Consider the following 115,343-nt stretch of genomic DNA (forward strand, 5'->3'; position numbering starts at 1 on the left):
AGAGAAAAAAGGATAGACAAGACAGAAATCCCTCTGCGCTTATCTACCCTCATAAAAATGTCTTACAGCTCTTCGTCATAAACACACTGTTCGGATTCTCAGCATAGTCTGCAAACGGCTCACAGAATTGAAAGCTGCAGCCTTTATACAATTTTCTTGCGGCTCAAATGAAGCAACTGAACGCTAATCACTCATAACAGCGCTTTTTTGCCTCCTCTATGATGTGCTGAAGAACTTGTTTGGCAGCGCCTTTTTTAAAATGGGGGGATGTAGACGTACGCGTCGATTTGATTCCTCCGTGTTTTCCGTCCGGTTCTGTAAGCGTCCGCTGATTCCCCTTATGCGCTCCAACATGCAATCTCAGGCTTGTACAGCTTCCGGCGGCGACATAAGCGTCATGCTATGTAAAGCTCATTCACAAGTGAGATCATCTGGTGTTCAGTTCAATTATCTATTTTTATATACAATTCGATTCCTCTTCAAAAACGTACAGATTTGCAGAACGTAGTTTTATTTTGTCTTAATCCTTTCTATATCTAAATATAAAGACAGAAAATCTGACTGGATTTGTGAAGGCGTTTTTTAAAAAAGGGGCCGAAATAGATGTACGGCCCTTGAAATCTTCTAATATCTAAAGCCTCCGTGTACGCCTGATACTCCGCCGAATCCGCCAGCGTGTATCGCTGGTGCACTTAAACTTGCACCATGACCGCTAAACCCCGCACCTGAAAATTGCTGTCCGTAAAATCCTGAAGCATATGGATAGGAGGAGTACATAGCAGCGGGAGCGCTTAACGGGCTGTATGCTTGGCTGTACGGCTGTCCGTATCCGCCATAGCCTCCAAACGGCTGATAGCTTTGCTGGTAAAAGGCAGGAGCTGTTGGAGAATACGGCTGCGGTAAGCTGGGGAAGCCTGCGGGGAACCCTTGCATATCAGCTAATGATTTATTCATCGTATCACCTTTTCTTTGCAAGATACGATCAATATATGCCGGGGGAATAATAGAAGTGCCTCTCCAAGTTGAAATGGTTTGCAAGATGATCTGTCAAACTGCACACTATATGCAAATTATATCGTGTTATAAAATATGACATGTTTCTATCAGATTGATTATTTCTGGTGTATTCTTGATAGATTAATAAAAAAATTATAAAAACTTTTCTCATTTGCAATTCCTTTTGTACCAATAATGAAAGCGTATACAGTATAGTTTGATTAATCTAAATTGTCTAATAATTTTAAAAATGCTGTTGACACTGCGTCCAAAGCGGCGTAATATGAGTTCAACAAAAGATAAACGCAAGCTTCACAATCGAAATGATCGCAATCTGATCCTTAAAAAATGTGAATGAAAAATATTCTCGAACAGCTTAAAAACTGTTTTGGAATCCTGAATATGAAAAGCGCAGATGAGGATAAGTAGCCTTGATAAAGTTTCCCACAGAGAACCGGGTTAAGCTGAGAACCGGTGAAGCTTTACAAGGTGAACTCGCCTCAGAGTGCCAGTCTGAAATCATAGTAGGACTTGGCCGGGTGAACTTGGTTCACTCGTTATTAAAGCGGATAGGAATATCCATGAGACGGCCGATTACCAGGCCGTAAACAAGGGTGGTACCGCGGAAAGAAGAGCCTTTTCGCCCCTTTTAGCTATCGCATTCACTGCGCGGCTGATTGTGGGCGGAAGGGCTCTTTTTATTGAATAATAAGCTATCAAGCTAATAAAAAAGATGATCTTTAGAGGATGAAAATCCAAAAGGAGGAACTAAAATGGGGACTAATGTACAGGTGGATTCACCATCTGCCAAATGTACACAGACGATGAGCGGAGCATTAATGCTGATTGAATCATTAAAGAAAGAGAAAGTAGAAATGATTTTCGGTTATCCGGGCGGGGCTGTGCTTCCGATTTACGATAAGCTTTACAATTCAGGGATGGTACATATCCTTCCCCGTCACGAACAAGGTGCGATTCACGCAGCGGAAGGATACGCAAGAGTGTCTGGCAAACCGGGTGTCGTCATTGCCACATCAGGACCGGGAGCAACAAACCTTGTAACAGGCCTTGCTGATGCCATGATTGACTCATTGCCGTTAGTTGTGTTTACAGGGCAGGTAGCAACCTCCGTTATCGGAAGCGATGCATTTCAGGAAGCGGACATTTTAGGAATTACCATGCCGGTGACAAAACACAGTTATCAGGTTCGCCAGCCGGAAGATCTGCCGCGCATCATTAAAGAAGCATTCCACATTGCAACAACTGGAAGACCCGGACCTGTATTGATTGATATTCCGAAAGATGTAGCAACAATTGAAGGGGAATTCAGCTACGATCATGAGATGAATCTCCCAGGATACCAGCCGACAACAGAGCCGAATTATTTGCAGATCCGCAAGCTTGTGGAAGCTGTAAGCAGCGCGAAGAAACCGGTGATTCTGGCGGGCGCGGGCGTACTGCACGGAAAAGCGTCAGAAGAATTAAAAAATTACGCCGAACAGCAGCAAATCCCTGTGGCACACACCCTTTTGGGGCTGGGAGGTTTCCCGGCTGATCATCCGCTTTTCTTGGGGATGGCGGGAATGCACGGCACTTATACAGCCAATATGGCCCTTCATGATTGTGATCTCTTAATCAGTATCGGCGCCCGTTTCGATGACCGCGTCACAGGAAATCTGAAACACTTTGCAAGAAACGCAAAGGTTGCTCACATCGATATTGATCCGGCTGAAATCGGAAAAATCATGAAAACGCAGATTCCTGTAGTCGGAGACAGCAAAATCATTCTGCAGGAGCTGATCAAACAAGACGGAAAACAAAGCGATTCAAGCGAATGGAAAAAACAGCTCGCCGCTTGGAAAGAAGAGTACCCGCTCTGGTATGTAGATAATGAAGAAGAAGGCTTTAAACCTCAGAAATTGATTGAATATATTCATCAATTTACAAAAGGTGAGGCAATTGTCGCAACGGATGTCGGCCAGCATCAAATGTGGTCCGCTCAATTCTATCCGTTCCAAAAAGCAGATAAATGGGTCACATCAGGCGGACTTGGAACGATGGGATTCGGCCTTCCGGCAGCGATTGGCGCACAGCTGGCAGATAAAGATGCGACTGTCGTCACGATTGTCGGAGACGGCGGTTTTCAAATGACGCTTCAAGAACTCGATGTCATTCGCGAATTGAAGCTTCCGGTCAAAGTCGTCATTTTAAATAACGCTTGTCTCGGAATGGTCAGACAGTGGCAGGAAATTTTCTATGAAGAACGTTATTCAGAATCTAAATTCGCTTCTCAGCCTGACTTTGTCAAGTTATCGGAAGCATACGGCATTAAAGGCATGAGAATTTCATCAGAAGCTGAAGCGAAAGAAAAGCTGGAAGAGGCATTAACATCAAAAGAACCGGTAGTCATCGACGTGCGGGTTGCCAGCGAAGAAAAAGTATTCCCGATGGTGGCTCCGGGAAAAGGGCTGCATGAAATGGTGGGGGTGAAACCTTGAAAAGAATTATCACATTGACTGTAGTGAACCGTTCAGGCGTGCTGAACAGGATCACCGGTCTATTTACAAAAAGACACTACAACATTGAAAGCATTACAGTTGGACACACAGAGACAAACGGTGTTTCCAGAATCACCTTTGTCGTTCACGTTGAAGGTGAAAACGATGTTGAACAGCTGACAAAACAGCTTAACAAACAGATTGATGTGCTGAAAGTCACAGACATCACGAATCAATCGATTGTCCAGAGGGAGCTGGCCTTAATCAAGGTCGTTTCCGCACCGTCAACGAGATCAGAGATGAATGGAATCATAGAACCGTTCAGAGCCTCCGTCGTTGATGTCAGCAGAGACAGCATTGTGGTTCAGGTAACAGGTGAATCTAACAAAATTGAAGCGCTTATTGAATTGTTAAAACCTTATGGCATTAAAGAAATCGCGAGAACAGGTACAACGGCTTTTGCAAGGGGAACCCAACAAAAGACGTCATCCAATAAAACAATATCTATTGTATAAAACATAACAAGGGAGAGATTGAAATGGTAAAAGTATATTATAACGGTGATATCAAAGAGAACGTATTGGCTGGAAAAACAGTAGCGGTTATCGGGTACGGTTCGCAAGGCCACGCTCATGCTCTGAACCTTAAAGAAAGCGGAGTTAATGTGATCGTCGGTGTTAGACAAGGAAAATCTTTCACCCAGGCGCAAGAAGACGGGCATAAAGTATTTTCAGTAAAAGAAGCGGCAGCGCAAGCTGAAATCATCATGGTTCTGCTTCCGGATGAACAGCAGCAGAAAGTTTATGAAGCTGAAATCAAAGATGAATTGACAGCTGGAAAATCTTTAGTATTTGCTCACGGATTTAACGTTCATTTCCATCAAATTGTTCCTCCGGCGGATGTAGATGTATTCTTGGTAGCGCCTAAAGGCCCGGGACACTTGGTCAGAAGAACATATGAGCAAGGAGCTGGTGTACCTGCATTGTTCGCGATCTATCAAGATGTGACTGGTGAAGCGAGAGACAAAGCCCTTGCTTACGCAAAAGGAATCGGCGGCGCAAGAGCGGGCGTTTTGGAAACGACATTTAAAGAAGAAACAGAAACAGATTTGTTCGGTGAGCAGGCGGTTCTTTGCGGAGGATTAAGCGCGCTTGTCAAAGCTGGATTTGAGACATTAACTGAAGCGGGTTATCAGCCTGAACTTGCATACTTCGAGTGTCTTCACGAGCTGAAATTAATCGTAGACCTTATGTACGAAGAAGGACTCGCGGGCATGAGATATTCAATCTCTGACACAGCACAGTGGGGAGATTTCGTATCAGGACCTCGCGTTGTTGACGCTCAAGTGAAAGAATCGATGAAAGAAGTATTAAAAGATATTCAAAACGGTACATTCGCAAAAGAGTGGATCGTCGAAAACCAAGTAAACCGTCCTCGATTCAACGCCATCAATGCGAGCGAAAACGAACATCAAATCGAGGTTGTCGGAAGAAAGCTTCGTGAAATGATGCCGTTTGTGAAACAAGGCAAGAAGAAGGAAGCGGTGGTCTCCGTTGCGCAAAATTAATTTTTTCGATACGACGCTTCGTGATGGTGAACAGTCCCCTGGCGTAAACTTGAATACACAGGAGAAACTTGCCATAGCAAAGCAGCTCGAAAAACTTGGGGCAGATATCATTGAAGCGGGGTTTCCCGCTTCGTCCCGAGGTGACTTTTTAGCTGTTCAGGAAATCGCGAGAACCATTAAAAATTGTTCAGTGACCGGTCTTGCCCGCTGTGTAAAAGGTGATATAGATGCTGCCTGGGAAGCGTTAAAGGACGGTGCCCAGCCGAGAATTCACGTATTTATCGCCACATCGGACATTCATTTGAAGCACAAGCTGAAAATGACTCGTGAGCAAGTCATTGAAAGAGCGGTTGAAATGGTGAAATACGCAAAAGAGCGTTTTCCGGTTGTGCAATGGTCAGCTGAAGATGCCTGTCGCACTGAACTGCCGTTTTTAGCGGAAATCGTCGAGAAAGTCATCGATGCAGGCGCCAGTGTTATTAATCTTCCAGACACGGTCGGCTACCTGGCCCCGGCGGAATACGGAAAAATCTTTAAGTATATGAAGGAAAACGTGTCGAACATTCATCAAGCAAAGCTTTCGGCCCACTGTCATGATGACTTGGGAATGGCAGTCGCGAATTCTCTTGCTGCGATTGAAAATGGTGCTGATCAAATCGAATGCGCAGTGAACGGTATCGGTGAAAGAGCCGGAAACGCAGCATTAGAGGAAATTGCTGTTGCCCTTCATATCAGAAAAGATTTCTATCGAGTTGAGACAGGAATTACATTGAACGAGATTAAGCGAACAAGCGATTTAGTAAGCAAGCTGACAGGCATGGCTGTTCCGCGCAATAAAGCAGTTGTGGGTGATAATGCATTTGCTCATGAATCAGGCATCCATCAGGACGGCTTCTTAAAAGAAAAATCGACTTATGAAATTATTTCACCGGAGCTTGTCGGTGTAACGGCAGATGCGCTTGTCCTTGGTAAACATTCCGGACGCCATGCATTTAAAGACAGGCTGACTGCTTTAGGATTCCAGTTTGACAGTGAAGAGATTAATAAATTTTTTACGATGTTCAAAGAGTTGACTGAGAAGAAAAAAGAAATCACTGATGAGGATCTTGTTTCTCTTATTTTAGAAGAAAAAGTAACAGACCGCAAGATTGGGTATGAATTTCTTTCCCTTCAAGTGCATTATGGAACAAGTCAGGTTCCTACAGCTACACTTTCTTTGAAAAATCAAGAAAATGCACAGCTTATTCAGGAAGCGGCAACAGGAGCCGGAAGCGTGGAAGCGATCTACAACACGCTTGTGCGCTGCATTGATAAAGACGTGGAGCTCTTGGACTACCGCATTCAGTCCAACAGAAAAGGTGAGGACGCATTTGCCCAGGTGTATGTCAGAGTTTTGGTGAACGGAAACGAATCAGCAGGGCGGGGCATAGCGCAAGACGTATTAGAAGCTTCAGCGAAAGCCTATTTGAACGCAGTCAACCGTCAATTGGTTTTCCAGTCGAATATGAGCGGACTTAAAAACCATACAGCTGTCGGATCATAACAGAAAGGAGAACGGTTACCTTGAAGAAACGTATTGCTCTATTGCCCGGAGACGGGATCGGCCCTGAAGTATTAGAATCAGCGACAGACGTGCTGAAAAGTGTTGCCGAACGCTTTAACCATGAATTCGATTTTGAATATGGCCTGATTGGAGGGGCGGCGATTGATGAACATAACAACCCCCTTCCGGAGGAAACGGTTGCAGCTTGTAAAAATGCGGACGCTATATTGCTTGGCGCTGTCGGCGGGCCGAAATGGGATCAAAATCCTTCCGAGCTGAGGCCGGAAAAAGGGCTGCTCAGCATCAGAAAACAGCTTGATTTGTTTGCGAATTTGCGGCCTGTGAAGGTGTTTGAAAGCCTTTCTGACGCGTCACCTTTGAAAAAAGAATATATAGATCATGTTGATTTCGTTATTGTCCGTGAGCTGACAGGAGGCCTGTATTTCGGCCAGCCGAGCAAACGCTATGTAAACACTGAAGGTGAGCAGGAAGCTGTAGACACACTGTTTTATAAGCGGACGGAAATAGAACGCGTGATCAGAGAGGGCTTTAAAATGGCGTCAGCCAGAAAAGGCAAAGTAACCTCTGTTGATAAAGCGAACGTTCTTGAATCAAGCCGGCTGTGGCGTGAAGTGGCTGAGGACGTTGCAAAAGAGTTTCCTGATGTGAAGCTGGAGCACATGCTTGTGGATAATGCGGCCATGCAGCTGATTTATGCACCGAATCAATTCGATGTCGTTGTGACTGAAAATATGTTTGGTGATATTTTAAGCGATGAAGCATCCATGCTGACAGGCTCACTCGGAATGCTCCCGTCAGCCAGCTTATCAAGCTCAGGCCTTCATCTGTTTGAGCCTGTTCATGGCTCCGCGCCTGACATAGCCGGTAAAGGGATGGCAAATCCGTTCGCGGCCATATTGTCAGCGGCAATGCTTTTGAGAACATCTTTCGGGCTTGAAGAGGAAGCAAAAGCTGTAGAAGATGCGGTTAACAAAGTCTTGATTTCCGGGAAAAGAACAAGAGACTTGGCACGAGGCGAAGAGTTCAGCAGCACTCAGGCCATTACAGAGGAAGTTAAGGCAGCGATCATGAGTAAAAATACTATTTCTAATGTGTGACGGCTACGTTAAAGCGGTCTTAGTTCATAGGTAGAGGGAGGAAGTAAAAGATGATGCCTCGAACGATCATCGAAAAGATTTGGGATCAGCATATTGTAAAACATGGTGAGGGAAAACCGGATCTTCTCTATATTGATTTGCATCTTATTCATGAGGTCACGTCTCCTCAGGCATTTGAAGGGTTGAGACAAAAGGGAAGAAAGGTCAGAAGGCCCCAAAACACATTTGCGACAATGGACCACAACATCCCAACCGTCAATCGTTTTGAGATAAAGGATGAAGTGGCGAAACGCCAAGTAACGGCGCTTGAACGAAACTGTGAAGAATTCGGCGTGCGCCTTGCCGATCTTCACAGTGTGGATCAAGGGATTGTCCATGTCGTCGGCCCTGAACTGGGCTTGACACTTCCGGGGAAAACGATTGTATGCGGCGACAGTCATACATCAACACATGGCGCTTTCGGCGCTCTTGCATTCGGAATCGGTACGAGTGAAGTTGAACATGTCCTTTCCACACAGACACTTTGGCAGCAGCGGCCGAAAACACTTGAAGTGCGCGTAGACGGAACGCTTCAAAAAGGGGTAACGGCAAAGGATGTCATTCTTGCTGTCATCGGCAAATACGGAGTGAAATTCGGCACTGGCTACGTCATTGAATATACTGGGGAAGTATTCAGAAATATGACGATGGACGAACGAATGACCGTATGCAACATGTCAATCGAAGCAGGGGCAAGAGCTGGTTTGATTGCACCTGATGAGGTGACATTTGAATATTGCAAAAACCGCAAGTACACGCCAAAAGGCGAAGAGTTTGATAAGGCTGTAGAGGAATGGAAGGCGCTGCGCACAGATCCGGGCGCTGTTTACGATAAATCTATCGTCCTTGACGGCAGCGACATTTCTCCGATGGTGACATGGGGCATCAATCCGGGAATGGTTCTTCCTGTTGATTCTGAAGTTCCTGCGCCGGAAAGCTTTTCCGCAGAAGATGACAAAAAAGAAGCCATTCGCGCTTATGAATATATGGGGCTGACCCCTCATCAGAAAATTGAAGACATTAAAGTGGAGCACGTATTTATCGGTTCCTGCACAAATTCTCGCATGACTGACCTTCGCCAGGCTGCCGATATGATCAAAGGGAAGAAGGTAGCTGACAGCGTAAGAGCCATCGTCGTTCCCGGATCTCAAAGCGTGAAGCTTCAGGCGGAAAAAGAAGGACTTGACCAGATTTTTCTGGAAGCTGGATTTGAATGGAGAGAGTCAGGCTGCAGCATGTGTTTAAGCATGAATAATGACGTTGTTCCTGAGGGAGAGCGCTGTGCGTCAACCTCTAACCGCAACTTCGAGGGCAGACAAGGAAAAGGGGCAAGAACACATCTCGTCAGCCCGGCAATGGCTGCAATGGCCGCCATTCACGGACACTTCATTGATGTCCGAAAGTTTTATCAGGAAAAAACAGTTGTGTAAGGAGTGCGCGAGATGGAACCTTTGAAAACACATACGGGGAAAGCGGCCGTATTAAATCGAATCAATGTTGACACAGACCAGATTATTCCTAAGCAATTTTTGAAAAGGATTGAAAGAACAGGCTACGGGCGTTTTGCATTCTTTGACTGGAGATATGATGCGAACGGTGAACCGAACCCTGAATTTGAATTGAACCAGCCGGCTTATCAAGGCGCTTCCATTTTAATAGCAGGAGAAAACTTCGGCTGCGGGTCATCACGTGAGCACGCTCCGTGGGCGCTAGATGATTATGGGTTTAAAATTATCATTGCGCCGTCCTTTGCTGATATTTTCCACCAGAACTGCTTTAAAAACGGTATGCTGCCGATCCGCATGCCATATGACAATTGGAAAAAACTTGTCAGCCAGTATGAAAACCAGGCATTGCAAATGACTGTAGATCTTGAAAACCAGCTGATCCATGACAGTGAAGGCAATCACATTTCATTTGAAGTTGATCCGCATTGGAAAGAGATGCTGACCAACGGCTATGATGAAATTTCATTAACCCTTTTACTTGAAGATGAAATCAAGCAATTTGAATCACAAAGAAGCTCATGGCTTCAATCCTAAAAAAGCGGCCGGCATTTGTCCGGCGGCTTTTTTGCCTTATGAAACCTTCATTTCTTGTGTTTGTTCACAGGTGTTGATACACTTGAACAAAATAAATGCCTGAAAGGAATATAGGTATGACGCATGACAAGAAGAACGCAAAAATTATTCCTTTTCCTCATTTGAAAGACCGCCTTGTGGAAAAAGGGATGTCATCACTAAAGGAAAAAAAGTATCAAGAAGCGCTGGAAATGTTTTCAGAAGCTATGAAATATGATGATACTGAATCTGATCTTCACTTAGGGATGGCTATCTGCTTTTTAGAGCTGGGCGAATTGGAAGAGGCAAAAAGCGTGTGCGAGAAGATGCTCAAAGAAGGCTATGGCCATTACTTTACCGTTTTGCAGGTGTACATGACCATCTTAATTCAGCTCAAAAAATACGAAGAAGTGAAAAGCACTATTGAAGCCGTTTTGGAAGAAAATCAACTGCCGGCAGAAAGCGCCGAGCAGTTTTATAAGCTGCTTGATTTCAGCCGGAAAATGACCGATCCGGAACGTGAGGACGAGGCGTGGGCCGAGGAATATGAGGATACAATTGATACTGAGAAAGTGCTGGCAAGCCCCGAGGAGCAAATGAATTTAATCCATTCCTTAAAAGACCGCAACGTAGCAAAGTATACAGGTCTGCTTAAAACAATCCTTCAAGATCCTTCGGCTCACCCAATTATCAAAACGATGATTGTGATGCTTTTGGCGGAGCACGAGTACAATAAGCCCGTGCACATTACTAAATTTGGCGAGTCTTTGACAATAGAACCGTCTGAGATTGTCCCGCCTGATGCTGCTCCGATTCTGCACCGTGTTCTCCGGGTGCTCGATGAGACGCTCGGAAATGAAAATCCGACCTTATATGCGGCAGTAGAAGAATTATGGAGAAGGCATTTGTACGTTTTATATCCGTTCCAGCCGAAATTGCTGTCAGCAGATCTATGGGCGGCTGCCCTGCATAAAGTCGGCTACGAGATGCATGGGATTGAAATTGAAAGAGAAGAACTTCATATGATGTATGAGTTTTCTGACAGAGAACTTGATGAAGCATGCACAATGATAAAAGATATTGAAGAAATTTCTTATTTGTAAATCGCGCCATATAGTTGAAAGCGCTATGTGTTATGTTATAATATAATGGTTGTATTTGTGTATAACGGGTTATAAGAAATACGGTTGGACAGGCTTTGCAGTTCATTATTAACAACTATACATAATGATTCTGATCTTTGGCAGCTTTGTTTTTGTTGGACGAAGCCGAATGATTGCTTTAGAATGGAAGACCGACACAACCTGAATAGATTTTTGGAGGGAAACACATGTCTGTAAAATGGGAAAAACAAGAAGGCAACGAAGGCGTTTTAACGGTTGAAGTTGATGCTGAAACGTTTAAAACAGCACTTGATGATGCATTTAAAAAAGTAGTTAAACAAGTTTCAATTCCTGGATTCCGTAAAGGTAAAATTCCTCGCGGATTATTCGAACAGCGCTTTGGCGTAGAAGCTCTTTACCAAGATGCTTTGGATATTCTTCTTCCTGTAGAATACCCTAAAGCGGTTGAAGAAGCTGGAATCGAGCCGGTAGACCGTCCTGAAATCGACGTTGAAAAAATCGAAAAAGGCGAAAGCTTAATCTTCACTGCGAAAGTAACAGTAAAACCTGAAGTGAAGCTTGGCGACTACAAAGGCTTAGGCATTGAAAAAGACGACACAGCTGTAACTGACGAAGATGTTCAAAACGAACTAAAAGCGCTTCAAGAGCGTCAAGCTGAGCTTGTTGTAAAAGAAGAAGGCGCAGTTGAAGAAGGGAACACAGTTGTTCTTGATTTCGAAGGATTCGTTGACGGCGAAGCATTCGAAGGCGGAAAAGCTGAGAACTACTCTCTAGAAGTAGGTTCTGGTTCATTCATCCCTGGCTTCGAAGAGCAATTAGTCGGCCTTGAAGCAGGTGCTGAGAAGGATGTTGAAGTGACATTCCCTGAAGAGTACCACGCTGAAGATCTTGCAGGCAAACCAGCTGTCTTCAAAGTGAAAATTCACGAAATCAAAGCGAAAGAGCTTCCGGAGCTTAACGATGAATTCGCTAAAGATATCGATGAAGAAGTGGAAACACTCGCTGAATTAACTGAGAAAACAAAGAAACGTTTAGAAGAAGCGAAAGAAAACGAAGCTGACGCTAAATTGCGTGAAGAGCTTGTTCTGAAAGCTTCTGAAAACGCTGAAATCGATGTTCCTCAAGCAATGGTTGACACTGAGCTTGACCGCATGCTGAAAGAATTCGAACAGCGTCTGCAAATGCAAGGCATGAACCTTGAGCTTTACACTCAATTCTCTGGCCAAGATGAAGCTGCGTTAAAAGAGCAAATGAAAGAAGATGCTGAAAAACGCGTAAAATCTAACCTGACTCTTGAGGCGATTGCGAAAGCTGAAAACCTTGAAGTATCAGACGAGGAAGTTGATGCTGAGCTGACTAAAATGGCTGAAGCATACAACATGCCTGTTGAAAATATTAAACAAGCCATCGGTTCTACTGACGCGATGAAGGAAGATTTAAAAGTTCGCAAAGCAATTGATTTTCTTGTAGAAAACCGTTAATATGGTGCATAATAATAGTAATAAAAAACAGGGCGCGAATCATTCGTGCCTTGTTTTGTACAATTATGATTTATCTCTTTTTCTTGGGGTAAGATAGTTAATGCAGGGCTTTTTTGTGTCATACATATAGAATGTGCAAGTCAGAAACACATCGTTACCGTCTTTTTGGAAAGTATGGTAAAATGCAATACATACTCGTTCGATTCAAGAATCATTTTCTTTTGCTCTGCCGGTAAAAGAAAAAGTGAGACAAGATTAAGGGGTGAAAGAATGTTTAAATTTAACGAGGAAAAAGGACAATTAAAATGCTCGTTCTGCGGAAAAACACAAGATCAGGTTCGTAAGCTTGTAGCTGGACCTGGTGTATATATATGTGACGAATGTATCGAACTCTGCACTGAAATTGTAGAGGAAGAACTCGGAACAGAAGAGGAAGTAGAATTTAAAGACGTACCGAAGCCTCAGGAAATACGTGAAATTCTGAATGAATATGTCATCGGCCAGGATCAAGCGAAGAAATCACTCGCTGTTGCTGTGTATAATCACTATAAGCGCATTAACTCTAACAGCAAAGTTGATGATGTTGAGCTTTCAAAAAGTAATATTTCATTAATCGGTCCTACAGGAAGCGGTAAAACCCTTCTGGCGCAAACATTGGCTCGCATTTTAAATGTGCCGTTTGCGATTGCAGACGCTACGTCTTTGACAGAAGCTGGTTACGTGGGTGAAGATGTAGAGAATATTCTCTTGAAGCTCATCCAAGCTGCTGATTATGATGTGGAAAAAGCCGAAAAAGGCATTATCTATATTGATGAGATCGATAAAGTGGCTAGAAAATCAGAAAACCCATCCATTACACGTGACGTGTCAGGTGAAGGTGTACAGCAGGCATTGCTTAAAATTCTTGAGGGAACAGTGGCAAGCGTGCCGCCTCAAGGAGGACGCAAGCATCCTCATCAAGAGTTCATTCAAATTGACACAACAAATATTTTGTTCATTTGCGGCGGTGCTTTCGATGGCATCGAGCAAATCATCAAACGCCGTTTAGGCCAAAAAGTAATTGGATTCGGTGCTGACAATAAAGCCGCTGACTTGGAGAAAGAAGATCTTCTTTCAAAAGTGCTTCCTGAAGACTTGCTCCGCTTCGGGTTAATTCCTGAATTTATCGGACGTCTTCCGGTTATTGCAAGCCTTGAAAAGCTTGATGAGGAAGCGTTGGTTGCGATCTTAACAAAACCGAAGAACGCTCTTGTGAAGCAATTCAAGAAAATGCTTGAGCTTGACAACGTTGAGCTTGAGTTCGAAGAAGAGGCGCTTTCTGAAATTGCTAAAAAAGCGATTGAACGCAAGACTGGAGCCCGCGGACTCCGTTCTATCATTGAAGGTATCATGCTTGATGTAATGTTTGAGCTGCCTTCCCGTGATGACATTGAAAAATGTGTGATTACAGGAGCAACTGTGACACACGGAGAGCCGCCTCGCCTCTTATTAAAAGACGGCACTGAGGTAAACCAAGACAAAACATCTGCATAAAGATAATCATAAACCTCCTGAGTGATGACATTCGGGAGGTTTTTTGTCGTGTAAACTCTTCCGGAAAAACGTTTATTCCCGTCTTCTGTGGGAGATACTAGCAATCAGAGGAATGAATTGGATACATAAATTGTTTTTCAGGAGGGACCATCATGAGTTGGACAGGGATTGCGTTATTTATTCAGCTGTTTTTTGGGATCATCATCGGTTTGTATTTTTGGAATTTGCTTAAAAATCAAAGGACACAAAAGGTCACGATAGATAAGGAATCAAAGAAGGAAATGGAGCAGCTTCGGAAAATGCGTGCTATCAGCTTGTCCGAGCCATTATCTGAAAAGGTCCGCCCTAAAAGTTTTCAAGATATCGTCGGACAGGAAGATGGCATAAAAGCATTAAAGGCGGCTTTGTGCGGGCCGAATCCACAGCATGTCATTGTCTATGGACCGCCGGGTGTCGGGAAAACAGCTGCAGCAAGGCTTGTGTTAGAGGAAGCGAAAAAACATAAACAATCGCCTTTTAAAGAGCAGGCTGTTTTTGTAGAACTTGATGCGACGACAGCTCGTTTTGATGAAAGAGGAATTGCCGATCCGCTCATCGGCTCTGTCCATGATCCCATATACCAAGGGGCCGGAGCGATGGGGCAGGCCGGGATTCCGCAGCCGAAGCAGGGAGCGGTTACCCATGCCCATGGGGGTGTGCTGTTTATTGATGAAATAGGGGAGCTGCATCCGATTCAAATGAATAAAATGCTGAAGGTGCTTGAGGATAGGAAAGTCTTTTTAGACAGTGCGTATTACAGTGAGGAAAACACACAAATTCCAAATCACATTCACGATATTTTTCAAAATGGGCTGCCGGCAGATTTTCGCCTCATTGGCGCAACAACAAGAATGCCGAATGAAATTCCCCCAGCTATCCGATCCCGCTGCTTAGAGGTATTTTTCCGTGAGCTTGAAAAGGATGAGCTCAAAACCGTTGCCAAAACAGCAGCGGATAAAATTGAAAAAAACATCTCTGAGGAAGGTCTGGATCTATTAACCAGTTATACGCGGAACGGGCGCGAGTCTGTTAATATGATTCAAATCGCCGCGGGGATGGCAGTAACGGAGAATCGGAAAGACATTACGATTGAGGATATTGAATGGGTCATTCATTCCAGCCAGCTTACTCCGAAGCACGAGCAGAAAATCGGTGCAGAACCACAAGTCGGCATTGTAAATGGGCTTGCAGTATATGGGCCTAACAGCGGGTCGCTTCTGGAAATCGAAGTGAGTGTTACCCCGGCTCAGGATAAAGGATCCATTAATATTACAGGAATTGCTGAAGAAGAAAGCATCGGCAGCCAATCAAAATCAATCCGGCGAAAAAGCATGGCGAAGGGTTCGGTTGAAAACGTATTAACGGTGCTCCGTACAATGGGGATGAAGCCGTCTGATTATGATATTCACATCAATTTCCCCGGAGGGATTCCGATTGACGGGCCGTCAGCAGGCATCGCGATGGCTGCTGGGATTTTCTCGGCGATACACAAAATCCCGATTGACAATACCGTTGCCATGACAGGCGAAATCAGCCTGAACGGACTTGTCAAACCTATTGGAGGCGTCATACCGAAAATAAAAGCAGCCAAACAATCCGGTGCGAAAAAAGTGATTATTCCATATGAAAATCAGCAGTCGATCTTAAAGCAGATTGACGGAATCACGATTGTCGCAGTGAAGACGTTCCAGGAAGTGCTTGATGAAATTTTAGTGAATCCGCCAACGGAACAAAAGCCATTTCAGATTGAGATCAATAAAGAATCCGTTTAAGCCCTATTTTAATAATAGGGTTTTTTTCATGCAGGACATCTTTTCCTTTTTCATATCAGAAAGAAAGGGTATACTACGAGGAGACTGTTTTATAGAAAATGGAACCATGCCGTTTATTGTACAAGGATGAAAAAGTTGTATTATAATGGTTCATACTAAAGTCACGGAGGTGTCAGTTACATGGCAGAAGAATTAAAACGCAGCATCCCGCTCCTCCCTTTAAGAGGTTTATTAGTGTACCCGACGATGGTTTTGCACTTAGATGTAGGACGTGACAAGTCGGTTCAGGCACTTGAACAGGCCATGATGCATGATCATATGATATTTTTAGCCACTCAGCAGGATATTTCGATAGACGAACCAGGTGAAGATGAGATTTTCACTGTCGGCACTTATACAAAAATTAAGCAAATGCTGAAGCTTCCGAACGGTACGATTCGTGTGTTGGTTGAGGGTCTCAAACGCGCCCAAATCGTCAAATATAATGAGCATGAGGATTACACGTCGGTCGACATTCAGCTGATTCATGAAGATGAATCGAAAGATACAGAAGACGAAGCCTTGATGCGGACTTTGTTAGACCACTTTGATCAGTACATAAAAATTTCTAAAAAAATCTCGGCTGAAACGTACGCCGCGGTTACTGATATCGAAGAGCCAGGGAGAATGGCAGATATCGTTGCTTCCCATCTGCCTCTAAAACTAAAGGACAAGCAGGATATTTTAGAAACGGCTGACGTCAAAGACAGGCTGAACAAGGTTATTGATTTTATTAATAATGAAAAAGAAGTGCTGGAGATTGAGAAAAAAATCGGCCAGCGCGTCAAACGTTCGATGGAGCGTACGCAGAAGGAATACTACTTGCGTGAACAGATGAAGGCGATCCAAAAAGAGCTTGGCGATAAAGAAGGCAAAACAGGCGAAGTACAGACGCTGACGGAAAAAATCGAAGAAGCGGGCATGCCTGACCATGTGAAGGAAACCGCGCTTAAGGAATTGAACAGGTATGAAAAAATCCCGTCAAGTTCCGCGGAAAGCTCCGTGATTCGCAACTATATCGACTGGCTGACTGCTCTTCCATGGACGGATGAGACAGATGATAAGCTTGATTTGAAGGAAGCAGGACGTCTTTTGAACGAAGAGCATCACGGACTGGAAAAAGTAAAAGAGCGTATTTTAGAATATTTGGCCGTCCAAAAGCTGACAAAATCTTTGAAAGGCCCTATTCTCTGCTTGGCAGGACCTCCAGGTGTCGGGAAAACGTCTTTAGCCAAATCAATCGCAAAGAGCTTAGGGCGGAAATTCGTCAGAATCTCACTCGGCGGAGTGCGTGACGAATCAGAGATCCGCGGACACAGACGGACCTATGTCGGAGCCATGCCCGGACGCATTATTCAAGGCATGAAAAAAGCCGGCAAGCTGAATCCGGTCTTCTTATTGGACGAAATCGATAAAATGTCATCAGACTTTAGGGGTGACCCGTCATCTGCTATGCTTGAAGTGCTTGATCCTGAGCAAAACAGCACCTTCAGTGATCACTATATTGAAGAAACCTTTGATTTATCAAAAGTGCTGTTTATCGCAACAGCAAACAATTTGGCAACGATTCCGGGTCCGCTCAGAGACAGAATGGAAATTATTAATATTGCGGGTTACACAGAAATAGAAAAACTCGAAATTGTAAAAGACCACCTGCTTCCGAAGCAAATCAAGGAACACGGGCTGAAGAAAAGCAGCCTGCAGCTGCGTGATCAGGCGATTCTGGACATAATCCGCTACTACACGAGAGAAGCGGGTGTGAGAAGCCTTGAACGCCAGCTTGCCGCGATTTGCCGTAAGGCGGCAAAAGCCATTGTCGCTGAAGAGCGAAAACGGATTACGGTTACTGAGAAGAACCTTCAAGACTTTATTGGAAAGCGCATATTCAGATACGGACAAGCCGAAACAGAAGATCAAGTTGGCGTAGTGACAGGGCTTGCCTATACAACCGTCGGCGGAGATACGCTGTCGATTGAAGTATCGCTTTCACCGGGGAAAGGAAAATTGATCCTGACAGGAAAGCTCGGAGATGTCATGAGAGAGTCGGCCCAAGCTGCATTCAGCTATGTGCGTTCAAAAACAGAAGAACTAGGCATTGAACCTGACTTTCATGAGAAGTATGATATTCATATACATGTACCTGAGGGTGCGGTGCCTAAAGATGGTCCATCAGCCGGTATCACGATGGCGACAGCGCTCGTTTCTGCTTTAACGGGACGTGCGGTTTCGCGTGAGGTCGGCATGACTGGGGAAATCACGCTTCGCGGACGCGTGCTGCCGATCGGCGGATTGAAGGAAAAAGCGCTTGGCGCGCATAGAGCGGGATTAACGACCATTATTGCGCCTAAAGAGAATGAAAAAGATATAGAGGATATTCCAGAAAGCGTCAGAGAGGGGCTGACATTTATATTGGCGTCCCACTTAGACGAAGTTTTGGAACATGCCTTGGTAGGAGAGAAAAAATGAAAGTCACAAAGTCAGAAATCGTGATCAGTGCAGTTAAGCCGGAACAGTACCCTGAGGGCGGGCTTCCGGAAATTGCATTGGCCGGAAGATCGAATGTGGGAAAGTCATCTTTTATCAATTCATTAATCAATCGCAAAAATCTTGCGAGAACATCATCAAAACCGGGAAAAACACAAACGCTCAATTTCTACATTATCAATGATGAGCTTCATTTTGTAGATGTGCCGGGTTATGGTTTTGCCAAAGTGTCAAAGTCAGAGCGTGAAGCATGGGGCAGAATGATTGAAACCTACATCACGACACGCGAGGAATTGAAAGCGGTGGTGCAGATCGTTGACTTGCGGCATGCGCCGTCTAATGATGATGTGCAGATGTATGAATTCTTAAAGCATTACGGCATTCCTGTTATTATTATCGCTACAAAAGCGGATAAGATCCCAAAAGGAAAATGGGACAAACACGCAAAGGTTGTCCGACAGACATTAAATATTGATCCGGAAGACGAGCTGATTCTCTTCTCCTCTGAAACGAAAAAGGGGAAAGATGAAGCTTGGGGAGCGATCAAAAAAATGATAAACCGGTAGAGAGTACTCTCTGCCGGTTTTATTTATCGTATAGATTTTTTCCGTTTTATCAATAATAACAATAAACTGATCCCGATAAAGACAAACGGCCAATACTCTTTTAGAAGCGCTGTCGGAATATGCGCGGATTCAAGCCACGCCATAATTTGTTTAAAAAAGTACAAAAACAGGGAAAAACAAATCATCGACACAGCTTCATATACATATTCTTTTTTCTGAACGGTTGAAACCAAGAGCGAGAAACCGATCATAAAAAGGAGCATTTCAAAATCATCCGGCCACCATGTCCATCTCGGCTTTGCGAAAAAGTGCAAACCGATTCCAAAAAGAAGCAGGCCGATAAAAAAGTGGGGTGTGACGGCTTCTTTTTTTCCTTGATAGATAAAGGCTGCGCCTAACAGCATGAGGAGAACAGGCCATTGGTCCTGTCCTGAAAACAGTTCGGCTTGGCCGCTTTCAAGCCAAGCATATACTGAAGCGGCAAGCAGCAGACAAGGGAATAAAATGGATTTTTGTTTCATGCATATCACCTTCTTGTTTTTTAGAGCTGATGTGTAGTAAATTTCTGCTGTTTTTGGTATTGTCAATAGGTATGCTTCTTTTCCATGAAGCTTTTTCTAATATAGCATAAGAATTTTAAAATCTGTTCACATTTTGTGAAAGAATGTATGTTATAATTATTATAAATAATGAGTTCTATGTTAGAATGATTATAAATAAAGATTGGGTGTTGGGGGTGTAATTAGGGCTATGCATATACTTGTTGTGGGAGTAGATTATAAATCCGCCCCTATTGAGATACGTGAAAAGGTAAGCTTTCAGCCGAATGAGCTGGCAGAAGCGATGGTGAAATTGAAAGAAGAGAAAAGCATTCTTGAAAACATCATCGTCTCAACCTGCAACCGTACTGAAATTTATGCGGTAGTCGACCAGCTTCATACCGGCCGTTATTATATAAAGAGATTTTTAGCTGATTGGTTTCAATTAAGCAAAGAAGAGCTGTCGCCTTTCTTAACATTTTACGAAAGCGACGCGGCTTTTGAGCATTTATTCCGTGTCGCCTGCGGACTTGATTCTATGGTGATTGGCGAAACGCAGATTCTCGGTCAGGTACGAGACAGCTTTAAAACAGCTCAGCAAGAAAAAACGATCGGGACTATTTTTAATGAGCTGTTTAAGCAGGCCGTTACAGTGGGCAAACGAACTCATGCCGAAACAGACATTGGCTCAAATGCAGTATCAGTAAGCTATGCCGCAGTTGAACTTGCTAAAAAAATCTTCGGAAACCTTTCAAGCAAGCACATCTTGATTCTCGGTGCGGGAAAAATGGGCGAGCTTGCAGCGGAAAACCTGCACGGACAGGGAATTGGCAAGGTCACTGTCATTAACCGAACATACTTGAAAGCGAAAGAGCTTGCAGACCGTTTCTCCGGTGAAGCGAGAAGCTTGAATCAGCTTGAAAGTGCGCTTGCGGAGGCCGATATTTTAATCAGTTCAACCGGTGCAAGTGATTTTGTTGTGTCCAAAGAGATGATGGAAAACGCGAATAAGCTTCGCAAGGGACGTCCGTTGTTTATGGTGGACATTGCCGTGCCTCGAGATCTTGATCCGGCGCTGAATGACCTTGAAGGTGTTTTTCTTTATGACATCGATGATCTGGAAGGCATTGTAGAAGCGAACATGAAAGAGCGCAGAGAAACCGCTGAAAAAGTTGAACTGTTAATTGAAGAAACCATTGTGGAGTTTAAACAATGGCTGAATACACTTGGTGTTGTGCCGGTGATTTCCGCATTGCGGGAAAAGGCGCTTGCCATCCAGTCAGAAACGATGGAAAGCATCGAGCGGAAGCTGCCTCACTTGAGCACAAGAGAGAAAAAGCTACTGAATAAACACACTAAAAGCATCATTAACCAAATGCTGCGCGATCCGATATTAAAGGTGAAAGAGCTTGCGGCAGATGCTGATTCTGAAGAAAAATTGGCATTGTTTATGCAGATTTTTGATATTGAAGAAGCTGCCGGCCGTCAAATGATGAGAACAGTTGAAAGCAGCCAAAAGGTCCATTCTTTTAAGAAGGCTGAATCAAAAGCGGGCTTTGCCCCACTTGTAAGTGAGTGAAAGCTGAATGATTGATACTGCAATGGCAAGACTTAATGAGGGGACAATCGTCATTTACGCATTAAGTGTACTCTTTTATTTTATAGATTTTCTTCAACACAACCGGAAGGCTGGAAAAATGGCCTTCTGGTTGCTTTCTATTGTCTGGACTCTGCAAACCGTGTATTTGGCCTATTTTATGTGGGTGACGGGACGGTTTCCGGTATTAAATGTGACGGAGGCGCTTTATTTTTATGCTTGGGTGCTTGTCACGCTGTCACTTGTACTGACAAAGCTGTTACGCGTGGACTTTATCGTGTTTTTTACAAATGTAATAGGATTTTCTATGATTGCCATTCACACATTTTCACCGACAGAGCAGCAGTCAGCTGCTTTTTCCGGGCAGCTTGTATCTGAGCTTTTGGTGATTCATATCACAATGGCGATTCTTTCATACGGCGCTTTTTCCCTTTCTTTCGTTTTTTCTGTGCTATATATGTTTCAATATCGTCTGCTGAAAAAGAAAAAATGGGGAAAATGGCTGTTGAGAATAGAAGATTTGTCTAAGCTTGATCATATGGCCTATGTTCTGAATGTCATCGGGGTTCCGATGCTGTTGCTGAGTTTGATTCTCGGCGTCATTTGGGCGTATGTCTCACTAGAAACGCTGTATTGGTTCGACGCCAAAGTGCTTGGTTCGTTTGTCGTCCTGCTGCTGTACAGCTATTATCTTTATATCAGGCTGATTAAAGAGCTGCAAGGAAAGATCGCTGCACTGTGGAATGCGGCTTGTTTTCTGGTGCTGATGATCAATTATTTCCTGCTTGGAAGCCTGTCGCAATTCCATTGGTTCAGTTAAATGATGTCCCAAGCAGATTCGGGAGGAAAGAAAACGATGAGAACAATAAAAGTAGGTTCCAGACGGAGCAAACTCGCTATGACTCAAACAAAATGGGTCATTCAAAAACTGAAGGAAATCAACCCTTCGCTTGCCTTTGAAATTAAAGAAATCGTGACAAAGGGTGATCGGATCGTCGATGTTACGCTCTCAAAAGTGGGCGGAAAAGGGCTGTTTGTCAAAGAGATTGAACAAGCGCTTTTAAACGAAGACATTGATATGGCGGTGCACAGCATGAAGGACATGCCTGCTGTTTTGCCTGAAGGTCTTGTGATCGGCTGTATTCCCGAACGGGAAGATCCGCGTGATGCCCTTATTTCAAAGGATCGCGTAAAACTTTCAGAAATGAAGGAAGGCGCTGTCATCGGCACAAGCAGTTTAAGAAGAAGCGCCCAGCTTTTGATCGAGCGTCCTGACATTACAATTAAATGGATCAGGGGTAATATAGATACGAGACTTCAAAAGCTGGAGACTGAGGATTATGACGCGATTATTTTAGCGGCTGCCGGACTTTCCAGAATGGGCTGGAAGCAGGACGTCGTAACCGAATTCCTCGAGCCTGAGCGCTGTTTGCCTGCTGTGGGCCAGGGCGCACTGGCGATTGAGTGCCGAGAATCGGATGAAGAGCTGTTGGCGTTATTTTCTCAGTTTACAGATGAATATACAAAACGGACCGTGTTGGCCGAACGTGCGTATTTAAACGCGATGGAGGGCGGCTGCCAGGTTCCGATCGCAGGCTACTCCGTGTTAAACGGGCAGGATGAAATTGAATTGACTGGGCTTGTCGCTTCTCCTGACGGCAAAATCATTTTTAAAGAAACTGTCACGGGAACTGATCCGGAGGAAGTCGGAAAGCGCTGTGCCGCTCTTATGGCTGACAAAGGAGCCAAAGCATTAATTGATCGTGTAAAACAGGAGCTTGATGAGGATGGAAAATGATTTTCCGCTGAAAGGAAAAACAGTGCTTGTCACCCGGAATAAGGCGCAGGCCGCATCGTTTCAGCGAAAAGTGGAGGCGCTTGGCGGCAAAGCCGTTTTGACCTCTTTAATTACGTTTCGCCCCGCTTTGCCGAATGATGCTGCAAAACAGGTGAAAGAGGATCTTGACGCGCCTGGCTGGCTTGTTTTTACAAGTGTAAACGGAGCAGACTTCTTTTTTTCTTATCTAAAGGAAAATCAGCTTATTTTTCCTGCGCATAAAAAAATTGCGGCTGTCGGTGAAAAAACCGCACACCGCTTGAAAATGCATAGCGTGTCGGTTGATGTGATGCCTAAGGAATATATCGCTGAACAATTGGCGGAGGCCCTTAAACAGCATGCTGAACCGGCGGAGCGGATTACTGTAATGAAAGGCAATTTGTCACGTGATGTGATGAAACAAGAGCTTGTCCCGCTCGGTTTTGATGTGAAGGAATGGGTTGTCTATGAAACGATTCCGGATGAAGAAGGCATCGAGGCACTGAAAGAGGCTGCGGGCCGATACTCATTTGACTATGTGACCTTTACGAGTTCATCAACCGTACATACGTTTATGCATGTCTTGGGAGAAGAATTGAAAAAGTGGCAGGCGAACAGAACGGCCTGTATCAGCATCGGACCTTTAACAAGAGACGCCCTGCTGTCATATGGCATCACTTCGTATACGCCTGATACATTTACAATAGATGGCATGCTTGAGTTAATGTCCAGCATGTCTAGAGAGGAAGAGAGAATATGAGTCAATCATTTAATAGACACCGCCGCCTGCGGTCATCAAAAGCAATGAGAGAGATGGTGAAGGAAACGCGTTTGCACCCATCCGATTTTATTTATCCGATTTTTGTTGTTGAAGGGCTGGAAGGCAAAAAATCTGTTCCGTCAATGCCTGATGTTTACCATGTATCATTAGATCTATTAAAGGATGAAGTGGAAGAGCTGGTCAGACTGGGCATTCAATCAGTCATCGTGTTCGGAATCCCGGAAGAAAAAGATGATTGCGGAACCCAGGCATATCATGATCACGGCATCGTTCAAAAAGCGATCACAGAAATTAAAAAACACTTCCCAGAGATGGTTGTTGTCGCTGATACATGCTTATGCGAATATACAGACCACGGCCATTGCGGACTAGTTAAAGACGGGATCATTCTCAATGATGAATCACTGGAGCTTTTGGCGCAGACAGCTGTCAGCCAAGCAAAAGCAGGTGCGGATATCATTGCGCCTTCTAACATGATGGACGGATTTGTTACAGCCATCAGAGAAGCCCTTGATAAAGAAGGATTTATCAATATTCCGATCATGTCTTACGCTGTGAAATATTCAAGTGAGTTTTACGGTCCGTTCCGTGATGCAGCAAACAGCACGCCGCAATTCGGAGACCGCAAAACATATCAGATGGACCCTGCTAACCGTATGGAGGCACTCCGCGAAGCACAATCAGATGTCGAGGAAGGCGCGGACTTTTTGATTGTCAAACCTTCACTTTCATATATGGATATCATGCGTGATGTGAAAAATGAATTTACTTTGCCGCTCGTCGCTTATAATGTAAGCGGAGAGTATTCTATGGTGAAAGCTGCAGCGCAGAACGGCTGGATCAAAGAAAAAGAAATTGTGCTAGAAATTTTGACAAGCATGAAGCGAGCAGGTGCCGACCTGATTATTACGTATCATGCCAAAGACGCAGCGAAATGGCTTGCGGAGTAATTTAATTCAGTTGACAGGAGTTGAGGCAGATGAGAAGCTATGAAAAATCAAAAGCGGCTTTTAAAGAAGCGCAAAAACTCATGCCGGGCGGTGTGAACAGTCCTGTTCGCGCCTTTAAGTCGGTAGACATGGACCCGATTTTTATGGAGCGCGGAAAAGGCTCCAAAATCTTTGATATTGACGGAAATGAATATATTGACTACGTCCTGTCATGGGGGCCTTTAATTTTAGGGCATACAAATGACCGCGTCGTAGAGAGCCTCAAAAAAGTGGCTGAATACGGCACAAGCTTCGGTGCTCCGACTGAAGTGGAAAATGAGCTGGCAAAGCTCGTCATTGATCGTGTGCCATCTGTAGAAATTGTACGAATGGTCAGCTCCGGTACAGAGGCTACAATGAGCGCTCTCCGTTTGGCGAGAGGCTATACGGGCCGCAACAAGATTTTAAAATTTGAGGGCTGCTACCACGGACACGGCGATTCACTCTTGATTAAAGCAGGTTCAGGTGTGGCCACTCTCGGTCTGCCTGACAGCCCTGGTGTGCCTGAAGGCATTGCGAAAAACACGATCACTGTTCCGTACAATGACTTAGAAAGTGTAAAGCTTGCTTTCCAGCAATTTGGTGAAGATATTGCGGGAGTCATTGTCGAGCCGGTTGCCGGAAATATGGGTGTTGTTCCGCCGCAAGAAGGCTTCCTGCAAGGTCTGCGTGATATTACTGAGCAATACGGCTCCCTCCTGATTTTTGATGAAGTAATGACAGGCTTCCGGGTCGATTATAATTGTGCTCAAGGCTATTTTGGCGTGACGCCTGATCTTACTTGTTTAGGAAAAGTGATCGGGGGCGGACTTCCTGTCGGCGCTTATGGCGGCAAGGCCGAAATCATGGAGCGGATTGCTCCGAGCGGTCCGATCTATCAGGCGGGTACATTGTCGGGCAATCCGCTTGCGATGACAGCTGGCTTAGAAACATTGAAGCAGCTGACACCTGAATCCTACAAGAATTTCATCAAAAAAGGCGACAGACTGGAAGAAGGCATTTCTAAAGCGGCCGAGGCTCACGGCATTCCGCATACCTTTAACCGTGCAGGTTCAATGATCGGTTTCTTCTTTACAAACGAACCTGTCATCAATTATGAAACAGCGAAATCATCTGATTTGAAGCTGTTTGCTAGCTACTATAAAGGGATGGCAAATGAAGGTGTATTCCTTCCGCCATCACAATTCGAAGGCCTTTTCCTTTCGACGGCCCATACTGATGAAGATATTGAAAACACAATCCAGGCAGCTGAGAAAGTATTCGCTGAGATCAGCCGCGGATAACAGAAAAAACCGGTATCGAGGAAATCCTTGTACCGGTTTTTTTCTGTGCTCTCCCACTCATATTTCCCTCAGTTCATACATACACCTTTAGTGACATCTAATTTTAAGGATTAGATGAAAGGAGGATATGAACTTGCCGCAAAATCATCGATTGCAATTTTCTGTGGAAGAAACGATCTGTTTCCAAAAAGGACAGGAAGTTTCTGAACTGCTTTCTATTTCATTAGATCCTGATATTAGGGTTCAGGAAGTAAATGATTATGTATCAATCAGAGGATCGCTTGAACTTACAGGTGAGTACAACATAGATCAAAACAAACATACCGAAGAGTTTTATACCGATAAGCGGTTTGTTGAAGAAGTCAGACAGAGAGAGGATGGAAGCGCGGAGCTGATTCACTGTTTTCCTGTGGATATTACCATCCCGAAAAATAAGGTGAGCCATTTACAGGATGTCTTCGTCTTTATTGACGCATTTGACTATCAATTAACCGATTCGCGAATTTTAACGATTCAGGCTGATTTAGCGATCGAAGGGCTTTTGGATGATACGGCAGTTAAAGAGCCGGAGATCCCTCTATATGAAGCTCCTGCGGCATTCAGAGAGGAAGAGCTTACAGAGCCGCCGATACAAAGTGCAGCAGAAACGGATGGACCTCCGGCAGAGGAAACACTTCAGCAGGATGAAACGCCAGAACTTTTTGTCTCAAAAGCCGTGCTTCGTGAAGAGCTGGAAACAGAAAAAGCAGAAGCGGGATCGCCGGAATCAGCTTCTTCAGAACCAGAGGCGAAATATGGTGCCGAGACGCCAGAGCTTGTGGTTCAGGAAGAAGAGAGCCGTGAAGAAACAGAAACGGAAGAAGCTTCAGAAATAGAGATTCAAGAGATTGTTAAGGCAGAAAAACAAACGCCAGAGCCGGCAGCTGCAATCGCAGATGTTCGTGGAGAGGCGGACACTCCAGCGGAGACAGAGCCTTGTGAACATTCTAGAGCAGAAGAATCGCCTTCTTTGGAAGCTGAGCTTGATGCAGAGACGATGAGTTCTGAAGAAACAGCAGAATCAGCAGCGTCTCCTATTCTTGAATACGCATCGCGTCAAGAGGGTCAATTGGAGCACGCTGAGCCTGCGCTCCGTCAAGAAGAGAAAGAAGCGGATCTTGAGCCCGTACTCCGTCAAGAAGAGGCAGGGGCAGCTCAATCGGAACAGGCCGATCCCGCGCTTCGCCAAGAAGCAGAAGATGCGATTGAAGCTCCGGAGCCTGTATCTGAGGCTGTTCTCTCCATAGATGAAAGCAGAGAGAAAAAAACAGTGTCAGCTGAGGACAATGAAGAAGCCGCTTTCCATTTTCATTTCGGTCAAAAAGCGAGCTTGGAGGAGGAACGACAACAAGAAGAATCGCCTGTGCCGGCATACCGTACTTTTCTGCCCGAACAAGAAGAGGAAGAGGAGGATTCTTTTTATTCAGCGCCTAAGCTGCTGGAAGAGGAAGAACGAGAGGAAGAAGGCTTTGAAATTGAAGTGAGAAAAATCCCGCCGGCTGAAGAACCTGAGGAAGAAACCCCTTTTCAACCCTTCCAGCTTCCTGATACCTCTGAGACTGAAAGGAAGGAAGCGGATGCTGTTTCCAAGGCTGAAAAGAAGGAACCTCAGACAAAAGAAAATGATAATTCTCTTTATTTAACAAAACTCTTTACGAGAGAAGAGGATGAGTTTTCGAGAATGAAAATATGCATTGTTCAGCAGGAAGATACGATCGAGCGTTTATGCGAGCGGTATGAAATCACATCCCAGCAGCTGATCAGAATGAATTCTTTAGCTTTGGATGATGAATTGAAAGCTGGCCAAATCCTTTATATTCCTCAAAATAAACACAGCCATGCGTAAGCCGTAAGCGATCGGAAAATGTGGTGAATGGAATGGAAGAGACCCAATCGGTTCTTCAGGAATACGGACTGACTGCTCAATTTATTGAGCCTGTCAGTCCGCTTGTGTGGAAAGTATATACAGACTACGGCGTATTTGCCTTGAAAAAATTGAAATCGGTTCGCGGCAAACAGTTTACAGATCATATGGTGGCGATTGAGGAAAAGGGTTTTCGTTCATTTGTTCCCGTTTACAGAACAAATAGCGGTGAGTTTTTCTCAGGAGGCTTGCAAACCGGAGATTCTTATTATTTAATGCCTTGGCTCCAATTTGACCAAGAGGAAGAACGGGATCAGAAACATGCTTATTTATTTAGAGAAACAGCCCGTCTTCACGAAAGAACCTCACAGGAAATAAAAGTAAGCCGCGATGATATTGAACGTTATTACGGACAAACGAAAAAACAGTGGGAACATGATAAAATATTCTATGAACAGTTTGTGGACAGAGCGGAGAAGGAGTGGTATCTTTCCCCTTTTGAACTTCAAGCTGCAACTTATTTTTCAGAAACCATTTCGGCGGTGAACTTTGCGCTGGAGCGGCTGGAGGACTGGTATGAGTCGGCAAAGGAAAAGAATGTCTCAAGGGTTGTGATGAACCACGGCAGTTTGTCTATACATCATTTTCTGTATAATGATACCGGGACCGGGTATTTCACAAACTTCGAAAGAGCGTCTGTCGGCCCGCCGCAAAACGACTTACTCGGCTTTTATACGAAAATGTTCAGAGGCTTTCCGAAAGCTTGTCCGGAATGCGTCGAATGGTTTTACGCGTACACGAAATCATTCCCCTTGCGTGAAGCGGAAGTCAGTCTTTTTCTCAGCTATATGGCATATCCGCAAGCCATATACAAGGTGTTGAACCGTTATCAAACCGAGAAAAGACAGCGTGAAAAAGATGAATGTACACAGCTATTAATGGCTTATTGGCAAATGAAAAATATAGAGCCGTTTGTGATGAAAATTCATCAGGTTGAACAAGAGAAAAAATCACAGGCTGAAAACGAGTCCACGTCTTAATGGCGCGGACTTGTTTGTTTATATCCAATCTAAATGAAGGGCGCAAGCAAAAAAAATTAGGATGGCGAGCAGCAAAACATCAAAGGTAGTCGGAAAGAAAATGGTTCTGATGCCTTGGAAAATCGTAATGGGGATAATGACTTGTGTGGATACAAGCCGAATTTGCCTGACCCACGGCGGCAGCGAATAAGAGCTGAAACGCTTCTTCACGGTGCATCCTCCTCTGCGCATTTACAAGCATCATATGTAAACTTGGGCAATAGGTGCCTGCCCATTTGCATAGAAAGGCGCGTTTTTGGAAAAGATGATTGACGAATCAAAAACACTTTTACTATAATAAAGAACATAAATAATGTATACAATGAGCTGATAAATACACCTGCTTAGAACGGGAAGAGTACAAAAAAGGCGCATGCAGAGAGAGAAGCCGCTTGCTGAAAGGCTTCTTATGTTGTCTGATTGGAAGGTCGCCCGGGAGCATAATTTCTTGAAAAATGAGTAGAGAAATTCGGGAAACACCCGTTATCCGTTGTAAGTGCATGAACTGATATAGAGTTCATGAAAAAAGGTGGTACCGCGAAAGAGCTTTTCGTCCTTTTACAGGGATGAAGAGCTTTTTTTTCGTTCTCAGCCATTTTTAAACATGCTGGAGGGTTATGATGGAAACGAATGAACAAACAATGCCGACGAAATACGATCCGGCAGCGGTTGAAAAAGACCGATATCATTTTTGGCTAGAAGGCAAATTTTTTGAAGCTGGCAGTGACCAGACAAAAGAGCCGTACTCTGTCGTGATTCCGCCGCCAAACGTAACAGGAAGACTTCACCTTGGCCACGCGTGGGACACAACGCTGCAAGACATTGTAACAAGAATGAAACGCATGCAGGGCTATGATGTGCTGTGGCTTCCGGGTATGGACCACGCCGGCATCGCGACGCAGGCTAAAGTGGAAGCGAAACTTCGTGAAGAAGGCAAATCCCGCTACGATTTGGGCCGCGAGAAATTCCTCGAAGAAACGTGGAGCTGGAAAGAAGAGTATGCCGACTTTATTCGCAGCCAATGGGCGAAGTTAGGACTTGGCCTTGATTATTCCCGTGAACGATTTACGCTGGATGAAGGCCTAAGCAAAGCGGTTCGCGAAGTGTTCGTTAAGCTTTATGAAAAAGGCTTAATCTACAGAGGCGAATATATTATTAACTGGGATCCTGCGACAAAAACAGCGTTATCCGACATTGAGGTGATTTACAAGGATGTTCAGGGCGCATTCTATCATATGAGCTATCCGCTTGCTGACGGTTCAGGTTCGATTGAAATTGCGACGACACGTCCTGAAACGATGCTCGGTGATACAGCTGTTGCTGTCCATCCTGAAGATGAGCGCTATAAGCACCTTATCGGAAAAACGGTCATCCTGCCGATTACAAATCGTGAAATTCCGATTGTCGGTGATGACTACGTTGATATGGAATTTGGTTCTGGTGCGGTGAAAATTACGCCTGCTCATGATCCGAACGACTTCGAGCTTGGCAACCGCCACAATTTAGAACGCATTCTTGTCATGAATGAAGATGGAACGATGAATGAAAATGCCCTGCAATATCAAGGTATGGATCGTTTTGAATGCCGGAAAAAGCTCGTGAAGGATTTACAGGAGACGGGAGTTCTCTTCAAAATCGAGGATCATATGCACTCTGTCGGCCACAGTGAACGAAGCGGGGCTGTTGTGGAGCCTTACCTTTCTACACAATGGTTTGTGCGCATGCAGCCGCTTGCTGATGCAGCGATTGAACTGCAAAAGAAAGAAGAAAAAGTCAACTTTGTGCCTGATCGTTTTGAAAAAACGTATTTACACTGGATGGAAAACATCCGCGACTGGTGTATTTCCCGTCAGTTATGGTGGGGCCACCGCATTCCAGCCTGGTATCATAAAGAAACAGGCGAGTTGCATGTCGGGCTTGAAGCGCCTGAGGACATTGAAAATTGGGAACAGGATACAGATGTACTGGATACATGGTTCAGTTCCGCGCTCTGGCCTTTCTCCACTATGGGCTGGCCTGATGTAACGGCTGAAGACTTTAAACGCTACTACCCGACAGACGTTCTCGTAACAGGGTACGACATCATTTTCTTCTGGGTGTCACGCATGATTTTCCAAGGCATCGAATTTACAGGCGAGCGCCCGTTCAAAGATGTGTTAATCCATGGCTTAATCCGTGATGAGCAAGGCCGGAAAATGAGTAAATCTCTTGGTAACGGTGTTGATCCGATGGATGTGATTGACAAGTACGGAGCCGATTCTTTGCGTTATTTCCTTGCGACTGGGAGCTCTCCTGGCCAAGATCTGCGCTTCAGCTATGAAAAAGTGGAATCGACTTGGAATTTCGCCAATAAAATTTGGAATGCCTCTCGTTTTGCATTGATGAACATGGACGGCATGACATATGATGAGCTTGATCTGTCAGGTGAAAAATCAGTAGCTGACAAATGGATTTTAACGCGATTAAATGAAACGATCGAGCACGTGACCCAGCTTGCTGATCGATATGAATTTGGTGAAGTCGGACGCCATTTATATAACTTTATTTGGGACGATTTCTGTGATTGGTATATTGAAATGGCGAAGCTTCCGCTTTACGGAGAAGACGAAGCGGCTAAGAAAACAACCCGTTCGATCCTTGCTTATGTACTGGATCAAACGATGCGCCTGCTCCATCCGTTTATGCCATTCTTAACGGAGGAAATTTGGCAGCATCTTCCTCACCAAGGGGAATCGATTACAGTAAGTGAATGGCCTGTTGTCGTGCCAGAGCATACGGATGCGGAAGCGGCTGCTGACATGAAGCTTCTTGTTGAGCTGATCCGTTCTGTGCGCAATATCCGCAGTGAAGTCAATACGCCAATGAGCAAGCAGGTTGAATTGTATATTAAAACAAGCACAGACGAAATCGCAGCCCGTCTCGAAGCGAACCGTTCATATGTTGAACGCTTTACGAATCCGAGCGTGCTTAAAATCGGCACTGATATCGAAGCTGTTGATAAGGCGATGACGGCCGTTGTCTCAGGAGCAGAGGTTATCCTTCCGCTTGAAGGCTTAATTAATATCGAGGAAGAAATTGCCCGTCTGCAAAAAGAATTCGATAAGCTGACGAAGGAAGTCGAGCGCGTCCAAAAGAAACTTGGAAACGAAGGATTTATGAAAAAAGCGCCTGCGCACGTAATCGATGAAGAACGTGAAAAAGAAAAAGATTATGTGGCGAAGCGTGACGCTGTTCAAAAACGAATGGCTGAGCTGAAGGGCTAATGAAAAGCCGGGGCGGTTTCTTTAGAAACCGCCTTGTCTTATAAAAGAGGGGATTATCATTGTTTACTGCATATGAAGAAGCGCGCAGCTGGATTCACGGACGGCTGAAATTCGGAGTTAAGCCCGGACTCGGCCGAATGGAGCAGCTGATGGCGCGGTTAGGGCATCCTGAAAAGAAAATCCGCGCGATCCACATCGCAGGAACAAACGGTAAAGGGTCAACAGTCGCTTTTATCCGTTCTATGCTGCAAGAAGCCGGATATTCGGTTGGGACGTTTACGTCACCTTATATCATAATGTTTAATGAACGGATCAGTGTAAACGGGACACCGATCTCAGACGAGGAATGGACGGCACTCGTCAATCAGCTGAAACCGCACGTTGAAGCACTTGATCATACAGAATACGGTCAGCCGACAGAATTTGAAATTATGACGGCTTGTGCATTTTTATATTTTGCAGTGTTTCATAAGGTCGATTTTGTTATTTTTGAAACAGGTTTGGGCGGCAGATTCGACTCTACCAATGTGGTTGAACCGCTTTTAACTGTGATCACCAGCATCGGACATGATCACATGAACATTTTGGGAAACACCATTGAAGAAATTGCAGGGGAAAAGGCCGGAATCATTAAAGAAGGCATTCCAATCGTTACTGCTGTTACCCAGCCGGAAGCCCTACAGGTCATTCGTCATGAAGCGGAACAGCATGCTGCACCGTTCCAATCCTTACATGATACATGTATTGTTTTCAATGAAGAGGCTCTCCCTGCCGGAGAACAGTTTTCATTCAAAACTGGAGAGAAGTGCTATGAAAATATTCGGACATCTCTGATCGGCACACATCAAAGGCAAAATGCGGCTTTGTCCATTTTGGCTGCGGAATGGCTCAATAGGGAGAATATTGCCCATATCAGTGATGAAGCGCTAAGAAGCGGACTGGTAAAGGCTGCTTGGCCGGGACGGTTAGAGCTTGTTCAGGAACATCCGCCGGTATACTTAGACGGCGCGCATAACGAAGAAGGCGTTGAAAAGCTGGCGGAAACGATGAAACAGCGTTTCCCTGATTCCCGCATTTATGTGGTGTTTACCGCGTTAAAGGACAAACCGTATCAAAACATGATTAAAAGACTGGAAACAATAGCACACTCGATTCATTTTGCATCTTTTGATTTCCCGCGTGCTTCCCTTGCAAAAGATCTCTACGATGCAAGTGAAATCAGCAATAAAAGCTGGAGTGAAGATCCAGCCGATGTGCTCGAATTCATAGAAAGCAAAAAGGGCTCAAATGGAATTGTGCTGATTACCGGATCACTTTATTTTATTTCTGACATTCGCAAAAGATTGAAATAGAGGCGCCCAGCCCTGGCAGTATCCAAAATAAGATTCTGCCGGGGTTTTAATGTGTGAAATTGAATATTCCCGATTGGAGTTCAAGCCGCTCACTCTGCTACAATTCATAACAGAATCTACAGTGAGTAAAGGTGTGTTGTCTATGTTTCCCATTCTTTTTATCTTCGGGCTGATCCTTGGTTCCTTTTACTATACGGTCGGATGCCGTATCCCCTTACATCTATCAATTATTGCGCCCCGTTCAACGTGCTCGTTTTGCCGACGGACATTAACTCCTGCAGAATTAATTCCCATCCTGTCATTCCTATTTCAAAAAGGTAAATGTAAAAGCTGCGGGCATAGGATTTCTTTTATGTATCCAGCGGCAGAGCTTGTCACAGCGTGTTTATTTGCCGCCGCAGGATTACGCTTTGGCACGACGCCGGAACTGTTTCCCGCCGTCGTGTTGATTTCTCTTCTTATTATTGTTGCCGTAACAGATCTTCATTTTATGCTGATTCCAAATCGAATATTGATTTTCTTTCTTCCTTTGTTGGCGGCTGGGAGATTGATTTCTCCGCTTGATTCCTGGTATGCCGGCCTGTTAGGCGCATCCGCCGGATTTCTTTTACTAGCCTTGATTGCCGCAATCACCCGTGGTGGAATAGGCGGAGGTGATATTAAATTATTTGCGGTGATCGGTTTTGTGCTTGGTGTGAAAATGCTTGCAGCTGCCTTTTTCTTTTCTATTTTGATAGGTGCATTATACGGAGCGGCAGCCGCCCTGACTGGAAGACACGCGAAAAGGCAGCCGATTCCCTTCGCCCCCGCAATTGCGGCAGGGAGCATTTTGGCCTATTTATACGGTGACTCTATTATTTCTTTTTATATCAAAATGGCATTGGGCTGACTGCTGAAAAATTTGACGAACGTTTTTTGGACAAGACGACAAAAGTCTTGTTCTTTTTTTTTTCGCCTGTGCTAAAGTGTGTAGCATGAAAAGCCGACAAGAACGGTCAAGCAAATAAAGGGAGGAAGCGGAATTGAAAAAAAGGAAGAATAAAAAAAACAGTAAAGCCGCAGAAAAAGCCCTCAAGGTGACGATTAATGGAAAAGAAGAGACGGTTTACGAACAGGAAACGCCTGAGACTGAGAAGGATAAAAGCATGACATTTTCGAATTGGGAGGAAAAGAGAAAGGCTGAACAGGAGGTCGCAGCATCCCGCGAACATCTCGATGAAGAAGAATTTAATTGGGATTCTGAAGAGGACAAGGTGTTTAAAGAGGACCCAAAAGTCGTTCCTCCTTATCAAAAGAAAAAAACAAAGCTTTATGCAAAAGGGAAGCCGGGAGCGGCCAAGCCGGTAAAAAGAGTGGCGGTGACGATTGCCTTTGCAGCTGTCATTGGCACCGGATTAGGATTATTCGCGTTGAACATTTCAGGCAATAAAGAAGCGGCAGCACCGGCCTCTTTAGAGGATTCTCTAGGAAGCCAAACGGCAAAAGCCGGAGATACTTCTGCTGATAAGCAAAGCTCAGGCGCAGAAAAACAGGCGGCACAAACTGAAGGTACATATAAAACATACGCTGTACAAGCCGGGAAATTTTCAAATGAAAAAGGTGCCGAAACGTTAACAGAACAATTAACTGAAAAAGGTTATTCCGCCGTGTCACTGTCAAAGGACGACGGGTATACGTATGTCATTGCAGGCTTAGCGGGTGACAAGAACGTGTCCCAGCAATTAGGGCAGCTTTTAATCGACAGCGACTTTGAAGCCTGGGGAGGCAAGGAGCTTTCTTTATCAATAGAGTCAGATATGACAGATTCTTTCAAAGAAACATCGGAGCTCGCAGCAAAGGCGATTCTCGGTAAAGACATTACAAAATCGAGTGTAGAGAAAATAGAAAAGTCGCTTGGTGAAACAAAAGCGTCAGAAACAGGTGAGAAAAAAGCGATTTTGCAGGCATTAAAGGAATTGGAGGATCCAAGCGCTGAAGCCGGGTGGAAGGCTCAGCAGCAGCTGTTAGCCGTCATTAAATAAGAGAAAGTGCCCTGAGCCTTTGTCCTTTAGTGACAGGCTTTTTTTATTTTGTCATGAAAAAGTTATTTTTCTGAAATTGTGACAAGCCTCGTGATTTGATAGGATAAACGAGTATCTTTTTTTCTTAAGCAGACCCTGAAAGGATGACGAACATGACAAAGCCGCTAATACTTGCATCACAATCTCCGCGCAGGAAAGAACTCCTCGATCTTCTCCAGCTGCCCTACTCCATTATTGTCAGTGAAGTAGAGGAAAAATTAAATCGAAACTTTTCACCTGAAGAAAACGTCCAATGGTTGGCAAAACAAAAAGCTAAGGCTGTGGCTGATCTCCATCCGCATGCAATCGTTATCGGCGCTGATACAATGGTGTGCCTGAACGGCGAATGCCTCGGCAAACCGAAGGATCAGGAAGAAGCCGCTTCTATGCTGCGGAGGCTTTCAGGCCGTAGTCATTCAGTGATTACCGCGGTCAGCATACAAGCTGAACATCAAAGCGAGACTTTTTATGATAAGACAGAAGTTGCGTTTTGGCCACTCAGTGAAGAAGAGATTTGGGCTTATATTGAAACAAAAGAGCCGATGGATAAAGCAGGTGCATACGGCATCCAAGGAAGAGGCGCGCTTTTTGTAAAGAAAATAGACGGAGACTATTATTCAGTCATGGGTCTTCCTATATCAAAAACGATGAGAGCTCTTCGCCATTTTGATATAAAGGCATGATGGTTTTATAAACGGGAAGGGAAAGAAAAGGAGTGCTTGATCATACACGATCTGCCATTAAAACTCAGAGATTTCCCAACGAAAGAAAAGCCTAGAGAACGGCTCTTGAAAGTCGGGGCTGAGAACTTAGCGAATCATGAACTTTTGGCTATATTATTGCGGACCGGCACGAAATACGAATCTGTCATAGAACTGTCAAACCGGCTGCTTCGCTCTTTTGACGGATTGCGACTGCTGAAAGAAGCATCGGTTGAAGAATTGTCGAGCATCCCGGGAATTGGCATGGTAAAAGCCGTCCAAATACTGGCGGCAGTTGAACTGGGAAGCCGTATCCATAAATTAGCCAATGAAGAACATTTCATTATTCGCTCCCCAGAAGACGGCGCAAATCTTGTCATGGAGGATATGCGGTTTTTAAGCCAGGAGCATTTTGTCTGTTTATATCTTAATACAAAAAACCAAGTCATCCATAAACGCACCATATTTATCGGAAGCCTGAATTCATCTATTGTCCACCCGCGGGAGGTGTTTAAAGAAGCCTTTAAACGATCTGCCGCTTCCTTTATCTGTGTTCATAATCACCCTTCTGGAGATCCGACGCCGAGCAGGGAAGATATTGAAGTGACAAGGCGCCTGTTTGAATGCGGAAACCTGATTGGCATTGAGCTGCTTGACCATTTGGTGATCGGGGACAAAAAATTTGTGAGTTTAAAGGAAAAAGGATATTTGTAACACTTTTTTTTTCGCCGAATTAAGCTATAATAGAGTTTATGAGTTTTTCCCTTTAGGGTATTTTTGCTTTAAGAAAGGAAGATACATACATATGTTTGGAATTGGTACAAGAGACCTTGGTATAGATCTTGGAACTGCGAATACGCTTGTTTTTGTAAAAGGAAAAGGAATTGTTGTGAGAGAGCCGTCAGTTGTCGCTTTGCAAACGGATACGAAGTCGATTGTTGCTGTCGGAAATGATGCGAAAAATATGATCGGACGGACACCGGGTAATGTGGTAGCTCTTCGCCCAATGAAAGACGGCGTTATCGCTGATTATGAAACAACAGCTACGATGATGAAATATTACATCAATCAGGCCATTAAAAATAAAGGCATGTTTGCCAGAAAACCGTATGTGATGGTTTGTGTCCCATCAGGCATTACGGCTGTTGAGGAACGCGCTGTTATCGATGCGACAAGACAGGCGGGCGCGCGTGACGCGTACCCGATTGAAGAGCCGTTTGCCGCTGCAATCGGAGCCAATCTGCCAGTTTGGGAACCGACTGGAAGCATGGTTGTCGATATCGGGGGCGGTACGACGGAAGTGGCGATCATTTCCCTAGGAGGCATTGTAACGTCTCAATCGATCCGCGTAGCAGGTGATGAGATGGATGATGCGATTATCAACTACATCAGAAAAACGTATAACCTGATGATCGGTGACCGTACGGCTGAAGCGATTAAAATGGAGATCGGGTCCGCAGAAGCTCCTGAAGAATCCGATAAAATGGAAATCCGCGGGCGCGATTTACTGACAGGTCTGCCGAAAACAATTGAAATTACAGGAAAAGAAATTGCTAATGCTCTGCGCGACACTGTATCTACAATTGTCGAAGCAGTCAAGAGCACGCTTGAAAAAACACCGCCTGAGCTTGCAGCAGATATCATGGACAGAGGTATTGTGTTAACCGGCGGCGGAGCGCTTCTTCGCAATTTGGACAAAGTCATCAGTGAAGAAACGAAAATGCCGGTCCTCATCGCCGAAGACCCGCTTGATTGTGTAGCGATCGGAACAGGGAAAGCACTGGAGCACATCCATCTTTTCAAAGGGAAAACGAGATAATCGGGAGTTCAATAGAAGAGGTGTAACACGATGCCGAATAAACGGTTAATGCTATTACTTCTGTGTATTATCATATTGGTGGCTATGATTGGATTTTCGCTGAAGGGCGGCCGTAATACCACCTGGCCTGAGAAAGTGATCGGCGATACGACGGGAGTATTTCAAAATATTTTTCATACACCTGCCGAATTTTTTGCAGGGATTTTTGAGAACGTTAATGATTTAAAAAACACATACAAAGAAAACGAGCGTCTGAGAGAGAAGCTTGACGGACAGACACAATATGAAGCCAAACTTCAAGAGCTGGAAGAGGAAAACAAATCCTTGCGTGACGAGCTTGGCCATGTCAAATCGATTAAAGATTACAAGCCGATTTTAGCGACGGTCATCGCCAGAAGCCCTGATAATTGGGCGAAGCAGATCACGATTAATAAAGGGTCTCAGCAAAACGTAGCGAAAGATATGGCTGTAACAAACGAAAAAGGCGCATTAATCGGCAAGATCAAAAGCTCCGGACTTAACAATTTTACGTCTACGGTTCAGCTTTTAAGCGATACTGACCGCAATAACAGAGTCGCGACGAAAATTTCCGGAAAAAAAGGCAGCAAAGGCTACGGCCTGATCGAAGGATATGACAAAGAGAAAAAACGCCTTAAGATGACCATTATTGAGCGCAAAGATAAACAAGACGTGAAAAAAGGTGATCTTATTGAAACATCGGGCACGGGCGGTGTTTTCCCAGAGGGGCTGACAATCGGTGAAGTGACTGAAATCGAGTCAGATTCCTATGGACTAACGAAAGTTGCTTATGTAAAACCTGCGGCTGACCTTACCGATTTAAATAATGTGATCGTTGTTAACCGTGATGTGCCGACTGTCGATAAAGAGGAGGAAGGATCGTGAAACGTTTCCTTCTCCCTTTCGTTATGATGCTTGTTTTTTCTTCGGAAAGCATTTTTACAGATCTGGTGCATTTTCCGTTCGTTACAGATGATCAGGTGCTCGCCCCGCGTTTTCTGATGCTTGTGCTGATATTTATGTCCGCTTTCATCAATCAAAAACACGCGATGATTTATGGATTTATTTTTGGCTTTCTATATGACATGAACTATACAAGTCTATTAGGCGTTTATATGTTTGGGTTTGCCGGGTTATGCTATTTGGCTTCAAAAGCGTTTAAAGTGCTGCATACAAACGCTTTTGTAGTGATACTGATAGCTATTCTGGCTGTCAGCCTGCTCGAATTTTACGTATTCGGCATTCAGTCGTTGATTCACAAAGACATCATGACGTTTAACGGATTTGTGCTTGACCGGTTTATACCGACAATTTTATTAAATATTGCAGCCGCTCTTATTCTGGTTCTGCCATTTCGATTATTTTTTATGAGTCTAAAGAAAGAATTGAGAGATGAGTAAAAAGGGTTTTATCTTTTTTTGACGAAATGAGTATGTTGTTGAGGTGAATATTGTGAAGACCAAAAAGCAGCAATATGTAACAATAAAAGGAACAAAGACTGGATTAACATTGCATCTGGATGATGCGTGTTCTTTTGATGAGCTTCTCGATGGTCTTCAGAATATGCTGTCAATTGAACAATATACGGATGGAAAAGGCCAGAAAATCAGCGTCCATGTTAAACTGGGTAATCGCTTTTTATATAAGGAGCAAGAGGAACAGCTGACCGAATTGATTGCGTCAAAGAAAGATTTATTTGTCCATTCTATTGACAGTGAAGTCATTACTAAAAAAGAAGCACAGCGTATGAAAGAGGAAGCTGAAATTATTTCTGTTTCAAAGATTGTCCGTTCAGGCCAAGTGCTGGAAGTGATCGGCGATTTGCTCCTGATCGGTGACGTGAATCCCGGCGGAACAGTCAGAGCCGGGGGGAACATTTTTGTTCTTGGTTCACTGAAAGGGATCGCGCACGCCGGATATAACGGAAATAATCAAGCGGTCATCGCCGCCTCTGAAATGCTGCCGACGCAATTAAGAATCAATCATGTGTTAAATCGCTCCCCAGACCACATTCAAAAAGGGAACGAAATGGAATGTGCTTATTTAGATACAGATGGAAATATGGTCATTGAACGCCTTCAACATTTGGCTCATTTAAGACCTGATCTAACAAGGCTTGAGGGAGGAATGTGAATTGGGTGAGGCTATCGTAATAACTTCGGGAAAAGGCGGAGTAGGTAAAACGACAACATCTGCGAACCTCGGTACCGCCTTAGCCATTTTAGGGAAGCGAGTATGCTTATTAGATACTGATATAGGACTGCGCAACCTTGATGTTGTAATGGGTCTTGAAAATAGAATTATTTACGATCTTGTAGACGTAGTAGAGGGAAGATGCAAAATGCATCAGGCGCTCGTAAAAGACAAACGCTTCGATGATCTGCTCTATTTAATGCCCGCCGCTCAAACGAGCGATAAGACAGCTGTGGTTCCTGAACAAATTAAAGATATGGTCCAAGAGCTTAAGCAGGAATTTGACTATGTCATCATAGACTGTCCTGCCGGAATTGAGCAAGGGTACAAAAATGCCGTTTCCGGAGCTGATAAAGCGATTGTGGTCACAACACCTGAAATCTCAGCCGTTCGTGATGCCGACCGTATTATAGGACTGCTGGAGCAAGAGGAAAATATTGAACCGCCGCGGCTCGTTGTAAACAGAATCAGAAATCACCTGATGAAAAACGGTGACACGATGGATATCGACGAAATCGTACAGCATTTGTCGATCGATTTGCTCGGAATCGTGGCTGATGATGATGAAGTCATTAAAGCTTCCAACCACGGCGAACCGATTGCAATGGACTCGAAAAACCGCGCTTCCATTGCCTATCGCAATATTGCCCGCCGCATCTTAGGCGAATCAGTTCCTTTGCAGGTGCTTGAAGAGCAAAACAAAGGGATGATGGCTAAGATTAAATCATTTTTCGGAGTACGATCTTAAGATGATAGAATCAAAGAGAAGAATCTGACATAGCAAATGCTGTGTCAGTTTTTTTGTTTTTGTCTGCTTTGCGCTTGAGTTAAACGAATATTTGCCATGGACAAGACATATGATGTACAAACCCAACGAATGCAAAGGATGATGGCAATGAGTCACAGAGCAGATGAAATCAGAAAACGATTAGAGAAAAGAAGAAAACAGCTTTCCGGCTCAAAACGTTTCTCTACTCAGACCGTTTCTGAAAAGCAGAAACCCCCGTCTTGGGTAATGGTCACGGATCAGGAAAAGCATGGGGCTCTTCCGGTCTATGAAGATAGCATGTCAACATTTAATGGAAAACACCCATTGGTGAAAACAGATTCTATTATCCTGAAATGTCTGCTGTCAGCCTGCCTTGTTCTCGTTTCGGCCATAGCCTATAAAACAAACATTGGGCCTGTCGGCCAGATGAAACCCGCCGTTGCCAAAACCTTCGAAACTGAATTTCAATTTGCCTCAGCAAGCCATTGGTTTGAAACGAAATTTGGCAATCCGCTTGCTTTTCTGGCTCCTGAACATAAAAATAAGGAACAGCAGGTTGAAGTGGGCCAAGACCTGGTCGCGCCTGCATCCGGGAAAGTGCAGCAGGATTTTCAGGACAACGGGGAAGGGATTAAAGTCGAAACAAGCAGCGATACAATTGACAGCATAAAGGAAGGCTATGTGGTTGAGGTCAGCAAAGACAGCCAGACGGGACTGACAGTTAAGGTGCAGCATGCCGATAATACCTATAGTATTTATGGCGAGCTTAAAGATGTGGATGTTGCTCTATATGATTTTGTAGATAAAGGAAAAAAGATCGGTTCGATTAAACTTGATGATCATAATAAAGGGGTCTATTATTTTGCCATGAAAGACGGCGATAAATTTATTGATCCGATTCAGGTGATTACATTTGAATAAATGGCTCGACCTTATTTTGAAGATTCATGTGCATCCTTTTCTTTGGATTATCGCGGCGCTGGGACTGCTCACAGGCCATATGAAAGCATTATTTTGTCTGCTCCTGATTGTACTGATCCATGAGCTGGGGCATGCTGCTCTGGCTGTGTTTTTTTCTTGGAGAATCAAGCGTGTTTTTTTGCTGCCGTTTGGCGGAACGGTTGAAGTGGAAGAGCACGGGAATCGGCCGCTAAAAGAAGAGTTTGCGGTCATTATTGCCGGCCCTCTTCAGCACATCTGGCTTCAGTTCGCTGCCTGGATGCTGACGGATTTTTCAGTGATTCATCAGCATACCTTTGAACTCTTCACCTTTTATAATCTTTCTATTTTATTTGTGAACCTGCTGCCAATTTGGCCGCTTGATGGCGGAAAACTGTTGTTTTTGCTGTTTTCTAAGCAGCTGCCTTTTCAAAGGGCTCACCGCCTCAATTTAAAAACGTCGCTCTGCTGCTGCCTGCTGCTCGGGTGCTGGGTGTTATTTGTGATTCCTCTGCAAATCAGCGCATGGGTTTTGTTTGTCTTTCTGGCTGTTTCGTTATTTGAGGAATACAGGCAAAGGCACTACATCTATGTGAGATTTCTCCTCGAAAGGTATTACGGGAAAAACCGTGAGCTTGAAAAACTGCTCCCGCTGACAGTGAACGCAGAGGACAAAGTCTATCATGTGATGGCCGAGTTCAAGCGCGGCTGCAAACATCCAATTATTATAGAGAAATCAGGCCAGAAGCTCAGCCAGCTTGACGAGAATGAAGTGCTGCACGCTTACTTTGCCGATAAGCGGACGAATTCCTCGATGGAGGAACTGCTGCTGCCTTACTAAAATCGATTGACAAACGTCTTGTATTTTGGTATATTTTTTAATGTTATGGATGTAGCACCATTGCTACAACCGCTCAGTACAGGTGTTAAGAGCTTTTACAGCCCCCTGGTGTCTGGCGAGTCTTAGTCTAATAGGAGGTGCAGAGAATGTACGCAATCATTAAAACAGGCGGTAAACAAATCAAAGTTGAAGAAGGCCAAACTGTTTACATCGAAAAACTTGCTGCTGAAGCAGGAGAAACAGTTACTTTTGAAGACGTTTTGTTTGTTGGCGGAGACAATGTGAAAGTCGGCAACCCTACAGTTGAAGGCGCAACAGTAACGGCTAAAGTTGAAAAACAAGGCCGCGCGAAAAAAATCACTGTTTTCAGATACAAAGCAAAGAAAAACGTTCATAAAAAACAAGGTCATCGTCAGCCTTACACTAAAGTGACGATCGAAAAAATCAACGCGTAAGCATGATTCAGGCAACAATCAGAAGGTCTCAGGATAAAGGCATATTGTCTTTTGAAATGACGGGCCATGCGAATTTTGCTGAACATGGACAAGATCTTGTTTGTGCCGGAGTGACAGCGGTTGTGTTTGGAGCCGTAAACGCGGTTATTGTGCTTGCGGGCTTCGAGCCGCTTCTTGATATAGGAGAGGATGGGGGCTATTTTTACTTTGAATTCCCTGAATCTCTTGATCCCGATGCGCGACGAAAAGCTCAGCTGCTGATTGAAGGCATGATTGTTTCGCTGGAGACAATCGAACGGGATTACAAAGATAACTTGCGTGTGACCACAAACATAATATAGGAGGTGAGCTACATGCTTAGATTAGATCTTCAGTTTTTCGCTTCTAAAAAAGGAGTAGGTTCTACAAAGAACGGACGTGACTCTGAGGCTAAACGTTTAGGTGCTAAACGTGCTGACGGTCAATTCGTAACAGGCGGTTCTATCCTTTACCGTCAACGCGGAACAAAAATTTACCCAGGTGAAAACGTGGGCCGCGGCGGAGATGACACTCTATTTGCGAAAATCGACGGAACTGTTAAATTCGAACGTTTCGGCCGTGACCGCAAAAAAGTGAGCGTATATCCTGTAGCTCAATAATGATTCAAAAAACTCCGGTCGATGATGACTGGAGTTTTTTTTGCAATATGCGGAGTAAACACCTAGAATGAAATGCAGACAGAGTATGTGCGAGCAGACCCCGCCAAGAATGAGAATAAACATCTCAAACCCACTGGATATGTTCCCCAAGCAGTAATACATAAAATGTTCTGCCTGGCTGCAAATCAACCATGCCAGAAAAAAGGAACATGATATTTCTGGGAAAAACAATTGTTTTTCTAACAAAGCCTTCTCTGTTATAATTCATAATACACACTTATACAGACTCCTAAATAAGAAATTAAATGATTGGGAGTGCGAAAATGAAGGATGTTTCAAAAAATCAAGAAGAAAATATAAGCGACACGGCATTAACAAACGAACTGGTTCATCTGCTGGGCCATTCCCGGCATGATTGGATGAATAAGCTGCAGCTGATTAAAGGAAACTTAAGCTTGCAGAAGTATGACCGCGTCTTTGAAATGATTGAAGAAATGGTTATAGACGCGAAGCACGAATCAAAGCTCTCAAACCTAAAAACACCGCATTTGGCGTTTGATTTTCTTACATTTAATTGGAAAACCCATTATATGACGCTTGAATATGAAGTTCTTGGAGAAATTAAGGATTTGTCGGCTTATGATCAAAAGCTGGCAAAACTGATGAGAAAGCTGTTTCATCTGTTTGATCAAGCAGTCAGCAGAGAGAGTGAAAATCATTTAACGGTTTCGCTTCAAACAGATCATCCTGACAGACAGCTGATTCTGTACCTTGATTTTCACGGCGCCTTTGCCGATCCTTCTGCTTTTGATGATATTCGGCAGAATGGATACGAGGATGTGGATATCATGCGTTTTGAGATCACAAGCCACGAATGTCTGATTGAAATAGGGTTGGACTAGCGGAGTTTTTAACGGTTTAGAACGGAGGACATTATGTTTGTAGATCAGGTCAAAGTATATGTAAAAGGCGGCGACGGAGGCAACGGGATGGTTGCGTTTCGCCGTGAAAAATATGTGCCCAAAGGCGGCCCTGCCGGCGGTGACGGAGGAAAGGGAGGAGACGTCGTATTCGAGGTAGATGAAGGTCTCCGCACCCTGATGGATTTTAGATACAAAAAGCACTTTAAAGCGATTCGCGGCGAGCATGGGATGTCCAAAAACCAGCACGGGCGAAATGCAGATGATATGGTTATTAAAGTTCCGCCAGGCACCGTTGTGACAGACGATGATACAAAGCAGGTCATCGCTGATTTAACAGAGCACGGACAGCAGGCTGTCATTGCAAGAGGCGGAAGAGGCGGAAGAGGGAATAGCCGTTTTGCTACACCGGCTAATCCTGCGCCTCAGCTCTCAGAAAACGGCGAGCCGGGAAAAGAACGCTACATTGTTCTTGAATTAAAGGTGCTTGCGGATGTCGGACTTGTCGGGTTCCCGAGTGTGGGAAAATCTACTTTGTTGTCTGTTGTCTCATCTGCAAAACCGAAAATTGCGGATTATCACTTTACAACGCTTGTCCCGAATCTCGGCATGGTTGAAACGGATGACGGACGCAGCTTTGTTATGGCCGATTTACCGGGGCTGATTGAAGGCGCACACCAAGGCGTCGGACTTGGCCACCAGTTTTTGCGCCATATTGAGCGGACGCGTGTTATTGTTCACGTTATTGACATGTCCGGCTTAGAAGGCCGCGATCCGTATGAAGATTATGTGACGATTAACCAGGAGCTGAGCGAGTACAACCTGCGTCTCACTGAGCGTCCTCAAATTATTGTTGCAAATAAAATGGACATGCCGCAGGCCGCGGAAAATCTGGAAGCCTTTAAAGAAAAGCTGACAGATGATTATCCAGTATTCCCGATCAGTGCGGTGACAAGAGAAGGTCTTCGTGAGCTTCTGTTTGAAGTTGCGAATCAACTGGAGAATACGCCGGAATTCCCACTGTATGATGAAGAAGAGATTACACAAAACCGTGTCATGTACACGATCGAAAATGAAGAAGTGCCATTTAACATTACACGCGAACCTGACGGTGTATTTGTGCTTTCAGGAGACAGTCTTGAGCGGTTATTCAAGATGACTGATTTCTCACGTGATGAATCAGTTAAACGGTTTGCAAGACAGCTGCGCGGTATGGGTGTTGATGAAGCACTCAGAGAACGCGGAGCCAAGGATGGAGATATTATCAGGCTCCTTGAATTCGAATTTGAATTTATTGATTAATGATGGCTGAGGAGAGCCTGGATGACAGGCTCTCTATTTTAAAGGGGGGATGCAAATGAAAGAGGAGACATTTTACCTTGTCCGTGAAGATGTATTGCCCGATGCGATGAGAAAAACATTGGAAGTCAAAAAGCTGCTTGATCGCAAAAAAGCAGATTCAGTGGCAGATGCCGTTCAAAAGGTGGATTTAAGCAGAAGTGCGTTTTATAAATACAGAGATGCTGTGTTTCCGTTCTACACTATGGTTAAAGAACAAATTATCACACTTTTCTTTCATTTGGAGGATAGGTCAGGTGCGTTATCTCAGCTCCTGCAAGCGGTAGCTGATTCTGGAAGCAACGTTCTTTCCATTCACCAGACAATTCCGCTTCAAGGCAGAGCCAATGTCACACTGTCTATCAGTACGTCTGCAATGGAAGAGGACATTCATACGTTAATGAATAAGCTCAGGAAGTTTGATTTTGTGGAAAAGGTTGAAATATTAGGTTCAGGTGCATAAGGGAGAGAATATCGTCATGAAAGTCGGTTATTTAGGTCCAGCAGCTACATTCACACACCTAGCAGTCAGTTCTTGTTTTCAAAACGGCGCCGAGCATGTTGCTTACCGCACCATACCGGAGTGTATAGATGCGGCAGTTGCAGGCGAAGTTGATTTCGCTTTTGTTCCTTTAGAGAATGCGTTAGAAGGATCAGTGAATTTAACGATAGACTATATAATACATGAACAGCCCTTACCAATCGTGGGTGAAATGACATTGCCGATTCATCAGCACTTGCTCGTCCATCCATCCAGAGAGAATGCATGGAAAGAGCTTGACAAAATTTACTCGCACTCACATGCGATTGCGCAATGCCATAAATTTCTCCATCGTCATTTTCCTAACGTTCCCTATGAATACGCCAATTCAACCGGGGCGGCCGCAAAGTTTGTCAGTGAACATCCCGAGCTGAATATCGGGGTCATTGCCAATGACATGGCAGCTTCTACATACGAATTAAAAATCGTCAAACGAGATATACAGGATTATAGAGACAATCATACGAGATTTGTTATTCTGTCTCCTGATGAAAACATATCATTTGAAGTGAATTCAAAATTGAGCTCAAGGTCCAAAACGACCCTGATGGTCATGCTTCCGCAGGATGATCAATCCGGGGCGCTGCACAGAGTGCTGTCTGCTTTTTCTTGGAGAAACTTAAACTTGTCAAAAATAGAGTCCCGTCCGACTAAAACTGGATTGGGCCATTATTTCTTTATTATTGATATTGAAAAAGCGTTTGATGAGGTATTGATTCCAGGTGCCATGCAGGAGCTCGAAGCACTCGGCTGCAAAGTGAAGCTTCTTGGTGCATATCAGTCTTATCAATTATAAAAAAAGCCCCTCAAAGGGCTTTTTTTAGTCTTTAATTAAAATACCGGCTTCCTCGAGTGCTTGGCAGGCTTGGTCGATCCGATGGTCATCGGGTGCTGTCAGTGTGTGAAGGTGCACGCCGTCCGTCAGCTGTGATAAATAAGCGGCATTCGTAGAAGTGATTTTTTGAATGAAATGGCTCACTTCCTTCCGGGTGCCTACTTGGATCGCTGCAGTTAAATCTCCGTAGACGGGATGCTCGATTTTTACGTCTTTTACTGTAACACCTTCATCCACGATGAGCTGCAGTTCCTCTTCTGTACGCTCCGGCCCGTGCAGACAAGCTATAATTCTTTCTGCCTGCTGGTGCTGCTGAGCGGCTGCATCCATGTATACATATCCTTGGCTTGTGGCGATAATCGGTTCATTTTTCGCTTTCAAGAGCGATATGTCCTGTACAATAACCTGTCTTGAAACGTTCGCTTTTTTTGCGAGTTCTCCTCCTGTCAGCGGTGATGTTGATTCCTTCAGCCACAGAAGAAGCTGGTCACGCCTGTTGGCGCCCAAAAGCTTTAATTCTTCGGTCAATATCGAATTCTCCTTTCTTTTGTTCCCAAAGTGCTGTAAACGTATGTAATAACTTATCCAGCTGTTCAGCTGTTGTATGCCTTCCAAAAGAGATACGGATAAATTGCAGGGCTTCTTGTTCTGTTTTTCTTAATGCTTTCATCGTTGCAGACGGACCGTGATAACCGGCAGAACATGCGCTGCCCGTTGAAATGCAAATATTATTCCGATTACATTCTAACATAACATATTGTCCTTCAAATGAGTGAAAAAAACACCCGACAATATGCGGAAGACATTCTGTTTGTGAGGTATCTGCCGCAAGAGTTACAGGGAGAGACCGAATACCGATTTGGTCTAATAAGTGTGCTCTTAATGTCTTATTGCGGGATATCTGTTGATCCATCTCGCTCATGATCAGCTCTGCAGCGGCGGTGAAGGCGCCGATCCCGGGGACATTCACAGTGCCGGCTCTGAATCCTTGTTCGTGAGCGGTGTGAGGGTAAACGGGTTTCCAAGGGACATCCGGCCGGATATAGACCGCGCCCACTCCTTTAGGACCGTGGATTTTATGGCTTGACACTGACAGTGCATCTATCCTCAGTTCTTCTGTATTGATGGGGATTTTTCCGAACGTTTGAACAGCGTCGCAATGAAGAAGAATATCCTTGCTATGCAGGTATGAAGACAGACGTTGAATGGGCTGAATGATCCCGGTTTCAGAATTGGCATGCTGAATAGATATCAGGCCTGTCTCCGGCCTAATATGAGCTGTTAATATTTCCTCGGTAATAAGCCCGTACTCATTCGGTTGAATGATGGTTACATCAAATCCTTGCAGTTCCAGATAAGCAGCACAGTTATGAATGGATTGATGCTCCATAGCTGTTGTTATGAAATGTCTTTTTGTTTTCGGCAGGCCGTTTAGCAACGATTGAATAGCCAGTAAATTGGATTCAGTGCCGCCGCTTGTAAAATAAATGCCGTTTGCTTTTCCGCCTATCATGTCGGCGATTTTTCCACGGCAGTACTCTAGTATGTGCTTTGCTTTTCCGCCCGCATCATGCAGGCTGCTGGCATTTCCGTATATATCTATGCTGAGCTTTTGATATACGTTAAGAGCCTCCTCACAAATAGGCGTTGTGGCGGCATAATCTAAATAAATCATCCGGTTTCCTCCATCCGTTCTCCATAAAAAACTCTTGAGTTTATTTTATCCTTGTGTAAATATAGGTGTCAAGACAGGTGTAAACAACAGGAGGGTGACATATGTCTAAAAAGACGATTGCAGTCATCGGTTCAGGGGCGGCAGCACTTTCCTTAGCATCAGCTTTCCCGCCCTCATACGAAGTGACTGTCATCACAAAGAAAAGTGCCAAAAACAGCAATTCTGTTTATGCGCAAGGCGGGATCGCTGCGGCTTATGCAAAAGGTGACTCGATTGAAGCCCATCTGGAGGATACGCTATATGCAGGCTGCGGACATAATGATCAAGCTATGACAGAAGCCGTTTTACATGATGGGACATACATGATTCAAAACCTGTTGCAGTGTGGATTTCCATTTGACCGCAATGAACAAGGCGATGTATGTCTTGGCAGAGAAGGAGCCCATTCATACAATCGTATTTTTCATGCAGGCGGAGACGCAACAGGCAGAGTGCTTGTTGATTATTTGCTGAAGCAGATCCAGAGCAAAATCAAGTTAATTGAGCATGAAACAGCAGCAGATTTGCTTATAGAGAATGGGCGCTGTATCGGCGTTATGACAAAAGACAGCAGGGGGCAGATCAAAGTTAGATATGCGGATGAAGTTGTGCTGGCGGCCGGCGGATGCGGGAGCCTGTTTCTTCACCATACGAATGATCCATCTGTCACAGGTGACGGCCTTTCTCTGGCGTTCCGTGCCGGAGCGGAAGTAACGGATTTAGAGTTTACTCAGTTTCACCCGACATTGCTTGTGAAAAATGGTGTTTCCTATGGGCTTGTTTCAGAAGCTGTCAGAGGAGAAGGCGGATATTTAGCAGACGAAAAGGGCCGCCGGGTTATGGCTGGACGGCATCCTTTAGGTGACTTGGCTCCAAGAGACATCGTTTCACGGGTTATTCATGAAGAAATGTCAAAAGGAAACCGCGTTTATATCGATTGCAGCACGATTTCTGATTTCGAAAAGCGTTTCCCAACGATCACCGCTATTTGTGAAAAAGCAGGGATTGATATTCAAAGCGGAAAAATCCCTGTGGCACCTGGAATGCATTTTTTGATGGGTGGTGTTTCAGTTAATCGCTGGGGGGAAACGTCAGTGCCGGGACTTTATGCAATTGGCGAGACCGCATGCACCGGTTTACACGGAGCTAACCGGCTTGCGAGCAATTCCTTATTGGAGGCGCTGGTGTTTGGAAAAAGAGCAGCAGAGCATATTATGCGAAAGCCCGTTTATAACCGGCGATATCCATCATCTGAAACCAGCTTACCCTATAAGGTGCCGAATACAGAGGTGTATGAATTGAAAAGCAGAATGACAAGCCACATGTCGATCTTGCGAGAAAAAGGCAGTCTGATTGAACTGAGCATCTGGCTTCATACACTGCCTTTTCAAAAAGTGAACGTGAAGGATATCACAATCCGGCAGCTGGAACTTTCTCATTTATGGCAAACTGCAAAGCTGATGACTTTTTCTGCGCTTTTGCGGGAGGAAAGCAGAGGGGCTCACTTCCGCACCGATTTTCCTCAAGCTGATGTGCACTGGCAAGGAAGACAAATTGTCCATACAAAAAAAGGAACGAAGATAAGAAAAAACGAGGGGATTGGGAAAAATGAATCATTTACAGCTGAAAAAATGGCTGAATCACTTTTTTCTTGAGGATATAGGGACGGGGGATTTAACATCGCAGGCTATCTTTAGGGAACAGAGCTGTGGAGCGGAAATTGTTGCAAAGTCTGACGGCATCTTTGCCGGAGCTGCGGTGATAAAAGAAGGCTTTGCTTTATTAGACGGAAATGTGCAAGCTGTTTTACACAAAACAGATGGAGATATGTTGCGAAAAGGTGAAGTGATTGCCGTGTTGCACGGTCCTGCGGCAGCACTTCTTTCAGGAGAACGGGTCGTATTGAATCTTATTCAAAGGCTATCAGGAATCGCAACGATGACAAGGGAAGCAGTTCGCAGGCTGGATGATGAAAAGATTAAAATCTGTGATACGAGAAAAACAACACCTGGGCTGAGAATGCTGGAAAAATACGCTGTCAGAGCGGGGGGCGGGTATAATCATCGATTCGGCTTGTATGACGGCATTATGATTAAAGATAATCATATTGCAGCATGCGGATCAATTTTAAAGGCGTGCGAAAAAGCGCGTCAAGCCGCCGGGCATATGATAAATATCGAGGTGGAAATTGAAACGGAGGAACAGCTGCGGGAAGCCATTGAAGCAGGCGCAGATGTTATTATGTTTGACAACTGTCCGCCTGATACGGTCCGCCATTTTGCAAATCTCACACCGGATCATATAAAAACTGAAGCTTCGGGCGGAATTACGTTAGAATCTTTGCCTGCTTTTAAAGGGACGGGCGTAAATTATATTTCATTAGGATTTCTGACTCATTCCGTCAAAAGTTTAGATATCAGCATGGATGTAGCATTATCAAATGAATCTGTGGAGGAATGCGATTATGTCAATTCTTGATATGATAAAACAATCCATTGATATCATGCCCGAAGATTATAAAGGACTATCAAGAAAGGATATGGAAACGCGTGTTGCTGCCATTAAGAAAAAGTTTGGCAGCCGGCTTTTTATACCAGGGCATCATTATCAAAAGGACGAAGTAATACAATTTGCTGACCAAACAGGCGATTCCCTGCAGCTGGCTCAAATTGCGGAAAGAAATAAAGAAGCGGAGTATATCGTATTTTGCGGTGTGCACTTTATGGCAGAGACCGCTGATATGCTGACAGGCGAGCAACAAACAGTCATCCTCCCTGATATGAGAGCGGGTTGTTCTATGGCTGACATGGCGGATATGCAGCAGACTAATAGGGCGTGGGAGAAGCTTCAGCATATATTCGGCGATACGATCATACCTTTAACTTATGTGAACTCCACTGCGGAGATCAAGGCTTTCGTCGGTAAGCATGGCGGAGCGACTGTAACTTCTTCGAATGCGAAAAAAGTGCTTAATTGGGCATTTACACAGAAAAAACGAATTTTATTTTTGCCTGACCAGCATTTAGGAAGAAATACGGCTTGTGATCTGGGCATCGCGCTTGAGGATATGGCTGTGTGGGATCCGGTAAAAGAGGAATTAATGACTGAATCTGAGCATAAGAATGTGAAAGTGATTTTGTGGAAAGGGCATTGTTCTGTCCACGAAAAATTCACCGCTGACAATATTCATGATGTGAGAGAGCGTGACCCTGACATTCGAATCATTGTGCATCCGGAGTGTTCCCATGAAGTCGTGACCCTAAGTGACGACAGCGGATCAACAAAGTATATTATCGATACCATTAACCAAGCTCCGGCGGGAAGCAAGTGGGCAATCGGAACCGAAATGAATCTTGTTCAGCGGATTATTCACGATCACCCTGATAAACAAATCGAATCACTCAATCCTGACATGTGCCCGTGTCTGACAATGAATCGAATCGATTTGCCGCATTTGCTGTGGTCTTTGGAACAAATAGAAAAAGAAGAACCTTCAGGCGTAATCAAGGTGCCAAAAGCCATTCAGCAAGATGCCCTCCTTGCTCTGAATCGGATGCTTGCGATCACCTAAATCTGAAATATTTCCCCTCCTGTACTCATAACTTCTTTTGTTCAGGCATATGTTGTGAAGAAACATATTGTAATCACAGCTGAACTGTTCACGTTTTGCATAGGAGGGGAAAACGTTGAAAATCCATATCGTTCAAAAAGGCGATTCGCTCTTGAAAATAGCTGAAAAGTACGGAGTTGATATTGAGGAAGTAAAGAAGCTTAATACACAGCTCAGCAATCCAGACTTAATCATGCCTGGAATGAAAATAAAAGTGCCGTCTGAAGGTGTCCCGGTCAGAAAAGAACCAAAAGCGGGCAAAAGTCCGGCGGCCGGAAATGTGAAGCACGAACATCCATTTGCGAAAGAGAAGCCTAAATCCGTTGTCGACGTAGAGGACATAAAGCCGAAAGAAAAGATGTCTGTGCCGTATGTCCCGCCGATGCCTAATTTGCAGGAAAATGTGTATCCAGAAGCTGATGTGAACGATTATTATGATATGAAACAGCTTTTCCAGCCCTGGTCGCCCCCTAAACCGGAGGAGCCGAAAAAACATCATGACGGAAATATGGATCATATGTATCACATGCAAGACCAATTTCCACAACAGGAGGCTATGAGTAATATGGAAAATGCAAATTATCCGAATATGCCTAATATGCCAAAGGCGCCAGAGGTAGGCGGTATAGAAGAAGAAAATGTTCATCACACAGTTCCGAATATGCCGGTTGTTCAGCCTTATTTTCATTATCCTGCTCATTTCATGCCGTGCCCGATTCCTGTTTCACCGATTCTTCCGGGGTCAGGGCTATGCTGCCCGTACTATCCGGTACACGCTTATCCAATGCACCAGCCTTTTGGCTACCAGCCGAGTTTTGTATCGCCTGAGTATGGTCCTGGTGAATTTGAAAACCAGCATCACGGGCATTACGGTTCTTACGGAGCGCCTCAATACGCATCTCCGGCTTATGGATCTCCGTATGGTCATATGCCATATGGCTCTTATTACGGCACTCCTCAGGTAATGGGAGCAAATCAGCCTGCTGTATCCCCGGGATTTATGCCGTACAAAGATCATGATGACTGCGGCTGTGACGATGGTCATCAGCCATATTACTCGGCACCCGGAGCTTATGGAACTTCTAACATGCCTTACGGCGGAGCAAATCCATATGCGGCCGGCGTATCTATGCCAATGGCGAATCAGCCCTCTGTAAATCAAATGTTTGGCCGGCCGGAAGAAGAAAATGAGTGATTGTCCGGAACGATGTAAATCGTTCCTTTTTTTATTTCGGAGCAGTTCACTGTTAAATGGAGAGAACTGACACGCTTAACATGCCCCTTGGACGCACATGATAAAAACGAGCAAACATGCTCAATTCGTCCACGGGGGGTTTTTCCATTGGGTAAAAAAATGACGATTGCAAGCTTAATTTTAATGACAGCAGGCTTAACGGCATGCGGAGCAAACGATAACGCTCTTAATGATACTCGCAATAACGGCAATACCCGTCCAATCGGATATTATACAAATGAAAATGACGCTGACAGACGCGGAGACGGAGTCGACCATGATGGTCCTGTTTCTGAATTAATGGAGGACCAAAACGACGATAACCGAAACGGCAATAACCGAAACAACACCACGAATGTGAATAACCGCGATCGTGTGACTGCAGACGATCGTGTTCCTTTGGCAACTGACGGAACATATAACAACACGAATAACAGAAACATGAATCGGAACGTGACGGACAACGGATATGACAATCAGGAAAACAGAAGACTGGCTGCAAAAATTGCCAACCGTGTGAAACAAGTGAAAAACGTCAATGATGCACAAGTTATGGTAACGGACGACCGAGTGGTTATCGCAGTCAGAAGCCACGCAGATTTCACAAAGTCCGATAGGGACAATGTCACAAAAGCGGCACGCAACTATGCGAATGGCCGTGACGTCCAAGTGTCTACAGATAAAGGGCTGTTCACAAAGCTTCATAAAATGAACAACCGCTAACGATGAAAGGCTGCCGGAAGTGATATTCGGCGGCCTTTCTCTTTACACCAGCGAATAATACCCATTACAGTGTACATAGAAAAAAATAAAAGAAGGTGAAAACATGGCAGGCCATTCCAAGTGGAAAAACATACAAAAAAGAAAAAATGCACAGGATGCCAAGCGCGGAAAAATCTTTATGAAACTTGCGAAAGAAATCTATGTGGCAGCGAAAGAAGGCGGAGCTGATCCAGAAGCAAATTCAGCATTGCGCCTTGTCGTCGAGAAAGCCAAAAGCGCCAATATGCCGAATGAAAATATTGACCGAGCTATTCAAAAAGCCTCTGGGAGCCAAGATGGAAACAGCTATGAGGAAATCACATATGAAGGCTATGGTCCATCAGGGATTGCCGTGATGGTTGAATGTGTAACAGATAACAAAAACCGAACGGCGTCAAATGTACGGGCAGCTTTTAATAAAAATGGCGGAAGTCTGGGAGAAAGCGGATGTGTAGCCTTTTTATTTGAACGGAGGGGCGTCATTGCAATTGACCGTACAGAACGGCCGATAGAAGAGGATGAGCTCATGCTGGATGTGCTGGAAGCAGGGGGAGAAGAGCTGCAGACGGAAGAAGACCAATATGTGGTATTAACAGAACCCGAGCGTTTTGAAGAGGTCAAAACAGCTCTCGAATCGAAGCATTTAATTTCTTCGGCGGAGGTGGCCATGCTTCCGAAAACCTTCGTAGATGCCGATGATCAGGCTATTGAGAAGCTGGAAAAACTGATCGGCATCCTTGAAGCAGACGATGATGTTCAAGAAGTGTATACCAATTACCGCTCATAAAAAACCGGCGCGATGTCAAATCGGGCCGGTTTTTTATGGTTAAGAAACACGTTCATTTTTCGGGATATATTCTTTCTCCCAGAAATCAGCGTTTTTGATGCCCAGCGATTTCGGATCAAAGACCGGATCTAAGCCCTGCTTCTTTTGGCGCTCGTAATCCTTTAAGGCAAGCAGCGCCGGTTTTGAAAGCATCACAATGGCGATGACATTCAACCATACCATAATGCCAAGCCCCGCATCGCCTAATGCCCAAGCAAGTGAAGCGGTTTTCACCGTTCCATAGAACGTCGCGGCTAAAATAATCAGCTTTAAGCCAAGCATTGCCCATTTGCTTTCTTTTCCTCGGGCTAAATAGACAATATTTGTTTCTGCGATGTAGTAATATGCCATAATTGTTGTAAAGGCGAAGAAGAATAAAGCGATGGCAACAAAGCCTGCACCTAATCCGGGAAGAACATTGTCAATGGCCGCTTGAGTGAAACCAGGGCCTGCCTCTACGCCTTTGAGGTGATGAACGATAAAGGAACCATCTGCAGCCTGGGTATTGTACATGCCGGTAAATAAGATCATGAAAGCCGTAGCGGAACATACAAATAAGGTGTCAATATAAACAGAAAATGCCTGAACAAGCCCCTGTTTGACCGGATGGGAAACTTCTGCAGCCGCTGCCGGATGCGGGCCTGTTCCTTGGCCGGCTTCGTTTGAGTAAACGCCCCGTTTTACACCCCACGAAATCGCCATGCCGATCAGACCGCCAAAAGCGGAATCTAATGCAAAAGCGCTTTTGAAAATCAATGAGATGACAGCAGGCAATTCAGAAATATTCATGACAATAATGACTAAAGAAAGAAGGATATAGCCAATGGCCATAAACGGAACAATCATTTGTGCGGCATTGGCAATTCGCTTGACACCGCCAAAAATGATAAACCCTAATAATAAAACGAGAATACAGCCTGTGATGGCAGGAGAAATACCGAATGCATTTTGGACGCCGGCTGCTATGGAATTGGACTGTACGCCCGGCATCAGAAGGGCCATTGCAATAAGAGCGGCAGCGGCAAATAAGACGGCAAACCACTTAATGCCTATGCCTTTTTCTATATAGTAAGCGGGACCGCCCCGATATTGGCCGTCTTGTTTCACTTTGTAAATTTGGGCAAGAGTAGATTCAACAAATGCGCTCGCCGCACCGATAAAGGCAATCGCCCACATCCAGAACACCGCACCGGGTCCGCCGAATGCGATTGCTGTCGCCACACCTGCGATGTTTCCCGTCCCCACTCGCCCGGACAGCGCAATTGATAATGCCTGAAAAGAAGAAACGCCGGCTTCAGAGCTCTTTCCTTGGAACATCAGAACAATCATTTCTTTCAAATGCCTGACTTGTAAAAAGCGTGTCATAATAGAAAAGGTTAATCCTATACCTAACAAAATATAAATGACGGGGGTACTCCATAAGACCGCGTTTAAATTGGTAACAAAACCTTCCATTTATCTTCCTCCTCACTTCATTTCGAATACATGTATAAAAAGAATTTTGGGCTAATTGAACTATTTCCACAATCGATTTGTCACATTATATGACTGGTAATGACCAATAAGAAAAGGGAGAGAAAAAGAAAACCGCAGCGTATTGATTACGCCGCGGTTTTCTGCAGAGGCCAAACAGATGGCAATTGTAATAAAATCTTTTAGCAATAACGAAAAGCGCTCAGGATCAATTGGAAACGGATTTAATGAGTTGCATTCATCTCATTCATGCCTGCGGCGGTTCTTCGCGGATCCAATGGTCATCCTTCCGCCAATCATACGTATCATCATCAGTATCAAGATGTAAAGTTTGATTGCCGATTTTCACTGTATTGCGGTTGATCCATTTAACTGCCGGGCTGCTGTCCGGATAATTCCAGTAGATGGTTTTCTTGACGAGTGTTTTTTCATTCACAAGTTCACCTCTGGCCGCATCTGAGCTCAAGGTATTCTGGGATACAAAAATGTTTAACGTATAGCTGCCGTCCGGCGATTCAACCGATTGGACGATATTTCCTTTCGGGACGTTTTTCAGTGAAAATAACATCCAATAGGCGGCGCCTCAGAAGAATATCAAAAACGCTAACATGATAAGCGGGATTTTAGTGCGTGTATTGATCTGACTCGCTCCCTTTTTTCTTATATATCAGGATCATGCTATCTTTACATTTCCTTAAAATTTCCTCAATAAAATGCTGGTATGATGAAATAAAAAAAGGGTGAGGGGAGACAGAAATGGAGAAAATATATTGTCATTCCAGCGAAAAGGACTCTGAAACGGTCTGCTTAACTGTGAGAGGCTATCGAATTAAGCTGTCGCCTGAACAAATGAAACTGATTTCTGCCGCCAGAAAGTAAAAAAACATGGACGAAGGCAGCCGCTTGAAGCGGCTGCCTTTTCGAATTAAGAATATTTTCTTTTCCGCTGAGCGAAATGCTTTTGGAACCAATCTTTTTTATATAAAAATGCGATCATCTCCAGCCAAAAACCCGGAATCTTTTTGGGGAATATCGGTTTTTTGTAGAGTGCATGATATGCAGCTTTTAAATCATCCCACTGCGTGCACGTTTTTGTCTGATCAAACCTCGCAACATCAATCACCCGCACCGCTCCGGTTTCTGTCAGAATCAGATTGCGCAAATGAATGTCTGACGGGTTCAGGCCGGCCGCACGGGCATCAGAAAGCGCTCCTTCAACCTGCTGAATCATGTCATCGCTGATCGCAATGCCTTTCTTCAGACAATTATAAAAGGTTTCACCTTTAATATATTCCATGAGAATATATGAATCACCAGTTTCATAAATGTCAGGATAGAATGCGGACCCGGCTAATTTTTCATAGATCGCGGCTTCTTTGACAGCTGTCGCTTGATACTCCGGAAAAAATACTTTCAGCGCCATTTTTCGATCGCCTTCTGTTAAGGCAAACACATAGGCGCTTCTTCCCTTGCCGATGAGTGTTAATTCCTCGGATTTTTCTTTGACTTTATCAAATCTGCTGTTCTTGCGGTAGATGACTGAATGGGCCAGTGCCTCTGCTTTTGTCAGCATTTCATTCACCTTCTTTGCTCAATTTTATGCAGCTGTTTATAGGAAAATCATAAACTGTTCAGGAAAAAGAGCCTAATTCTAGTGTAGCTAGTCTTGAAGAAGAAGGCTACCTATAAGTATTAATTGTGATAAAAGAGACATTGGGCGGTCATTTCCATTCTTGAAAAGCGCTTACAAATGGGATAATATTAATTTTAAATAAAGCGCTTTCGTAAATATTCAAGGAGGAACAAGCCATGACAAAGCAGATTGTGACAGGGATTATCGGTGCAGGGCGCATCGGCAAACTTCATGTTCAAAATATACGCCGGATTCCTCATATGAAAATAAAAGCGGTATCTGATATTCAGGAAGGCCGGATAAAAGGCTGGGCCGACAGTCATCAGGTTGAATACATAACCTCTGATTATCGTGATGTATTACAAGACCCTGATATTGACGCTGTTTTGATTTGCTCACCGACAGTCGTACATGCGCAAATGATCAGAGAAGCAGCCGAGGCGAAAAAGCATATTTTTTGTGAGAAGCCTGTCAGTTTCTCTCTGGACGAAACAAAAGAAGCGCTTGCGGCCGTCCGGAAACACGGGGTTGCACTTCAAGTCGGATTTAACCGCCGTTTTGATCCGCATTTTAAGAAAATCAAAACGATGGTTGAAAATGGTGAAATCGGTACGCCTCATTTATTAAAAATCACGTCACGGGACCCAGAACCCCCAAATATAGACTATGTCCGTACTTCAGGCGGCTTGTTTATGGATATGTCAATCCATGATTTTGATATGGCCAGGTATATTATGGGAAGCGAAGTAAAGGAAGTGTTTGCAAAAGGGGCGGCTCTGGTGAATCCTACTTTTGCGGAACTGGGTGATATTGATACAGCTGTCATTACACTGACTTTTGAAAACGGTGCCATGGCTGTCATTGACAACAGCCGCCAAGCTGTGTACGGATATGACCAGCGGGTCGAGGTTTTCGGGACGAAAGGTTCGGCAGCGGCGGACAACAGCAGGCCGACGACAGTCGAAGTATCAACCGCTGATTTTGTTCTGAAAGATAAACCGCATTTCTTCTTCCTTGAACGTTATAAGGATGCGTATGAAGAGGAAATTCTTCGTTTTGCAGAAGCGATCGCAACAAACCAGGAAACTGCCTGCACGGGCAATGACGGTATTCAGGCGGAACGGATCGCCAGAGCGGCGCAGCAGTCGCTTGCTTTTGGCATGCCTGTCAGTATTGAGCATACTGAAAAAATCGCTTTTTGACCAAACAGGATTATAATTCGCTAGGCTTGGGTATAGAATCTCCGTTGATACTTTAGAAAAAAAGTAGGCGGTGGAGAACATGAATACAGCTTATGCTAAGGGAAATGTGTTGAACAAAATCGGAATTCCTTCTCACATGGTTTGGGGCTACATTGGCGTTGTCATCTTTATGGTTGGAGACGGACTTGAACAAGGCTGGCTGTCTCCTTTTCTCGTAGATCACGGTCTCAGCATGCAGCAATCCGCATCATTGTTTACCATGTACGGCATTGCTGTCACCATCTCGGCTTGGCTTTCGGGCACGTTTGTTCAAACATGGGGCCCGAGAAAAACGATGACCGTCGGCTTACTTGCCTTCATCCTCGGTTCGGCCGCATTTATCGGCTGGGCGATTCCTCATATGTCTTATCCGGCTCTTTTAGGCAGCTATGCGCTTAGAGGCTTGGGATATCCGCTGTTTGCATACTCGTTTCTCGTATGGGTGTCATACAGCACCTCTCAAAAAATTCTCGGAAAAGCCGTCGGCTGGTTCTGGTTTATGTTTACGTGCGGCCTTAATGTGCTCGGGCCGTTCTATTCCAGCTATGCGGTCCCGGCATTTGGAGAAATCAATACACTTTGGAGCGCTTTACTGTTTGTAGCGGCAGGCGGATTCCTCGCTCTATTTATTAACAAAGATAAATTTACACCTGTAAAAAAACAAGATCAGCCAAAATGGAAAGAACTGTCCAAGGCATTTACAATTATGTTTGAAAACCCTAAAGTCGGTGTCGGCGGAGTGGTCAAGACGATTAATGCCATAGGACAATTTGGGTTTGCTATCTTTCTCCCGACTTATTTAGCGCATTACGGATATTCTGTGTCAGAATGGCTGCAAATATGGGGGACGCTGTTTTTTGTGAATATCGTGTTTAATATCATTTTCGGGGCAGTCGGAGATAAACTTGGCTGGCGCAATACCGTGATGTGGTTTGGCGGTGTCGGGTGCGGCATTTTCACGCTGGCGCTTTATTACACGCCTCAGTTGATCGGGCATCAGTATTGGGTCCTGATGATTATCGCCTGCAGCTACGGCGCGGCATTGGCCGGTTACGTGCCATTAAGCGCGCTTTTGCCAACGCTTGCCCCTGATAATAAGGGCGCTGCCATGTCAGTGTTGAACCTTGGATCTGGTTTATGTGCGTTTATTGCGCCGGGCATCGTAAGTCTTTTCATTGGGCCGCTCGGTACAGGCGGTGTGATTTGGATTTTTGCAGCATTGTATTTTTTCAGTGCTTTTCTGACGCAATTTTTGACGGTTTCAGAGCAAAGCGCCGATGTATATATGGAGGAACGCCTTGTCAGGGAAAATATACAAACAAATTTCGAGAAAACGGTTAAGCAGTAGCCTCTTTGGTCAAACTAGTCATAAACGTGTGCAAAGAGGTGTAGAGGGTGAAACGATTTAGCACGGCGTATCTTTTCCTGGGCATTCTTTGTTCAGCCGCAGCATGTCTAATAGGTGCTCCGCCCAGCGCACTTGGGGCGGAAGTGGAGCACTATGAACCGCTGCAGGTGCATGTGCAGCTTGAGAAAGTGTATTTGGACGGCGATGTCAGCATTGAGCATAAGGATGAAAAAGTGCTTTCTATGGATGATTTTTGGGCAGCTTATGCCGGCTGGACGCTTGTTGAACAAAAAAAGGGCTATGTGCTCTTCCGGAAACAAATGGATGATATTTCTCCGCTCAGCAAGGTGAACGGGTATATCGGTGTATCGGATAATGGAGTAATTTCCACTTTTCATGGCCGGCCTGAGTCAGCTTCCGAACCGATTCAGTCTTTTTTTCAAATTGATTTAGAAAGGCTGGAAAGCCATATGCAAAAAAATCTTCTGAAAGGCATTCCATTTCGGACAAAAGCGGAGTTTGAGGATGTCATAGAACATATGAAGACATACAGCGGGTAACGTCTGCTGATTGAAGACATGTATTCATGTCTTTTTTTTCGTGTAAGAATGAGAGAAGCGAACGTATGTTAACTTTTCTATAAGACTTTGACTGTTTTTATGGTACAATGAAGAACAGTCAAAGAGGTGAATTTGCGTGATCGAATTTGTTAAAGGGACGATTGATTATGTATCTCCCCAATATATTGTGATAGAGAACGGCGGCATCGGCTATCAGGTTTTCACGCCGAATCCGTTTATATATAAGGAGAGAAGCCAAGAAACGATTTTTACGTACCATCATATCAGAGAGGATGCTTTTTCGCTCTACGGCTTTTCAACAAGAGAGGAGAAAGCGCTCTTTACAAAGCTGTTAAACGTGACCGGAATCGGTCCAAAAGGCGCACTCGCCATTTTGGGCTCAGGGGATCCGGGAGCGGTTATCCAAGCGATTGAAAATGAGGATGAAGCCTTTTTGGTCAAGTTTCCTGGTGTAGGAAAGAAAACCGCTCGCCAGATCATCCTTGATTTAAAAGGAAAGCTTGCCGATGTTGTGCCTGAAATGATTGAAAATCTGTTTAATCATGAAGAAAGGCTTGAAAAGCAAACAGCGGAAACGGCTCTCGAAGAAGCACTGGAGGCCCTCAGGGTTCTCGGATATGCTGAAAAAGAAATCAAAAAGGTGCTTCCTCACTTAAAAGAGGACATTGGGCTGACAACGGACCAATATGTAAAAAAAGCATTACAAAAACTATTGAAGTAAGGTGATGTTCATGGATGAACGGCTCGTCTCTAGTGAAGCAGACAACCATGAATCAGTGATAGAGCAAAGCCTGAGGCCGCAAAATCTGGCGCAGTATATCGGGCAGCATAAGGTGAAAGAAAATTTGCGCGTGTTTATCGATGCGGCAAAAATGAGGCAGGAGACGCTGGATCATGTTCTTCTGTACGGGCCGCCCGGACTCGGAAAAACGACTCTCGCTTCCATCGTTGCCAATGAAATGGGAGTGGAATTGCGGACGACATCAGGACCTGCGATTGAACGACCTGGTGACTTGGCTGCCATATTAACGGCGCTGGAGCCGGGAGATGTTTTATTTATTGATGAAATACATAGGCTTCACAGATCGATTGAAGAGGTGCTTTACCCGGCGATGGAAGACTTTTGTCTCGATATTGTCATTGGCAAAGGCCCCTCCGCCCGCTCTGTCAGGCTCGATCTTCCGCCTTTTACGCTGGTCGGTGCCACAACGAGGGTAGGGCTTTTGACGGCACCGCTAAGAGACAGATTCGGCGTAATGTCTCGCCTTGAGTACTATACGCAAGAAGAGCTGGCGGATATTGTTACAAGAACGGCTGACGTATTCGAGGTTGAGATTGATCAGCCGTCTGCTCTCGAAATCGCGAGGAGATCGAGAGGGACGCCCCGCGTAGCGAACCGCCTGCTGAGAAGGGTTCGTGATTTCGCTCAGGTGCTGGGTGACAGCCGGATTACGGAAGAGATTTCGCAGGATGCGCTGGAGCGGCTTCAAGTTGACCGTCTCGGTTTGGATCATATTGATCACAAGCTGCTAATGGGCATGATCGAAAAATTTAACGGCGGCCCGGTTGGTCTTGATACCATTTCAGCCACGATCGGCGAGGAACCGCATACGATTGAGGACGTATACGAACCATATCTTCTGCAAATCGGTTTTATCCAAAGAACGCCGCGGGGAAGGATCGTGACACCGGCCGTTTACCATCATTTCCAAATGGAGGCTCCCCGATATGACTGAATTCCCTAAGATCATTATGATTCTTGGTGCTGTTTTGCTTATCATTGGAGCAGTTTTGCATTTTGTCGGCAAGATGCCGGGAGATATTTTTGTAAAAAAAGGAAATGTCACATTTTTCTTCCCGGTTGTCACTTGTATTATCATAAGTGTGGTATTATCAATTTTGCTTAATCTTTTCGGCAGAATGAAATAACAAAAGACTAGGATAAAGGTGAAATCATCATGAAAGTCGATTTATTTGATTTTGAACTACCGGAACGTTTAATTGCACAAGTGCCATTGGAGCAGCGTGATGCTTCAAGGCTGATGGTGCTTGATAAACATACAGGAGAGCTGACTGACAGCTCGTTTAAACACATTATCAGCTTCTTTAAAGAAGGAGATTGTCTTGTATTAAACAATACCCGTGTGCTGCCTGCGCGGTTATTCGGGACGAAAGAGGATACCGGGGCGAAAGTGGAACTGCTTTTGTTGAAACAGGAAACCGGTGACAATTGGGAAACACTTGCGAAACCGGCGAAACGGGTGAAAAAAGGAACCGTTGTCACATTTGGAGACGGAAGATTGAAGGCAATTTGCACGGAAGAGCTTGAGCACGGCGGCAGAAAAATGGAATTCCAGTATGACGGTATTTTTTACGAGGTGCTGGAATCCCTTGGAGAAATGCCGCTCCCGCCATATATTAAAGAACAGCTTGATGACAGAGAGCGTTATCAGACTGTATATTCTAAAGAAATCGGCTCTGCGGCCGCGCCTACTGCGGGCCTTCACTTCACAGAAGAAATCTTGCAGCAACTGAAAGACAAAGGTGTGCAAATTGAGTTCATCACTTTGCACGTAGGTCTTGGAACGTTTCGCCCTGTGAGTGCCGATGACGTGGAAGAGCACAATATGCATGCGGAGTTTTATCAAATGTCAGAAGAAACGGCCGCAGCCTTAAACAAAATAAGGGAAAATGGCGGACGGATTATATCTGTCGGCACGACATCAACACGCACGCTTGAAACCATTGCCGGGGAACATGACGGGCAATTTAAAGCATCAAGCGGCTGGACATCTATTTTTATTTATCCGGGCTATGAATTTAAAGCCATTGACGGAATGATTACAAACTTCCATTTGCCAAAATCATCGCTGATTATGCTGGTCAGTGCGCTTGCGGGAAGAGAAAACGTTTTGCGCGCTTATCATCATGCGGTGGAAGAGGAATACCGTTTCTTCAGCTTCGGAGACGCGATGCTGATTTTATAATTTGAGAACAGGAGGCCTCATCAAAAGTGGCTGAACAACCAATACGCTATGAATTTATAAAAGAATGCAAACAAACAGGAGCGCGTCTGGGAAAAGTCCATACGCCTCATGGCTCCTTTGAAACGCCGGTGTTTATGCCTGTGGGCACACTGGCGACAGTCAAAACGATGTCACCTGAAGAGCTGAAAGCAATGGATGCGGGCATCATTTTAAGCAACACTTATCACCTATGGCTCCGCCCCGGACATGATATTGTCAAGGAAGCGGGCGGGCTTCATAAATTTATGAACTGGGACCGCGCGATTTTAACCGATTCCGGCGGCTTTCAGGTCTTTTCTTTAAGCAAGTTTCGTAATATAGAGGAGGAGGGTGTTCATTTCCGCAATCACTTAAATGGAGACAAGCTGTTTTTATCTCCGGAAAAAGCGATGGAGATCCAAAACGCACTCGGCTCTGACATTATGATGGCGTTTGACGAATGTCCGCCGTATCCGGCAGAGTACGATTATATGAAACGGTCAGTTGAACGGACAAGCCGCTGGGCAGAACGCTGCCTGAATGCCCATAGCCGTCAGGATGAGCAAGGGCTGTTTGGCATTGTACAAGGCGGAGAATATGAAGATCTGCGCACACAAAGCGCGAAGGACTTGATTTCCCTTGATTTTCCGGGCTATGCTATAGGCGGATTATCTGTCGGCGAACCCAAGGATGTCATGAACCGTGTGCTTGAGTTTACAACACCGCTTTTGCCGAAGGATAAACCGAGATATCTGATGGGAGTCGGTTCTCCGGACGCGCTGATTGACGGAGCAATCCGCGGGGTCGACATGTTTGACTGTGTGCTGCCTACCAGGATTGCAAGAAACGGCACAGTGTTTACTGCTGAAGGCCGTCTCAATATGAAAAATGCGAAATTCGAAAGAGACTTCCGTCCAATTGACGAAGAGTGTGATTGCTATACATGTAAAAACTACACTCGCGCGTACATCAGACACTTGATCCGCTGCAATGAAACGTTTGGCCTTCGATTAACAACTTACCATAACCTTCATTTTCTGTTACACTTAATGGAGCAGGTGAGACAGGCTATTCGCGAGGATCGTCTGGGTGATTTCCGAGAAGAGTTCTTTGAGCGTTACGGCTACAATAAGCCAAATGCGAAAAGCTTCTAAAATAAAAATGAAAAACTGGCTTACAGAAAGGGGTGAAAATTATGACTGGCACTTTAGGTACATTGGTTCCTATTATTTTAATGTTTGCGGTTCTTTACTTCTTGCTGATTCGTCCTCAGCAAAAGCAGCAAAAGAATGTACGCCAAATGCAGGAGGAACTGAAAAAAGGCGATTCAGTGGTGACAATCGGGGGATTGCACGGCACTGTTGACTCTATCGACGAAAGCAAAGTCGTCATTAAGACTGGAGATAACACACGTCTTACATTCGACCGACGCGCGATCAGAGAAGTTTCTGCTGCTGAATAACAGCAGGAGCTGTACATAGCAAACAAAAAAGAGCGGGTGATCCCGCTCTTTTTTTTATGTGGAAGACCTGTTTCCCCTCATGTTTACGCCAAAAATCCCGCCCAGCATGCACACTCCTAAAAATCCAAGATGAAAAAGAAGCTGCTCCGCTGTAAAAGTCTTTCCGAATCCTAAATACTGAAACAACAAAATAATCATAGAAAAGCTTAAGGCAGTCATTGCCCCGATCATCCAGCCCCTTTCCTTCCCTTTCCCGCCCGAAATGAACCCGCCGATAAATAAAGAAAGAAATGAGATAGCGTTGATCAGCCAGTTGAATGATGACTCTTCAAGCGAGGTTGCCGTCAGTAACAGGGAAACTGCTAAACTCGTTAAGAGCATGGCTGAGAAAATGGCAATTAAGCCGTATAGAATGCCTTTTCCAACTTGTTTTGTTTCCTCCATGAATGTCTCCTCTCTGCCTGTATTAAAAGGCTTCTGTTCTAAGCCGTCAGATATGCTGATGGCTCGTCTTTGTAAAAATGTATTCCCTCCCCTCATGAATTAGACGTAAAAGCTTTATGAAATACGATTGGTTTTTACATAAATTGTTCGTTTTGTAGCATCCTATGATGAGTCGGAGGTGCATCATGGAAGAGCTTCTCACTATTACGTTTCGCACAATCGTATTGTATTTTGTCATCCTGGTTATTTTTCGTTTAATGGGTAAACGGGAAATCGGAGAGCTTAGTATTTTAGACCTCGTTGTCTTTATCATGATGGCTGAAATTGCCGTTTTAGCCATAGAAAACGTAGAGGACCATCTGTTTCACACCATTTTGCCAATGCTTGTGTTAATGCTGATTCAAGTGACGTTTGCCTATTTATCCTTAAAGAACCGAAAAGTCCGCCAGCTCCTTGACGGAAAGCCGACGATTATTATTAAATATGGAAAAATAGACGAAGCTGCCATGAAATCACAGCGATATAATTTTGATGATTTAATCGTCCAGCTCAGGGAAAATAATGTCGACAGAGTAGCTGACGTATCATTTGCGATTTTAGAGCCGTCAGGCAAGCTGACTGTAGTGAAGAAAGAAAACAGCGGAGAGCATCGGCAGCTCGAAATGCCGCTCATTATAGACGGATCCATTCAAACCGAAAACCTGTCCAGAATCGGCAAAGACAAACAGTGGCTGTATGAAAAGCTACGAAAACACGGATATTCCAATCCTTCAAACATTTCCTTTTGCTCGTTTACTGACGGAAAGTTATTTATTGACGAAAAAGATGGGCGCCGCACGTAACCTTTAGCGGATGATCAGCCGTCCGATAATAGGAATGCGGCGAAGCTCATCTTTTTTAATTAAACGGAAAACGAGCAGGAGGATAATATAGATTAATGCACTCATTGCGATCCACCCGGCGACATTCACAGCTTCGGACGACCCAAAGCTTACAGATTGTTTGATGGCAGAGCTGATAAATCCAGAAATCACAATAACGGCGAAGCTGAGCGCGTACTCCTTGATTTTGATGCTGATCGGCAGCACCTTGCTTACGGTCGCCGCGTGCAACAGCGTCACGAGCACCATGCCTGTCACAATAGCTAATGCCGCGCCCATGATACCGAGAGACGGCCTGGTGGCAAGGACAAAAATAAGACCTGTTTTGACAAGTGCTCCTATTAAGCTGTTCATCATCGCCGCTCCTGCTAAATTAAGCGCCTGCAGTACTGCTTGAAGAGGGCCTTGGAAATAATAAAGCAGAAAAAACGGAGCCATCACTTTTATAAATACAGCTGCGCCTGAGGAGCCGTACATCACCGTCATCAGCTCATCCGCAAATACAAATAAAATGACAACTGAAATGCCTCCGCTGAGCAGACAAAGACGCATGGCCTGTTCCAAGCGGTATTCCACCACCTGCAATTTTTTCTGCTCCATTCCTTCACTGATCGCAGGAACCAGCGCGGTCGACAAAGAATATGTAATAAAGCTGGGCAGAGTCAGCAGGGTCATGGCAAAGCCGGTCAGCTCCCCATATTGCTTTGTGGCGGCAACTGTCGCCACTCCTGCGATGGCAAGGCTTTGGGCGACGACAATCGGCTCGAAAAACCAAGAGAGGTTGCCGATAAAGCGGCTCCCGGTAGTTGGAAGGGAGACGCTCATTAATTGGGTAAAGGTGTGTTTTCCGTTTTTAATAGACTGGAAAAAATGTTTTCTGATTTTAATGGTCTTTTTATATTTAAAGCAAACGAATAAATAAAGAAGTGATGCCAGCTCTCCTGCTACTGAGGATAGCATTGCTCCTGCTGCGGCATATTCAATTCCATAAGGGAGAAAAATCGTTGTGCAGACAGCGACAAGTGAAATGCGGATCACCTGTTCAAGGACTTGGGATACAGCAAGCGGGTTCATATTCTGTTTTCCTTGAAAGTACCCCCTCAGCACACTCGATATGGCAATAATCGGCACAACCGGTGTAATGGCCAGAAGCGGATACAATGTTCTCTTATCAGTCAGCATCGTTTCAGCCATAACCGGGGCGAAAAACAGAAACAGCGGTGTAAAGATCAGGCTGAGCACTCCAGTGATGGTCAGAGACATAACTAAAATATTTTTCGTTTTTTGATGATCTCCGCGCGCGCTGGCTTCAGCCACAAGCTTGCTGATCGCGACCGGCAGACCGAATTGAGTTAATGTAGCGGCCAAGAAAAAGGTGGGCGCCGCCATCATGAAAAGCCCGACTCCTTCTTCACCGATAAAACGGGCGATAACCACCCGGTTGACAAACCCGAGCATTCTTGTCACCATTCCTGCTGCGATAAGGATAAGAGTGCCCTTTAAAAACGTCTGTTTCGCCATTTTTACCCCCTGCCTTCTCAAACTACCTGTAATCATATACAATAAAGATATGCGTATATGTCGTCCAAGCATGACAAGTCTTCTTAAAAAACAATAAAAAAGGAGCGTGGAATCGTGGAGAAGCATCCCGCGGATCTATATAAAGACCACGTCAGGCCGTTTCTTTACAGCAAACTGGAAGAGTTTAAGATTCTCGGGTATGATGATGTTGAACTCGAAAGTTTGTGGTCATACTTAACAGATAAGAAGTGGAAAAAGAAAACGGAACTGCACATTTATGAAATGACGAGCGATATCTTATCAGTGAAAATTGGCGAATTTATGAACTATGCAACCGTTGAGTCATTCAAAACGTCTAATTGGCTGGGCAGTGAAGAAGGACAGGAAGCATTGGAAGAACTGCTGAGATAGCAGATCGATTCGCACAGGTTTAAGGGAGGATATACATAATGAAAAAAGGACGCTTGATTGCGTTTTTCCTTTTCGTATTATTGATCGGCACGGGCTTGGGCTACTTGACGAAGCCTGCTGCGAACAATATTACGTTAGGATTGGATTTGCAAGGCGGATTTGAGGTGCTGTATGATGTACAGCCCGTAAAAAAAGGTGACAAAATCACAAAAGACGTTCTGGTCAGCACAGTAGAGGCATTGAACCGCAGGGCCAATGTCCTCGGTGTCAGCGAACCGAACATCCAAATTGAAGGGAATAACCGAATTCGCGTTCAGCTCGCTGGGGTGACAAACCAAAACAGAGCGCGTGAAATCTTGGCGACTGAAGCGCAGCTTTCTTTCAGAGATGCGAATGATAAGGAACTGCTGAACGGTGCTGATCTCGTTGAAAATGGAGCTAAACAAACATATGACAGCACAACAAACGAACCGATTGTCACTATCAAACTGAAAGACGCTGATAAATTCGGTGAAGTGACCAAAAAGGTTATGAAGATGGCGCCAAACAATCAGCTTGTCATTTGGCTAGATTACGAAAAAGGCGATTCCTTTAAGAAAGAAGTTCAAAAAGAGCATCCTAAATTTGTATCCGCTCCAAATGTAAGTCAGGAGCTAAATACAACTGATGTAAAAATTGAAGGACATTTCACAGCTCAAAAAGCTAAAGATTTAGCCAGCATCTTAAACGCCGGCGCGCTTCCTGTAAAACTGACTGAAAAATATTCAACATCAGTAGGCGCACAATTTGGCCAGCAGGCGCTTCATGATACGGTGTTTGCCGGTATTGTCGGTATCGCAATTATTTTCTTATTTATGCTTTTCTATTACCGTTTGCCGGGATTTATAGCGGTGATTACGCTATCAGTTTATATCTACATTACACTTCAGATTTTTGACTGGATGAATGCTGTACTTACGCTTCCGGGAATTGCCGCACTCATTTTAGGGGTCGGGATGGCTGTTGATGCCAACATCATCACCTATGAGCGGATTAAAGAAGAGCTTAAGCTAGGCAAGTCTGTCCGCTCTGCCTTCCGCTCAGGAAACAGACGGTCATTTGCGACGATTTTTGATGCGAACATTACAACAATTATTGCAGCGGTTGTGCTCTTTATCTTTGGGACAAGCTCTGTTAAAGGGTTTGCGACGATGCTGATTCTGTCGATTTTGACAAGCTTTATCACTGCCGTTTTCTTATCAAGATTTCTTCTCGCTCTCCTAGTGGAAAGCAGATGGCTTGATCGGAAAAAAGGCTGGTTTGGCGTCAATAAGAAACATATTATGAATATTCAGGATACGGACGAAAATACAGAGCCGCATACACCGTTCCAAAAATGGGATTTCACGAGCAAGCGCAAATATTTCTTTATTTTCTCCAGCGCTGTCACGATTGCCGGGATTATTATCCTGCTTGTGTTCAAGCTGAACCTTGGCATTGACTTTGCGAGCGGCGCGCGGATTGAAGTGCAAAGCGACCATAAGCTGACGACAGAGCAGGTGGAGAAGGACTTTCAATCTCTGGGCATGGATCCTGATACCGTTGTTCTGTCAGGCGAAAAGAGCAATGTCGGTGTTGCCCGTTTTGTCGGGGTGCCTGATAAAGAAACCATTGCAAAAGTCAAAACGTATTTCAAAGACAAATACGGATCAGAGCCGAATGTCAGCACAGTTTCACCGACAGTCGGTAAAGAGCTGGCGAGAAATGCGCTTTATGCAGTTGCTATCGCTTCTATTGGCATTATCATTTACGTTTCGATCCGATTCGAATACAAAATGGCCATTGCCGCAATCGCTTCACTGCTTTATGACGCATTCTTCATCGTCACGTTTTTCAGCATTACAAGGCTTGAGGTAGATGTTACCTTCATCGCCGCCATTCTGACAATTATCGGGTATTCCATTAACGATACTATCGTTACATTTGACAGGGTTCGGGAGCATATGAAAAAGCGCAAGCCGAAAACATTTGCCGAGCTGAACCACATTGTAAACCTGAGCCTGCAGCAAACCTTTACACGATCTATTAACACTGTATTAACTGTTGTAATTGTTGTTGTGACATTGCTGATCTTTGGAGCATCATCTATTACCAACTTCTCCATTGCTTTATTGATCGGGCTGTTAACAGGCGTTTATTCCTCTCTCTACATTGCAGCGCAAATTTGGCTTGCATGGAAAGGAAAAGAACTGAAAAAAGATTCGGCGCAGTAAAAAATATCAGGCTGTCCTTTTCGGGGCAGCCTGTTTTTTGAAGTTTCATTGAACTTAAAATGGACATTTGCTATAATGGCATACGCTTACATTTAAACATATAGATGCTGTAAAAGTGTTTGTGACTGTTTTCAGAGATGTAGGAGGGTTATATATGAGGGTTCGCGAATCAGAGCTGCCGGGCATAGGGCGAAAAGTTGAAATGGTGACTAGAAACCGCAATAAAATTTCAATTATCATTCATCATGACGGACGGAGAGAGCTATACATTTTTGACGGAAACGATCATGAAGAGTGTGTTGCTTCCGTGCAGTTTGATGACGCTGAAGCTAGACAGATTTCTGCAATTCTCGGAGGAATGGTATATAAACCGAAAGCACTTGAAAGCGTCGAGGCAGCCCTTGATGATTTGATGATAGAATGGTTCAAAGTGGAAATTGGAGCGCCGGCCATTCGTCATACAATAGGTGATTTGGATGCAGGGCAGGAATACCATGTGACTGTTATTGCGATCATTAAAAAGAATCAAGAAAAACAATTACCTCCGGGATCTGATACAGTCATTGATGAGGGCGATACCCTTGTGATGTCCGGTGAGAGAAACAGGCTGAAGAGGCTGATCCGGGAAAAATTAACCGCAAATGAGGCTTGACCTAGCGTCAGGAAATGTTTAAAACCGGTCTTGATAGGGAAAGTTACCTCAGGTAAGTAAATGTTGGGGGATAGAAAATGAATAAACAATGGACGATTATTTTCGCACTTATTTTTACCTTAATTGTCGCTATTTTTGCAGTCATTAATGTAAGATCGGTTGAAGTTGATTACCTGTTTGGCAGATCGGAATGGCCGCTTATTCTCGTCATTTTAGGCTCGGTTTTAATGGGAGCGCTGATTGTGTTTTCTGTCGGTATTTTTCAGGTGATGAAATTAAAGCGGGAAATAAAAGCGCTGCGGAAAGAAAACGAAACGGCAATACATAAACAAGAAGATACTCAGCTTGCTGATCTGAACGACACACAAGATGCATCAGCCAGACTTGAGAAAAAAGACTAGTTTTCGAATAATATTTGAAACCCCTCAGTCTGCTCTAGTATAATAGGGTGGTTGAGGGGTGAATTTATGTTAGCGTCAAAAATGCGATGGGAAATCCAGCGACCAGATCAGGATAAGGTCAAATCACTCACAGAACAATTGCATATAACACCTCTTGTTGCGTCCCTGCTTGTAAAAAGAGGCTTTGATACGGCAGAAAGCGCAAAGCTGTTTTTGCATACAAAGGATGCCGATTTTTATGACCCTTTTGAAATGAAGGGCATGAGAGAAGCGGCAGAGCGAATAAAACAGGCGATTGCACAACAAGAACAGATTATGATATATGGCGATTATGACGCCGATGGAGTTACCAGTACGTCAGTGATGCTGCACACGCTGCAAAAGCTGTCGGCACAAGTTGATTTTTATATACCTGACCGCTTTAACGAAGGATATGGCCCTAATGAACAGGCGTTTCGTTCGATAAAAGAACGAGGCTTCTCTTTGATTATTACGGTTGATACAGGAATTGCCGCTGTGCATGAAGCAAAGGTGGCAAAGGAACTCGGGCTGGATGTCATTATTACCGATCACCATGAGCCGGGGCCGGAGCTTCCAGATGTCCACGCGATCGTCCACCCGAAGCAGCCGGGCTGCACCTACCCGTTTAAGGAGCTGGCCGGGGTCGGAGTGGCGTTTAAGCTTGCTCACGCTTTATTGGGCGAACTCCCGGATGAACTGCTTGACCTGGCGGCAATCGGCACGATTGCTGATCTTGTCCCGCTGCATGATGAAAACAGATTAATTGCAACACTGGGACTTGAAAGGCTTCGGCGCACGAATCGGCTGGGCTTAAAAGAGCTGATGAAGCTGTCTGGCGGAGACATCGGAGAAGCGAACGAAGAAACAGTTGGGTTCCAGCTGGCACCAAGGCTGAATGCTGTCGGAAGAATCGAACAGGCAGATCCCGCCGTTCATTTGCTCATGTCGGAGGATTCGTTTGAAGCGGAAGAGCTTGCCGCAGAAATTGACCGGCTGAACAAAGAGCGCCAAAAGATGGTCAGCAAAATGACGGATGAAGCGATTGAAATGGTTGAACAGCAAGGTCTCGAGCAAACTGCAATCGTCGTGGCCAAAGCCGGATGGAATCCGGGAGTCGTTGGAATTGTGGCTTCAAAGCTTGTCGACCGTTTCTACCGCCCGGCCATTGTGCTTGGCATTGACGAAGAAAGAGGAATTGCTAAAGGCTCGGCCAGAAGCATCAGGGGCTTTAATTTATTCGAGAGCCTTTCTGAATGCAGAGATATTCTTCCTCATTTCGGCGGCCATCCAATGGCGGCAGGGATGACGCTGAATGCAGCAGATGTGCCGGATTTGCGAAACAGGCTGAATGAAATAGCTGAAAACACGCTTACGGAAGAGGATTTTATTCCTGTACAGGAAGTCGATCTCGTCTGCGGTGTCGAGGATATTACAGTTGAAAGCATCACAGAGATGAACATGCTGTCTCCATTCGGCATGCTGAACCCGAAACCGCACGTTCTCGTAGAAAATGCTGTGCTGGAAGATGTCCGCAAGATCGGCGCTAATAAAAATCATGTCAAAATGACGGTCAGAAATGAGTCGTCTCAGCTTGATTGCGTCGGTTTTAATAAAGGTGAGCTTGAAGAAGGCATCGTACCGGGCTCTAGAATTTCCATAGTCGGTGAGATGTCAATCAACGAATGGAACAATCGAAAAAAGCCGCAGCTTATGATTAAGGATGCCGCTGTTTCTGAATGGCAGCTGTTTGATTTAAGAGGAAAACGGATGTGGGAAGATACGGTTTCCGTCCTTCCATCAGCTAAACGGGCCATAGTCTCTTTCAAAGAAGACTCAACAACACTTCTTCAGGCTGAAGAACTTCGCCGTGAAGTGCACGTCATCAGCTCTGAAGAACAAGCGAAGGCGTTAGACCTTAATGGCGCCTATATTGTATTGCTGGATCCGCCGCCTTCGTTGGACATGCTTGCACGTTTGCTGGAAGGAAAAGCGCCTGAGCGGTTATATTTCATTTTTCTCAATCAAGAGGACCACTTTTTATCAACATTTCCCGCAAGAGACCACTTCAAATGGTATTATGCGTTCTTGCTGAAAAGAGGCGCTTTTGACGTAAAAAAACACGGTTCAGAGCTCGCAAGACATAAAGGCTGGTCCGTTGAAACAATCAATTTCATGACAAAGGTGTTTTTTGATCTAGGTTTTGTTAAAATAGAGAATGGTGTGCTGTCTGTAGTTAGCGGAGTAAAGAAACGCGACTTAACAGACTCACAAACATATCAAGCGAAACAGCAGCTGATGGAACTGGATCAAAAGCTGAATTATTCTTCTGCTGAGGAGCTGAAGGAATGGCTGAATAAGCTGATGAAACAAGATTCAGAGGCTTGTGAAAGTACGAGGAGGACATAAAACAGATGGATTTAAAACAATACGTAACAATTGTACCGGATTACCCGAAAGAGGGCGTGCAATTTAAAGATATTACGACACTGATGGATAAAGGCGAGGTATACCGTTATGCCACAGATCAAATCGTTGAATATGCGAAAGAAAAGCAAATTGATTTGGTCGTCGGCCCGGAAGCGCGCGGCTTTATTATCGGCTGTCCCGTTGCTTACGCGCTTGGCGTAGGTTTTGCGCCGGTCCGCAAAGAAGGCAAGCTGCCTCGTGAAGTGATCAAAGTGGACTACGGCTTGGAATACGGAAAAGACGTATTAACGATCCACAAAGATGCGATTAGACCGGGTCAGCGTGTGCTTATTACAGATGACCTGCTTGCGACAGGCGGCACCATTGAAGCCACAATCAAACTTGTTGAAGAGCTTGGCGGCGTTGTTGCTGGCATCGCTTTCTTGATCGAGCTTTCTTACCTTGATGGCAGAGAAAAGCTTGAAGATTATGACATACTAACATTGATGAAATACTGAGGATAATCGCATAACGAAAAAAGCACTCCGTGTCAGGGTGCTTTTTTCCTATTGTTTGGCATTTATTTTATATAATATTTGGCTATTTGTACTTCTGCCCTTTACATCTTTCGTTTTTTTCTTGATAATTAACTACAATACAGTTTACATTCTAAAAAAGGTGATTCCATGGCGAACGAACAAGTATTGACTGCCGAGCAGGTTATTGATAAAGCGCGCAGTTATCTATCTGATGAGCATATCGCATTTGTTGAAAAAGCATATCTGTACGCTGAAGATGCTCATCGCGAGCAATACCGCAAATCGGGCGAGCCATATATTATTCATCCGATTCAAGTTGCGGGGATTCTCGTTGATCTTGAAATGGACCCTTCCACCATCGCGGGCGGATTTCTGCACGATGTCGTGGAAGATACAAATGTGACGCTCGATGACCTGAAAGAAGCATTTTCCGAAGAAGTGGCAATGCTTGTGGACGGCGTAACAAAGCTCGGTAAAATTAAATATAAATCACAAGAGGAACAGCAGGCGGAAAATCATCGCAAAATGTTTGTCGCTATGGCTCAAGATATCCGGGTCATACTGATCAAGCTGGCGGATCGTCTTCACAATATGCGGACGCTGAAGCACCTGCCTCAGGAAAAACAGCGGAGAATTTCCAATGAAACGCTGGAGATTTTTGCTCCTTTGGCGCATCGTCTCGGGATTTCAAAAATTAAGTGGGAATTGGAAGACACGGCACTCCGTTATTTGAATCCTCAGCAATATTACAGAATTGTCAACCTTATGAAGAAGAAGCGCGCAGAACGTGAGCTTTATGTCGATGAGGTTGTCAATGAAGTGAAGAAACGTGTCGAAGAAGTGAATATCAAAGCTGACTTCTCGGGACGTCCGAAACATATTTACAGCATTTATCGAAAAATGGTGCTGCAAAATAAGCAATTCAATGAAATATACGATTTACTGGCTGTCCGTATTCTTGTGAATAGCATAAAAGACTGCTACGCGGTGCTCGGCATCATTCACACATGCTGGAAGCCGATGCCCGGCAGATTTAAAGATTATATCGCAATGCCGAAGCCAAATATGTATCAATCGCTGCATACAACGGTGATCGGGCCTAAAGGCGATCCGCTGGAGGTGCAGATCCGCACCTTTGAAATGCATGAAATTGCGGAATACGGGGTTGCGGCTCATTGGGCTTATAAAGAAGGGAAAGCGGCTAATGAAGCCGCAACCTTTGAGAAAAAGCTTTCTTGGTTCCGTGAAATTTTAGAATTCCAAAATGAATCAACAGATGCAGAAGAGTTTATGGAATCGCTCAAAATCGATTTGTTTTCCGACATGGTGTATGTCTTTACGCCAAAAGGAGATGTAATCGAGCTTCCGTCCGGTTCAGTGCCGATTGATTTTTCTTATCGAATTCACTCTGAAATCGGCAATAAAACAATCGGTGCCAAAGTAAACGGAAAAATGGTGACGCTGGACCATAAGCTGCGGACAGGTGATATCGTTGAAATTCTCACTTCCAAGCATTCCTACGGTCCAAGCCAGGATTGGGTGAAGCTTGCCCAAACCTCTCAGGCAAAGCATAAGATCCGTCAATTCTTTAAGAAACAGCGGCGCGAAGAAAACGTCGAAAAAGGCCGTGAGCTTGTTGAAAAAGAAATTAAAAATCTAGATTTTGAAGTGAAGGATGTCTTAACGCCGGAGAATATCCAGAAGGTTGCGGATAAGTTTAATTTCTCAAATGAAGAGGATATGTACGCAGCGGTCGGCTACAATGGCATTACAGCCTTGCAAGTGGCAAACCGCCTGACGGAAAAAGAGAGAAAGCAGCGCGATCAGGAAGAACAGGAAAAGATCGTTCAGGAAGTCACTGAGCCTAAGCCATACCAACAGGGCAGAAAACGAGAAGCCGGCGTTCGCGTCAAAGGAATCGACAATCTTCTTGTCCGTTTATCAAAATGCTGCAATCCTGTACCAGGTGACGATATTGTCGGATTTATCACAAAAGGCAGAGGGGTTTCCGTCCATCGTGAAGACTGTCCGAATGTCAAAACGAACGAAGCTCAGGAGCGGCTGATTCCGGTAGAATGGGAACACGAGTCACAGGTTCAAAAGCGCAAGGAATACAACGTTGAGATAGAGATTCTTGGTTATGACCGCCGCGGATTGCTAAATGAGGTTCTTCAGGCAGTGAATGAAACGAAAACAAATATTTCATCTGTCTCAGGCAAATCGGATCGCAATAAAGTGGCAACCATTCATATGGCAATTTTTATTCAGAACATCAATCACTTGCACAAAGTCGTCGAGCGCATTAAACAGATAAGAGATATCTATTCTGTGCGCCGCGTCATGAACTAAAGGGGTTAAAAAATGAGATTAGTTGTTCAGCGAGTAACAGAAGCAAGCGTTACTGTGGATGAAGAGGTCGTCGGTCAAATTGGACAAGGTATGATGGTGCTGGTCGGCATCACTCACGAGGATACAGAAGCGGATGCCGCTTATTTAGCTGATAAAATTGTCAATCTTCGTATTTTCGATGACAGTGAAGGAAAAATGAATCTGTCTCTTTTAGATATAGGAGGGGAGATTTTATCTGTCTCGCAGTTTACGCTTTACGGAGATACGAGAAAAGGGCGCCGTCCAAACTACATGAACGCCGCCAAACCTGATAAAGCTTTAGGCCTTTATGAAAAATGGAACGATCTGCTTCGTGAAAAAGGAATCAAAGTGGAGACCGGAACGTTTGGAGCGATGATGGATGTTCAGCTTACAAACTCCGGACCGGTCACGCTTATGATGGATTCCAAATAAAAAAAGCTGCCAAGAGGCAGCTTTTTTTATTTGAAGTACTTCTCTAATCCGCTTTCGATCCCGTCTGTTACTTTTTCCTGATATGAATTGCTATGTACAATGGCTTCTTCCTGCGGGTGGCTGACATAACCCAGCTCATAGAGCATAGCGGGCTGCCTGTTTTCACGGAGCACATAATAATCTCCGAATAACACGCCGCGGTCGGGAATAGAAGAACGCTTTACCACTTCAGAGTGGACATCAGATGCCAGTTCCTGATCTTTGCCAGGACTGTAGTAATAAGCAGTGCTGCCTCTTGTGGAAGTATCGGCATAGCTGTCATAGTGAATGCTGATAAAAGCGTCGGCGTTGCGATAGTGAGACGTAGAGACCCGTGCCTGTAAGCTGACAAAGGTATCATCTTGGCGTGTCACATACACATCTGCTCCTGCTGATCTGAGTTTACCGGCAAGCAATTTCGCTGTTTTGATCGTCAAGTTTTTCTCGAATTGACCTGAATAACCGATCGTTCCGCTGTCTTTTCCTCCGTGTCCCGGGTCAACAATAATCGTTTTGTTGTTCAGAGAACCATTTCCGGAGTGTGAACCAGAAACAGGGGGTTCACCTGCTTCTTCCGCGCTTTTAGACGTTTGGACCACCCAATTGGCCACATAACCAGTTTGCCCGTTATGAAGCTTTATTTTATACCAGCTTCCCTTTGAACCGGTGATGGTGTACGAGTCGCCTTTTGCAGCACGCTCAACAGTCGAAGCGGATGTTGACGCATCACTTCTGATATTCGTTCCTCCGTATACGATATAGGCTTTTTTGGCGGAGGATGAACTGCCGGCATTTGCTGAATCTTCAGCTGGATCAGAACTAGTCAAAAGGTAATGACTTGCAACCCAGCCTTTGTGCCCGTTCGCCTCGATGTGAGCCCAGCCATTTTTCTCGTTTAGAACTGCCACTTTCGTTCCGCGATTTAGTTTCGTTATAATTGCGGCGTCATGTGAGGCGGAGGCTCTTACATTTAGTGAAGAAACACCGACCGTGCCTGCTGAAGCAGCGGAAGATTCAGTTTGACCACTCTTAGCAGACGCTGATCTGCTGCTGCCTGACGTGACATATTCAGACGATACCCATCCGGTGGCATTTTTGTAGGAAATCTTGATCCAGCCGGAATTTTTCTCAAGGACAGACGCCTGGCTGCCTTGCGGGAATTTGCCGATGACTTCGTATGAAGTGCCCGGTCCGGTTCTCATCCGCAGATCGGGGTCTGTTGATGTAACAGTGTCACTGCCTTTTGAAGAGCTTGTGCCGGCTTGGTCTTTCTTTGTAATAAGCCAGGAGACCACCCAACCCTTTTTTCCGGAGCCAAGCTGTATCTGCACCCAGTCTCCATTTTCCTTTAAAATGGGGTAATGCTCGCCCTTTTTCACTTTCGCTGTAATGCCGTAGCTAAGTCCAGGGCCGCTTCTGACGTTCATGTCATCTGTTGCGATAACCGCTTCTCCCTGTGCGGCTGTAACGGCAGAAAAAGTCGGGAACAGGGTCCCGGTGAAAATAATACATACAATAAGAACAAAGTATTTCTTGCTCATTATGTCCTCCTTTCTGATGATCATTAAAAAAGCATTCTTGCTTAATATCGTAAAGTCCTTTCTGATTTTTAAATAAAAATAAAATGATTTGTTTATACTAGGCGTAAATACAATCAAAAAGGTGTGCAAATCATGAAATATCATCCAAAAATGGGACGTGCATTTCACGACGGTGAAGCCAATCTGCATTACAGCGATCATGCAGATCCCGATACGACCGGTTACCTTACTGAAACAGCATCTGAATTTGGTCTTATGTCCAAAGAAGCAGCGACGAGGAAAAACAACCGGAATAAAGCTTGACAGAGAACCCCAATCCCATTATTATAATAGAAATTGAGTACATAGCAAATGATGAAAAATTTGAACCAATAATGGAGAAGAGTAGGTCAGATTGCATGACTAGAGAGGAACCGCCCCAGGCTGAAAGCGGATCCCATTGCGTCTTTCGCGAAACAACACTCCGGAGGTTTCCTGCTGAACGCGTTAATTCCGTCATTAGGCAGTGAACGTGAACCTGCGTTAAAGGATCGAGCGGGAATATGAACATATTCCAACTAGGGTGGCACCACGGGTATAACTCTCGTCCCTACTATAAATTTATAGTAGGGGCGGGAGTTTTTTTATTTTCATCATGAACGATAATTGTAATTGACATAAGGAGGTCTTCATATGGGATATAACATTCCAAGAGGAACACAGGACATTCTGCCAGGAGAATCAGATCGCTGGCAGTTTGTTGAACAAATCATGAGAGACACTTGCCGCACTTATCAATATAAAGAAATCCGCACGCCGATTTTTGAGCATACGGAACTGTTTGCCAGAGGCGTCGGAGAATCTACGGATATCGTACAAAAAGAAATGTATACCTTCCAGGACCGCAAAGGCAGAAGCCTGACGCTTCGTCCGGAGGGAACAGCCGCGGCGGTTCGCGCTTTTAATGAAAACAAGCTGTTCGCAAATCCTGTTCAGCCGACAAAGCTTTATTATGTAGGGCCGATGTTCCGTTACGAACGTCCGCAGACGGGCCGCTTCCGCCAGTTTTATCAATTTGGAATTGAAGCGATTGGCTCGAAAGACCCTGCCATCGATGCAGAAGTGATGGCGCTTGCGATGAGTATTTATGAAAAAGCAGGCTTAGAAAACGTTAAGCTTGTCATAAACAGTCTCGGTGATCAAGAAAGCCGCAAAACCTACAGAGAAGCGCTCGTGAAACATTTTGAGCCTCGCATTGAAGAGTTTTGTTCAGACTGTCAGTCACGGCTGCACACGAACCCGCTCAGAATCTTGGACTGCAAAAAAGACCGGGATCATGAGCTGATGAAATCGGCGCCATCGATTCTGACATATTTAAATGAAGAATCAGCCGCTTATTTTGAGAAAGTAAAGCAATACTTAAACGATCTTGGCATTTCGTATGAAATTGATCCTAACCTTGTGAGAGGCCTGGATTATTACAACCACACTGCATTTGAAATCATGAGCAATGCGGAGGGCTTCGGCGCAATTACGACACTTGCCGGAGGCGGACGCTACGACGGACTTGTCGAACAAATCGGCGGGCCTGAAGCACCGGGCATCGGATTTGCGATGAGCATTGAACGCCTGCTTGCCGCAATTGATGCTGAAAAAAGAGAGCTGCCAGTTGATCAGGGGATCGACTGCTACATTGTCACACTCGGCGAGAAAGCCAAGGATTATTCTGTCTCATTGGTGTACAAACTGAGAGAAGCAGGCATTTCCAGTGAAATCGATTATGAAAATAAGAAAATGAAAGGCCAGTTTAAGACGGCTGACCGCCTGAAAGCGAGATTTATTGCGATTTTGGGTGAAGATGAGCTTGCTCAAAATAAAATCAATGTTAAGGATGCAAAGACAGGCGAACAGATTGAAGTGGCACTTGATGAATTTATACATGTGATGAAGGCAAACCAAAAGGGATAAGGAGTGGAACGCATTGTTTGGAAGAACATATTATTGCGGCGAAATAACTGAAAAAGCAATCGGTGAATCCGTAACGCTGAAAGGCTGGGTCCAAAAAAGACGGGACCTCGGCGGACTGATTTTTATTGACTTGCGTGACCGTACGGGAATTGTTCAAGTCGTTTTTAACCCTGATGTGTCAAAAGAAGCGCTTGCTATTGCTGAAGGCATCAGAAATGAGTACGTGCTTGATATTCAAGGTAAAGTAGTGGCGCGTGAAGAGGGAACAGTCAATGCGAATTTGAAAACAGGCGCGATTGAAATTCACGCCGATGGAGTGACCGTATTAAATGCTGCAAAGACACCTCCGTTTGCGATTTCTGATCAAGCAGAAGAGGTATCAGAGGACGTCCGTTTAAAATACCGTTACTTAGATTTGCGCAGACCGGCTATGTATCAAACGATGCAGCTGCGCCATAACGTGACGAAAGCGGCTCGCGGCTTTTTAGATGAAAATGGATTTCTTGATATTGAAACGCCGATTTTAACAGGAAGCACACCTGAGGGCGCACGTGACTACTTGGTGCCGAGCCGTGTGCACGAAGGTGAATTTTATGCGCTGCCGCAGTCTCCGCAGCTATTTAAACAGCTTCTGATGGTATCCGGCATTGAACGCTACTATCAGATCGCCCGCTGTTTCCGTGATGAAGACTTGCGTGCGGACCGCCAGCCAGAGTTTACGCAAATCGATATTGAAATGTCCTTTATGAGCCAGGAAGACATTATGTCATTGGCTGAGGACATGATGGCAAAGATTATGCGTGATACAAAAGGTGTGGAGCTCAAGCTTCCTCTGCCTCGCATGACATATGACGAAGCGATGAACAAATACGGTTCTGATAAACCTGATACACGTTTTGACATGCTTTTGACAGATGTGTCTACCATTGTGAAGGATACCGACTTTAAAGTATTTTCATCAGCTGTGGAAAACGGCGGTGTTGTCAAAGCGATTAATGTAAAAGGAGGAGCCGGTGATTACTCCAGAAAAGACATTGACGCTCTTGGCACTTTTGCTGCAAACTATGGGGCGAAAGGACTTGCCTGGGTGAAAGTTGAGGCGGACGGAGTGAAGGGCCCGATCGCCAAATTCTTTGATGCAGAAAAACAGTCTGCGCTGATTGAAGCACTTGATGCTGCTGAAGGTGATTTGCTACTGTTCGGAGCAGATAAATTCGAAATCGTAGCCGCATCACTCGGCGCCCTGCGCTTAAAACTTGGGAAAGAACGGGGACTGATTGACGAAAACCTGTTCAATTTCTTATGGGTCATCGACTGGCCGCTTTTAGAGCATGATCCGGAGGAAGGACGTTTTTACGCAGCCCACCATCCGTTCACAATGCCTGTCCGAGAAGACCTTGAACTGATTGAAACAGCGCCTGAGGACATAAAAGCGCAAGCCTATGATCTTGTCTTAAACGGCTATGAGCTTGGCGGCGGTTCTATCCGTATTTTCGAAAAGGATATTCAGGAAAAAATGTTTGCGCTTCTTGGCTTCTCAAAAGAAGAGGCGGCTGAACAGTTTGGATTCCTGCTGGAAGCATTTGAATATGGCGCTCCTCCGCACGGCGGAATCGCGCTCGGCTTAGACCGTCTCGTTATGCTCCTCGCAGGACGTACGAACCTGAGAGATACAATTGCGTTTCCGAAAACGGCAAGCGCAAGCTGCCTGATGACAGAAGCGCCGGGCGAAGTAAGCGACGCCCAGCTTGATGAGCTTCACCTTTCCATCAAGAAAAAAGTGAAGAACTAATTGGGCAGTTGGATTCTTGAAAATTAAAATCGTCTGTGATATGATTTTGACAAGTTAAATAAAGTCCTGATGTGTTAGTTGTACACCTAGTTTTGACCGAACATTTTTTTGATTTGGGAGCCCGCATTTTTAAATGGCGTACATGCCTCTTTTCATTCGGTAAAGAGGACTTACAAGATTTAAAAGAGGGCACCCACCTGCTGAGAGCGGGTTCAAAACAAAGGAAAGCTGCAACGGCACTATTGGGACTTTATTTTTTGTGCGCAGAAAAAACGGCTGCTCATGAATCAGCCATTTTATAGATGAAAACCAGAATACGAATGTGGAGTGAGGTTCTTGTTACACCAGTTTTCACGCAATGAATTAGCTATCGGAAAAGAAGGCCTTGAAACGCTGAAAAACAGCACGGTGGCAGTGCTTGGGGTCGGCGGAGTCGGATCATTCGCGGCAGAAGCACTCGCACGGTCGGGTGTCGGCCGCATTTTGCTTGTCGACAAAGATGATGTGGACATTACAAATGTAAACCGTCAGCTTCATGCTCTTCTTTCAACTGTCGGACAGCCGAAAGTTGATTTAATGAAAGCGCGGATCGCAGACATTAACCCGGAGTGTGAAGTGATCGCGTTAAAAATGTTCTATACGGAAGAAACGTATGAGCAATTTTTTGACTATAATCTCGACTATGTCATTGACGCGTCAGACACGATTCATTATAAAATTCATTTAATGAAAGAATGTCTGAAACGGGATATTCCGCTCATTTCCAGCATGGGTGCCGCGAACAAAACGGACCCGACACGCTTCCAAATCGCAGATATTTCAAAAACGCACACTGATCCAATTGCGAAGGTCGTCCGTACGAGATTACGCAAAGAGGGCATCAAAAAAGGCGTTCAAGTGATTTTCTCTGACGAAAGCCCGATTGTCATTCGGGAAGATGTCAGAAAAGAAGTGGGAAATGACGAGGCGAAAATCCGCAAAGCAAAAATGCCGCCATCCTCTAATGCGTTTGTGCCATCAGTCGCAGGTTTGATCATGGGCGGACATGTTGTCATGGATCTTTTAAAAGACATTGAAATCAAACGCGTGAAGGATAAGTAGCGCATAGACAGCCTTGACTATCATCAAGGCTGTTTTTGTTTTATTTTCTTTTCATTAATTTGTCGTACACCTGTTTTAAGGCGGATTCGAACTTCCCTGTCTGTTTCGGCTTGTAATATTGTTTATTCTTTAGAGGATCAGGGAGATATTGCTGTTCGACCCAGCCGTTGTCGTAATTGTGCGGGTATTTATAGTCGATCCCTCTTCCTAATTCCTGAGCTCCCTTATAATGCGCATCTTTTAAGTGCTTCGGCACATCTCCGATTTTTCCGGCTCTGATATCAGCCAGCGCCTCGTCGATTGCCAGAATGGCTGAGTTTGATTTCGGCGAGAGGCAGAGTTCAATGACCGCGTTGGCCAGCGGGATTCGCGCTTCGGGAAACCCGACTCGCTCAGCAGTCTGAATAGCGTGCAGCACTCTCGGACCGGCTTGGGGGCTTGCTAAGCCGATATCTTCATAGGCGATGACAAGCAGTCTTCTTGCGATGCTTTCCAGATCGCCAGCTTCAATTAATCTCGCTAAATAATGAAGAGCGGCGTTGGCATCAGAGCCGCGGATCGATTTTTGAAAAGCGGACAATACATCATAATGCGCATCACCATCTTTGTCGTGAGAAAAGCTCTTTTTCTGCAAACATTCTTCCGCGGTTTCTAATGTAATGTGAATGACGCCGCCGGCTGACTCCTTCGTTGACAACACGGCCAGTTCAAGCGCGTTTAAAGCGGAGCGGACATCTCCGCCGCAGCCGCGGGCAAAATGCTCCATTGCCTGATCATCAATGGATACAGAATACGCGCCAAGGCCCCGATGCTCGTCATGAAGCGCCCGTTCCAGCGCCTGTTTTATCAGTTCGGGTGTTAACGGCTCAAGCTCAAAGATCTGTGTCCGGCTTCTGATCGCCGGATTAATGGCATGATACGGGTTAGCCGTGGTTGCTCCGATCAAAATGATCATCCCGTTTTCTAAATAGGGCAAAAGAAAGTCTTGTTTCCCTTTATCCAGCCTGTGAACTTCATCCAGAATCAAAATCACCTGACCCGACATTTTCGCTTCCTGGGCTACGATTTCCATATCTTTTTTATTGTTAATGACAGCATTCAGCTTTCGAAAAGCAATACTTGTCGAACCGGCGATTGCTGTTGCGACTGATGTTTTTCCAATTCCGGGCGGCCCGTACAAAATCATGGATGACAAATGTTTTGCCTGAACCATTCTGCCGATAATTTTATCTTCAGCCACCAGATGCTGCTGGCCGATAATATCCTCTATTTTTGTCGGACGCATCCGATATGCCAATGGCTTCATCATCATCTCTCCTTACTTAATTACAGGGTAACGGAAAATCGGACATTAGAAAAGAGGAAAGGCCCGTTTCCGCCTGCCTCAATGAAAATTCGCTAAAGGTATGTTATAATAACAGTTGGTCTATTAGATTATAAACGGACGAAACATATAGAAAATTACCATTATAGATGTGGAAAATCATGAAATAACAGAGGTGTTCATGTTGAAAATATCAACTAAGGGAAGATACGGGCTTACCATTATGATCGAGCTTGCAAAAAAGCATGGTGAGGGCCCGACTTCATTAAAAAGCATCGCACAGACGAATAATTTGTCCGAGCATTATTTAGAGCAGCTGGTATCGCCGCTCAGAAATGCCGGTTTAGTGAAAAGCATCAGAGGCGCATACGGGGGATATGTATTGGGAAGCGAGCCGGATGCCATTACGGCGGGAGATATTATCCGTGTGCTTGAAGGACCGATCAGTCCTGTTGAAGTGCTGGAAGATGAGGAGCCCGCCAAGCGTGAGCTCTGGATTCGCATCCGGGATGCTGTGAAAGAGGTTTTAGACAGCACAACATTAGAGGATCTTGCCAGCTACACAGATGGAGAGCAAGAAGCTTATATGTTCTATATTTAGATCAGAGGTGTAAACATAGTGGAACGGATTTATTTAGATCATGCCGCAACATCCCCGATGGATGAGCGTGTGCTGGAAAAAATGATACCGCATTTCTCCGGCAATTTCGGCAATCCATCCAGCATTCATTCATTTGGAAGAGAATCTCGGAAATGGGTGGACGAAGCAAGAGCGCAGATTGCAGCTGAAATCGGAGCGGCAGAGCAGGAGATCATTTTTACAAGCGGGGGCACTGAAGCCGACAACTTGGCTATCATGGGGACCGCACTTGCAAGAAAAGAGCTGGGCAAACATATCATCACGACAAAAATTGAACACCACGCTGTGCTTCACACATGTGAAAAGCTTGAGGAAGACGGATTTGAAGTAACGTATCTCGACGTTGATCAAAATGGAAGAGTCAGTGCAAAACAGGTGAAAGATGCACTGCGTGATGATACAATCCTTGTGACAGTGATGTATGGAAATAATGAAGTCGGAACCGTGCAGCCGATCGATGAAATCGGTGAGCTGCTGAAGGAACATCAGGCTTACTTCCATACCGATGCTGTTCAGGCATTCGGGCTTTTGCCGATTGATGTGAAAAACAGCCATATTGACCTTCTGTCTGTTTCGGGGCACAAGCTCAACGGGCCAAAAGGAACAGGCTTTTTATATGCAAGTAAAGATGTAAAACTTTCTCCGCTTTTATTCGGAGGAGAGCAAGAAAGAAAACGCCGTGCCGGAACAGAAAATGTTCCGGGCATCGTCGGGCTGAAAGAAGCGATCAAGCTGTCCAGTGAGGAACGGGGCGCAAAAAACGAGAAGTATCAATCGTTTAAAACCATCATTGCCGACACGCTTGAACATGCAGGTGTGGCATTTGAGCTCAACGGTGACAAAGAGCATAGTCTGCCGCATGTGCTGAATCTTTATTTCCCCGGTGTATCAGTGGAAGCGCTGCTGGTAAATCTTGATATGGCGGGAGTCGCTGTCTCGAGCGGATCAGCGTGCACGGCCGGCTCAGTCCTGCCGTCGCATGTTCTGACTGCGATGTTTGGAGACGAGAGTGACCGGCTGACATCCTCAATTCGGATCAGCTTCGGCCTTGGCAATACGGCTGAGCAAGTGAAAACCGCTGCCCAACATGTGGCTGACGTTGTAAAACGACTGACACAATAAGGCGGCTTAGCTATTGGAGTGAATAAAATGGAAAAACGGCCGGAGGATACAAGAGTCGTCGTCGGCATGTCCGGCGGAGTGGACTCCTCTGTGACAGCCCTGCTGTTAAAAGAACAGGGCTATGATGTAATCGGAATCTTTATGAAAAACTGGGATGATACGGACGAAGACGGTTTTTGCACAGCGACAGAGGATTATGAAGATGTAATCCGCGTTTGCAATCAAATCGGAATTCCGTACTATGCCGTTAATTTTGAAAAGCAATACTATGAGAAGGTATTTCAATACTTCCTTGATGAATATAAAGCAGGCAGAACACCAAACCCGGATGTGCTGTGCAATAAAGAAATTAAATTCAAGGCATTTTTAGAGCATGCCCTGTCACTTGGCGCCGACTATATCGCGACTGGCCACTATGCGAGAGTAGACAGAAGCGGCGGCAAAGTCAGAATGCTGCGCGGTATTGATGAAAACAAGGATCAAACATACTTCTTGAATCAGCTGACAGAAGATACGCTGAGCAAAGTCATGTTCCCAATTGGCGAGCTTGAAAAGAGCCGTGTGCGTGAAATTGCCAAAGAAGCAGAACTTGCCACAGCGACGAAAAAAGACAGTACGGGTATTTGTTTTATCGGCGAACGCAACTTCAAAACGTTCCTCAGTCAATATCTCCCTGCACAGCCGGGCGATATGGTGACGATGGACGGAGAAGTAAAAGGACGCCACGACGGATTGATGTACTACACGATCGGACAGCGGCACGGCCTTGGCATCGGCGGGAGCGGCGAGCCGTGGTTTGCGGTAGGCAAAGATCTTGAAAAGAACATTCTCTACGTGGATCAAGGGTTCCATAACCCGCTTCTTTATTCCGACAAAATTACAGCAACGAATATCAGCTGGGTTCGTCCGGATATCATGAAGGGCGAAGAGATTTCCTGCACGGCTAAATTCCGTTACCGCCAAGAAGATCATAAAGTAACGGTGCGCATGACGGGTGAAGGCGAAGCGGAAGTCATCTTTGACGAACAAGTCCGCGCTGTTACGCCGGGACAAGCCGTTGTCTTCTATGACAGCGAAGAGTGCCTTGGCGGCGGAACAATTGATGATGTGTACAAAGACGGAACAAAATTGTGGTACGTATAAAAGATGAAAAACCTCAACAATGAGTTGGGGTTTTTTAATGAAAGGAAGATGATCGGTGGATTATAACCAACTCGGTATTGAGGCGATGCAGGAAGGCGATTACGAGAAAGCGGCAGAGGCCTTTACAAAAGCGATTGATGAAAATAAATCAGACGCGATTCCGTATATCAATTTTGCCAACCTGCTTTCATCGGTAAATGAGCTGGAACGTGCGCTTGCGTTTTATGATAAAGCGCTTGAATTAGACGATAGCGCAGCCACTGCTTATTATGGAGCAGGAAATGTCTATGTTATAAAAGAAATGTACAAAGAAGCGAAAGACATGTTTGAAAAAGCGCTTCGTGCCGGAATGGAAAACGGCGACCTGTTTTACATGCTCGGCACGGTGCTTGTCAAACTTGAACAGCCTAAGCTTGCACTGCCTTATTTACAAAGAGCGGTAGAACTGAATGAAAATGATACGGAAGCGCGCTTTCAATTCGGGATGTGCTTAGCGAACGAGGGCATGCTGGACGAAGCGCTCAGCCAATTCACAGCTGTAACAGATCAAGATCCCGGGCATGCTGATGCATTTTATAATGCCGGTGTTGCTTATGCTTATAAAGAAAATCGAGAAAAAGCGCTGGAAATGCTGGACAAAGCGATCGATATTCAGCCAGATCATATGCTAGCGCTTCATGCAAAAAAACTGATCGATCCATCATAACAAGCACAGGAGGAGGGACAGCTCGTGCAGCAGCATCCGGATCAGCTTCATATGGAGGAAGAGCCCTATTTAAAAGGGACAGTCAACACAGTCATTTATCATAATGACACCAATTTATATACGGTTCTGAAAGTGAAAGTCATAGAAACCTCCGAGGCCATTGAAGATAAAGCCGTATCCGTGACGGGCTACTTCCCTGCGCTTCAAGAAGAGGAGACGTACACGTTTTACGGAAAGATCGTAACCCATCCGAAGTTCGGGCTCCAATTTCAAGCGGAGCATTTCAAAAAAGAAATACCGACGACTAAGGAAGGCATTATTCAGTATTTATCGAGTGATTTGTTCGAGGGAATCGGCAAAAAAACAGCCGAAGAAATTGTGAAAAAGCTGGGCGACAGCGCGATTAATAAAATTTTAGCCGATGCTTCAGTGCTTTATGATGTTCCGAAGCTCTCAAAAAAGAAAGCAGATACGTTAGCCGGCGCCTTGCAGCGGCATCAGGGACTTGAGCAAATCATGATTTCCTTGAATCAGTTTGGCTTCGGCCCGCAGCTGTCTATGAAAATCTATCAGGCCTATGAATCCGAAACGCTTGAAAAGATTCAGGAAAACCCATATCAGCTTGTGAAGGATGTAGAAGGCATTGGATTTGGGAAAGCGGATGAGCTTGGCGGCAGAATGGGACTTTCTGGGAATCATCCAGAGCGGATAAAAGCCGCCATTTTGTACACGCTTGAAACGACTTGTTTGTCTGAAGGACATACGTACATAGAAACGGAAAAGCTGATTATCGACACCCAATCATTGTTAAACCAGTCAGCAAGGGAAGGAGAGCGCATCACAGAAATGGATGCCGCTAACGCAATAATTGCCCTTGGAGAAAATAAAGACATTGTCATAGAGGATGGCCGCTGTTATTTTCCATCGCTGTTTTACGCGGAACAAAACGTTGCAAAGCGTGTGAAACATATCGCAAGCCAAACCGAATATGACGACCAGTTTCCGGAATCGGAATTTCTGCTCGCTTTGGGGGAACTGGAAGAACGGATGAATGTTCAGTATGCCCCGAGCCAGAAGGAAGCGATTCAAAAAGCTCTTTCTTCACCGATGCTTCTTTTAACGGGAGGCCCAGGAACAGGAAAAACGACGGTCATCAGAGGGATTGTTGAACTGTACGGAGAACTTCACGGTGTGTCTCTGGACCCGTCAGCTTATAAAAAGGATGAAGCTTTCCCGATTGTATTGGCCGCACCGACAGGAAGAGCGGCGAAACGGATGAGTGAATCAACCGGTCTCCCGGCAGTCACGATTCACAGGCTGCTTGGCTGGAACGGCGCTGAGGGCTTCACCCATACAGAGGATCAGCCGATCGAAGGGAAGCTGTTAATTATCGATGAAGCCAGCATGCTTGATATATGGCTGGCGAACCATTTGTTTAAAGCGATCCCTGATCATATTCAAATTATCATAGTCGGAGACGAAGACCAGCTGCCTTCTGTCGGTCCGGGCCAAGTGCTGAGAGACCTTTTGGCATCACAGGTGATCCCGACTGTGAGACTGACAGATATCTACCGCCAGGCGGAGGGATCATCAATTGTTGAGCTTGCCCACCAGATGAAAGAAGGATTGCTGCCCAACAATTTGACTGCACCGACGAAAGACCGTTCCTTTATTCGCTGCGGAGGCTCGCAAATAAAAGAGGTCGTTGAGAAGGTTGTCGCCAATGCATTAAAAAAAGGCTATACGGCAAAGGACATTCAGGTTCTCGCTCCCATGTACAGAGGGAAAGCCGGCATCAATGAACTGAATGTGATGCTGCAGGACATATTAAATCCGCCTAAAGAAAAACCGAGAGAAATCAAGTTCGGGGATGTAGTCTACAGAACCGGTGATAAAATTTTGCAGCTTGTCAATCAGCCGGAAAACAATGTATTCAACGGAGATATTGGTGAAATTACGTCGATATTTTATGCGAAGGAAAATACAGAAAAAGAAGATATGGCCGTCGTTTCTTTTGACGGCAATGAAATGACGTTTACGAAAAAAGATTTTAACCAGTTCACCCACGCATATTGCTGCTCTATTCATAAATCGCAGGGAAGTGAATTTCCGATTGTGGTTTTGCCTGTTGTGAAGGGCTACTATAGAATGCTCAGAAGAAACCTTCTTTATACCGCCATTACAAGAGCGAAGAAATTTCTCATTTTATGCGGAGAAGAGGAGGCGTTGGAGTGGGGCGTGAAAAATAATGACGCGACTGTCAGACAGACTTCCCTGAGAAACAGGCTTTCTGCACAGATTGAGGAAATGGATGCCGAGCTCGAGGCTTTGCAAAAAGAGCTTCCGTTCAGCGTACACGACGCCAATATAGGAATGGAAGGCATCACGCCATTTGATTTTATGAAAGAAGAACAGCTGTAAAAAACTCCCGTGTCAGCGGGAGTTTTTTCATCGTATGAGTCAAAGGTGCAAAGCAAAACCTAAGCCTGTTCAACAAAAGGTGGTTGATCACACTTTGAGAACATGCCATGAGGTAGAAGGATTCCCAGTATACTCAGAACGAACTTCTTGTTATCTCGGGACAATTTCTGATATTTGTTTTTCTCTGAAGGGAAATTGTCTTGGGTTTATTCTTGCACAAAAACGCTTTTTGCATCATCATCATGCCCTATTACAGGCGTGTGATATCTCTTGCATTCTGGATGACCGCATATTGGCCTCGGTCAGTTCAGACCAGCTTCTGCCTCTTCCGAAATCGTGTTTCACATATGAGCAGATGAAAATGAAGTTTGTGAAATCACAAGAAGGGGATATATTGGGGATGCTGGAAGATGTATACTTTTGTTTGGACAGGGGCATAATTGTAGCATATGAACTCTCGGACGGTTTCTTTTCTGACCTGGCGGGAAGCAAGCGCCAGATCCAAAGAGCGGATTCGCTTGTCGAGGTGCGGAAGGACGAGATCGTTCTGAACGGATAGAGGTGTGAGATATGCTTATATGCCCGAACTGCAAAAGTAAGGATATCGGGAAAATCGGCGTGAACCAATATTATTGCTGGGGCTGTTTTATTGAACTGACAGTGGCGAAAGGGAAAATTGCAACTCATCAGGTGGAAGAAGACGGAACGTTAAGCAGCTTGGATGATTTGTTTTCTGAGGATGAACGCAGCATCAATTTTTAATGATGAAAGGAGATGCGCAGGATGAATCGGACGATGACTTCTCTTTTGGCATTGGGAGCCGGAGCTCTCGTATATCGAATGGCGACTCAATCCGACATGCTGAATAATCGAAGCATGAAACGGATGAGAAGAAGAATAACGAAAATGTTTTAACGCGAAAAAGGATACTCTTCGAGGAGTATCCTTTTTGTTATAAGGAAGAGAATAATTCACACCATTCCTCAAAAGATATAGAAGAGGTGAAATCAGATGCTTCAAAAACCGGTGCAGCTTTTATTGTGGGTTGCCATTTGTTTGCTGGTCCTGTTGACGGTTTACGTCTTTTTTATGCTTGATATGTTATGGTCGCCATTTTGGCTTGTCATCAAAACAATTTTTATTCCCTTGGTTATTTCTATTTTTATTTCTTATTTATTGCTTCCGGTCACAGAGTGGCTGCACGACAAAGGACTGCCGAGGACTTTGAGCATCTTGGTGATTTATGTGATTTTCTTTGGCGGAATTGGCTGGGCGCTGTACAAAGGGGTTCCTGTTTTAATTGTCCAGCTGACGGATTTATCAGAAAATATACCTCTGTTTGCCGAAACGTATAACGGGCTCCTTCTTCATGTGCATAACCATACGGATGACTGGCCTGACGGCATGCATCACCGAATCGATAACATGATCCGCCAGACCGAGGCGTTTTTTGCGGGGGCGATAGAAGGTACAATCAGCGGAATCCGCAACGTGCTCGATTATTTCTTGATTGCGGCAACCATTCCTTTTCTCGTGTTTTATATGGTAAAGGACATTGACTTAATGAAAAAGACGGTATGGTACTTGACTCCGAAGTCATGGAGAAAGCGGGGCAGCGCCTTTTTGCGGGATGTGGACGACTCCCTTGGCGATTATATCCGCGGCCAGCTTCTTGTCTGCTTGATTCTCGGGGTGATCGCGGGCATTACCTTCTGGATATTCGGGCTTCCGTATCCGCTGATCTTAGGCCTTATTTCTGGAGTAACGAATGTCATCCCGTATTTTGGCCCTTTCATTGGAGCGGTTCCTGCACTTTTAATCGCAATGACCATCTCAGTGAAGGCGGTTCTGGTTGTGGTGATCACAGTGTTTATTCTGCAGTTTATGGAAGGAAATATCCTCAGTCCGTTCATTGTCGGCAGAAGCCTTAAAATGCATCCGGTCGTCATCATGCTTGCACTCCTTGCCGGAGGAGAGCTTGCGGGAATCGTCGGAATGATTTTGGCTGTTCCGGCGACGGCAGTTTTAAAAGTGATGATGATCCATTTTTTGCGGATGAGGACGGAGCATTGACATTGGCGTGCAGCTTGTCTATAATTTCTCGTAGAATACATACGAATCTCTAGTGACGGATCTGAGTACGCCGAAGCCCTGTTAAAGAGAGAAGCTCCGTAAGCTGAAAGGAGCTTTATCAGAAGATCGGAGGAAGCTAATCCTGAGTGCAGTTAATCACTGCCGCACATCCTGCGTTACAGGGTAAAAGGTGACGGGCGAATGCTGAGCAAGGCCCGTAATCAGGGTGGTACCGCGAGACAGCTCTCGTCCCTGTGTAAACGTGTGGTTTGCATAGGGGGAGGGCTTTTTTGCTGTCACTGAAGAGAATTTCGATTTTTATAGAGGAGGACATACAATGAAACACTTAACTTCTGCGGAAGTGCGTCAAATGTTTTTGGATTTCTTTAAAGAAAAAGGACATGCGGTTGAGCCAAGCGCGTCACTAGTGCCGCATGAGGATCCTTCACTGCTTTGGATCAACAGCGGTGTTGCGACGCTAAAAAAATATTTTGACGGCCGTGTCGTTCCGGAAAATCCAAGAATCGTAAACGCTCAAAAAGCGATCAGAACAAACGATATAGAAAATGTAGGTAAAACCGCGCGCCATCATACATTCTTTGAAATGCTTGGGAATTTTTCTATCGGCGATTATTTCAAAGAAGAAGCCATTACATGGGCTTGGGAGTTTTTAACGAGTGACAAGTGGATCGGCTTCGACGAGGAGCTTCTCTCTGTTACGGTTCACCCTGAAGATGAAGAGGCGTATGAGTTCTGGTCGAAAAAAATCGGTATTCCTGAAGAAAGAATTATCCGTCTGGAAGGGAACTTCTGGGATATCGGTGAAGGGCCGAGCGGACCGAACACGGAGATCTTCTACGACCGCGGTGAAGCATACGGTAATGATCCGGACGATCCGGAGCTTTACCCAGGCGGAGAAAATGACCGTTACCTGGAAGTATGGAACCTAGTGTTCTCTGAGTTCAACCATAATCCTGACGGGACCTACACGCCGCTTCCGAAGAAAAACATTGATACGGGTATGGGGCTTGAACGAATGGTATCTGTCATCCAGAATGTTCCGACAAACTTTGATACTGATTTGTTTGTTCCGATCATCAAAGCTACAGAATCTATTTCTGGTGAATCATACGGCAAAGACAATGTAAAAGACACGGCGTTTAAAGTGATTGCCGACCACATCAGAACGGTTGCTTTTGCCGTCAGTGACGGGGCTCTTCCATCAAACGAAGGCCGCGGCTATGTGTTAAGACGCTTGTTGCGCCGGGCCGTGCGTTATGCCAAAACGATCAACATCCACCGTCCGTTCATGTTCGATTTAGTGCCGGTTGTCGCTGAAGTCATGGCTGATTTCTATCCTGAAGTGAAAGAAAAAGGGGACTTCATCGCAAAAGTGATCAAAACTGAGGAAGAGCGCTTCCACGAAACCCTTAATGAAGGGCTTGCCATCCTGTCGGAAATGATCAAAAAAGAAAAAGACAAGGGCAGCAGCGTGATTTCAGGCGCGGATGTGTTTAAGCTGTACGATACGTACGGATTCCCGGTTGAGCTGACTGAAGAATACGCGGAAGACGAAAACATGACGGTTGACCATCAAGGATTTGAAGAAGAAATGAACCAGCAGCGTGAAAGGGCAAGAAACGCACGCCAAGATGTCGGCAGCATGCAGGTGCAGGGCGGTGCATTGCGCGACGTGACCGACGAAAGCACATTTGTCGGCTACGCTCAAACCAAGGCTGATGCCAATGTCATTGTGCTTCTTCAGGACGGCCAATTAATCGAAGAGGCTCATGAAGGAGAAAGCGTTCAAATCATTCTTGATGAAACACCGTTCTATGCGGAAAGCGGCGGCCAAATCGGTGATAAAGGCTATCTCCGCAGCGAACAGGCAGTGGTAAGAATTAAAGATGTCCAAAAAGCGCCGAACGGCCAGCATGTTCATGAAGGTGTTGTGGAAAGCGGAACTGTACAAAAAGGCCTGCAAGTGACCGCTGAAGTTGAAGACCATATGAGAAGCGGCGTCATTAAAAACCATACGGCAACACATTTACTGCATCAAGCATTGAAAGACGTTCTTGGAACCCATGTCAATCAGGCGGGATCTCTTGTGACTGAAAACCGTCTTCGTTTTGACTTCTCGCATTTTGGCCAAGTGACAAAAGAAGAGCTTGAACAAATCGAAAGAATCGTAAACGAAAAGATCTGGGCGAGCATTCCGGTCAGCATTGATTTAAAACCGATTGCTGAAGCAAAAGAAATGGGCGCTATGGCTCTGTTCGGCGAAAAATACGGCGATATTGTCCGGGTCGTTCAAGTAGGAGAGTACAGCTTAGAGCTGTGCGGCGGCTGCCACGTCAGAAATACAGCGGAAATCGGCCTGTTTAAAATCGTTTCTGAATCTGGAATCGGAGCGGGAACGAGACGGATTGAAGCTGTAACAGGACAAGGCGCTTACGTCGAAATGAACAGCCAGATTTCTGTATTGAAGCAGGCTGCTGACGAGCTGAAAACAAATATCAAAGAAGTGCCGAAACGGGTTGCGGCTCTGCAGACAGAACTGAAGGAAGCGCAAAGAGAGAATGAATCTCTTCTAGCGAAACTCGGCAACGTGGAAGCAGGAGCGATCCTCACGAAAGTAAAAGAAGTTAACGGCGTGAATGTGCTTGCGGAAAAAGTAAATGCGAAAGACATGAACCACCTCCGCACGATGGTGGATGAACTCAAAGCAAAGCTTGGGTCTGCGGTGATCGTACTGGGTGCGGTACAAAACGATAAAGTCAACATCTCTGCCGGGGTAACGAAGGATCTCATTGAGAAAGGCCTTCATGCCGGCAAGCTGGTTAAACAAGCTGCGGAAGTTTGCGGCGGAGGGGGAGGCGGCCGTCCGGATATGGCGCAGGCAGGCGGCAAACAGCCGGAACAATTGGAAGAAGCTTTGGCTTCTGTAGAAGATTGGGTGAAATCCGTTTTATAATTTGCCCATGTAGTGTAGAATGATGGTAAGATTAGGACCCCAGGCTGAACTTTGCCTGCGAATTTGGGAAAGAGGTGCAAAACGGTGAGCTCGTTTGATAAAACGATGAAATTTAATTTCTCCGATGATTCTGCTGAGACTAACGTAAATGAGGTGCTGATTACAGTATATGACGCGCTTCAGGAAAAGGGCTACAATCCAATCAATCAGATTGTCGGATACTTGCTGTCAGGTGATCCCGCTTATATTCCTAGGCATCGTGACGCTCGCAATTTAATTCGGAAACTTGAAAGAGACGAATTAATCGAGGAATTGGTGAAGTCTTATTTAGAACAGCATAAAGAGGCGTAAAGAATGAGAATATTAGGACTCGATTTAGGAACCAAAACACTCGGTGTTGCTCTGAGCGATGAAATGGGCTGGACTGCTCAAGGCATTGAGACCATAAAGATAAATGAAGCGGAAGGCGATTATGGTTTATCTCGTTTATCTGAACTGATAAAGGACTATACTATAGATAAAATCGTGCTCGGCTTTCCTAAGAATATGAACGGAACAGTCGGCCCGAGAGGCGAAGCCAGCCAAATATTTGCTAAAGTGCTTGAAACAACGTACAATGTTCCTGTTGTGCTGTGGGACGAGCGTCTTACCACAATGGCGGCTGAAAAAATGCTGATTGCAGCTGATGTCAGCAGGCAAAAACGAAAAAAAGTCATTGATAAAATGGCGGCTGTTATGATTTTGCAAGGATATCTTGACAGCTTAAATTAAAGCCAGAGGTGAAGAAAATGGAACACGGCGAAAAAAATATTACAATTGTTGATGAACAAGGAAATGAACAGCTTTGTGAAGTGCTGTTTACATTTGAAAACGAAGAGTTTGGCAAGTCTTATGTGCTGTACTACCCTATCGAAACAAAAGATGACGAAGAAGTAGAAATTCTTGCTTCCAGCTTCACGCCAAACGAAGACGGTGAAAACGGTGAGCTGTTCCCAATCGAAACTGACGAGGAATGGGACATGATCGAAGAAACACTCAACACGTTTTTAGCGAACGAAGACGAAGAATAAAACACCGCGTAAGACCAAAGCCGGAGCCAAAATGCTCCGGCTTTTTTTCTGCTGTATGAAGGCCTCTTTCGCCCTTTTTTTGTAATAAATTGCCGAAATACAATGAATCATGTAGTATAAGAGCTGATGGGAGGAGACCTAATGTATATCAATCAGCAAAAAAAATCATTTTTTAATAAAAAAAGAATCGTACTGTCTTCCATTATTGTGCTGCTTCTCATCATTGGCGGGGCATTTTTATATGGGAAATCATTGCTTGAACCTGTAGAAAAAGACAGTGAAACGACAGTGAACATTAACATTCCGAGCGGCTCGTCTGTTTCGGCCATCGCATCGATATTAAAGAAAAACGATGTTATAAAAAGCGAGAAGGCATTTCAGTATTATGTGAAATATAAAGGTGCCTCCGGGTTTCAGGCGGGATACTACCACCTGAATAAAGGGATGGATTTAGACGCGATTATTCATAAGCTGACAAGCGGGGCTACAAGCTACGCCTTTCAAATTACGGTGACTGAGGGAGCTCAGCTGACCCAAATCGCGGCAGCTATTGCTGATGAAACAAAATACTCTAAAAAACAAGTGTTAGAGAAGCTGGACGATAAAACATTTATCAATCAGCTGAAGAAAGAATTCCCGGACACTGTGACAAACGATGTTTTCAATAAGAACATTAAGCATCCGCTGGAAGGGTACCTATTCCCGGCTACATACCCTTTTAACGATCCGGACACGTCACTTGACGACATGATCAAGGCAATGATCGAACAGACAAATTCTTATGTGGAAACCTACAAATCAGAAATGAAGAAAAAGAAACTTTCTGTGCATAAGCTGCTGACGATGGCTTCTTTGATAGAGGAAGAAGCGACTGAAAAAGCCGACCGCCATAAAATTGCGAGCGTCTTTTATAACCGTCTGAAGAAGAAAATGCCGCTCCAAACAGATCCGACCGTCCTGTATGCGGCCGGCAAGCATAAAGATCGGGTTCTTTATAAGGATCTGGAACTCGATTCGCCGTATAATACGTATAAAAACACGGGACTGACGCCAGGGCCGATTGCCAACGCCGGCTTGTCATCATGGGAAGCGGCGCTGAATCCAGATCAAACGGACTATCTGTACTTCTTAGCAAAGTCAAATGGTGAGGTCGTATTTACAAAAACGCTAAAAGAGCATAATAAAGCAAAAGAAAAATACATTTCCTCAAAAAGTGAGAAATAAAAGGAGAGCAAAAAGCTCTCCTTTTATTCGCTTTCCGTAAGGATTTATGATAAAATATATCGGGTTGTTTACCGATGTATCATGATGCATTCAGAGAGTGTCCTGTGTAAAAGACTGGGGCACTCCTTTTTAGAACGGGAGGCTGTTTGTTGTGACTGACCGGTATGAACAAATAAATGACTATATAGAAGCATTATTGAAGCCTCGGCCGGAAAACGTGAAGAAGCTTGAAGCATATGCAGAAGAACATCATGTCCCGATCATGGAAAAAGCGGGCATGGAGGTGCTGCTTCAAATTTTGTCTGTGAAACAGCCGAAAAAAATACTTGAAATCGGAACGGCCATTGGTTATTCCGCCATTCGAATGGCGATGGAGCTGCCATCTGCTGAAATATATACAATTGAACGCAATGAGAAGCGGCATGAAGAAGCGGTAAACAATATCAAGGAATTTCAGCTTGATGACCGGATTCATGTTTTCTACGGAGACGCGCTTGAATTAGGCGACGCCGTTCATGTAACTGCGCCTTACGATGTCATTTTTATTGACGCTGCAAAAGGCCAGTATCAAAACTTTTTTCATTTATATGAACCGATGCTTTCACCAGACGGGGTGATTTTAACGGACAACGTGCTGTTTAAAGGTCTGGTGGCAGAGGATTACAGCAAAATAGAACCGAAAAGAAGACGCAGGCTTATCACAAAAATTGATGAATATAATCATTGGCTGATGAATCATCCGGATTATCAAACTGCGATTATTCCTGTCGGGGACGGACTTGCGATTAGTAAAAAGAAGAGGTGAACGTCATGAAAAAACCAGAGCTCTTAGTGACGCCGACGAGTGTGGCAGACATTTTGCCGCTGATACAGGCGGGGGCAACTGCGTTTTTAGTTGGGGAACAGAGATACGGCTTGAGATTGGCCGGGGAATTTTCTCGTGAAGATGTAACAAAAGCTGTGGAGATTGCTCATAAAGAAGGAGCAAAAGTATACGTTGCTGTAAACGCAATTTTCCATAACGATAAAGTGGGTGAGCTTGGCGAATATCTGGCTTTCTTAGCGAAAGCCGGTGCTGATGCGGCGGTGTTCGGCGATCCTGCTGTGCTTATGGCTGCCCGTGAATCTGCGCCTGACCTGAAGCTTCATTGGAGCACAGAAACGACAGGCACCAACTACTATACATGCAACTACTGGGGACGAAAAGGCGCGGCGCGTTCAGTGCTCGCCAGAGAATTAAACATGGACAGCATTGTGGAAATCAAAGAAAATGCTGAAGTTGAAATTGAAATCCAAGTCCATGGAATGACGTGCATGTTCCAATCGAAGCGTTCTTTGATCGGAAACTATTTTGAATACCAGGGCAAAGTCATGGATATTGAAGGAAAGAAAAAAGAATCAGATATGTTCCTGCATGATAAAGAACGTGATAATAAATATCCGATTTTCGAAGACGAAAACGGCACGCATATCATGAGCCCGAACGATGTGTGCATCATTGACGAGCTCGAAGAATTAATAGATGCCGGCGTTGATTCTTTCAAAATTGACGGTGTTCTAAAAACGTCTGAATACTTAATAGAAGTCACCAAAATGTACAGAGAAGCCATTGATCTGTGTGCGGAAAACCGTGACGAATACGAAGCGAAAAAAGAAGACTGGATTGAACGTATTGAAAGCATCCAGCCAGTTAACAGAAAAATAGATACCGGATTCTTCTTCAAAGAAACGGTTTATTAATCAAAAGGAGGTTAAGCTATGACTGCCGTAAATGATAAGATATCCAAAATCGTCAATGGTAAGCGTGTGATTACGAAAAAGCCTGAGCTTCTCGCACCTGCGGGTAATCTTGAAAAGCTGAAAATTGCTGTGCATTACGGAGCGGACGCGGTCTTTATCGGAGGACAGGAATACGGGCTCCGCTCGAATGCCGATAACTTTACGATCGAAGAAATTGCAGAAGGCGTTGAATTCGCGAAACAATATGGCGCGAAGATCTACGTAACGACGAATATTTTCGCCCACAATGAAAACATGGACGGGCTTGAAGAGTATTTAAAAGCGCTTGGAGACGCCAACGTTGCCGGCATTATTGTCGCAGATCCGCTGATTATCGAAACATGCCGCAGAGTGGCGCCGAACGTTGAAGTTCACTTGAGCACGCAGCAGTCTCTTTCAAACTGGAAGGCTGTTCAGTTCTGGAAAGAGGAAGGCCTTGACCGCGTCGTGCTGGCACGTGAAACGAGCGCTCTCGAAATCAGAGAAATGAAAGAAAAGGTAGATATCGAAATCGAATCCTTTATTCACGGCGCGATGTGTATCGCATATTCCGGCCGCTGTGTGCTGAGCAATCACATGACAGCGCGGGATTCCAACCGCGGCGGCTGCTGCCAGTCATGCCGCTGGGATTATGATCTCTATCAAACAGATGGTGCCAACGCCGTTGCTTTGTATGGTGAAGATGATGCGCCATTTGCAATGAGTCCGAAAGATTTGAAGTTGATTGAATCCATTCCGAAAATGATCGAAATGGGCATCGACAGCTTAAAAATTGAAGGACGCATGAAATCCATTCACTATATCGCAACAGTTGTCAGTGTATACCGCAAAGTCATTGACGCGTATTGCGCTGATCCCGATAACTTTGTGATCCAAAAAGAATGGCTTGAAGAGCTTGATAAGTGCGCCAACCGTGATACTGCGACAGCTTTCTTTGAAGGAACGCCAGGCTATGAAGAGCAAATGTTCGGCGAGCACGCCAAAAAAACGACGTTTGATTTTGTCGGCTTAGTGCTGAATTATGATGAAGACACACAGATGGTCACGCTTCAGCAGCGAAATTTCTTCAAAAAAGGCGACGAAGTGGAATTTTTCGGCCCTGAAATCGAAAACTTTACACACACGATTGAAACCATTTGGGACGAAGACGGAAATGAGCTAGATGCTGCCCGCCATCCCCTGCAAATTGTCAAATTCAAACTAGACAAAAAGATTTATCCGAGCAACATGATGAGAAAGGGGAAGTAACAGCCCATGGGTAAGAGTCCAGTAGTCATTGGAATCGCAGGAGGTTCCGGTTCAGGAAAAACGAGTGTGACACGCTCCATTTATGAACAATTTAAAGGACACTCGATTTTAATGATCCAGCAAGACCTTTATTACAAAGACCAAAGCCATCTTCCATTTGAAGAAAGGCTGAACACAAACTATGATCATCCGCTTGCGTTTGATAATGACTATTTAATCGAGCATATTCAGGATCTGTTGAATTACCGCCCGATCGAAAAGCCGATTTACGATTATAAGCTTCACACACGTTCAGAGGAAACGGTTCACGTCGAGCCAAAGGATGTTATTATCCTTGAGGGCATTCTGGTTCTTGAAGACAAAAGGCTCCGTGATCTGATGGATATCAAGCTTTACGTTGATACAGACGCTGACTTGCGTATCATCAGACGGATTATGAGAGATATTAATGAGCGCGGCCGCTCTATTGATTCTGTTATTGAACAATATGTGTCAGTTGTCCGCCCGATGCATAACCAATTTGTCGAGCCAACGAAACGATACGCTGATATTATTATCCCGGAAGGCGGACAGAATCACGTCGCAATTGATCTAATGGTCACAAAAATCCAAACCATTCTTGAACAAAACGCGATTTTGTAATACCATAGCATAGACATAAATAACTCTGACCATATTATGTATAGGCAGGAAGGGGATGTGTAAATTCCCTTCTTTCCCTGTTTATAAACGCGAAATATTTGCAGAACGACAAGAATCAGTTTAAGATAAACAGTACCTATATGGGAGAGAAGAACGAGGACTGCCCTGTGTTCTCATTCTTGTATTTTTTAGTTTATGCTCTCATACATAATCGAAGATGTTGAGGGACAACCAGAAGGAGTGAAGGGACATGGCACAAGAGAAAGTTTTTCCTATGACTGCAGAAGGAAAACAAAAACTTGAACAAGAATTAGAATATTTGAAAACGGTTAAACGAAAAGAAGTAGTAGAACGCATCAAAATTGCGAGAAGTTTTGGAGACCTTTCCGAGAACTCTGAATACGATTCAGCGAAAGAAGAGCAGGCATTTGTAGAGGGCCGTGTGACGACTCTTGAAAATATGATCCGCAATGCGAAAATCATTGAAGATGACGGCGGCTCTAACGTTGTCGGTTTAGGTAAAACCGTCACTTTCGTCGAACTGCCTGACGGTGATGAAGAGTCATATACAATCGTTGGCAGCGCTGAAGCTGATCCGTTTGAAGGAAAAATCTCAAATGATTCACCAATCGCCAAAAGCCTGCTGGGCAAAAAAGTGGATGATGAAGTTACAGTTCAAACACCGGGCGGAGAAATGCTCGTGAAAATTGTGAAAATTTCATAATATCCGTTTAGTAAAGAAACACCTCGTCCACAATGTGGGTGAGGTGTTTTTTTATGAAGATATCAAAACGAATGAAACTGGCCGTCATTACTTTTTTGATCGTGTTTTTTCTCCTTCTGCTGCGGCTGGCGGAAATCCAGCTGTTTTTCACAGAATCCTTTTCAAAAAAGAACATCAATTTGATCCAGGAAAGTGTAAACCAGCGAACGGAGGAAGTGCTCATTTCGGACGGAAGAGGCTCTTTTTTAGATCGAAACGGGCAGGCCCTCACCGGCAAAAGCGAGCCTGCCGTTGTTTTGTTCCCTTTTTTGCTGACGCAGGATTGGCCGATTAAAAAGGTTGCGGACATCCTTGGCATGTCTGAAGATGAACTGCATCAGGCACTTGCAAAGGCAAAAAAACCGGTCATTTTGCAGCAAAAGAAAATCAAAACACTTTCGAAACAATCCATCACAAAAATCAATTCTTTGAAATATCCCGGCATTTACGGCGTATATATGGAGAATGAAGACAAGCCCAGCCTTGCTTCACATACAATCGGTAGCACGAATCAAGATCCGGCGCTTCTCCGCAAAAAATATCCTGGTAAAGAGAGTCTTCCAATTACAACAGAAATCGGTACAACCGGTTTAGAACGGACATTTGATGAGTTTTTGCTTCCGGAACAGGACACAAAGCTTTTATATCATGTGGACGGAAAAGGAAACCCTTTGTTTGGCATGGACGTCAAATATACAGCTGCAGCCAATACATTTTTTCCGCTCCAGGTCAAAACAACGATCGACCAAAGCATTCAAAAAGCGATGGAGGAGGTATTGAATGAGCAGGGGCTGAAAAAAGGAGGAGCCGTGCTGCTGGATATTGAAAACAGCAGTATTATGGGAATTGTGAGCAAACCGGATGCCGATGCCTCACGACAAAACACGCTTCAAAACTATATGCTGACGCCAATCTATCCCGGTTCTGTTTTTAAAACAGTCATTGCCGCAGCTGCAATCGAAAATGATACGGTGAAGCCGAGCCAAACCTTTAATTGCAATTTAAACCTGTACGGGGAACCGGGAGACGATAAAGGAACCTTGTCATTTGATGAGAGTTTTGCCCAAAGCTGCAATTACACATTTACGAGTCTTGCAGAACAATTAATGAAAAAAGACAGATCAGTCATTGAAGATATGTCAAAAAAACTGGGACTTACAGATCGGGCAGGCTGGGAAGGAAAACTATATCACGAAACGGATTTCCGCCAGTTGTATAACGAAAAAAGCGGCATGATTTGGGGGGATGAAAAAGACAAATCAGTCAAAAAAGCCATTGCACAAACAGCGATCGGGCAGAAAAACGTAAAGGTAACGCCGCTCGAGGTGGCTAACATGATGGCGACAATCGCCCGCGGCGGAGAAAAGCGGCAGGTGAGAATCGCTGATCAGATTGAATATAAAAACGGCACAACCCTCGTTACGTTTAAAGATCAAAAGCTTAAAGGAGAAACGATAGACAAATATACGGCACAGCAGCTTCAAAAAATGCTGCGGCGGGTGGTGGAATCTCCTGCCGGAACGGGCAGAAGGTTTCAAGATCTTCCGTATACTGTAGCAGGGAAGTCTGGCACAGCCCAGACAGGCAAGCTCTCAAAAAAGAAAGAAACGCTCTATGAAAAATGGTTTGCCGGATATTTCCCCGCTGATAAGCCGAAATACGCTCTTGTCGTTTTACACATGGATACGCCGGGGGATAAGGCTCTGACAAATTCGGTGTTTTATGATATTGTTAAAAACGTACACGAAATTGAAAGCAATCAGAAATAGAACAACTTCTCAGCACATGGTAAAATATATGCTGAGCCAAGAGTTATAAAGGAGTGCAGAATTATTGAGCAATAATCAATCTCGTTATGAAAACCGTGATAAACGCAGGAAAGCTAATTTAGTGCTTAACATTTTAATCGCAATCGTATCCATACTAATTGTCGTAGTAGCGGCGAATCTCTTCATTAACAGTCCTTCCAGCAAAGATGTCAGCAAGGATTCTGAAACGGCGCAAAAACAGGAATCTCCGGCTTCAGGAAAGACGGAAAAGAAATCGGATGAGGATATAAAAGACAGCAAGAAAGACTCATCTGACAGCGAAAAGGATTCTGAGAAGTCTTCAGATTCCAAAAAAGATGATTCTTCTAAAAGTGATGATTCAGACTCAAGCTCAAATTCAGAAGATCCGCTTAAAGACGCAAAAGTAACAGAAGGCGGCTCATCAAGCGACGTGGAAAAAACGTATGAAAATTCTGACTGGAAAGCAGTCGGAACCGAGCAGACAGGCGAGCATGCCGCCACTTATGATTCAAGCTCACAAGACTGGGCTGAGATGCTGAAAGCCATGTCATATGCGACTGGTGTTTCAAAAGATAACATGACGGTGCTCTGGCTCGGAAATAACGGCAGCCCTCAGGATGCCAAAGGCAAGATTTTAGACAAGACGACTGGAGATAAATATCAAGTAACCATTACATGGGTTGATAAAAAAGGCTGGAAGCCGACAAAAGTAGAAAAACTAAAATAAACAAAAGCAGCCGGATGAGAGCCCGGCTGCTTTTGTTTTAGGCTTCAGCTGCGAAATGAACGACCGCGCTGTACAATATTCTTCCGTCTGCCACAGCGGTTTGGTGTGAAACAGATTTCACCCGGAGCATGATGGCTTTATTGTTTTCAATCTGTGTATTGATTTTCTTTTCAAGCTCCTGCAATGAAGCCGCTTCGAAAAATTCCACTTTGTCTTTTATCAGATCTAATTGAAAATTCATATCTCGGCCCTCCAGCTTTCACAAGTCATATGAAGTATAAGCTTTTTTGCGGTAAACGCGCAATATAGATGGCATAAAATACACAAAGTGTTTTAGTACCTGCTTTTTTAGAAGATGTGGTATGATAGGAACTGTTCCATCATTAATTCATAGTATACTTATGGGAATTATAAAATATGGAGTGTGACAAATATGGGACGTGAATTTATCCCTCTCTTTGAAGATTGGGCAGCAACTTATGATCAAACAGTCCAAGGTTTTGATATTCAGTATAAAGAAGCGTTCAGAGGCTATGATGATATCCTTGATGCCATCGTCAGCAGGTCTGGAACGCATGTGTTAGAATTCGGCCCAGGGACGGGGAATTTGACAGTGAAGCTGCTGGAGGCGGGCAAAGCTGTATTTGGAATCGAACCGTCTCCCGCAATGCGCAAATTGGGTTCTGACAAGCTTTCTGGCAGGGCAGAATTCGTTGACGGAGACTTCCTGACATTTCCCGATCCGCCATTTCATGCTGACACAATTGTCAGTTCTTATGCGTTTCATCATTTGACAGACGATGAAAAAAGGACTGCCATAAAGCAATATGGCAAATACCTTCACTTGCATGATAAAATAGTGTTTGCCGATACCGTCTTTGAAAATGCAGAAGCGTATCAACAGGCTATTGATAAAGCCCGTTCTCAAGGCTTCTATCAGCTGGCAAATGATTTGGAGACGGAGCATTATTCCACATTGGATGCGCTGAAAGAGATGTTTACAGCTGAAGGTTTTGCAGTCCAATTCACTCAGCAAAACAACTTCGTGTGGATAATGGAGGCGATCAAACGGTAAAGTGAAGGGAATGTGAATAGATGAAACTAGCAGTCATCGGAGCAATGGAAGAGGAAGTCACCATCCTAAGAAACAAACTTGAAAATGCAAAAACAGAAACAATCGCACACTGTGAATTTACAACAGGTGAATATGAAGGAACCGAAGTAATTCTTTTAAAATCTGGAATTGGAAAAGTAAATGCTGCTATCAGCACAACGCTTTTGCTTGACCGCTATAAGCCTGATTATGTGATTAACACAGGCTCAGCGGGCGGATTTCATCATACACTGAATGTAGGAGATGTCGTCATTTCAACTGACGTTCGCCATCATGATGTAGATGTAACTGCCTTTGATTATGAATACGGCCAGGTTCCGGGTCTTCCGGCTGCTTATGACGCAGACGAAAAGCTGATCAGAATCACTGAAACTGCGATTTCTGAACTTGACGGCATTCAGGTTGCAAAAGGAACGATCGCCACAGGTGATTCTTTTATGAACGATCCGAAGCGGGTTGAAGAAGTGCGTGCGAGATTTTCTGATCTGTATGCGGTTGAAATGGAGGCAGCGGCAGTGGCTCAAGTGTGCCATCAATTTAAGACGCCGTTTGTCGTCATCAGAGCGTTATCTGATATCGCGGGAAAAGAATCACATGTATCATTTGACCAATTTTTAGAGCAGGCGGCTGTCAATTCCACAGAGCTTGTGTTAAAAGTGATCAAACGAATTCATTAAACGGGGGAGAGTTCTCCTCCGTTTTCCCTAAAAACAACCTCTATCAAGGAGGAGGACATATATGACTGTTATTACGGACATTACCGAGCTGATCGGGAATACGCCGCTTCTCCGCCTGAAGAACTTTGATGTTCCGGAAGGAGTTGCAGTGTATGCCAAGCTTGAAATGATGAATCCCGGCGGAAGCATCAAAGACAGACTGGGAGATATGCTGATCCGTGACGCGCTGGAGTCAGGAAAGGTGAAGCCCGGCGGCGTGATTATCGAAGCTACGGCAGGCAATACAGGAATTGGTCTCGCGCTGAGTGCCAGAAAATATGGCTTACAAGCGATTTTCTGTGTCCCTGAACATTTCAGCATGGAGAAACAGCAAATTATGCAAGCGCTTGGCGCATCGATCATTCATACACCGCGCCAAGACGGAATGCAGGGAGCCATTCAAAAAGCCATTCAGATGGAGACGGAAATTGAAAATTCTTATTGCGTTTTGCAATTTAAAAACCGAGTAAATCCATCGACTTACTATAAGACGCTTGGACCCGAAATTTGGGAAGCGCTTGACGGCAATATTCATACATTTGTCGCAGGGGCAGGGTCAGGAGGCACATTCGCAGGAACTGCTTCCTTCTTAAAAGAAAAAAACCCAGCCGTTAAAACGGTGATTGTCGAACCGGAGGGCTCCATTTTAAACGGAGGAGAGCCTCACGCTCATCAAACAGAAGGCATCGGTATGGAGTTTATCCCTGATTATATGAATAAGAGCCATTTTGATGAGATCTACACCGTAACAGATGAGAATGCATTCAGGCTTGTGAAAGAAGCGGCAGAAAAAGAGGGCCTGCTGATCGGAAGCTCTTCAGGTGCAGCGCTTTATGCAGCATTGGAGGAAGCGAAAAAAGCATCCGCAGGCACAAATATTGTCACAGTATTTCCTGACAGCAGTGATCGATATATCAGCAAACACATATACGAAGGAGGCATTTGATATGAAGAAAAAAACTTTGATGATTCACGGCGGAATCACGGGTGATGAGAAAACAGGCGCAGTGTCCGTGCCTATTTATCAAGTGAGTACGTACAAGCAGCCGAAAGCAGGACAGCATACGGGTTATGAATATTCAAGAACGGCCAATCCGACCCGAACCGCTCTCGAAACACTTGTGACAGAGCTTGAAGGCGGAGAAGCAGGCAATGCGTTCAGCTCAGGAATGGCAGCCATTACAGCGGTGATGATGCTGTTTAACAGCGGAGATCATGTCGTGCTGACTGATGATGTGTACGGCGGAACATACCGCGTCATGACAAAGGTACTCAATCGTCTTGGCATTGAATCAACATTTGTCGATACAAGCAGCAGGGAAGAAGTTGAAAAAGCGATTCGTCCTAACACAAAAGCCATATATATTGAGACACCGACAAACCCGCTGCTCAAAATCACCGACTTGGCGCTCATGGCTGATATCGCAAAAAAAGCGGATGTTCTGCTTATCGTAGACAATACCTTTAACACGCCTTATTTTCAGCAGCCGCTTGCTTTAGGCGCTGATATCGTGCTACACAGTGCGACAAAATATCTTGGCGGGCACAGTGACGTCGTCGGCGGTTTAGTTGTGACAGCTTCGAAAGAGCTTGGGGAAGAACTGCATTTTGTGCAAAATTCTACTGGCGGTGTGCTCGGTCCTCAAGATTCCTGGCTGTTAATGAGAGGAATCAAAACATTGGGACTCAGAATGGAAGCGATCGATCAAAATGCGCGGAAAATCGCAAGCTTTCTTGAGAATCATCCTGCTGTTCAAACGTTATATTACCCCGGTTCTTCAAAGCATCCCGGACATGAGCTTGCAAAAACGCAAGGGTCTGGGTTCGGCGGCATGATTTCCTTTGATATCGGCAGTGAAGAGCGAGTTGATGCGTTTTTAGGAAGCCTGAAACTGTTTACCATTGCTGAAAGTCTGGGCGCGGTGGAAAGCTTAATTTCTGTTCCCGCAAGAATGACACATGCCTCTATTCCGAGAGAGCGCCGGCTTGAACTCGGTATTACGGACGGACTGATCAGAATTTCTGTAGGGATTGAAGACGCGGAGGATTTGCTGGAAGATATCGGGCAAGCACTTGAAAGCATATAACAAATGGATAGAATTACTTTCTCTGTAAGCTGCCAGATTATATTATAATAGTCGTATCCTATGAATCTGGCAGGTGATTCTTTTGAATAAAAATCGAATGAAGTCTTTAAAAGAAGACTACAAACATTTTGCTTTTACATTGCTTGCAGTCTGCACTTTTTTATATATAGGCGCAGTTCTCCCCGATCAAGGCTTAACGTTAGGCCAGAAATCGACGATGTTTTTAGCGGATTGCGTATTTTTAGCCGGCGCCTTCTTTTGCGCTGATCGTTCATTGATTTACAAGAAGCGTTTGGAGGAAGCTGACGAATAAAAAACAGCTATCTTCAATAGATGGCGGTGTGCCAAGAATAGGCGAATCTGATCGCTTGGCTTATCAAAAAATACCAGACAAAAGATAAAGAAATGAAGTTAGAGGAGTAAACCGTATGTTTGCTCCTCTTTTTTTCTGTTAATAAAAGGATTGTTATGGATAGCATCAAGTGATGCTAAATATGAGCATATATCGGAATGATCAGAGGGGTATTCGACATTTTATATTAAAACTATTTTGACACTTTAATGAAAATGCTTTATATTATTATATGAGCATATGATCATATGTAGGTATGTATCATGTTAGAGTGCTTATTAACAGATAAGAAATAATAAATGCGTATGTATCAAGAAGCTTTAGTTAAGGAGGGGATCTTTATGGGGCACAATCATACTGAAGGATCCAACAAAAAGGTTTTATTAATCTCTTTTATCATCATTACAGGTTATATGATAATAGAAGCTATAGGCGGATTTTTAACAAATAGTCTGGCGCTTTTATCAGATGCAGGCCATATGCTAAGCGATTCAATCTCATTAATCGTTGCCCTGCTTGCTTTTAGAGTGGCTGAAAAAAAGGCAAGTCACAATCATACATTCGGCTATAAACGATTTGAGATTCTTGCAGCTGTGATAAACGGGGTTGCATTAATTCTTATTTCTCTTTATATCATTTATGAAGCAATCGAACGTTTCTCTCATCCACCAGAAGTAGCAACAACCGGCATGCTTACGATTAGTATTATCGGGTTAGTTGTGAATATATTGGTCGCTTGGATTATGTTGAGAGGCGGAGACACAGAGAATAATCTGAACATAAGAGGAGCTTATTTACATGTGCTAAGCGATATGCTTGGCTCTGTAGGCGCCATTTTAGCTGCTGTGCTTATCATCTTCTTTGGGTGGGGCTGGGCAGATCCATTGGCTAGTATCATTGTGGCTATTCTTGTTTTAAGAAGCGGTTACCATGTGACTAAAGATGCCATTCACGTTTTAATGGAAGGAACTCCGGAACATATCGATGTCACTGACATCATTCATACAATTAAAGAGACAGAGGGAATTCAAAACATTCATGATTTACACATATGGTCTATCACAAGCGGATTAAATGCTCTTTCTTGCCACGCTGTTGTTGACGATCAACTGGCAATTTCAGAAAGTGAAAATATTTTACACAAAATTGAACATAAGCTTGAGCATAAAGGCATTACGCATGTAACCATTCAAATGGAAACAGCAGCGCATCATCACGACAATACGATCCTTTGCCAGGCCAAAATTGAAAAGCGGTATGATCACCATCATCATTAGACAGATTTATGCCTTCTAAATGAAAAGGCATTATAGCTAGTGTTAGACTATCTCTCGTGTAAACAAAATTGGCGGGGTGAGAATATGTACGACACAATAGTAATCGGAGCTGGTCAGGCAGGAGTTTCAATAGGATATTATCTTAAGCAGTCCAAACAAAAATTTATCATTTTGGATAAAAGTGATGAGGTGGGGGAAAGCTGGAAAGATCGGTATGACTCATTAGTTTTATTTACTTCTCGAATGTATAGCTCTTTGCCTGGAATGCATCTTGAAGGAGAAAAACATGGATTTCCTTCAAAAGAAGAAATTGTTGCTTATCTAAAGAAATATGTTGAAAGATTTGACATTCCAATCCAATTACGGACAGAAGTGATAAGTGTCCTAAAATTAAAGAATCATTTCTTAATCAAAACAAATCAGCAAGAATATCAAGCGAAGAATCTTGTAATTGCTACAGGCCCTTTTCATATCCCTAATATTCCATCTATATCAAAGAATTTAGCCGCTCATATTCATCAAATACACTCTTCACAATATAAGCATCCAAAACAACTGATACCCGGAAATGTACTAGTTGTTGGTGGCGGGAATAGCGGTGCTCAGATAGCTGTTGAATTATCCAAAGAAAGAGTTACATATTTAGCTTGTCGTAATCAATTAATTTATTTCCCTTTAGTGATTGGAAAAAGAAGCATCTTTTGGTGGTTTGATAAATTAGGAGTCTTAAATGCAAGCAATACATCAATATTAGGCAAATTCATGCAAAAGAAAGGTGATCCTATTTTTGGGTGTGAACTAAAACATGCAATAAAACAGAAGGAGATCATCTTAAAAAAAAGAGTCATATCCGGAAAGCAAAATGAAATCATTTTTGAAGATTCATCTACATTAGAGGTAAACAATATTATTTGGGCTACCGGTTTTAGGAATCCTCTTTGTTGGATGAAAATAGAAGGTGTTTTTGATAAAGAAGGCCGAATCATACATCATAGAGGTGTTTCGGCTGTAGAGGGATTGTACTTTATTGGTTTGCCTTGGCAGCATAGGCGGGGTTCAGCGCTCCTTCAAGGTGTAGGAAATGATGCTGAATACATTGTAAAACAAATGAGCGGTAAATAAACTGAGCAGTAACTCACATGTTACTGCTCTATTTTTTGTGTTGAATAAGTCTGGCTATGTTACTGTGTAAAGCCGCAAAAGTATCGTTCATGTATCTCTTGTCTTATGAATGAGGAGACCCTGGTTCTTGTGCAACCTTCCGCCATACTTCCCCGTGCTAAATGCGTAGCGCGTAATGTTGCCTCTTAAATAGCTGGATTAATTGCAGGATGACTGACGTCTACCGATGACGCGATTGTTGATCAGATGCTCTTTGTTGGCCTGCTACAGCGCAAGGAGGTTTGACCATAAAATAGAAACGAATCATACAGCCTGCCAAAGAAGGAAATGAGGGGTCCGTCGTTGTCCGGAGGTTAAAAGCTCAGCTGCACCTAAGACAGAATACACGTGATGACTCAATGGAGTATACAATATGAAGTTCACATAATCTCTAGGTTTCTGGAAGACATCTGAATTCTGAACTCATACCGCATCTCAGAGCAAGAGCCCTGCTAAAAACTCTCAGGGTTTCACCACTGTTTAGGACTTGGAAGGAGGGGGAGTGTATTGGAATGTGGTGAATAGTAGATAAAAGGCTTCGTATTTCATTATTTGCCTGACTTAAATCATAATATTGCACTTTCGTAATCCTTTTACTTACGCAGTAGCGGTGTTAACTAGTGTTCTGTCCTTTTCAGTTTTTGATGTAGGGAATCTATAAAGATTGCTTCGGATAGAGTGGCAGCATAAATAAAAAATCCTTCAAACGTTCCCATTGAACGAAAGAAGGATTTTTTAATGCTCACCAATTGTACTCCAAAACAGGTGAAAAAATATAAAAAACAAGAGATTCAAAAGCAAAAAATGCCTTAAAAGCCAATATAATTAACTATTTGAACCCATATACAATATAAGTGATGGCTGTTTTTTGTTATTTCTCTTGCAATTCTTTTCCCATGCCTTTTAAAAACTGAAGGCCAAAGCCGACGGCTCTGTTGATATCAGGATCGTTCATTGCTTTTAAAAGGTCGAAAATCCCGACTTTCTTGTCTTCTTTTAAAAAGCTTTGCGCCTGTTCAGTTCCAGCCATCACGCTTTCTAAAAGTTTTGCTGTAAACTCAGGATCTGCTTTTGTTAATGCGCCTCCGGCGGCCATCATCGTGTTAATGAGGTTGGTGACGGGCTCACGTGAAACCTGGCCGAGCGCAATCTTAGCGATGTCTTCCTTCGCTCTCAGCATGCTTGTTGCCGCGTCAAAAATTCCAAGTTCATTAAGTTCATTCATGATCGTCATCGTTTTAGAGACGGCATCCTCATTTTCCGCCAGAAGCTCTTTCAGCTCTTCTATTTTTTCAAGCTTCATTTGCTCGGCTGTTTTTGTTTCTTTTTTGATTGTCGTAATCGGAGCAGCCATTCGTTTTCCTCCTTTCGTTTAATCAGTCAGATGGACATAGCCCGGACGGTTCCATTTTCTTTCGGCTTCGACTCCGTTTTGCGGGTGCCGTTTTTTGTTGCGCGGATTTGTTTTCGGAAGCGGCGTTGTTTCACAGCCTCCAAGCACCTCCATGCGGACCTTTGTCTGTTTATACGCAGGCGTGTTCGTCCGTTTATCAGCCGCAGGTCCTGTCAGGAAATTAATCGCTGACTCTTTGTCTGTAGAGTTCATTGGCAGATAGAGTTCATTTTTTCGTACACGGTCTGTGATCAGCGCGTTTAATTTGACTGCCCCGAACGGAGAAACGAGCCGGACAAGCGAACCGTCACAAACACCTCGTTCCTGTGCAAGCTCAGGCGAGATTTCAACAAATACATTCGGCACTTTTGCTTGAATGCCTTTTGATTTATTTGTCATGTTTCCTTCGTGGAAATGCTCCAGCATCCGG

Annotated in this window: 113 protein-coding genes, 1 other RNA gene, 2 pseudogenes and 4 other annotated features (1 of these 120 only partly in view); of the genes and pseudogenes, 99 read left to right on the forward strand and 17 right to left on the reverse strand. The window is 44.6% G+C overall.

Annotation, left to right across the window (positions count from 1 at the left end; translation table 11 throughout):
- Positions 1-49: 49 nt before the first annotated feature.
- Positions 50-431: pseudogene (locus tag V756_RS1000000124425) on the reverse strand (GNAT family N-acetyltransferase).
- Between the two features lie 193 nt (positions 432-624).
- Positions 625-954 carry an inner spore coat protein CotQ gene (gene cotQ / locus V756_RS0111775; protein ID WP_024714825.1) on the reverse strand — a complete coding sequence of 110 codons (330 nt, stop codon included), beginning with the start codon at positions 952-954 and terminating at the stop codon, positions 625-627.
- 445 nt (positions 955-1,399) lie between these two features.
- Positions 1,400-1,647: a binding site (T-box leader), on the forward strand.
- A gap of 122 nt (positions 1,648-1,769) precedes the next feature.
- Here cotQ and ilvB point away from each other — a divergent pair.
- From ilvB to yihA, 13 genes are all read left to right on the forward strand, one after another.
- Positions 1,770-3,494 carry an acetolactate synthase large subunit gene (gene ilvB, locus V756_RS0111780; RefSeq protein WP_024714826.1) on the forward strand — a complete coding sequence of 575 codons (1,725 nt, stop codon included), beginning with the start codon at positions 1,770-1,772 and terminating at the stop codon, positions 3,492-3,494.
- On the forward strand, positions 3,491-4,009 hold the full coding sequence (gene ilvN / locus V756_RS0111785; protein ID WP_024714827.1) for an acetolactate synthase small subunit: 519 nt from the start codon (positions 3,491-3,493) through the stop codon (positions 4,007-4,009). The genes ilvB and ilvN overlap by 4 nt, the downstream gene beginning before the upstream one ends.
- A gap of 23 nt (positions 4,010-4,032) precedes the next feature.
- Positions 4,033-5,061 carry a ketol-acid reductoisomerase gene (ilvC, locus tag V756_RS0111790; protein ID WP_024714828.1) on the forward strand — a complete coding sequence of 343 codons (1,029 nt, stop codon included), beginning with the start codon at positions 4,033-4,035 and terminating at the stop codon, positions 5,059-5,061.
- Entirely contained in the window at positions 5,048-6,604 is a 1,557-nt protein-coding gene (locus V756_RS0111795; RefSeq protein WP_024714829.1) for a 2-isopropylmalate synthase, read from the forward strand. The genes ilvC and V756_RS0111795 overlap by 14 nt, the downstream gene beginning before the upstream one ends.
- A gap of 20 nt (positions 6,605-6,624) precedes the next feature.
- Entirely contained in the window at positions 6,625-7,722 is a 1,098-nt protein-coding gene (leuB, locus tag V756_RS0111800) for a 3-isopropylmalate dehydrogenase (protein WP_024714830.1), read from the forward strand.
- A gap of 50 nt (positions 7,723-7,772) precedes the next feature.
- The gene (gene leuC, locus V756_RS0111805; protein ID WP_024714831.1) at positions 7,773-9,191 is read left to right on the forward strand and encodes a 3-isopropylmalate dehydratase large subunit; all 1,419 of its coding nucleotides are present in this window, start codon (positions 7,773-7,775) and stop codon (positions 9,189-9,191) included.
- Positions 9,192-9,203: 12 nt separating this feature from the next.
- A complete protein-coding gene (gene leuD / locus V756_RS0111810; protein WP_024714832.1) occupies positions 9,204-9,803 on the forward strand; it encodes a 3-isopropylmalate dehydratase small subunit in 600 nt (199 codons plus the stop codon).
- Between the two features lie 116 nt (positions 9,804-9,919).
- On the forward strand, positions 9,920-10,924 hold the full coding sequence (gene ddcA, locus V756_RS0111815; RefSeq protein WP_024714833.1) for a DNA damage checkpoint antagonist DdcA: 1,005 nt from the start codon (positions 9,920-9,922) through the stop codon (positions 10,922-10,924).
- A gap of 227 nt (positions 10,925-11,151) precedes the next feature.
- Entirely contained in the window at positions 11,152-12,426 is a 1,275-nt protein-coding gene (gene tig / locus V756_RS0111820) for a trigger factor (RefSeq protein WP_024714834.1), read from the forward strand.
- A gap of 270 nt (positions 12,427-12,696) precedes the next feature.
- The gene (gene clpX, locus V756_RS0111825; RefSeq protein WP_024714835.1) at positions 12,697-13,959 is read left to right on the forward strand and encodes an ATP-dependent protease ATP-binding subunit ClpX; all 1,263 of its coding nucleotides are present in this window, start codon (positions 12,697-12,699) and stop codon (positions 13,957-13,959) included.
- A gap of 152 nt (positions 13,960-14,111) precedes the next feature.
- Complete coding sequence (gene lonB / locus V756_RS0111830; RefSeq protein WP_024714836.1) at positions 14,112-15,770, forward strand: ATP-dependent protease LonB; 1,659 nt, start codon at positions 14,112-14,114, stop codon at positions 15,768-15,770.
- Between the two features lie 180 nt (positions 15,771-15,950).
- On the forward strand, positions 15,951-18,275 hold the full coding sequence (gene lon, locus V756_RS0111835) for an endopeptidase La (protein ID WP_024714837.1): 2,325 nt from the start codon (positions 15,951-15,953) through the stop codon (positions 18,273-18,275).
- Positions 18,272-18,859: a ribosome biogenesis GTP-binding protein YihA/YsxC gene (yihA, locus tag V756_RS0111840; RefSeq protein ID WP_024714838.1), complete on the forward strand. Its 588-nt coding sequence runs from the start codon at positions 18,272-18,274 to the stop codon at positions 18,857-18,859. Before lon ends, yihA begins: the two co-directional genes overlap by 4 nt.
- Before the next feature lie 23 nt (positions 18,860-18,882).
- Here the strand turns inward: yihA and V756_RS0111845 are convergent, their stop codons facing one another.
- Positions 18,883-19,380 carry a hypothetical protein gene (locus V756_RS0111845; protein ID WP_024714839.1) on the reverse strand — a complete coding sequence of 166 codons (498 nt, stop codon included), beginning with the start codon at positions 19,378-19,380 and terminating at the stop codon, positions 18,883-18,885.
- A 229-nt stretch (positions 19,381-19,609) separates the two neighbouring features.
- On the opposite strand from V756_RS0111845, the gene hemA reads away from it, so the two are divergent.
- The 8 genes from hemA (at position 19,610) to cotN (ending at position 28,807) form a co-directional block, all read left to right on the forward strand.
- Positions 19,610-20,977 carry a glutamyl-tRNA reductase gene (gene hemA, locus V756_RS0111850; protein ID WP_024714840.1) on the forward strand — a complete coding sequence of 456 codons (1,368 nt, stop codon included), beginning with the start codon at positions 19,610-19,612 and terminating at the stop codon, positions 20,975-20,977.
- Between the two features lie 7 nt (positions 20,978-20,984).
- A complete protein-coding gene (locus V756_RS0111855; RefSeq protein WP_024714841.1) occupies positions 20,985-21,815 on the forward strand; it encodes a cytochrome c biogenesis protein in 831 nt (276 codons plus the stop codon).
- 36 nt (positions 21,816-21,851) lie between these two features.
- Positions 21,852-22,793: a hydroxymethylbilane synthase gene (gene hemC, locus V756_RS0111860; RefSeq protein ID WP_024714842.1), complete on the forward strand. Its 942-nt coding sequence runs from the start codon at positions 21,852-21,854 to the stop codon at positions 22,791-22,793.
- The gene (gene hemD, locus V756_RS0111865) at positions 22,783-23,571 is read left to right on the forward strand and encodes a uroporphyrinogen-III synthase (RefSeq protein WP_024714843.1); all 789 of its coding nucleotides are present in this window, start codon (positions 22,783-22,785) and stop codon (positions 23,569-23,571) included. Before hemC ends, hemD begins: the two co-directional genes overlap by 11 nt.
- Positions 23,568-24,542: a porphobilinogen synthase gene (gene hemB / locus V756_RS0111870; RefSeq protein WP_024714844.1), complete on the forward strand. Its 975-nt coding sequence runs from the start codon at positions 23,568-23,570 to the stop codon at positions 24,540-24,542. Before hemD ends, hemB begins: the two co-directional genes overlap by 4 nt.
- Before the next feature lie 29 nt (positions 24,543-24,571).
- Positions 24,572-25,864, forward strand: coding sequence for a glutamate-1-semialdehyde 2,1-aminomutase (gene hemL / locus V756_RS0111875; RefSeq protein WP_024714845.1), 1,293 nt, complete (start codon positions 24,572-24,574; stop codon positions 25,862-25,864).
- 133 nt (positions 25,865-25,997) lie between these two features.
- The gene (locus tag V756_RS0111880; RefSeq protein WP_024714846.1) at positions 25,998-27,749 is read left to right on the forward strand and encodes a LysM peptidoglycan-binding domain-containing protein; all 1,752 of its coding nucleotides are present in this window, start codon (positions 25,998-26,000) and stop codon (positions 27,747-27,749) included.
- Between the two features lie 32 nt (positions 27,750-27,781).
- Positions 27,782-28,807: a spore coat protein CotN gene (cotN, locus tag V756_RS0111885; protein ID WP_024714847.1), complete on the forward strand. Its 1,026-nt coding sequence runs from the start codon at positions 27,782-27,784 to the stop codon at positions 28,805-28,807.
- A gap of 18 nt (positions 28,808-28,825) precedes the next feature.
- Here cotN and V756_RS0111890 read toward each other — a convergent pair whose 3' ends face one another.
- Positions 28,826-29,017, reverse strand: a complete 192-nt coding sequence (locus V756_RS0111890) for a YszA family small membrane protein (protein ID WP_024714848.1) — start codon at positions 29,015-29,017, stop codon at positions 28,826-28,828.
- 165 nt (positions 29,018-29,182) lie between these two features.
- Positions 29,183-29,407, forward strand: a binding site (T-box leader).
- Between the two features lie 59 nt (positions 29,408-29,466).
- Here V756_RS0111890 and valS point away from each other — a divergent pair.
- The 16 genes from valS (at position 29,467) to rpmA (ending at position 43,894) form a co-directional block, all read left to right on the forward strand.
- Complete coding sequence (valS, locus tag V756_RS0111895) at positions 29,467-32,109, forward strand: valine--tRNA ligase (protein ID WP_024714849.1); 2,643 nt, start codon at positions 29,467-29,469, stop codon at positions 32,107-32,109.
- Between the two features lie 59 nt (positions 32,110-32,168).
- Positions 32,169-33,461 carry a bifunctional folylpolyglutamate synthase/dihydrofolate synthase gene (locus tag V756_RS0111900; protein ID WP_024714850.1) on the forward strand — a complete coding sequence of 431 codons (1,293 nt, stop codon included), beginning with the start codon at positions 32,169-32,171 and terminating at the stop codon, positions 33,459-33,461.
- A gap of 142 nt (positions 33,462-33,603) precedes the next feature.
- On the forward strand, positions 33,604-34,350 hold the full coding sequence (locus tag V756_RS0111905; protein WP_081719853.1) for a prepilin peptidase: 747 nt from the start codon (positions 33,604-33,606) through the stop codon (positions 34,348-34,350).
- 133 nt (positions 34,351-34,483) lie between these two features.
- A complete protein-coding gene (locus tag V756_RS0111910; RefSeq protein WP_024714852.1) occupies positions 34,484-35,482 on the forward strand; it encodes an SPOR domain-containing protein in 999 nt (332 codons plus the stop codon).
- Positions 35,483-35,634: 152 nt separating this feature from the next.
- Entirely contained in the window at positions 35,635-36,204 is a 570-nt protein-coding gene (locus tag V756_RS0111915) for a Maf family nucleotide pyrophosphatase (protein ID WP_024714853.1), read from the forward strand.
- 36 nt (positions 36,205-36,240) lie between these two features.
- Positions 36,241-36,936 carry a RadC family protein gene (gene radC / locus V756_RS0111920; protein WP_024714854.1) on the forward strand — a complete coding sequence of 232 codons (696 nt, stop codon included), beginning with the start codon at positions 36,241-36,243 and terminating at the stop codon, positions 36,934-36,936.
- A 91-nt stretch (positions 36,937-37,027) separates the two neighbouring features.
- Positions 37,028-38,041, forward strand: a complete 1,014-nt coding sequence (gene mreB, locus V756_RS0111925) for a cell shape-determining protein MreB (RefSeq protein ID WP_024714855.1) — start codon at positions 37,028-37,030, stop codon at positions 38,039-38,041.
- 30 nt (positions 38,042-38,071) lie between these two features.
- Positions 38,072-38,944, forward strand: a complete 873-nt coding sequence (mreC, locus tag V756_RS0111930; RefSeq protein ID WP_024714856.1) for a rod shape-determining protein MreC — start codon at positions 38,072-38,074, stop codon at positions 38,942-38,944.
- On the forward strand, positions 38,941-39,459 hold the full coding sequence (mreD, locus tag V756_RS0111935; RefSeq protein ID WP_024714857.1) for a rod shape-determining protein MreD: 519 nt from the start codon (positions 38,941-38,943) through the stop codon (positions 39,457-39,459). Before mreC ends, mreD begins: the two co-directional genes overlap by 4 nt.
- A 52-nt stretch (positions 39,460-39,511) precedes the next feature.
- The gene (gene minC, locus V756_RS0111940) at positions 39,512-40,192 is read left to right on the forward strand and encodes a septum site-determining protein MinC (protein WP_024714858.1); all 681 of its coding nucleotides are present in this window, start codon (positions 39,512-39,514) and stop codon (positions 40,190-40,192) included.
- A gap of 1 nt (position 40,193) precedes the next feature.
- Positions 40,194-41,000, forward strand: coding sequence for a septum site-determining protein MinD (gene minD, locus V756_RS0111945; protein ID WP_024714859.1), 807 nt, complete (start codon positions 40,194-40,196; stop codon positions 40,998-41,000).
- Between the two features lie 147 nt (positions 41,001-41,147).
- A complete protein-coding gene (spoIVFA, locus tag V756_RS0111950) occupies positions 41,148-41,942 on the forward strand; it encodes a stage IV sporulation protein SpoIVFA (RefSeq protein WP_024714860.1) in 795 nt (264 codons plus the stop codon).
- Positions 41,935-42,801 carry a stage IV sporulation intramembrane metalloprotease SpoIVFB gene (gene spoIVFB, locus V756_RS0111955; protein WP_024714861.1) on the forward strand — a complete coding sequence of 289 codons (867 nt, stop codon included), beginning with the start codon at positions 41,935-41,937 and terminating at the stop codon, positions 42,799-42,801. The genes spoIVFA and spoIVFB overlap by 8 nt, the downstream gene beginning before the upstream one ends.
- A gap of 57 nt (positions 42,802-42,858) precedes the next feature.
- Positions 42,859-42,934 (forward strand) — a sequence feature (ribosomal protein L21 leader region).
- Between the two features lie 13 nt (positions 42,935-42,947).
- On the forward strand, positions 42,948-43,256 hold the full coding sequence (gene rplU / locus V756_RS0111960; protein ID WP_003222620.1) for a 50S ribosomal protein L21: 309 nt from the start codon (positions 42,948-42,950) through the stop codon (positions 43,254-43,256).
- A 2-nt stretch (positions 43,257-43,258) separates the two neighbouring features.
- Positions 43,259-43,597, forward strand: coding sequence for a ribosomal-processing cysteine protease Prp (locus tag V756_RS0111965; RefSeq protein ID WP_024714862.1), 339 nt, complete (start codon positions 43,259-43,261; stop codon positions 43,595-43,597).
- 12 nt (positions 43,598-43,609) lie between these two features.
- The gene (gene rpmA, locus V756_RS0111970; protein ID WP_003222623.1) at positions 43,610-43,894 is read left to right on the forward strand and encodes a 50S ribosomal protein L27; all 285 of its coding nucleotides are present in this window, start codon (positions 43,610-43,612) and stop codon (positions 43,892-43,894) included.
- 124 nt (positions 43,895-44,018) lie between these two features.
- Here the strand turns inward: rpmA and V756_RS1000000123895 are convergent.
- Positions 44,019-44,140: pseudogene (locus V756_RS1000000123895) on the reverse strand (hypothetical protein).
- A 77-nt stretch (positions 44,141-44,217) separates the two neighbouring features.
- Here V756_RS1000000123895 and spo0B point away from each other — a divergent pair.
- From spo0B to pheA, 4 genes are read left to right on the forward strand one after another with little or no spacing between them, the layout of a single operon-like run.
- A complete protein-coding gene (gene spo0B / locus V756_RS0111980) occupies positions 44,218-44,796 on the forward strand; it encodes a sporulation initiation phosphotransferase Sop0B (protein ID WP_024714863.1) in 579 nt (192 codons plus the stop codon).
- Positions 44,797-44,829: 33 nt separating this feature from the next.
- Positions 44,830-46,116 carry a GTPase ObgE gene (gene obgE, locus V756_RS0111985; RefSeq protein ID WP_024714864.1) on the forward strand — a complete coding sequence of 429 codons (1,287 nt, stop codon included), beginning with the start codon at positions 44,830-44,832 and terminating at the stop codon, positions 46,114-46,116.
- 55 nt (positions 46,117-46,171) lie between these two features.
- A complete protein-coding gene (gene thrR / locus V756_RS0111990) occupies positions 46,172-46,615 on the forward strand; it encodes a transcriptional regulator ThrR (RefSeq protein ID WP_003222630.1) in 444 nt (147 codons plus the stop codon).
- Positions 46,616-46,631: 16 nt separating this feature from the next.
- Positions 46,632-47,489 carry a prephenate dehydratase gene (gene pheA / locus V756_RS0111995; protein WP_024714865.1) on the forward strand — a complete coding sequence of 286 codons (858 nt, stop codon included), beginning with the start codon at positions 46,632-46,634 and terminating at the stop codon, positions 47,487-47,489.
- Positions 47,490-47,513: 24 nt separating this feature from the next.
- Here the strand turns inward: pheA and V756_RS0112000 are convergent, their stop codons facing one another.
- Positions 47,514-48,056 (reverse strand): transcription repressor NadR, encoded by a 543-nt coding sequence (locus V756_RS0112000; RefSeq protein WP_024714866.1) that lies wholly within the window; start codon positions 48,054-48,056, stop codon positions 47,514-47,516.
- On the reverse strand, positions 48,016-49,203 hold the full coding sequence (locus V756_RS0112005; RefSeq protein WP_024714867.1) for an IscS subfamily cysteine desulfurase: 1,188 nt from the start codon (positions 49,201-49,203) through the stop codon (positions 48,016-48,018). The genes V756_RS0112000 and V756_RS0112005 overlap by 41 nt, the downstream gene beginning before the upstream one ends.
- A 101-nt stretch (positions 49,204-49,304) precedes the next feature.
- On the opposite strand from V756_RS0112005, the gene nadB reads away from it, so the two are divergent.
- The 6 genes from nadB to V756_RS0112035 all read left to right on the forward strand — a co-directional run bounded on the left by nadB (position 49,305) and on the right by V756_RS0112035 (position 55,635).
- Positions 49,305-50,897 carry an L-aspartate oxidase gene (nadB, locus tag V756_RS0112010; RefSeq protein WP_024714868.1) on the forward strand — a complete coding sequence of 531 codons (1,593 nt, stop codon included), beginning with the start codon at positions 49,305-49,307 and terminating at the stop codon, positions 50,895-50,897.
- Positions 50,851-51,720: a carboxylating nicotinate-nucleotide diphosphorylase gene (gene nadC, locus V756_RS0112015; protein ID WP_024714869.1), complete on the forward strand. Its 870-nt coding sequence runs from the start codon at positions 50,851-50,853 to the stop codon at positions 51,718-51,720. Before nadB ends, nadC begins: the two co-directional genes overlap by 47 nt.
- Positions 51,707-52,813, forward strand: a complete 1,107-nt coding sequence (gene nadA, locus V756_RS0112020) for a quinolinate synthase NadA (RefSeq protein ID WP_024714870.1) — start codon at positions 51,707-51,709, stop codon at positions 52,811-52,813. The genes nadC and nadA overlap by 14 nt, the downstream gene beginning before the upstream one ends.
- Before the next feature lie 115 nt (positions 52,814-52,928).
- Positions 52,929-54,047, forward strand: coding sequence for a spore coat assembly protein SafA (gene safA, locus V756_RS0112025; protein ID WP_024714871.1), 1,119 nt, complete (start codon positions 52,929-52,931; stop codon positions 54,045-54,047).
- Positions 54,048-54,194: 147 nt separating this feature from the next.
- Entirely contained in the window at positions 54,195-54,809 is a 615-nt protein-coding gene (gene sgpA / locus V756_RS0112030; protein ID WP_024714872.1) for a spore germination protein SgpA, read from the forward strand.
- A gap of 103 nt (positions 54,810-54,912) precedes the next feature.
- On the forward strand, positions 54,913-55,635 hold the full coding sequence (locus tag V756_RS0112035) for a YebC/PmpR family DNA-binding transcriptional regulator (protein WP_024714873.1): 723 nt from the start codon (positions 54,913-54,915) through the stop codon (positions 55,633-55,635).
- 39 nt (positions 55,636-55,674) lie between these two features.
- Here the strand turns inward: V756_RS0112035 and V756_RS0112040 are convergent, their stop codons facing one another.
- The gene (locus V756_RS0112040; protein ID WP_024714874.1) at positions 55,675-57,129 is read right to left on the reverse strand and encodes an alanine/glycine:cation symporter family protein; all 1,455 of its coding nucleotides are present in this window, start codon (positions 57,127-57,129) and stop codon (positions 55,675-55,677) included.
- A gap of 265 nt (positions 57,130-57,394) precedes the next feature.
- A complete protein-coding gene (locus tag V756_RS1000000123900; RefSeq protein WP_162147902.1) occupies positions 57,395-57,715 on the reverse strand; it encodes a DUF5412 family protein in 321 nt (106 codons plus the stop codon).
- A 188-nt stretch (positions 57,716-57,903) separates the two neighbouring features.
- Here V756_RS1000000123900 and V756_RS1000000123905 point away from each other — a divergent pair, with 188 nt between their 5' ends.
- Complete coding sequence (locus V756_RS1000000123905; protein WP_032682092.1) at positions 57,904-58,026, forward strand: hypothetical protein; 123 nt, start codon at positions 57,904-57,906, stop codon at positions 58,024-58,026.
- A gap of 46 nt (positions 58,027-58,072) precedes the next feature.
- On the opposite strand, the gene V756_RS0112055 is transcribed toward V756_RS1000000123905, so the two are convergent.
- Positions 58,073-58,720, reverse strand: a complete 648-nt coding sequence (locus tag V756_RS0112055; RefSeq protein ID WP_024714875.1) for a phosphotransferase — start codon at positions 58,718-58,720, stop codon at positions 58,073-58,075.
- Between the two features lie 236 nt (positions 58,721-58,956).
- Here V756_RS0112055 and iolG point away from each other — a divergent pair, with 236 nt between their 5' ends.
- The 9 genes from iolG (at position 58,957) to yajC (ending at position 66,417) form a co-directional block, all read left to right on the forward strand.
- The gene (iolG, locus tag V756_RS0112060) at positions 58,957-59,982 is read left to right on the forward strand and encodes an inositol 2-dehydrogenase (RefSeq protein ID WP_024714876.1); all 1,026 of its coding nucleotides are present in this window, start codon (positions 58,957-58,959) and stop codon (positions 59,980-59,982) included.
- A 79-nt stretch (positions 59,983-60,061) separates the two neighbouring features.
- Positions 60,062-61,369, forward strand: a complete 1,308-nt coding sequence (locus V756_RS0112065; protein ID WP_024714877.1) for an MFS transporter — start codon at positions 60,062-60,064, stop codon at positions 61,367-61,369.
- A gap of 47 nt (positions 61,370-61,416) precedes the next feature.
- Positions 61,417-61,929, forward strand: coding sequence for a sporulation cell-cell signaling protein BofC (bofC, locus tag V756_RS0112070; RefSeq protein WP_024714878.1), 513 nt, complete (start codon positions 61,417-61,419; stop codon positions 61,927-61,929).
- 136 nt (positions 61,930-62,065) lie between these two features.
- Complete coding sequence (gene ruvA / locus V756_RS0112075; protein WP_024714879.1) at positions 62,066-62,671, forward strand: Holliday junction branch migration protein RuvA; 606 nt, start codon at positions 62,066-62,068, stop codon at positions 62,669-62,671.
- Positions 62,672-62,681: 10 nt separating this feature from the next.
- Positions 62,682-63,686 (forward strand): Holliday junction branch migration DNA helicase RuvB, encoded by a 1,005-nt coding sequence (ruvB, locus tag V756_RS0112080; protein ID WP_024714880.1) that lies wholly within the window; start codon positions 62,682-62,684, stop codon positions 63,684-63,686.
- Positions 63,679-63,879: a DUF2905 domain-containing protein gene (locus V756_RS0112085; protein WP_003222669.1), complete on the forward strand. Its 201-nt coding sequence runs from the start codon at positions 63,679-63,681 to the stop codon at positions 63,877-63,879. The genes ruvB and V756_RS0112085 overlap by 8 nt, the downstream gene beginning before the upstream one ends.
- Positions 63,880-63,908: 29 nt before the next feature.
- Entirely contained in the window at positions 63,909-64,937 is a 1,029-nt protein-coding gene (gene queA, locus V756_RS0112090) for a tRNA preQ1(34) S-adenosylmethionine ribosyltransferase-isomerase QueA (protein ID WP_024714881.1), read from the forward strand.
- Between the two features lie 26 nt (positions 64,938-64,963).
- Complete coding sequence (gene tgt, locus V756_RS0112095; RefSeq protein WP_024714882.1) at positions 64,964-66,109, forward strand: tRNA guanosine(34) transglycosylase Tgt; 1,146 nt, start codon at positions 64,964-64,966, stop codon at positions 66,107-66,109.
- 41 nt (positions 66,110-66,150) lie between these two features.
- A complete protein-coding gene (gene yajC / locus V756_RS0112100; protein WP_024714883.1) occupies positions 66,151-66,417 on the forward strand; it encodes a preprotein translocase subunit YajC in 267 nt (88 codons plus the stop codon).
- Positions 66,418-66,471: 54 nt separating this feature from the next.
- Here yajC and V756_RS0112105 read toward each other — a convergent pair whose 3' ends face one another.
- Positions 66,472-66,861 carry a TIGR04086 family membrane protein gene (locus V756_RS0112105; RefSeq protein ID WP_024714884.1) on the reverse strand — a complete coding sequence of 130 codons (390 nt, stop codon included), beginning with the start codon at positions 66,859-66,861 and terminating at the stop codon, positions 66,472-66,474.
- 185 nt (positions 66,862-67,046) lie between these two features.
- Between V756_RS0112105 and V756_RS0112110 the strand changes: the two genes are divergently transcribed.
- The gene (locus tag V756_RS0112110; RefSeq protein WP_024714885.1) at positions 67,047-67,703 is read left to right on the forward strand and encodes a DUF421 domain-containing protein; all 657 of its coding nucleotides are present in this window, start codon (positions 67,047-67,049) and stop codon (positions 67,701-67,703) included.
- Between the two features lie 3 nt (positions 67,704-67,706).
- On the opposite strand, the gene spoVB is transcribed toward V756_RS0112110, so the two are convergent.
- The gene (spoVB, locus tag V756_RS0112115; RefSeq protein ID WP_024714886.1) at positions 67,707-69,263 is read right to left on the reverse strand and encodes a stage V sporulation protein B; all 1,557 of its coding nucleotides are present in this window, start codon (positions 69,261-69,263) and stop codon (positions 67,707-67,709) included.
- 114 nt (positions 69,264-69,377) lie between these two features.
- Between spoVB and comN the strand changes: the two genes are divergently transcribed.
- The 8 genes from comN to dtd all read left to right on the forward strand — a co-directional run bounded on the left by comN (position 69,378) and on the right by dtd (position 78,747).
- The gene (gene comN, locus V756_RS0112120; protein ID WP_019259048.1) at positions 69,378-69,674 is read left to right on the forward strand and encodes a post-transcriptional regulator ComN; all 297 of its coding nucleotides are present in this window, start codon (positions 69,378-69,380) and stop codon (positions 69,672-69,674) included.
- A 38-nt stretch (positions 69,675-69,712) separates the two neighbouring features.
- A complete protein-coding gene (secDF, locus tag V756_RS0112125) occupies positions 69,713-71,926 on the forward strand; it encodes a protein translocase subunit SecDF (RefSeq protein WP_024714887.1) in 2,214 nt (737 codons plus the stop codon).
- 154 nt (positions 71,927-72,080) lie between these two features.
- Positions 72,081-72,578 (forward strand): cation:proton antiporter regulatory subunit, encoded by a 498-nt coding sequence (locus tag V756_RS0112130; RefSeq protein ID WP_024714888.1) that lies wholly within the window; start codon positions 72,081-72,083, stop codon positions 72,576-72,578.
- Positions 72,579-72,655: 77 nt separating this feature from the next.
- Complete coding sequence (locus tag V756_RS0112135) at positions 72,656-72,979, forward strand: LapA family protein (RefSeq protein ID WP_024714889.1); 324 nt, start codon at positions 72,656-72,658, stop codon at positions 72,977-72,979.
- Positions 72,980-73,045: 66 nt separating this feature from the next.
- Complete coding sequence (recJ, locus tag V756_RS0112140) at positions 73,046-75,406, forward strand: single-stranded-DNA-specific exonuclease RecJ (RefSeq protein WP_024714890.1); 2,361 nt, start codon at positions 73,046-73,048, stop codon at positions 75,404-75,406.
- Between the two features lie 5 nt (positions 75,407-75,411).
- Positions 75,412-75,924 (forward strand): adenine phosphoribosyltransferase, encoded by a 513-nt coding sequence (locus V756_RS0112145; RefSeq protein ID WP_024714891.1) that lies wholly within the window; start codon positions 75,412-75,414, stop codon positions 75,922-75,924.
- Between the two features lie 168 nt (positions 75,925-76,092).
- On the forward strand, positions 76,093-78,294 hold the full coding sequence (gene relA, locus V756_RS0112150) for a GTP diphosphokinase (protein ID WP_024714892.1): 2,202 nt from the start codon (positions 76,093-76,095) through the stop codon (positions 78,292-78,294).
- A gap of 12 nt (positions 78,295-78,306) precedes the next feature.
- Complete coding sequence (gene dtd, locus V756_RS0112155; protein ID WP_024714893.1) at positions 78,307-78,747, forward strand: D-aminoacyl-tRNA deacylase; 441 nt, start codon at positions 78,307-78,309, stop codon at positions 78,745-78,747.
- Between the two features lie 26 nt (positions 78,748-78,773).
- Here the strand turns inward: dtd and V756_RS0112160 are convergent, their stop codons facing one another.
- Positions 78,774-80,327 (reverse strand): N-acetylmuramoyl-L-alanine amidase family protein, encoded by a 1,554-nt coding sequence (locus V756_RS0112160; protein ID WP_024714894.1) that lies wholly within the window; start codon positions 80,325-80,327, stop codon positions 78,774-78,776.
- Between the two features lie 132 nt (positions 80,328-80,459).
- Between V756_RS0112160 and V756_RS01000000122310 the strand changes: the two genes are divergently transcribed.
- From V756_RS01000000122310 to V756_RS0112185, 5 genes are all read left to right on the forward strand, one after another.
- The gene (locus V756_RS01000000122310) at positions 80,460-80,630 is read left to right on the forward strand and encodes a YrzK family protein (protein ID WP_032682093.1); all 171 of its coding nucleotides are present in this window, start codon (positions 80,460-80,462) and stop codon (positions 80,628-80,630) included.
- Positions 80,631-80,689: 59 nt separating this feature from the next.
- Positions 80,690-80,921, forward strand: a binding site (T-box leader).
- Positions 80,922-80,999: 78 nt separating this feature from the next.
- Positions 81,000-82,274 (forward strand): histidine--tRNA ligase, encoded by a 1,275-nt coding sequence (gene hisS, locus V756_RS0112170; RefSeq protein WP_024714895.1) that lies wholly within the window; start codon positions 81,000-81,002, stop codon positions 82,272-82,274.
- 13 nt (positions 82,275-82,287) lie between these two features.
- Positions 82,288-84,066 (forward strand): aspartate--tRNA ligase, encoded by a 1,779-nt coding sequence (gene aspS / locus V756_RS0112175; protein ID WP_024714896.1) that lies wholly within the window; start codon positions 82,288-82,290, stop codon positions 84,064-84,066.
- Between the two features lie 60 nt (positions 84,067-84,126).
- Positions 84,127-84,319, forward strand: a non-coding RNA gene (gene ssrS, locus V756_RS0112180) — 6S RNA.
- Between the two features lie 83 nt (positions 84,320-84,402).
- The gene (locus V756_RS0112185) at positions 84,403-85,167 is read left to right on the forward strand and encodes a tRNA threonylcarbamoyladenosine dehydratase (protein ID WP_024714898.1); all 765 of its coding nucleotides are present in this window, start codon (positions 84,403-84,405) and stop codon (positions 85,165-85,167) included.
- A 40-nt stretch (positions 85,168-85,207) separates the two neighbouring features.
- On the opposite strand, the gene V756_RS0112190 is transcribed toward V756_RS0112185, so the two are convergent.
- Positions 85,208-86,473 (reverse strand): replication-associated recombination protein A, encoded by a 1,266-nt coding sequence (locus V756_RS0112190; protein ID WP_024714899.1) that lies wholly within the window; start codon positions 86,471-86,473, stop codon positions 85,208-85,210.
- Positions 86,474-86,675: 202 nt separating this feature from the next.
- Here V756_RS0112190 and cymR point away from each other — a divergent pair, with 202 nt between their 5' ends.
- From cymR to V756_RS0112295, 21 genes are all read left to right on the forward strand, one after another.
- Entirely contained in the window at positions 86,676-87,092 is a 417-nt protein-coding gene (cymR, locus tag V756_RS0112195; protein ID WP_003225879.1) for a cysteine metabolism transcriptional regulator CymR, read from the forward strand.
- Positions 87,093-87,110: 18 nt separating this feature from the next.
- Complete coding sequence (locus V756_RS0112200) at positions 87,111-88,253, forward strand: cysteine desulfurase family protein (protein ID WP_024714900.1); 1,143 nt, start codon at positions 87,111-87,113, stop codon at positions 88,251-88,253.
- A 27-nt stretch (positions 88,254-88,280) separates the two neighbouring features.
- A complete protein-coding gene (gene mnmA, locus V756_RS0112205; RefSeq protein WP_024714901.1) occupies positions 88,281-89,396 on the forward strand; it encodes a tRNA 2-thiouridine(34) synthase MnmA in 1,116 nt (371 codons plus the stop codon).
- An 85-nt stretch (positions 89,397-89,481) separates the two neighbouring features.
- Complete coding sequence (locus tag V756_RS0112210; protein WP_255210041.1) at positions 89,482-90,102, forward strand: tetratricopeptide repeat protein; 621 nt, start codon at positions 89,482-89,484, stop codon at positions 90,100-90,102.
- Between the two features lie 24 nt (positions 90,103-90,126).
- Positions 90,127-92,523 (forward strand): SF1B family DNA helicase RecD2, encoded by a 2,397-nt coding sequence (gene recD2 / locus V756_RS0112215; RefSeq protein ID WP_024714903.1) that lies wholly within the window; start codon positions 90,127-90,129, stop codon positions 92,521-92,523.
- A 34-nt stretch (positions 92,524-92,557) separates the two neighbouring features.
- Complete coding sequence (locus V756_RS0112220; RefSeq protein ID WP_081719854.1) at positions 92,558-93,082, forward strand: PRC-barrel domain-containing protein; 525 nt, start codon at positions 92,558-92,560, stop codon at positions 93,080-93,082.
- Positions 93,083-93,093: 11 nt separating this feature from the next.
- The gene (locus tag V756_RS0112225) at positions 93,094-93,285 is read left to right on the forward strand and encodes a YrzR-like zinc ribbon domain (RefSeq protein ID WP_003225893.1); all 192 of its coding nucleotides are present in this window, start codon (positions 93,094-93,096) and stop codon (positions 93,283-93,285) included.
- A 21-nt stretch (positions 93,286-93,306) separates the two neighbouring features.
- Positions 93,307-93,438 carry a YrzQ family protein gene (locus V756_RS01000000122315; protein ID WP_003225895.1) on the forward strand — a complete coding sequence of 44 codons (132 nt, stop codon included), beginning with the start codon at positions 93,307-93,309 and terminating at the stop codon, positions 93,436-93,438.
- A gap of 96 nt (positions 93,439-93,534) precedes the next feature.
- The gene (locus tag V756_RS0112235; RefSeq protein ID WP_024714905.1) at positions 93,535-94,596 is read left to right on the forward strand and encodes an AI-2E family transporter; all 1,062 of its coding nucleotides are present in this window, start codon (positions 93,535-93,537) and stop codon (positions 94,594-94,596) included.
- A 337-nt stretch (positions 94,597-94,933) separates the two neighbouring features.
- A complete protein-coding gene (alaS, locus tag V756_RS0112240) occupies positions 94,934-97,570 on the forward strand; it encodes an alanine--tRNA ligase (protein ID WP_024714906.1) in 2,637 nt (878 codons plus the stop codon).
- 84 nt (positions 97,571-97,654) lie between these two features.
- Complete coding sequence (locus V756_RS0112245) at positions 97,655-97,921, forward strand: IreB family regulatory phosphoprotein (RefSeq protein ID WP_003225903.1); 267 nt, start codon at positions 97,655-97,657, stop codon at positions 97,919-97,921.
- Positions 97,922-97,924: 3 nt separating this feature from the next.
- Positions 97,925-98,341 (forward strand): Holliday junction resolvase RuvX, encoded by a 417-nt coding sequence (ruvX, locus tag V756_RS0112250; RefSeq protein ID WP_024714907.1) that lies wholly within the window; start codon positions 97,925-97,927, stop codon positions 98,339-98,341.
- A gap of 17 nt (positions 98,342-98,358) precedes the next feature.
- Positions 98,359-98,640 carry a DUF1292 domain-containing protein gene (locus tag V756_RS0112255; RefSeq protein WP_024714908.1) on the forward strand — a complete coding sequence of 94 codons (282 nt, stop codon included), beginning with the start codon at positions 98,359-98,361 and terminating at the stop codon, positions 98,638-98,640.
- A 141-nt stretch (positions 98,641-98,781) separates the two neighbouring features.
- On the forward strand, positions 98,782-99,864 hold the full coding sequence (gene mltG, locus V756_RS0112260) for an endolytic transglycosylase MltG (protein ID WP_024714909.1): 1,083 nt from the start codon (positions 98,782-98,784) through the stop codon (positions 99,862-99,864).
- 151 nt (positions 99,865-100,015) lie between these two features.
- A complete protein-coding gene (locus tag V756_RS0112265) occupies positions 100,016-100,669 on the forward strand; it encodes an O-methyltransferase (RefSeq protein WP_024714910.1) in 654 nt (217 codons plus the stop codon).
- A 5-nt stretch (positions 100,670-100,674) separates the two neighbouring features.
- Positions 100,675-101,604: a peptidase U32 family protein gene (locus V756_RS0112270; RefSeq protein WP_024714911.1), complete on the forward strand. Its 930-nt coding sequence runs from the start codon at positions 100,675-100,677 to the stop codon at positions 101,602-101,604.
- Between the two features lie 18 nt (positions 101,605-101,622).
- Entirely contained in the window at positions 101,623-102,891 is a 1,269-nt protein-coding gene (locus tag V756_RS0112275) for a peptidase U32 family protein (RefSeq protein ID WP_024714912.1), read from the forward strand.
- Positions 102,892-102,897: 6 nt separating this feature from the next.
- Positions 102,898-103,533: a uridine kinase gene (gene udk, locus V756_RS0112280; RefSeq protein WP_010335100.1), complete on the forward strand. Its 636-nt coding sequence runs from the start codon at positions 102,898-102,900 to the stop codon at positions 103,531-103,533.
- Between the two features lie 250 nt (positions 103,534-103,783).
- Positions 103,784-104,257, forward strand: coding sequence for a transcription elongation factor GreA (greA, locus tag V756_RS0112285; protein ID WP_003237373.1), 474 nt, complete (start codon positions 103,784-103,786; stop codon positions 104,255-104,257).
- Between the two features lie 53 nt (positions 104,258-104,310).
- Positions 104,311-106,065, forward strand: a complete 1,755-nt coding sequence (locus V756_RS0112290) for a peptidoglycan D,D-transpeptidase FtsI family protein (RefSeq protein ID WP_024714913.1) — start codon at positions 104,311-104,313, stop codon at positions 106,063-106,065.
- Positions 106,066-106,129: 64 nt separating this feature from the next.
- Positions 106,130-106,813, forward strand: a complete 684-nt coding sequence (locus tag V756_RS0112295; RefSeq protein WP_024714914.1) for a YrrS family protein — start codon at positions 106,130-106,132, stop codon at positions 106,811-106,813.
- Between the two features lie 37 nt (positions 106,814-106,850).
- Here the strand turns inward: V756_RS0112295 and V756_RS0112300 are convergent, their stop codons facing one another.
- Positions 106,851-107,054, reverse strand: coding sequence for a YrzA family protein (locus V756_RS0112300; RefSeq protein ID WP_003225924.1), 204 nt, complete (start codon positions 107,052-107,054; stop codon positions 106,851-106,853).
- Between the two features lie 192 nt (positions 107,055-107,246).
- On the opposite strand from V756_RS0112300, the gene V756_RS0112305 reads away from it, so the two are divergent.
- From V756_RS0112305 to V756_RS0112335, 7 genes are all read left to right on the forward strand, one after another.
- Positions 107,247-107,888: a class I SAM-dependent methyltransferase gene (locus tag V756_RS0112305; protein WP_024714915.1), complete on the forward strand. Its 642-nt coding sequence runs from the start codon at positions 107,247-107,249 to the stop codon at positions 107,886-107,888.
- A 20-nt stretch (positions 107,889-107,908) separates the two neighbouring features.
- The gene (mtnN, locus tag V756_RS0112310) at positions 107,909-108,604 is read left to right on the forward strand and encodes a 5'-methylthioadenosine/S-adenosylhomocysteine nucleosidase (protein ID WP_024714916.1); all 696 of its coding nucleotides are present in this window, start codon (positions 107,909-107,911) and stop codon (positions 108,602-108,604) included.
- 61 nt (positions 108,605-108,665) lie between these two features.
- Positions 108,666-109,589, forward strand: coding sequence for an O-acetylserine dependent cystathionine beta-synthase (locus V756_RS0112315; protein ID WP_024714917.1), 924 nt, complete (start codon positions 108,666-108,668; stop codon positions 109,587-109,589).
- A 1-nt stretch (position 109,590) separates the two neighbouring features.
- Positions 109,591-110,730, forward strand: a complete 1,140-nt coding sequence (locus V756_RS0112320; RefSeq protein WP_024714918.1) for a bifunctional cystathionine gamma-lyase/homocysteine desulfhydrase — start codon at positions 109,591-109,593, stop codon at positions 110,728-110,730.
- Between the two features lie 82 nt (positions 110,731-110,812).
- The gene (locus V756_RS0112325) at positions 110,813-111,043 is read left to right on the forward strand and encodes a YrhC family protein (protein ID WP_024714919.1); all 231 of its coding nucleotides are present in this window, start codon (positions 110,813-110,815) and stop codon (positions 111,041-111,043) included.
- A gap of 380 nt (positions 111,044-111,423) precedes the next feature.
- On the forward strand, positions 111,424-112,359 hold the full coding sequence (locus V756_RS0112330; RefSeq protein ID WP_024714920.1) for a cation diffusion facilitator family transporter: 936 nt from the start codon (positions 111,424-111,426) through the stop codon (positions 112,357-112,359).
- 84 nt (positions 112,360-112,443) lie between these two features.
- Positions 112,444-113,481, forward strand: a complete 1,038-nt coding sequence (locus tag V756_RS0112335; RefSeq protein ID WP_024714921.1) for a flavin-containing monooxygenase — start codon at positions 112,444-112,446, stop codon at positions 113,479-113,481.
- A gap of 910 nt (positions 113,482-114,391) precedes the next feature.
- Here the strand turns inward: V756_RS0112335 and V756_RS0112340 are convergent.
- Both V756_RS0112340 and fdhF read right to left on the reverse strand, forming a co-directional pair.
- Positions 114,392-114,874 carry a helical membrane plugin domain-containing protein gene (locus tag V756_RS0112340; RefSeq protein ID WP_024714922.1) on the reverse strand — a complete coding sequence of 161 codons (483 nt, stop codon included), beginning with the start codon at positions 114,872-114,874 and terminating at the stop codon, positions 114,392-114,394.
- An 18-nt stretch (positions 114,875-114,892) separates the two neighbouring features.
- Positions 114,893-115,343: the 3' portion of a formate dehydrogenase subunit alpha gene (fdhF, locus tag V756_RS0112345; protein ID WP_081719877.1), read on the reverse strand. It continues 2,492 nt past the right edge of the window; the window shows 451 of its 2,943 coding nt (coding positions 2,493-2,943); its start codon lies off the right edge, out of view; its stop codon occupies positions 114,893-114,895.

It is taken from the genome of Bacillus tequilensis KCTC 13622 (genome assembly GCF_000507145.1).
Taxonomy (GTDB): Bacteria; Bacillota; Bacilli; order Bacillales; family Bacillaceae; genus Bacillus; species Bacillus tequilensis.

Coding starts and splice junctions, on each gene's coding strand:
- cotQ (WP_024714825.1), bottom strand. CDS start 954: ATGAATAAATCATTAGCTGATATGCAAGGGTTCCCCGCAGGCTTCCCC.
- ilvB (WP_024714826.1), top strand. CDS start 1,770: ATGGGGACTAATGTACAGGTGGATTCACCATCTGCCAAATGTACACAG.
- ilvC (WP_024714828.1), top strand. CDS start 4,033: ATGGTAAAAGTATATTATAACGGTGATATCAAAGAGAACGTATTGGCT.
- leuC (WP_024714831.1), top strand. CDS start 7,773: ATGATGCCTCGAACGATCATCGAAAAGATTTGGGATCAGCATATTGTA.
- leuD (WP_024714832.1), top strand. CDS start 9,204: ATGGAACCTTTGAAAACACATACGGGGAAAGCGGCCGTATTAAATCGA.
- ddcA (WP_024714833.1), top strand. CDS start 9,920: ATGACGCATGACAAGAAGAACGCAAAAATTATTCCTTTTCCTCATTTG.
- tig (WP_024714834.1), top strand. CDS start 11,152: ATGTCTGTAAAATGGGAAAAACAAGAAGGCAACGAAGGCGTTTTAACG.
- clpX (WP_024714835.1), top strand. CDS start 12,697: ATGTTTAAATTTAACGAGGAAAAAGGACAATTAAAATGCTCGTTCTGC.
- lonB (WP_024714836.1), top strand. CDS start 14,112: ATGAGTTGGACAGGGATTGCGTTATTTATTCAGCTGTTTTTTGGGATC.
- lon (WP_024714837.1), top strand. CDS start 15,951: ATGGCAGAAGAATTAAAACGCAGCATCCCGCTCCTCCCTTTAAGAGGT.
- yihA (WP_024714838.1), top strand. CDS start 18,272: ATGAAAGTCACAAAGTCAGAAATCGTGATCAGTGCAGTTAAGCCGGAA.
- V756_RS0111845 (WP_024714839.1), bottom strand. CDS start 19,380: ATGAAACAAAAATCCATTTTATTCCCTTGTCTGCTGCTTGCCGCTTCA.
- hemA (WP_024714840.1), top strand. CDS start 19,610: ATGCATATACTTGTTGTGGGAGTAGATTATAAATCCGCCCCTATTGAG.
- V756_RS0111855 (WP_024714841.1), top strand. CDS start 20,985: ATGATTGATACTGCAATGGCAAGACTTAATGAGGGGACAATCGTCATT.
- hemC (WP_024714842.1), top strand. CDS start 21,852: ATGAGAACAATAAAAGTAGGTTCCAGACGGAGCAAACTCGCTATGACT.
- hemD (WP_024714843.1), top strand. CDS start 22,783: ATGGAAAATGATTTTCCGCTGAAAGGAAAAACAGTGCTTGTCACCCGG.
- hemB (WP_024714844.1), top strand. CDS start 23,568: ATGAGTCAATCATTTAATAGACACCGCCGCCTGCGGTCATCAAAAGCA.
- hemL (WP_024714845.1), top strand. CDS start 24,572: ATGAGAAGCTATGAAAAATCAAAAGCGGCTTTTAAAGAAGCGCAAAAA.
- cotN (WP_024714847.1), top strand. CDS start 27,782: ATGGAAGAGACCCAATCGGTTCTTCAGGAATACGGACTGACTGCTCAA.
- valS (WP_024714849.1), top strand. CDS start 29,467: ATGGAAACGAATGAACAAACAATGCCGACGAAATACGATCCGGCAGCG.
- V756_RS0111905 (WP_081719853.1), top strand. CDS start 33,604: ATGTTTCCCATTCTTTTTATCTTCGGGCTGATCCTTGGTTCCTTTTAC.
- V756_RS0111915 (WP_024714853.1), top strand. CDS start 35,635: ATGACAAAGCCGCTAATACTTGCATCACAATCTCCGCGCAGGAAAGAA.
- mreB (WP_024714855.1), top strand. CDS start 37,028: ATGTTTGGAATTGGTACAAGAGACCTTGGTATAGATCTTGGAACTGCG.
- mreC (WP_024714856.1), top strand. CDS start 38,072: ATGCCGAATAAACGGTTAATGCTATTACTTCTGTGTATTATCATATTG.
- spoIVFA (WP_024714860.1), top strand. CDS start 41,148: ATGAGTCACAGAGCAGATGAAATCAGAAAACGATTAGAGAAAAGAAGA.
- rplU (WP_003222620.1), top strand. CDS start 42,948: ATGTACGCAATCATTAAAACAGGCGGTAAACAAATCAAAGTTGAAGAA.
- V756_RS0111965 (WP_024714862.1), top strand. CDS start 43,259: ATGATTCAGGCAACAATCAGAAGGTCTCAGGATAAAGGCATATTGTCT.
- rpmA (WP_003222623.1), top strand. CDS start 43,610: ATGCTTAGATTAGATCTTCAGTTTTTCGCTTCTAAAAAAGGAGTAGGT.
- spo0B (WP_024714863.1), top strand. CDS start 44,218: ATGAAGGATGTTTCAAAAAATCAAGAAGAAAATATAAGCGACACGGCA.
- obgE (WP_024714864.1), top strand. CDS start 44,830: ATGTTTGTAGATCAGGTCAAAGTATATGTAAAAGGCGGCGACGGAGGC.
- thrR (WP_003222630.1), top strand. CDS start 46,172: ATGAAAGAGGAGACATTTTACCTTGTCCGTGAAGATGTATTGCCCGAT.
- pheA (WP_024714865.1), top strand. CDS start 46,632: ATGAAAGTCGGTTATTTAGGTCCAGCAGCTACATTCACACACCTAGCA.
- V756_RS0112005 (WP_024714867.1), bottom strand. CDS start 49,203: ATGATTTATTTAGATTATGCCGCCACAACGCCTATTTGTGAGGAGGCT.
- nadB (WP_024714868.1), top strand. CDS start 49,305: ATGTCTAAAAAGACGATTGCAGTCATCGGTTCAGGGGCGGCAGCACTT.
- nadC (WP_024714869.1), top strand. CDS start 50,851: ATGAATCATTTACAGCTGAAAAAATGGCTGAATCACTTTTTTCTTGAG.
- nadA (WP_024714870.1), top strand. CDS start 51,707: ATGTCAATTCTTGATATGATAAAACAATCCATTGATATCATGCCCGAA.
- V756_RS0112035 (WP_024714873.1), top strand. CDS start 54,913: ATGGCAGGCCATTCCAAGTGGAAAAACATACAAAAAAGAAAAAATGCA.
- V756_RS0112040 (WP_024714874.1), bottom strand. CDS start 57,129: ATGGAAGGTTTTGTTACCAATTTAAACGCGGTCTTATGGAGTACCCCC.
- V756_RS1000000123900 (WP_162147902.1), bottom strand. CDS start 57,715: ATGTTATTTTCACTGAAAAACGTCCCGAAAGGAAATATCGTCCAATCG.
- V756_RS1000000123905 (WP_032682092.1), top strand. CDS start 57,904: ATGGAGAAAATATATTGTCATTCCAGCGAAAAGGACTCTGAAACGGTC.
- V756_RS0112055 (WP_024714875.1), bottom strand. CDS start 58,720: ATGCTGACAAAAGCAGAGGCACTGGCCCATTCAGTCATCTACCGCAAG.
- iolG (WP_024714876.1), top strand. CDS start 58,957: ATGACAAAGCAGATTGTGACAGGGATTATCGGTGCAGGGCGCATCGGC.
- V756_RS0112065 (WP_024714877.1), top strand. CDS start 60,062: ATGAATACAGCTTATGCTAAGGGAAATGTGTTGAACAAAATCGGAATT.
- ruvB (WP_024714880.1), top strand. CDS start 62,682: ATGGATGAACGGCTCGTCTCTAGTGAAGCAGACAACCATGAATCAGTG.
- V756_RS0112085 (WP_003222669.1), top strand. CDS start 63,679: ATGACTGAATTCCCTAAGATCATTATGATTCTTGGTGCTGTTTTGCTT.
- queA (WP_024714881.1), top strand. CDS start 63,909: ATGAAAGTCGATTTATTTGATTTTGAACTACCGGAACGTTTAATTGCA.
- yajC (WP_024714883.1), top strand. CDS start 66,151: ATGACTGGCACTTTAGGTACATTGGTTCCTATTATTTTAATGTTTGCG.
- V756_RS0112105 (WP_024714884.1), bottom strand. CDS start 66,861: ATGGAGGAAACAAAACAAGTTGGAAAAGGCATTCTATACGGCTTAATT.
- V756_RS0112110 (WP_024714885.1), top strand. CDS start 67,047: ATGGAAGAGCTTCTCACTATTACGTTTCGCACAATCGTATTGTATTTT.
- spoVB (WP_024714886.1), bottom strand. CDS start 69,263: ATGGCGAAACAGACGTTTTTAAAGGGCACTCTTATCCTTATCGCAGCA.
- secDF (WP_024714887.1), top strand. CDS start 69,713: ATGAAAAAAGGACGCTTGATTGCGTTTTTCCTTTTCGTATTATTGATC.
- V756_RS0112130 (WP_024714888.1), top strand. CDS start 72,081: ATGAGGGTTCGCGAATCAGAGCTGCCGGGCATAGGGCGAAAAGTTGAA.
- V756_RS0112135 (WP_024714889.1), top strand. CDS start 72,656: ATGAATAAACAATGGACGATTATTTTCGCACTTATTTTTACCTTAATT.
- recJ (WP_024714890.1), top strand. CDS start 73,046: ATGTTAGCGTCAAAAATGCGATGGGAAATCCAGCGACCAGATCAGGAT.
- V756_RS0112145 (WP_024714891.1), top strand. CDS start 75,412: ATGGATTTAAAACAATACGTAACAATTGTACCGGATTACCCGAAAGAG.
- relA (WP_024714892.1), top strand. CDS start 76,093: ATGGCGAACGAACAAGTATTGACTGCCGAGCAGGTTATTGATAAAGCG.
- dtd (WP_024714893.1), top strand. CDS start 78,307: ATGAGATTAGTTGTTCAGCGAGTAACAGAAGCAAGCGTTACTGTGGAT.
- V756_RS0112160 (WP_024714894.1), bottom strand. CDS start 80,327: ATGAGCAAGAAATACTTTGTTCTTATTGTATGTATTATTTTCACCGGG.
- V756_RS01000000122310 (WP_032682093.1), top strand. CDS start 80,460: ATGAAATATCATCCAAAAATGGGACGTGCATTTCACGACGGTGAAGCC.
- hisS (WP_024714895.1), top strand. CDS start 81,000: ATGGGATATAACATTCCAAGAGGAACACAGGACATTCTGCCAGGAGAA.
- V756_RS0112190 (WP_024714899.1), bottom strand. CDS start 86,473: ATGAAGCCATTGGCATATCGGATGCGTCCGACAAAAATAGAGGATATT.
- mnmA (WP_024714901.1), top strand. CDS start 88,281: ATGGAAAAACGGCCGGAGGATACAAGAGTCGTCGTCGGCATGTCCGGC.
- V756_RS0112210 (WP_255210041.1), top strand. CDS start 89,482: ATGCAGGAAGGCGATTACGAGAAAGCGGCAGAGGCCTTTACAAAAGCG.
- V756_RS0112220 (WP_081719854.1), top strand. CDS start 92,558: ATGAGTCAAAGGTGCAAAGCAAAACCTAAGCCTGTTCAACAAAAGGTG.
- V756_RS0112225 (WP_003225893.1), top strand. CDS start 93,094: ATGCTTATATGCCCGAACTGCAAAAGTAAGGATATCGGGAAAATCGGC.
- V756_RS01000000122315 (WP_003225895.1), top strand. CDS start 93,307: ATGAATCGGACGATGACTTCTCTTTTGGCATTGGGAGCCGGAGCTCTC.
- V756_RS0112235 (WP_024714905.1), top strand. CDS start 93,535: ATGCTTCAAAAACCGGTGCAGCTTTTATTGTGGGTTGCCATTTGTTTG.
- alaS (WP_024714906.1), top strand. CDS start 94,934: ATGAAACACTTAACTTCTGCGGAAGTGCGTCAAATGTTTTTGGATTTC.
- ruvX (WP_024714907.1), top strand. CDS start 97,925: ATGAGAATATTAGGACTCGATTTAGGAACCAAAACACTCGGTGTTGCT.
- V756_RS0112255 (WP_024714908.1), top strand. CDS start 98,359: ATGGAACACGGCGAAAAAAATATTACAATTGTTGATGAACAAGGAAAT.
- mltG (WP_024714909.1), top strand. CDS start 98,782: ATGTATATCAATCAGCAAAAAAAATCATTTTTTAATAAAAAAAGAATC.
- V756_RS0112270 (WP_024714911.1), top strand. CDS start 100,675: ATGAAAAAACCAGAGCTCTTAGTGACGCCGACGAGTGTGGCAGACATT.
- V756_RS0112275 (WP_024714912.1), top strand. CDS start 101,623: ATGACTGCCGTAAATGATAAGATATCCAAAATCGTCAATGGTAAGCGT.
- udk (WP_010335100.1), top strand. CDS start 102,898: ATGGGTAAGAGTCCAGTAGTCATTGGAATCGCAGGAGGTTCCGGTTCA.
- greA (WP_003237373.1), top strand. CDS start 103,784: ATGGCACAAGAGAAAGTTTTTCCTATGACTGCAGAAGGAAAACAAAAA.
- V756_RS0112290 (WP_024714913.1), top strand. CDS start 104,311: ATGAAGATATCAAAACGAATGAAACTGGCCGTCATTACTTTTTTGATC.
- V756_RS0112300 (WP_003225924.1), bottom strand. CDS start 107,054: ATGAATTTTCAATTAGATCTGATAAAAGACAAAGTGGAATTTTTCGAA.
- V756_RS0112305 (WP_024714915.1), top strand. CDS start 107,247: ATGGGACGTGAATTTATCCCTCTCTTTGAAGATTGGGCAGCAACTTAT.
- mtnN (WP_024714916.1), top strand. CDS start 107,909: ATGAAACTAGCAGTCATCGGAGCAATGGAAGAGGAAGTCACCATCCTA.
- V756_RS0112315 (WP_024714917.1), top strand. CDS start 108,666: ATGACTGTTATTACGGACATTACCGAGCTGATCGGGAATACGCCGCTT.
- V756_RS0112320 (WP_024714918.1), top strand. CDS start 109,591: ATGAAGAAAAAAACTTTGATGATTCACGGCGGAATCACGGGTGATGAG.
- V756_RS0112330 (WP_024714920.1), top strand. CDS start 111,424: ATGGGGCACAATCATACTGAAGGATCCAACAAAAAGGTTTTATTAATC.
- V756_RS0112335 (WP_024714921.1), top strand. CDS start 112,444: ATGTACGACACAATAGTAATCGGAGCTGGTCAGGCAGGAGTTTCAATA.
- V756_RS0112340 (WP_024714922.1), bottom strand. CDS start 114,874: ATGGCTGCTCCGATTACGACAATCAAAAAAGAAACAAAAACAGCCGAG.